A 100,950-nucleotide genomic window follows, 5' to 3' on the forward strand; every position below is an offset into this window, starting at 1 on the left:
AAGACGCTAGGATGGAAAACTCCAGCAGAGGCGCTTGACGAGCTGCTGTCACGAATGAAAACACTTGGTGTTGCGACGACCGCTTGAGCCCGCCTCCCGGCATTCCCCGCGCGATGGTTGGAACGGCTGCTTCGCGTTCTCCCCGGTGCTCCGGGCTTTTTGGCCACCGTCATCGGCACTGCGCGCTTCGCGCATCAGCACCAACTTGGCATCAGCATCGGGATGCCAGGACCACGCGACTTGACCGTGCGCATCGATGTCGTTCGTCGGCATGGCGAACCACGCTGCGCCATCGACACGCCCACCGCATCCCGCCTCAACGTCCGTGACGACCGCGAAGCGCCCCTCTGATCGAGACGGAACGGGAGGCATAGAAGCGTGATTTCTGATAAAAAGAAATAAGAAAATTTTTCAGCGGCGGGCTGGAGAGGGGGATGTGCTTGAAGCGGTTTGCCAAATGAGTTTCTTGGCGCGGGCGCTACGGACGACAAAATGCGAGCGGAGACCAGCGAGCGGCGCGCATGATCGCATTGCGCTATCCACTGAGTTGCCCGACAAGCCGGCCCCTTGATCTCGGGTTTCTTGAGTTCTTGCTGGCTCAGTCGAGCCTCCCGTCTTGGTGAGGATGACAAGCATGTTGCCATCTGAATTATGGCGCGGCAGCGGGCATCTAACGTGTGTCTCATAGCGTGCCAGCGAGCGCGCCAACACTTATTCGAATAGAGAAGTATAGATCTTCTCAAAAATCCAGTACCATCCGAATTGTATCGCAGCGCCCAGTCCGAACCCAGATACGAGTACGAGAAATCCTACCATGTTGCGACCCGCGGGATGCATGCTTTCGCCATGGTGTCCAGCAAGAAATGCTAGGCCATAGTAGGCGGGTGCCGCGAGCGCGACAGCCGGGATTCCATTCACAACTACAGCGACAATCATTGCGATGAGACCTTCGTTGCTGACTCCGTACATTCGGCCTATCGGTGTAACTAGCCCTAGAGCATAAAAATAAGCTGGGAACCAAAGCCATAGGAAATGAAATCTGCCTATGCCTCCGACACCTCGCGCGGCTCGATGGATGTCTGTTGCCGCGTCTGAAACGTAAGCGCCCACCATAGGGGTCAAAACAATCGACAGTGCGTCTATCGCATATTGATGCCAAGGTTCTGCTCTCGGTATCATCGTCGGCTCGGCATATAAAATAGCTAACTTGGCAGCAAAGCCGAGCGAAATCGTGCAGCCTCCCACTACCGCCGCTGTCTTCTCCCGTCCAGGCGCTAAAGCAGCCGCCACGAACGTGCCGAAGCCCATCGATATCGCTTCAGCGATGAGGCGAAAGCCCCAATGTGCGCCCCAGTGCGGCGTCTCGAATAGATCGGCCCGGCCCAGCACCGGTATTACAGAAGCAGCAAATGCTAGTTTGAGAGACAGATAATAGATGCCTGCAACTAAAGGAGCTAGCACGACGGGCCAGAACGGCACCCTCGGCTTCTGCCTTTGATCTATCGCGCCTTCCAGAGACATTCGTCGCCTCCGCCCTCTTTGGCTACCGCAAGTTGCAAGGTGCTTTCCAATATCCTAGCATGCTTGGGTTCTACGGTGCGGCAGGGGGGGTAACAGAATGCAAGCCATATTTTCGATTTTCCAACTCCCAATCCTAGTTCTGAACGTTTTCGGCTTCATCGGCTCGGCAGTTTGGCTGCTCATTCTTGGAGAGTGGCGCTTGGTACTGGTCGGCCTATTGATGTCTGTAACAGCGCCCTTTTTCCTAGGACTGGCGTCTCTTCCGACAGTGTTGCTTGGAGGGCCAGGGATATTCTTCGCGAAACGCGGGATCACGATAGGGGTCTACTTCTTCAGCTTCCTCGCCAGCATCTACATAGCGGCCTTGATTTCAGCATGGTGCGGTACTGTTGCATTTTACTTCTTGAAAGAAACGGCCAAGCCGGCCTTTTGGCCGCTGCTTATATGGTCCTACGGAGTAGCCACTTCCCCTTGGACATACATGGCTCAACAGGACGGCTCCCTTGCCTCAATGTTGGCTGCGTTTTTCGCCCAAGCAGCTTTCATAGTTATGATGATCGGTCTCGCCTTCGGAGCTGACCTCACGTCCGCCACTCAGATTTTCGCTGCGGTGATGGTTCTTGAGGTGCTTTTTCACATGCGCCTTGTCGCTGATGTGCAGCGAGAGGGGTTATACTAGGTGGTCCGTTGGCGAGGAAAAGCGGTGCGCACACGCAAGTCAATCAGCGTTGCAGGCATTTTGCTGGGTATTTGGTTTGCTCTAACGCCAGCCGCAGCGCGAGCGAAGGATGCTGCTTCATTCGATAGACATCTTCGTGCCCTTGCCGGTAAGGGAGATGCCGAGTCCCAGTACAAGCTTGGCACCGCGTATGATGAAGGGCTTGGCGTTTCAAAAGACTATTCCGAGGCGTTTAAATGGTTTCGTCTCGCCGCGGAACAAGGCCATGCCCATTCCCAGTTTCGGGTTGGGGACATGTACATGTCCGGCGAAGGCGTCGCCAAGAACGATGGCGAGGCGGTGATCTGGTTTCGCAAGGCCGCCGAACAGGGGCTAGCTAACGCTCAGGGCATGCTCGGGATAATGTACGCGAAAGGGCAAGCGGTTCCGCAGGACTACGTGCTTGCATACATGTGGCTCCACTTGGCCACCGAAGGCAACCAAGGTGCGGCGCAATTTCGGGATGCCGTTGCGCAACGGATGAGTGTCGCTCAGGTTGCCGAAGCGCAGAGGCAGGCACGCGAATGGAAAGCATCGAAGGGGCGATAGTGGAATCGATTGGTCTGGAATTGGCACGAACCGGAAATCGGGCGGAGCATGCATGCTCCACCCGGATGTTCTAGCGCGTAGGGCGGATTAGCGGAGCGTAATCCGCCGTCATGGCACGCTTGATATTGCGCGCCACGATGCGTGAGCTGGTCACGTTCGCATACTATTGTCGATGAGCTGGACAACGACGTGACATTTATTGAGTGCTCGCCTCGGGCGCGGCGGATTACGCTCCGCTAATCCGCCCTACGGGCTGCCGTATGCGGGAAGGGTTTCCAGCCGGAGCGCCGCAAAGTCCGACATGGTCTGCGCAGGCTGTCGCCCACAAGCGGGGCGAGGGGACGAGACCGGCTCGCCACATTTTGGCCGCAAGCGGAACAGCCCGCGTTCTCTGCTTCAAACCCGCCCCTCAATGCTCTAGAAGCCCACCATGCTCGGACGCATTTTCACGGTCGGCGGCTATACGCTGCTGTCTCGGCTCACCGGCTTTGCCCGCGACATCATGCTGGCGGCGATTCTTGGCGCTGGGCCGGTGGCGGATGCGTTCTTCATTGCGTTCCGGCTGCCAAATCATTTCCGGGCGATCTTCGCCGAGGGGGCGTTCAACGCCGCGTTCGTGCCGGCCTATGCGCATGTCCATGGCGAGAAGGGGCCGGCATCGGCCAGCCTGTTTGCCGACCGCATCTTCACGCTGCTGCTGGCCTCGCAAATCGTGCTGCTGATCCTCGCTTGGGTGTTCATGCCGCAGGCGATGACGATCCTGGCGCCGGGCTTCACCGACGATCCCGCGCAGCGGGAGCTTGCGATCACACTGACCCGCATCACCTTTCCGTATCTGCTGCTGATCACGCTGGTGACGCTCTATGGCGGCATGCTCAACGTGATGCAGCGGTTCGCCAGCGCGGCGGCGGCGTCCATCTTCCTTAATCTCGCAATGATGGCGACCTTGGCGCTGGCGGCGTTCTTTCCCGGCGTCGGTCATGCCGCCGCCTGGGGCGTGCTGATCTCCGGCTTCCTGCAATATGTCCTGCTCGCCGGCGATCTCGCCCGCCATGGCGGGCTGCCGCGCTTTGCGCCGCTCAAGCTCGACGATGACATCCGCGCCTTCTTCAAGGCGCTCGGTCCCGCAACGCTCGGCTCGATGGGCACGCAGGTCGCGATGTTCGCCGACACCATCATCGCGACGTTCCTGCCGGCAGGCGCGATCTCGGCGCTGTATTACGCCGATCGTCTCAACCAGCTGCCGATCGGCGTCATCGGCATCGCCATCGGCACGGTGCTGCTGCCGGAGATGTCGCGGCGGCTGACGGCGAATGACCAAGAGGGCGCCATGGAGCAGCAGCGCCGCGCCTTCGAGTTCACATTGCTGTTCTCGGTGCCGTTCGTCGCCGCGTTCCTCGCCGTGCCCGACGTGATTACGCGGGCGATGTTCGCGCGCGGCGCCTTCACCAAGGGCGATGCGGCGGCGGCGGGGGCGACGCTCGCCGCCTATGCCGTCGGGCTCATTCCGTTCGTGATGATTCGCAGCGCGGTCTCGACCTTCTACGCGCGCAAGGACACCGCCACACCGGTGAAGGCTTCGCTCACGGGGCTGACCGCCAACGTCGTGCTCAAGGTGCTGCTGATGGGCTCGCTCGCGCAGGTCGGTCTTGCGCTGGCGACGGCTGTCGGCGCGTGGATCAACCTGTTGCTGGTGCTCGGCTTCGCCGTGCACAAGGGTTATCTGCGTTTCGATCGGCGGCTCACCATGTCGCTGATGAAATTTGCCGGAACTGGCGTGGTGCTCGCGGCAACGTTGTGGGCGACGGCCTTCGTGGCATCGACCCATCTCGCATCGCTCGGCCGCATGCAGGATGAAGCCGTTCTCGGTCTGCTGATCATCGTCGGCGCCGTCATCTATGTGGGCGCCATTCTCGTTCTGTTCGGCCCGCGCTGGCTCAAGGCGCTGGTGCGGCGCTGAGGTTTGCGCTGCAGCATCGAGCTGCTGGCATGCCTGCTGAGAGTTGACCGCGCGTGGGTCCGGGGGCGGCCATATGGCGTTTGCGCGAGTCCTCGTTCCGCTGCAATATGCCGTCCAATATTTGCGACAATGCAAGCGGGAAGTGAAACCAGATGGCAGCTCCAATCAAGTTCGGTGTCGGACAAGGCGTTCTCCGCAAAGAGGATGACGCGCTGATTCGCGGCAAGGGCCGCTACACCGATGATCTGGCGCCGGCTGCCGCCTTGCATGCCCTGGTGCTGCGCTCGCCGCAGGCCCATGCCAAGTTCACCATCGACGTCACCCAGGCGCGGCTCTTGCCGGGCGTGGCGCTGATTCTGACCGCCGCCGACACCGCGGAGCTCGGTGGGCTACCCTGCCTGTTCAATCTCGAGACCGATCCGTTCACCGCGCCGCCTTATCCGATCCTCGCCAAGGACGAGGTGCGCCACGTCGGCGACGCGATCGCATTCGTCGTCGCCGATACGCTCGATCACGCGCGCGACGCGCTGGAGGCGATCAAGGTCGAGTGGACGACGCTGCCGGCCGTGACCGGCGTCGTGAACGCGATCAAGCCGGACGCGCCGCAGGTGTGGGCCGAGCATAAGGGCAACGTTCTGTTCGACGTTGCGATCGGCGACAAGGCCGCGACCGAGGCGGCGTTCGCCAAGGCTCATGCGGTTGCCGAGATCCGCATCGTCAATCCGCGCGTGGTGGCGAGCTTCATGGAGACGCGCGCCGCGGTCTGCGAATACGACACCAAGCGCGACCATCTGACGCTGACGGCGGGCAGCCAGGGCAGCCACCGCCTGCGCGACATTCTGTGCCAGAACGTGCTGAAGATCCCGACCGAGAAGATGCGGGTGATCTGCCCCGACGTCGGCGGCGGCTTCGGCACCAAGCTGTTTCCCTACCGGGAATACGCGCTGCTCGCGGTCGCCGCGCAGCGGCTGCGCAAGTCGGTGCGCTGGGCCGCCGATCGCTCGGAGCATTTCATGGGCGACGCGCAGGGCCGCGACAACGTCACCACCGCGAAGATGGCGCTGGCCGAGGACGGCAAGTTCCTCGCGATGGACGTCGACCTGATGGGCGACATGGGCGCCTATCTCTCGACCTTCGCGCCCTATATCCCGCATGGCGGCGCCGGCATGCTGCCGGGGCTCTACGACATCCAGGCCTTCCACTGCCGGGTGCGCACGATCTTCACCCATACCGTGCCGGTCGACGCCTATCGCGGCGCGGGCCGCCCCGAGGCGGCTTATGTCATCGAGCGCCTGGTCGATGCCTGCGCACGCAAGCTCGACATGAGCGTCGATGCGATCAGGCGCAAGAACTTCATTCCGCCGCGCGCGCTGCCCTACAAGACCGCGACCGGCAAGGTCTACGATTCCGGCGACTTCAACGCGCATCTCAAGCGCGCGATGGAGATCGCGCAGTGGAAGGAGTTTCCGAAGCGCGCCAAGGCCGCCAAGAAGCACGGGCTGATCCGCGGCATCGGGCTCGCGAGCTATGTCGAGGTCTGCGGCACCATGGGCGAGGAGACCGCCAATGTGCGGCTCGATCCCAATGGTGACGTCACCATCCTGATCGGCACGCAGTCGAGCGGGCAGGGCCACCAGACCGCCTATGCCCAGATCGTCGCCGAGCAGTTCGGCCTGCCGCCGGAGCGCGTCCACATCCACCAGGGCGACACGGCCGAAATCGCGACCGGCCTCGGCACCGGCGGCTCGGCCTCGATCCCCTCGGGCGGCGTTAGCGTGCAGCGCGCCACCCATGAGCTCGGCGACAAGCTCAAGCAGATCGCGGCGGAAGCGCTCGAGGCCGGCCTCGGCGATCTCGAGATCGCGGACGGCGTGATCCGCGTCGCCGGCACCGACCGGGCGATCTCGTTCGCCGATCTCGCCAAGCGTCCGGGCACAGATCCTGCCAAGCTGAACGGCAGTGCCACCTTCGCCAGCGCCGACGGCACCTATCCGAACGGCACACATGTGGCCGAGGTCGAGATCGATCCGGCGACCGGGATCATCAAAATCGTCAACTACGTCATCGTCGACGATTTCGGCGTGACGCTGAATCCGCTGCTGCTGGCCGGCCAGGTGCATGGCGGTGCGGTGCAGGGCATCGGTCAGGCGCTGATGGAGCAGGTGGTCTACAGCAACTCCGACGCTCAGCTCGTCACCGGCAGCTTCATGGACTACGCGCTGCCGCGTGCCGCCGACGCGCCGTCCTTTACCTTCGAGACCCACAACGTGCCCTGCAAGACCAATCCGATGGGTGTCAAGGGCGCGGGCGAGGCGGGCGCGATCGGCTCCTGCCCGGCTGTGGTCAATGCGATCGTCGAAGCGCTCTGGCGCGAGTACAAGATCGATCACATCGACATGCCGGCGACCCCGGAGCGCGTCTGGATTGCGATCCGGGAGCAGCATCGCCGTCATAGTCTCTGAGTACTCTCCCTCCGTAGCCTCTCCGATATCCGCCTCAATTCCGGAATAATCCGCGGGCTGAGGGGTTGATCTAACCGAGCGACCCGTTCAGGTGGGCTGGACGGGATTGTGACAACAAAGGAGCGAATTGATGAAGCGGACTGTCGTGGCTGTCGCAGCTTTGCTGCTAGGGGCGGGCGCCGTGATGGCACAGCAGGATCTGGTCAAGCATAGCCAGGACACGATGAAGGCCAACGCCAAGAACCTCGGCGGTGTTCTCATCGCCATGGTGAAGGGCGAGAAGCCGTACGACCAGGCCGCGGTCAATGCCGCTCTGGCGCAGCTCGACGAGACGGCCAAGAAGCTGCCGACGATGTATCCCGCCAGCGTCAAGGGCGCGAAGTTCGAGGGCGACTACAGCCCGTCGCCGAAGATCTGGGAAGACCATGCCGGCTTCAAGACCAAGATCGACAGCTTCGCCAAGGTGGTCACCGAGGCCAAGGCCAAGATCAAGGATCTCGACAGCCTCAAGGCGACCGCGCCGGCGATCGGCAAGGAGTGCGGCGGTTGCCACGAGACCTTCCGGCTCAAGGCCAGCTGACCTGATGTGATCTCATGCGAGGGGCGAACGCGTGCTGCGCGTTCGCCCCGTTTGTTTGTGCGCCTGTTTTGTTTGTGCGCCCGTGCGTCCTGTCGTATCGATCGCCGCCGACGCCTTGGGGCTTGCGGCGAAAACCACGACATCCTCCCCGCCGTGACGGAGCGACCATGTTGCGACGCCTTCTGCTTGCTGTCTGTGTGCTCGGTGCCGCGGGCCTTGCGGTATTCTGGTGGCTGACGAGCCCGTCGACCGTGGTGCTCGCGGCGGCGACACGGGCGCCTGATCTCGCCAATGGCCAGGAGATGTTCAACATTGGCGGCTGCGCGTCATGCCATGCCGTCCCGAACCAGCCGGATCGACTGAAGCTCGGCGGCGGGCTGCCGCTGACCTCGCCGTTCGGCACGTTCTACGCGCCCAACATCTCGCCCGATCCCACTGACGGCATTGGGCGCTGGAGCGAGGCCGAGTTCGTCAATGCGGTGGTGAGGGGCGTGTCGCCGGGCGGCAGCCACTACTACCCGGCGTTTCCCTATGCCTCCTACGCGGCCGCGAAGATCGACGACGTCCGCGATCTCTTCGCCTACATGAAGACGCTGCCGCCGGTCGCCGGGGCCTCGCGCGCGCACGACATGCCATTCCCGTTCAACATCCGCCGCACCGTCGGGGTCTGGAAGCTCTTGTTCTTCGGCGACAAGCCCTTTGCCGCCAACGCCTCGCGCCCGGCGGAGTGGAATCGCGGCGCCTATCTGGTCAATACGCTCGGCCATTGCGCCGAATGCCACAGCCCGCGCAATGCGCTCGGCGGCATCGTCTCGGCGCAGCGTCTGGCGGGTGGGCCCGATCCGGAAGGTCAGGGCTTCGTGCCGAACATCACCCAGAAGGGCCTGTCGGACTGGAGCGAGAGCGACATCAGCTATTTCCTCGAGACCGGACAACTGCCCGACGGCGACAGCGCCGGCGGCTCGATGGCGCGGGTGATCCGTAACACCTCGCAGCTCACGCCCGAGGATCGCAAGGCGATGGCGGTCTATCTGAAATCGCTGCCGCCGGTCGAAGGCCCGCCGAAGCCGAAGAAGCCCGCGGGCTGATCAGTTCGGCCGGCGCGCAACGCGGATCAGATCGGCTTGAAGCTGCCGTCGCTCTGGATCACCGTCAGCGACACCGGCGGTGGATTCTCCTTGCGCGCGTTGCCGAAGCTGACCACCAGCCCGCCGATGTCGAACTGGCCGACCTCGTTGATGATGCGCAGCAGCTCGGCGCGGGTCGGGTTAGGCCCGGTCATCGCCAGGGCGCGGGCCACCAGGCGGCCGGTGATGTAGCCCTCGAGCCCGATGAAGTCCGGCGTCTGGCTCGGATCGAGCGTCTTCATCGCGGCCTGATAGTCGGCGACGATGCGGAGGTCGGTGTCCCACGGAAACGGCACCACCTCGGAGACGATGACGCCGCGGCCTTCCGGGCCGAGCTCCTTGGCGAGCGCGTTGCCGCCGACGAAGGAGACCGCCGTGAAGGTCGGGTTGAAGCCGCTGCGATGCGCCATCTTGATGAACTCGGCGCACGGGCCGTAGGTGCCGACCAGGATCACCGCTTCCGGCTCCGCGCGCCGGATGACCTTGAGCGCCGCGCCGACCGCGCGCGTGTTGCGCTCGAACGTGCCTTCGGCCGCGAGCTCGAGGCCGCGGCGATCGAGATGTGTCTTCACGCCGGCCAGCACGTCGCGGCCGAACGCGTCATCCTGATAGAAGATCGCGATCCGGGTCAGGTGAAGCTCTTCGGTGAGGTACTTGATCGAGGCTTCTGCCTCGGCCGCGTAGCTCGCGCGGATGTTCACGATGTTCTGGAATTCGGGCGCCCGCAGGAATTCGGCGCCCGAGATCGGCCCGATGAAGGGGACGTCGTTCGACGCCGCGATCGGAGCGGTGGCCATCGCGGTCGGCGTGCCGACGGCGCCGATCAGCGCGAACACCTTATCCTCGTAGATCAGCTTGATGGTCTCGACCACCGAACGATCGGGATCGTAGCCGTCGTTGCGGCTCGCCAGCTTGAGCCTGCGTCCGTAGACGCCGCCCTTGGCGTTGAGCTCGTTGAAGGCCGCCAGCAGTCCCTGGCGCGCCGCCTGGCCCAGCGCGGCCGACGGGCCTTCCAGCGCCGCCACCTGGCCGAACATGATGGAGTCGTTGGTGACGCCGAGCTCGTCGGCGCGCGCAGGCCCGGGCGGGAGCACGCCGGCGATCAGGATGAGAACGATGGAGATCCGAAGGCTTGAAAACCAGTTCATTGCGATCTTCGATGCACGGGTACGCTGGATGACAACTCAGTCTAGGCGTGTTGAATGAAGACCTCGCTAAGGACGTAGCCCGCGCTTGATCGCGTTTTGGGCGGCCCTCAACAGTCAGCCGTTAACCAAGCCCCGGTTTCTGGTACTCCACAACGGATCATCTTTGACCGTCCTTAACTTACCGCGGCCAGCATCGGCCGCATCGTGGTGAGGGGCAGCCGTTTGGCGGGGGCCATATTGCAGGTTGAAGAGTACAGCGCACCGACGCTGCCGGAAAAGGATGATGCTCGCAGCGGTAGCGGGCGGGAGAGGCTGCGCGCGTCGTTATCGCGATACCGCCTTTATCGCCCCGCGATCATCGCGGCATGCGTCGGCGTCGTGCTGTCGGTCGTCGGGACGGTTGCCGTGGGACGCTGGGAAAACCGGCTGGCGCGCACCGATTTCGAAGGCGTGGCCGAAGCCCAGGCGATCCTGGTCCAGAACGGCGTCAACGAATATGTCAGCCGGCTGACCGCGCTGCGCACCCGCTTCGAATCCGCCAACGACGACATCACCCGCAGCGAGTACCAGACCTTCAGCGCGCGCCTGTTCGAGGCGCATCGCGGCATGCTCCGCCTGGCGTGGCTACCGCGGATCAAGCGCAAGGAGCGCGGCGAATACGAGGCGGCGGCGATCACCGATGGCGTTCCCGCCTTTCGCATCAAGTCCTATCCCGACGGCACGGTGGCGCCGGAGAGCGACGAATACTATCCGGTCTACTTCTCCACCGAGGCGAAGACCTCCCCGGTCTACGGTCTCGATTATTGGAGCATTCCCGACCATCGCGCCGTGCTGGAGCAGTCGCGCGACTACGACGTGATCGGCGCGTTGCGCACGCGTCAGAACCTGATCAATCAGAACGAGCGCAACAACGCCGTGATGATCGGCATCCCCGTCTACGCCAAGGGGACGTCGCGCACGACGGTCGCCGACCGCCGGCGCAATCTCAGCGGCTTCATCATCGGCGTGTTCGACCTGCCGACGCTGCTGCAGTCGGTGCGCGCGAACAATCCTAACAGTCCGGCGCTTGCGATCAACCTTCTGCCGCCCGAACGCGTGATCAACGCCTCCGGCGTGGACCCGCAGCGCTGGCCCGCGGACCCCAGCATCTGGTCGACGACCTTGCGCATCGGCGATGCCGACTGGGTGTTCCAGGCGGCGCCCGCCGGCGGCAGCCTGATGGCGAGCCACAACCGCGCGCTGGCGCTGTATGCGGCCGGCATGGCGACGACGATCTTCCTCGCCGTGTATCTCGCGCTGTCGAGCCGCAACGCCCTGCAGCTCGCGCTCGCCAATCGCCGCGTGCTCGAGCTGGCGCAGACCGACGCGCTGACGGGCCTCGCGAACCGCGCCTTCTTCCTCGAGGAGATGGAGCGCATCAACGACGAGAAGAACGGCCGCTTCACCGTTTTCCTGCTCGACCTCGACCGTTTCAAGAACGTCAACGATTCACTCGGTCATGGCGCCGGCGATGAGCTGCTGGTGCAGGTCGCGCAGCGGCTGAGATCGCAACTGCGCGACGAGGACGTGCTGGCCCGGCTCGGCGGCGACGAGTTCGCCCTGATCCAGGCCGGATCCGCCGACCAGCGCGCCGCCGCGATCGAGCTTGCGCAGCGCATCACCAAGCTGATCGCCGAGCCGTTCCAGCTCGCCGGGCAACGGGTCGAGATCGGCACCAGCATCGGCATCTCGCTCGCGCCCCAGCACGGCCGCGACCAGGAGCACCTGCTCAAGAAGGCCGATCTCGCGCTCTACCGCTCGAAATCCGCCGGCCGCAGCTGCTACACGCTCTATGACGATGCGATGTCGGCCGAGCTCGAGGCGCGCAACACGCTCGAGGGCGATCTGCGCGACGCCATCGCGCAGTGCCAGTTCGAGGTGCACTATCAGCCGTTCTACGACGCCGAGACGCGCGAGCGGCGCGGCGTCGAGGCGCTGGTGCGCTGGCGTCATCCGGTCAAGGGGCTGGTGCCGCCGGACAAGTTCATCCCGCTTGCGGAGTCGACCGGCCTGATCGTGCCGCTCGGCGAATGGATCATCGGTCGCGCCTGCGACGACGCCACCGCATGGCCCGACGACGTCAAGATCGCCGTCAATCTGTCGCCCGTCCAGTTCAAGCAGGCGGAGCTGTTCGACGTCATCCAGTCGGCGCTCGCGCGGTCCGGCCTCGATCCGAAGCGTCTCGAGATCGAGATCACGGAGTCGGTGCTGCTGGAGCGCGCGGCCGAGAACGAGAGCTTCATCGACAGGCTGAAGGGCCTCGGCATCTCGCTGGCACTCGACGATTTCGGCACCGGCTATTCGTCGCTGCGTTCGCTGACGGCGTTCCCGTTCAACAAGATCAAGATCGACAAGTCCTTCGTCGCCAATCTGAGCGTGCGCGACGAAAGTGCCGCCGTCATCTCGTCGGTCGTGACGCTGGCGCGGGGGCTTGGCATCCAGATCACCGCCGAAGGCGTCGAGACCGAAGAGCAGCTGGTGCAACTGCGCGCGCTCGGCGTCAACTTCGCGCAAGGTTATCTGCTGGGCCGGCCGATGCCGGTCGAGCAGCTCGAGCAGCATCTGGAGATCGCGCGCGCTGCGTCCGAGGCCGACGAGCCGCAGCCGGCCGAAGACGCATCTGAGGACGGCGCAACCGAGGACGACGATCCGCACTCGGCGGCCGTCGTCGCGCTCATTCCCCGGTCCGGGGCGCTGCTATCCCTCGCATCCAACGGCTGAGCGGCGAGGCGGTTTCGGCGTCCGCGTCGACCGACAGGCGTGGCGAGCCCAGCATGGCGGCCTCGCGCGCGGCGCTCGGCGTGATGCCATAGGCGGTCTTGAACAGCCGCGTGAAATGCGCATCGGTACCGAGCTGCCAGCGCCGCGCGACCTCGCTGATGCGCAACGCCCGCGATCCGGTTCCCGCGAGATCGAAGAACGCACGGTGCAGTCGGCGGCGGCGGATGTAGTCGGCGATGCCGCCGATCGGCGCGAACAGGCGATAGAGCGACGCGCGAGACATCCCGAAATGCAGCGCCACGGCGTCGGCGCTGAGTTCGGGGCTCGACAGCCGCGCTTCGATATATTGGCGGACGCGGAGCAGCGAGGCGTCCGGCGTCACGCTGCGGTCGGCATCGCGGCGTTCGAGCTCGCCGCGCAGGCACGCCGAGATCAGTGCGATCGTGCCCTCGACCGCAGCCTGGCACTCGTCGAAACTCATGCGCGGCGCATAGTCGAGCAGTGCGCCGAAATGCCGCGCCAACAGCGGCGCCAGCGCGCCGCTGCGCGGCAGCACCAGGCCGTGCAGGTCGTCGACCTGCAGCAGGCGCGCATCGAACATCGGACGCGGCACCACCAACGTGACGTTCTCGAACGGCGTCGCGCGCGTTTCGAGTGTCTGGGCGAGATCGAGCACGCAGAGGTCGCCGGCCTCGACCCGGATCGGCGAGGCGCCAGCGACGCCCTCATAGCTGCCGTTCACGTAGAGCTGCAGGATGATGTGATCCACGCCGCTGCGGGCGACGGTCTCGGCCGATCGCCGGAACCGCTGGCCGCTCGCACGGGCCGATCCGAGCAGGACGGAGCCAAGCGCGTAGGACAGGACGTCCGCCCGGAACGGAGCGGCCTCGCCGGCCGCGAGCTCGTCGACCTCGAAGAACGTCGACGTGGCCTCACGCCACGCGGCAATGTTGGTCTCGGTGTCCATCTGCTCGGCGGAAAAGCCATAGCTCGGCAGCAGGGACGAAACGGCTTTGATCTCACTCTTCACACGGCGCCGCAGTCATTCTTGAGTTTTCGTCTCAACTTCTTGATCGACCGTATCGGATCGGTCGCCCGCCTTGACCCGATGCTCCGCGCACCGGTTATAGACGCCTATCGCCAAGTTGCCCGAAAGGAAAGCCGGGCCGTTCGACGGTCCCCCCATGACCCCTCGCGATCGAAAGGTCCGGCTTTTCAGCCTGCTGACACGCACTGGCGGACACGGCCCTCCGGCCGCCCACCGTCTTTCATGACGAAACCATGCTTGACCCATTTTCAGGACCTCGGCGCCCGTCGGTCACGACGGGCGCCTTTGTCGTGAGGCAGGTGGCCGACGGGCAGGCCGTCCCCGGGCTTGGACGAGCTCGTCGCTAGGTGGCGCCGAAGGCCTTGAACGTGATGATGGTGTGGGTGTCCTGAATGCCCGGCAGCACCTGGACCTTCTCGTTCACGAAGTGGCCGATGTCGGTGGCATTGTCGACGTAGAACTTCACCAGCAGGTCATAATTTCCCGCCGTCGAGTAGATCTCGGAGGCGATCTCGGCTTCCGCCAGCGCATTGGCGACCGTGTAGGACTGGCCAAGCTTGCACTTGATCTGGACGAAGAAGGGAACCATTGCGGGCTGTCTCCGGAAGGCATCTTTCGCCTCAATATAGCGTTTTCCGGCGAAGTCGATACGCTTTCTCCGGTGGCCGGGCCTGCTTGCCGGGCGCGGCCGGCCCGCGCTAGGAAGGGGCATGAGCACCCCCGTCGCACTTTCCATCGCCGGTTCGGATTCCTCCGGGGGAGCCGGCATCCAGGCCGACCTCAAGACCTTTGCGGCGCTGGCCGTCTATGGCGCGTCGGTGCTGACGGCGCTGACCGCCCAGAACACCAAGGGCGTGACCGGGGTGCACCTGGTGCCCCCCGATTTCGTCACCGCGCAGATCGATGCGGTGTTCGACGACCTCGCCGTCGGCGCGGTCAAGATCGGCATGGTGGCGCAGGCGCCGATTGCCGACGCCATTGCCGCAAGCCTTGCGCGCTGGACGCCGTCACACGTGGTGCTCGATCCGGTGATGGTGGCGACGTCGGGTGCCCGGCTGTTGCCGGAGGATGCGATCGACGCGCTGCGCCGCGGGCTGATCCCGCGGGCGTCGCTGATCACGCCGAACCTGCCCGAGGCGGCCGCGCTGCTGGACGAGCCGGTTGCGACCTCCGACGAGGCGATCGCGGCGCAAGGCCGCCGGCTGCTCGCGCTCGGCTGTCCGGCCGTGCTGATCAAGGGCGGCCACGGGCAGGGCACCGACAGCACCGACTATCTGATCACCGCGGATGGCTGCACCGCATTGGCGTCGCCACGCATCGACACGAAGAATACCCACGGCACGGGCTGTTCGCTGTCGTCGGCCGTGACCGCCGGGCTGGCGAAGGGCGAGAGCCTCGAGACGGCCGTGCGCAATGCCAAGGCCTTCATCTCCGGTGCCATCGCGGCGGCCGATCGCTTCACCGTCGGGCATCGCCACGGCCCGGTGCATCACCTGTACCGGTTCTACTGATTGAGATCATCCGATGCTGGTTCGGGCCGTGCGCATCAGCCGCGCGGCGGCGATCTCCTACCGATGTCCCCCCATCACGCGGGCGCGATATTCGCCTGGTGATTCGCCGAACCAGCGATTGGATGCGCGGAAGAAGGTGCTCTGGTCGGCATAGCCGAGCAGATAGCCGATGTCGGTGAGCGTCATGCGGAAATCGGCGAGATGGCGCTGGGCGAGCTCGCGCCTGACATCATCGACGAGATCACTGAAGGAGAGGCCTTCATCGGCGAGCCGGCGCTGGAAGGTGCGATCGCTCAAGCCGAGCTCGGCGGCAATGGCCGAGCGCAACGGGCTGCCGTCGGGCAGCAGCTTGGCAATGGCGATGCGGGCGCGGTACGCGGTGTCGGCCGTGACCAGCCGCTCCAGCGCCTCGCCGGCGATGCGATCGTGGATCGCGGCGAGCTCGGGGGCCGAGGTGGTCAGCTTGCAGGCGAGATCCTGATCCGATACCAGAAAGCCGTTGAACGGTGCATCGAATTCAAGCGGGGACTGGAACGCCCTGTTGTAGCACGCGATCGACAGCGGCACCGGATGCGAGAAGCGGGTGGCGAGCGGCGTCAAGCGACGGTCCAGCATCCACCGGCATAGATTGAGCAGATTGACGACGCCGTAGTCGTAGCGCTGCCGCGGAATCGGGCATTCACCGCCGAACACGTCGGTCCGCACCCAGCGGCCGCCATTGCCCTGCTCGAGCGTGATGGTGACGGCGTCACTTACCAGGCACATGTAGCGGATCAGGCGCGTCAGCCCGGCGAGAAGCGTGGGGCTCGACATCATGGCGTAGCCGGCGACGCCATAGTTGTCAGGTCGCGGCGCATCGAGCTTGGCGAGCCCGATGTCCGGATTGCCCGAACGCTCCGCCGCCAGCACCCACAACCGGCTCAGTGCCTCGGTCGGCCAGCGGCGATCGCAATCGTCGAGATCGTCGATCGAGAGGCCGACCTCGGCGAACAGCGCGGCCGCATCCAGACCTTGCTCGTTCAGTGTCGTCGCGACGCCGCGCATCCAGGACGACGATGTGGTTCGAATCTGCTGAGCCATCCCTTGGCCTTCTGGAGCCAGTGCTTTGGCCTCCTCGGGTCATTGTGCAGATGCACATGAGATTGCATAGCACCGGGCATTGGCGATCGCGACACGAAATTCGTTGTGCGACCGCATGGCTGGCGCGCAGGAGAAGATCATGCCCGTTCTGAAAACCAGTGACGGCACAGAGATTTACTACAAGGATTGGGGCTCCGGCCAGCCGATCGTGTTCAGCCATGGTTGGCCGCTGTCAGCGGATGATTGGGATGCGCAGATGCTGTTTTTCCTCAATCACGGCTTTCGCGTCGTCGCCCATGACCGCCGCGGCCATGGCCGCTCGGCCCAGGTCGCCGACGGCCACGACATGGACCATTATGCCGACGATCTCGCGGCATTGACCGCGCATCTCGATCTCAAGAGCGCGATCCATGTCGGCCATTCGACCGGTGGTGGCGAGGTCGTGCATTATCTGGCGCGTCACGGCGAAAGCCGCGCGGCCAAGGCGGCGGTCATCGCTGCCGTGCCGCCTCTGATGGTCCAGACCGCGGCCAATCCGGCCGGACTGCCGAAGTCCGTGTTCGACGACTTCCAGACCCAGGTCGCCACGCGCCGCGCGGAGTTCTATCGCGACGTCGCCGCTGGGCCGTTCTACGGCTACAACAAGCCCGGCGCCAAGCCGTCCGAGGCCGTGATCCAGAACTGGTGGCGCCAGGGCATGATGGGCAGCGCCAAGGCGCACTACGACGGCGTCGTCGCATTCTCGCAGACCGACTTCACCGAGGATCTCAAGAAGATCACGCTGCCCGTGCTGGTCATGCACAGCGAGGACGACCAGATCGTGCCTTACGCGGATTCCGCGCCGCTGTCGGCCAAGCTCCTGAAGAACGGCACTCTGAAGACCTACAAGGGCTTTCCGCACGGCATGCCGACCACGGAGGCCGCGACCATCAACGCTGACCTCTTGGCCTTCATCAAGGGCTGACGCCCTCGCGCGTCCTCCCGCATCACAAATCTGTCACGGAGATTCTCATGTCGAAGCTCGAAATGCTGACCCCGCAGAACTGCGCGGTCGCGCTGATCGACTATCAGCCCGCGATGTATCAGGGCGTGCAGTCGCACGATCGCCTCGGCGTCTTCAACAACATCCAGATCGTCGCCAAGGCGGCCAAGCTGTTCAAGATCCCGACCGTGCTCACCACGGTCGCCAAGGACTCGTTCTCCGGTCCGTTCATGCCGGAGGTGACCGAGCTGTTTCCGGAGCACGACATCGTTGACCGCACGGCGATGAACTCCTGGCTCGACGCCGGCTTCCGCAAGCAGGTCGCCGCGACCGGCCGCAAGAAGTTCATCATCGCGGGACTCTGGACCGAGGCCTGTGTGCTGTTCCCGACGCTCGACATGCTGCGCGAAGGCTATGAGATCTACATCCCGGCCGATGCCTGCGGCGACCTGTCTCTCGAAGCGCACAACCGGGCGATGGATCGCGCGGTGCAGGCCGGCGCGGTGCCGATCACCTCGTGCCAGTTCGCCTTCGAGCTGCAGCAGGACTGGGCGCGTGCCGAGACCTATGACGGCATGATGGAGATCCTCAAGGCGCATTCGCCCTACGGCATCCAGATCCGCTTCTCGAAGTGGGCGCTCGGCGAGCACGCCTCGGAAGGCGGCGCAAAGTAACCCTGGGACGAGCGATGAAGATCTATCTGTTCTCGCTCGGGGCGGGTCTGTTGGTCGGCGTGATCTACAGCCTGCTTCAGGTCCGCTCGCCGGCGCCGCCGCTGGTGGCGCTGGTCGGCCTGCTCGGAATTCTCGTCGGAGAGCAGGTGATCCCCGTGGGCAAGCAGCTCCTGAACGGCACCACGCTTGCTGCCGCGTGGCAGAAGGCGGCCTGCGCCACGCACATCTTCGGCATGCTGCCCGGCCATCACGGCCGGGCAGACACAACCATCGCTTCGGCGCGAGACGAGAAGACCTCATGACCGATCATCCCGACCTCATCCTGCATCGCGGCTTGTTCACGACGCTGGATCGCTCCAACCCGCAGGCGAGTGCTGTCGCGATCAAGGACGGCGTGTTCACCGCGGTCGGCCGTGAGCAGGACGTCATGAAGCTCGCTGGCTCGGCGACGAAGATCATCGACCTGAAGGGCCGGCGCGCGCTGCCGGGCCTGATCGACAATCACCTGCACATCATCCGCGGCGGTCTCAACTTCAACATGGAGCTGCGCTGGGACGGCGTGCGGTCGCTCGCTGACGCAATGGCGATGCTGAAGGCGCAGGTCGCGATCACGCCGCCGCCGCAATGGGTGCGCGTGGTCGGTGGCTTCACCGAGCACCAGTTCGCCGAGAAGCGGATGCCGACCATCGATGAGCTCAACGCGGTCGCGCCGGACACGCCGGTGTTCCTGCTGCATCTGTATGATCGCGCCATTCTCAACGGCGCCGCGCTACGTGCCGTCGGCTACGACAAGGACACGCCAGAGCCGCCCGGCGGCGAGATCGCGCGCGATGCCCAGGGCAAGCCGACCGGATTGCTGCTCGCGAAGCCGAACGCCGCGATCCTCTATGCGACGCTCGCAAAGGGCCCCAAGCTGCCGTTCGACTATCAGCTCAACTCCACGCGCCATTTCATGCGCGAGCTGAATCGGCTCGGCGTCACCGGCGCCATCGATGCCGGCGGCGGCTTCCAGAACTATCCGGACGACTATGCCGTGATCCAGAAGCTCGCCGATGACGGCCAGCTCACGATCCGGCTCGCCTACAATCTGTTCACGCAGAAGCCGAAGGGCGAGAAGGACGACTTCCTGCGTTGGACGCAGAGCTCGTCCTACAAGCAGGGCAACGACTATTTCCGCCACAACGGCGCCGGCGAGATGCTGGTGTTCTCTGCCGCGGATTTCGAGGATTTTCGCGTACCGCGGCCGGACATGCCGGCCGAGATGGAAGGCGAGCTCGAGGAGGTCGTGCGCATCCTGGTCCAGAACAGGTGGCCGTGGCGGCTGCACGCGACCTATGACGAGACCATCTCGCGCGCGCTCGACGTGTTCGAGAAGGTGAATCAGGATACCCCGCTCGACGGGCTGCACTGGTTCTTCGATCATGCCGAGACCATCTCGGACCAGTCGATCGACCGTATCGCCGCGCTCGGCGGTGGCATCGCCGTGCAGCACCGCATGGCCTATCAGGGCGAGTATTTCGTCGAGCGCTACGGCTTTGGCGCGGCGGAGGCGACGCCACCGGTGAAGACGATGCTCGACAAGGGCGTCAAGGTCTCCGCCGGCACCGATGCGACGCGCGTCGCCTCCTACAATCCGTGGGTCTCGCTGTCCTGGCTGGTGACCGGCCGCACCGTCGGCGGCCTGCGACTGTATCCGCAGCGCAACTGCCTCGATCGCGAGACGGCGCTTCGGATGTGGACCGAGAACGTCACCTGGTTCTCCAACGAAGAAGGCAGGAAGGGCCGCATTGCGGTCGGGCAGTTCGCCGATTTGATCGTGCCGGATCGCGACTTCTTCTCCTGTGCGGAGGCCGAGATCGCCGACATCACCAGCGACCTCACCATGGTCGGTGGCCGCATCGTCTACGCAGCCGCCGCGTTCAAGCCGCTGGACGACGCGGCTCCGCCGCCGGCGATGCCGGATTGGTCGCCGGTGCGCCGCTTCGGCGGCTATGGCGCCTGGCTGGAAAAGGGCGACGATGGCACCGTCCGCGCCCAGGCGATGCAGATGTGCGGCTGCACCAGCGCGTGCGGCATGCATGGCCACGACCACGCGCGGGCATGGTCCTCCAGCCTGCCGGTCTCCGATCTCAAGAGCTTCTGGGGCGCGCTCGGCTGCGCCTGCTGGGCGGTCTGAGATGGCGGGGATGTCCGACACGCCGCGGCCGATCGCCGCGGTGCTCGACTGGCGCTGGCTGTGGCCCGCGGCGCGGGTCGCGCTGGTTTCAGCCTATCTGATCGGCGGCGTCCAGAAGTTCATGGACTTCCCAAGCGCCATCGCTGAGCAGGCGCATTTCGGCCTGCAGCCGGCGGCGCTGTGGGCGTCGGCCGCGATCGCCGTCGAGCTGATCGGCTCGGTGCTCGTCATCGCGAACAGGTTCGTCTGGCTCGGCTCCGGCGCGCTCGGTGTGCTCACGCTCGTTGCGATGCTCACCGTCAATGATTTCTGGCACATGGCCGGCCATGAGCGCTTCATGGCGCTGAACGCCTTCTTCGAGCATCTCGGCCTGATCGCCGGCCTCGTGCTCGTCTCGATCATCTCCTGGCGCGCGCGCCGCGCTTGATCCACATCTGCTCATTCGAGGTCGTCATGGTCCGTTCCCGTCATCTGCTCGGTGCCGTCATTGCCACCACGCTGCTCGCCGCGCCCGCTCTCGCCAAGGACGCGGCGCCGCTGATCGGCGTGGGCGCGCAATACGACACCACGCATGTCTATGTCGCGCCCGACGACGTCGAGAAGTTCGCTACCTCTTTCCTCGCCACCTTCGGCGGCCTGAGCACCAAGCAGGTGGTTGCGACGGTGACGCCTGCTCCGAGCAGCACGACCTCGCAGCTGCTGCAGACGCCGGTCGGGACCGTCTCGCTGTTCGGCTTCAAGACACCAATCCCGTACCCATTCGGCGCCGAGCGCACCGGTTATCTCGTCACCGATCTGGACGCGGCGATCAAGGCGGCCAGGACCGCCGGCGCCGACGTGGTGGTTGCGCCGTTTCCCGATCCGATCGGCCGTGATGCGGTGATCCAGTGGCCGGGCGGCGTCAACATGCAATTGTATTGGCACACGACGAAGCCGTCCTACGCGGCGTTCCAGACCGTTCCCGACAACCGCGTCTATGTTTCGCCCGATCGCGTCGAGGCCTTCACGCGCGCCTTCCTGCGCTTCTCCAAGGGCAAGGTCGTCTCTGAGGACCCCAAGGCGCCTGGGGTCGAGATCGGTCGTCCCAACGATCACTATCGGCGCCTCCGCATCGAGTCGGTGTTCGGGCGGATGACCGTGCTCGTGACCGACGGCCATCTGCCATATCCGTTCGGGCGCGAGATGACCGGCTACGAGGTCGCCGATCTCAAGGCGACCCTCGACAAGGCGAAAGCAACAGGCGCGACCGTGCTGGTCGAACCCTTCACCTCGGATAAGCGCGAACAGGCGGTGGTGCAGTTTCCCGGCGGCTATGTCGCGGAGATTCATGCGCCGTCGAAGTAGGGTATTGCTGCGATTCCCGAGAGGTGACGGATGGCGCGGGTCCTGAGAAAGACGGTGGTCGCGAGCGCGCTGCTCGGCGCGCTATGTGCGGCCACGTCAGCTCTCGCCGAGGACAACGCCTCACGTCCGGCGATCCGTACCAACCGCTGGCAGGAGGACTGGTCGGTGCTCGCCGATCCCGCGCTGCGCACGGCGCCATCAGATCCGATCAAGTACATCCCGCTGCAGCAGGATCATCCGCAGAGCTACGTCTCGTTCGGCATGAACCTGCGCGAGCGGTTCGAGAGCCTGGATGCCGCGAGCTTCGGCATCGGTGGAACGAAACCCGATCAGCATGTCCTGCAACGGCTGCAGATCCATGCCGACGCACATCTCAACGAGCACTGGCAGCTGTTCGTCCAGCTGGAGGACGACCGTGCCTTCGGCAAGGCCAAGATCACGTCCGTCGACCAGGACCCGCTCGACCTCCGGCTCGCCTTCCTCGCCTATGTCAATGCGACGGAGAAGGGCACCTTCAAGGCCCGGGTCGGGCGCCAGGATTTCGACTTCGACCTGCAGCGCTTCGTCTCGTCGCGCGACGGGCCGAACGTGCGCCAGTCCTTCGACGCGCTGTGGGCCGACTGGGAAAGCGGCCCATGGCGCTTCATCGGGTTCGTCAGCCAGCCGGTGCAATACAATCTGGTGCGCCCGTTCGACGATACGTCGAACGGATCGTTCCTGTTCCACACCTTCCGAATCGAGCGCCAGGTGCTCGGCACCAACGAGCTGTCGTCGTATTATTCCTACTATCAGCGTGACAATGCGCGCTTCCTCGACGCAGCGGGTGCCGAGCAGCGCCACGTGCTCGACATCCGCTTCGCCGGCAAGCTGGCGGGCTTCGACTGGGATCTCGAGGCGATGGGGCAGGCGGGCTCGGTCGGGACGAAGCAGATCCGCGCCTGGGGCGCCGGGGCGCGCGCCGGCTACACCTTCGCCGATTTGGCTTGGCAGCCGCGCATCGGCCTTCAGCTCGACGGCGCCTCCGGCGACCGCCATCCCGGCGACAGCAGGATCGAGACCTTCAATCCGCTGTTCCCGAACGGCTATTACTTCACGCTCGCGGGCTTCACCGGCTACACCAACCTGGTCCACCTCAAGCCGTCGCTGACGGTGAAACCCGCGACCGATCTGTCGTTCATGGCGGCCATCGGCCTGCAATGGCGCGCGACGACGGCGGACGCGATCTACGTCCAGCCCAATGTCGCAGTGGTCGGCACGGCCGGGCGGGGCAGCGCATGGTCCGGCGTCTACGCGCAGCTGCGCGCCGACTATCGCTTCAGCGCCAATCTCACCGGCGCGCTGGAAGCCGTGCACTACAAGATCGGTGATGCGCTGCGCCGCGCCGGCGGCCACGATAGCGATTACATCGGCATCGAGCTGAAATACGGGCTCTGAACAACGAAGGTAGGACCACACATGTCGCAATTCGTGTCCCGCAACGTTGTGCCGCTGCTGCTCAGCGTCAATGCCGGCTATGTCGACACGGCCGGCTTCCTGGCGCTGCAGGGCCTGTTCACGGCGCACGTCACCGGCAACTTCGTGACGCTCGGCGCGGCGCTGGCGCTCGGGACCTCGGGCGCGGTCGCCAAGCTGCTGGCGCTTCCGGTGTTCTGCGTGGTCGTGATCGCGACACGCCTGACCGGCACCTTGCTGTCGCGGCGGGGGGCGCGCGCCTTCGAGATCCTTATCGCGGTCAAGCTCGTGCTGCTGATCCTCGGCGCCGCGCTCGCGGTGCATTTCGGCGCGTTCCATGATGGCGACAGCCGCGAGGCGATCATCACCGGCATGGTGCTGGTCGCGGCGATGGCGATCCAGAACGCCGTGCACCGGATCCATCTGCCGACCGCGCCGCCCTCGACCCTGATGACCGGCACCACGACGCAGGTGATGATCGATCTCGCCGACAGGATCTATGTCGGTGACAAGGGCCAGGCGCCGCCGCCCGCGCGGCTCATGCAGATGGCCATCAACGTGCTCGCCTTTGCGCTCGGCTGCGGCGCCGCCGCGCTGCTGTTCGTGCGCCTGGGCAGCTGGTGCTTCGTCGTGCCACCGGTCGTTGCCGCGCTGGCTCTCGTCGTGCGTCTCGCCGGGCCGGAGCCGGCGCGCTGAGGACGCTGTCAGGTGCCGGTGCCGAGCGCCGGCTGCACGTTCGGCGCGGGGGTCGTTGGCGGCAACCGCGGCAGTGACGGCGCGACCTGGGTGTCGCCGTCGCAATGGACCGCGTAGAGCAGTCCGAGCGGGTTGCCGTGCTCGCGGAGAAATTCCCGGCGCAGGCTGAGGAACGTCTCACCCAGCGGTACGCCGTCGAGAAAGCTTTCGAAGAAGCGCTTCGCCCAGGCCGTGGCGAAGATCGCCGGCGTCTTGCATTCCGTTCCAACCACGCCGCGCGCGCCCTTGGCCATGAAATACGGCACGAAGCCGTCGTAGAATGCCGGCGACAATTCGGCCGACTCGCAGGCGTTGATGAAGACGAGGGGATTGCCGGGAAGCAGCTTGCTGGTCGGGGCGTCCAGGCTGAGCTCGCCCAGCGTGATGCCGGCATCGGTCAGCACCAGGCTGGAGCCGTCGGGACCGCCGGGATCGTCGAGGCCGGTCGCCCGGGCGTGACAATAGAGGTAGAGGATCTGGTCGTTGGTGGTCTCGTCGGCCAGCGCCTTGACCAGCTCCTTGCTGGTCGTGCGCGAGACCACGTGGACGTTGCGGCGTGCCGCCTTCTCCGCGACCCAGAAGCGCTGCTGCTGGGCGACGAGGTCGGCGCCCATCTGCCGGTCGATGTTGTCGTTGACGTTGACGCTGATGCTGAGTTCGGGCTTGTCGCTGGGGATCAGGCAGTCGGAGACCCGCGGCGTGTTCTGCATCGGGATCTGCTCGATCACGTGGCGCATGCCGATGAAATTGTCCCAGTCGAGCTTGGCGCCGGCCGAGGCATCGCCGACATAGAGCAGGCCCCACGGCACCGTGGTCGCCTCCGCCACGATCTGCAGCTTCAGCCGCCTGGAGCGGTCGCTGGTCAGCTTGCGCAGGAATTCGCCGATGTCCTTGGAATCCTGCGCGGCGGCGGGGCCGAAGAACAGCTTCGTGAACAGCGCCGCTCCCGCGCGCGCCATGATCTTGAGCGCGGCGTCGCGGTCGGCATCGGCGATGTCGATCCCGCTCTGGAAGACGAAGCTGCCGGCCGCGTTCTGATAGGTCACGACCTTCATGAGCTCCTGACGCGCGATCTCGATCGACTTGGCGAGGTAGTCCGGCAGCAACGGCAGCCGGGCGCGCACCGTGACGGGCTTCCAGACGAGACAGTCGTAACCGCCCGCGATCGGCATGATCGACAGGCCGACGTCGCGCGGATTGAGCACGCTGGCGGAGGAATAGGGCCGGCCATGCGCGCCCTCGACGCGGGGCGAGGGCGCTGCGCCGACATCGATGACGAGGTCCATCTGCTGGACGAAATTGCCGTCCTTGTGGACCGTCGCCCGCAGCGCCGACGGGCCGAATTTCTTCGGCGACAGGTCGAACCGCGCCTTGTTGCGCGACTTGCCTGTGCGCGGCAGCCGCAGCGGGCGGCTCTTGTCTGACAGCTCGAAATCGTCGCTGTCGAGCTGGATGGTCAAGGTGACATCGGACGTCCCTTCCGGGAACAGTTGCTCGTCGGCGAGCGGCACCGACGAGACGCCGCTCTGCTGGATGTCGACGTCGAAAGCGAAGGTGTACCACTGGCCCGGCTTCAACGGCTCATCGAGATCCTCGAAGCCGGCGTTGATCCAGCGCTGCTCGCCGGACGGATAGGCTTTGCGGTTCTCGAACGGGGGTGGCTGCGCGACCGGCGGCGCCGGCACCCATTGCGGATATTGCAGATGAATCTGCTGCTGCTGGTCTTCCTGCTGCTGCTGCTGATGCTGACCCTGCTCCCGCTGCTCCTGCTCGCGTTGCTGCCGCTGGGCCGGCTCGATCTGCTGCTGATCCTGCTTCTGCACCTGCTCCGGGAACGGAGCACTCTCGAACGTCCGCTGCCGCCAGAGCTGCTGATCGAAGTGGCGGATGTCGCTGCCGAGCAGCCCGCCGCCCGGGCCGGGTTGCGGCCGCACGGCCATCGGCGCGGCCAGGATCGCAGCCCAGAAAGCGTGCGCCACTTCGGGGTGGGCGATGTCGCTGTGGGCGCCGGCTGCGCCGCCGCCGTTCCTGATGATGCGGCTCGCCTCGATGTTGTAGACCCGGCCGCTGCCGAAATTGTAGCTGAAGCCGACATCCTGGATCGGCATGTCGACGATCGCCAGGGGCTGGGTGCCGCGGACGCCGAAGCTGCCGATGGCGCCGTACAGCGGATAGTCGGTATCGAGCAGATATTGCTGCTTGAGCCGCGCTCCGAGCGGGTAGAACCATCCGTTGGCCCGGTCGTAGCTCGAGCGGGTGGTCACGAAGGCGCCGCGCACGAGCCCCTTGAGCAGCGTGCGCCGGAAATAGCCCTGCGTCGGCGCGGCCTGCGGAATGCTCTCGGCATAGCACCACAGCGACAGCGCACCTTGAACCAGGAACATCGTCTCGACCGGGCGCGGCAGCGCGCGGCCGTCGGGCGTGCCGGCGACGGCCGCCGACACGACGATGCAGCCGAAGCTGTGGCCCATCAGGTGAACCCGGGCCGTGGGCGCCGCCTGCTGCAGTCTGACGAGGACATCATGAGCGCCGGCCTCGCCGAACTGGCGCGCGCGATCCTTCATCTTCCAGAACGACAGGATGCGGAGCGGCGCCAGCAGCGCGTCGCGCAGATCATCGCCGAGGCCCAGCGTCCCGGCGGTTGCGTCGGCCAGCGCGCTCCGCGCCTCGCTCACGATCACGGATGGATCGAACCGGTCCTGCTCGGCGCCGGGGCGTCCGCTCGCATCGCCCATCGCAAGGCCGGCCGCGGCGAACAGCCTGAGATAGGCATCGCGCATCGAGTCCGGCAACGTGGCCGCCGCCGGCGCAATGCGCGCCTGCTCGAGGATCGAGCGGATGTCGGAGCGTGCCGCCGGGGTGTCGGCAATGCGGGCCGCATAGCGTTCCACCTCCGCCTCGAGCGATGCCGCCGACGTGTCGGCGGACAGCAACCCGCCGCCGCCCGATGGCAGCGTCTCGTCTCCGAACGGCAGGCTCGGCCAGTGCAGTCCGATGATGACGGGGGCAAAGCCGGGACGCTGCCGCGCGGCGGCGAGCCGATCCGTTTCGATCGCCGCCATGGCGGCAAGCCAGCGATCATACTGCTCGATCGCCGCAGGGACGTCGCCCATCCAGCCATGGCTCAGCAGAAGAATATCGGTGACCGCCCCGCCCAGCGTCTGGAGGCGGTTCACCACCATCTCGCTCGCGAGCGAACCGTCGGCCTCTCGCCGCTCCTGCCCCGTCGCGTCGAAGGCGATGAGCACGTATTGCAGGTCTGAGCCTGGTACCTGACGGACGGGCATGCGTGCCTCGCAATATGACCATGTCGGCACCCGCTTTGGTGGTTGGTTGCCGACCCTAACAACTTCTTATTATGCGTGTGTTGTATTTAGCCGAGTTGATCGAGTCAACGCGATGACGTGAGGCTGCAACCCCGGCTGCGTCACGCAGTTGATCCTGCTGACGGCGGATCGCGGTGAACGCGCAGGGGGTCGCGCGCCGGCGGCCTCCAATGACGAAAAGTTTAGCTGTCCGCATCGCGGTCCGCCATTGCATCCCATCTGCATAACCCCCAATTCTAGAAACGAAACGGTTCCGTTCTATTCAAGGAGACGTGATGACACAGCAAGCTCTGTCATCGGCTGAGGTCCCATCGGCGGCCAACGACGGTCCGGCGGTCTCGGCCCGCGATCGTGCCGTGCGGCAATGGCGCGGGGATGCCTCCGGCGAGACTCCGCAGCAGATCGAGGCCAAGGCGCCGGCTGCGGAGCCCGGCCCGTCGCCGACGGAGCACGGGCAGCGCCAGGAGGGGTCCCGGAGGAGCCTGATCCGGCGGCATTCGCTTGGGGCAGCGCTGGGTCTCGTGCTGCTGCTCGCCGTCGGCGCCGGCGGCTACGTCTACTACGATGCGGCTGGTCACTATGAGACCACCGACGACGCCTTCATCGCGGCCCGCCAGTTCTCCATTGCGCCAAAAGTCTCCGGCTACATCACCGCCGTCCCGGTCACCGACAACCAGCACGTCAAAGCCGGCGACGTGATCGCGCGCATCGACGATCGCGACTACAAGACCGCGCTGGCGCAGGCCGATGCGCAGGTGAAGTCGGCGCAGGCGGCGATCCGCAACATCGATGCGCAGATCGAGGTGCAGCAGGCGCAGATCACCGCGGGCCAGGCCCAGGTCGAGCAGGCCCAGGCCGGGCTGACCTTCGCCGAGCAGCAGGCCAAGCGCTATCAGGACCTCGCCCGCACCGGCTCCGGCACGGTGCAGAGCGAGCAGCAATACACATCGCAGCTCCAGCAGCAGAAGGCGGCGCTGACCTCGGCGCAGGCCAACCTCTCGGTCGCGCAACGCCAGTTGGAGTCGCTGAAGGCGCAGCGCGAGAGCGCCGAGGCCAACCTCACGCAAGCCCAGGCACAGAGCGACCAGGCGCAGCTCAATCTGTCCTACACCACCGTGACCGCGGCGCAGTCCGGCCGCGTCGTCAATCTCAGCGCCGCCGACGGCCAGTTCGCGGCACAAGGCACGGCGCTTTCGATGTTCGTGCCAGACGACGTGTGGGTCACCGCCAATTTCAAGGAAACCCAGCTCGACCAGATGCGCCCCGGCGAGCCCGTGACCTTGGAAATCGATGCCTATCCGGAGCGCGAGATCCGTGGCCATGTCGCCAGCGTGCAGTCCGGCTCGGGCCCGGCCTTCTCGTTGCTGCCGCCGCAGAATGCGACCGGCAACTATGTCAAGATCGTGCAGCGCGTGCCCGTGAAGATCGAGATGGACGATCCGCCGACCGACGTCGCACTCGGGCCGGGCATGTCGGTGGTGCCGACCGTGCGCGTCGATCCCAAGCCGTCGCTCTTTGAGCGGCTTAAGGCTGCGCTGTGAGAAGGCTGATGCCATGAGCGAGGCCGCTGCTCTCTCCGCGCCGCGCGCCGGCAGTCCGTGGATCATCGCCGTGCTGGTTGCGCTCGCGACCTTCATGGAGGTGCTGGACACCACCATCGCCAACGTCGCGCTGCCCTATATCGCCGGCGGCATGGGCGTCAGCCAGGACGAATCCTCCTGGGTGGTGACGACCTATCTCGTCTCCAACGCGATCATCCTGACGGCGTCGAGCTATCTCGCCAAGCGTTTCGGCCGCAAGACCTTCTTCCTGCTCTGCCTCGGCCTGTTCACCGTGAGCTCGGTGCTGTGCGGCTTCGCCTGGAATCTGCAGGTGCTGCTGCTGTTCCGGATCATGCAGGGCCTCGGCGGCGGCGGCATGGTGCCGGTGGCGCAATCGATCCTGGCCGACTCCTTTCCCCCGGAAAAGCGCGGCCAGGCCTTCGCGTTGTTCGGCGTCGCCGTGGTCGTGGCGCCGGTGGTCGGCCCGACGCTCGGCGGCTATCTCTCCGACAACGCGTCGTGGCACTGGTGCTTCCTGATCAACGGCCCTGTCGGTGTTGCGGCAATGATCCTGATCGGACTGATCCTGAAGGAGCCGGCCTCAGTCACGGCGGAGCGTCGCAAGCAGGCGCACGGCTTCGATGTCGTCGGATTCCTTCTCGTCGCGACCTTCCTCGGCGCGCTCGAACTGATGCTCGATCGCGGCCTGGAGGACGACTGGTTCGACTCGCGCTTCATCATGGTCACCGCCGCGGTCTGCGTCGCGGCCTTCATCGCCATGATCCCGTGGGAGATGAACCGGAAGAATCCGACCGTGGACGTCCGCATGCTGGCGTCGCGCCAGTTCGGCGCCAGCTTCCTGGTGATGCTGGCGACCGGCGCGATCCTGCTCGGCACCACGCAGATGCTGCCGCAGATGGTGCAGCAGGATTTCGGCTACACCGCGACCTGGGCCGGCCTCGTGCTGTCGCCGGGCGGCCTCGTGACGATGGCGATGATGTTCGTGGTCGGGCGCCTCTCAGGCAAGGTGCAGCCCAAATACATGATCATGACGGGCGCGGCCGTCGTGGCGTTCGCGATGTACGACCTCACTCGGGTCTACGCCAATGTGGATTTCTGGTTCTTCGCCGAATCCCGCATGCTGATCGGAATTGGCCTGCCGCTGATCTTCCTGTCGATCACCACGGCGTCCTACAACGGCATCCCGCCTGAGAAGACCGATCAGGCCTCGGCGCTGATCAACGCCGCGCGCAACACGGGCGGCTCGATCGGCGTGTCGCTGGCGGCCAACATCCTGGCGCACCGTGCGCAGTTCCATCAGAGCCGGCTGGTCGAGAATGCGATTCCGTCCAATCCGGCCTATCAGGACACGCTGCACCAGGTGACCAACTACTTCACCGCGCATGGCAGCTCGCTGGTCCAGGCGCAGCAGCAGGCGCTCGCCTGGATCGGCCAGACCGTGCAGATGCAGTCGTCGCTGCTCGCCTATGTCGACGTCTATTGGGCCTTGATGCTGATTTCGCTGTCAGCCATTCCGCTGGCGCTGACGCTCCGCAAGGTCAAGCTCGGCGGCGGGCCGGCGATGGCGCATTGAGTAGGCACTGTGGTTCGGCTGTCATTCCGGGGCGATGCGCAAGCATCGAACCCGGAATCTCGAGATTCCGGGTTCAGCCCTGGCGGGCTGCCCCGGAATGACGGTCAAGAACATCAGGGGCGCTCACACCTCGTCGGCGATGCCGTTCCGCAACAGTCCGATCTTGTCGATCTCGACCTCGACGATGTCGCCGGGCTTCATCCACAATGGCGGCGTGCGGCGGGAGCCGACGCCGCCCGGCGTCCCCGTGGCGATGACGTCGCCCGGCTCGAGCCGGGTGAACGACGAGCAGTATTCGATCTGGCGCGGGATATCGAAGATCATCTGGCTGATCGTGGCGTCCTGAACGACCTCGCCGTTGAGCCGGGTCTGCAGCCTGAGCGGGCCGAGATCATCGATCTCGTCGGATGTGACCAGCCACGGACCGAACGCGCCGGTGGCCGGGAAATTCTTCCCCGGCGTGAACTGGTGGGTGTGGCGCTGGAAGTCGCGGACGCTGCCCTCATTGTAGCAGGCATAGCCGGCGATGTGCTGCCAAGCCTCGCTGCGCGGGATGTAGCGGCCGGGCTTGCCGATGACGACGGCGAGCTCGCCCTCGAAATCGAGATCGGTCGAGACGCGCGGGCGGATGATGTCGGTGAGATGCCCGGTCTGGCTGTTGGCGAAGCGGCCGAACACCGTGGGGTTCTCGACCTCGGATCGGCCGGTCTCCTTGCGGTGCGTCTCGTAGTTCAAGCCGATGCAGAGGATCTTGTCCGGGTTCGGGATGACCGGAAGGAAGGTGATGGCGGAGAGCGGATACCGCCTCGCGCCCGAGGCCGCTGCGGCCGCTTCCTTCAGCGCGTCCGCTGCGATCGCCGATTTCAGGTCGGGGAAGCGGTCGCGCAGGATAGCACCGAGATCGGCGATGTCAGTGCCCTCGACCAGTCCCCAGGTTGACGCATTGTCGATGGTGAAGCTTGCAAATCTCATCCGATGTCCTCAGGTCGAAACCGCCGCTACGGCGGAGGGAGAAGCCGGTTCTTGCGCCGATTTCGCGAAGCGCGCGATGGTGCGCTCCGGGAAGATCAGCGCGAAGGCCGAGATGGCGCCAACGATCAGCACGCCGGCGGTGAATGTCATGGCGTGGGCGTAACCGAGCGGCGCGTTGTTTCCGGCCTCGCCGACGATCCAGCCGGTGAGCGCATTCGACACCAGCGCGGATGCCGCGTTGCCGGAGTAGATCACGACGATGAGTCGGCCGCGCTGGATCGCCGGCGCCACGGCGCCGAGCGCGACGGGGCCGAAGATCGTGGTGAGGCTCGGTGCGGCGAAGGCGACCGCGATGCAGGCGAGCTGCAGCGGACCCGTCGTGACGATGCTCAACAGCAGCGCGCAGCCGGCGGCGAGCAGCGCGAGACCGGAGGCGTGGCCGAGGCAGGCGCGCAGGCTGAAGCCCTTGCGCTGCAGAACTTGCGTCAGCCAGGAGCCGCCGAGCAGCAGCGGCGACTGGAACAGGTAGATCCCTGAGATGATCCAGCCGACATCGACCTGCTTGTAGCCGAGCCCGAGCTGCAGAAAAGGCGGCAGCCAGGTCGCGGACATGCCGACGATCCAGTACGACGCGGTCGACATGATGATGACGCCGATCACGGTCGGATCGGCCCACAGCACGCGCGCCGGCAACGCCTTGTCCTTCGCCGCCGAAGCCTCCGGCGCAAGGGCGGAGTAGGGTCCTTCGCCGCCGACCAAGAACCAGCCGAGCATCCAGGCCAGCCCGAGCAGGCCGCAGAACAGGAAGCCGGTGCGCCAGCCATAGCTCACGATGACATAGGTCAGGATCGGACCGCCGGCCAAGAGACCGACGCTGATGCCCTGCAGCACCACGGCGCTCGGCACGCTGCGCCGGTCGGCGGGAAACCAGTTGTAGCAGGCGTGCAGCGCGGTCGGCAGGCCCGGCCCTTCGCCGGCGCCGAGGATGATGCGGCAGATCACCAGCACCGCGATCGAGCCGGAGAAGAAGATCGGGATCTGCGTCGCCGACCAGACACCGGCCATGATCAGGAGCAGCCACTTCACCGGGAAGCGGCCGACCACGAACATGCCGACCGCCATGCCCGACAGCGAGAACAGCAGGAAGAAGCTGCTGCCGATCAGGCCGAACTCCTTCGGGCTCAGACCCAGCTCCTTCATCATCGGCACGGCCGAGAGGCCGAACACCAGCTTGTCGAAGAAGTTCAGCGTCTGGAACAGGAACAGCATGATGAGGACGGCGATCGCGCGTCCTCCCACACTGGGTCTGGCGGTGTCGGATGATGTCGTCATGGCGTTTCCCCGTTTGATAGTCTCTTGTTTTGATTAGTGCAGTCGTTCGTTCAACTCGCTCAGCAGCGCGGCGAGCTCCGGCGCGTCCGTCGCGACGCCGTAGACATAATGGTCGGGGCGCACCAGCGCGGCGCGGCAGCCGTGGCGTTCGAACCAGCGTGCGACGACGGCGCTCTCCTCGTGCAAGCCGTGACCGCCGATGGCGATCACACTGATCCCGGCGTCACGGGTCGCAGCGTCGATCGAGCTCGAGTTCAGTGCGCCCCGCCGGTCGAGGACGAGCCGCCATCCGGTGCCGGCGACGGTATCGAGCAGGGCACGCCCGCCATCACCGACGATCCAGGGCTGCGGAAACAGCGTGCCATTGGCCGCGTTTGCCTTGGTCGCGAGCAATCCCTGCGTCAGCGGCGGCACGATCTCCTGCCGGGTGATGGTGCGCGGCACGCCGCCGCCTTCGGCAAGGATACGCGCATCGCGTGCCGCTGCGGCCTCCGGATCCTGCTCGCAGATGACGCGGCCGATCGCCTTGATGCGCGTGGTCAGCTCGCGCACATGCGTGCTGCGCTCGATCTCGTAGCTGTCGAGCAGGGCCGCGGTCGATTGTCCGCGCAACACGCGCGCGAGCTTCCAGCACAGATTGGCTGCATCGCGCAGGCCCTGGCACATGCCCTGGCCGATGAAGGGCGGCTGCTGATGCGCGGCGTCGCCGGCGAGCAGGACACGACCCTGGCGCCAGCGGCGCGCGACCAGCGCATGGAAGCGGTAGCTCGCCGCGCGCCACAGCTCGCCATCGTCCGGAGAGAGCCAGGGGGAAAGCAACTGCCAGACCTGCTCCGGCTGCTCCATCGCCTGGCGGTCTTCCCCCGCTCGCAGCATGATCTCGAAGCGACGATGGTCGCCGGGGCCGATGATGTAGGTGGTCGGACGCGCGGGATTGCAGAATTGGGCTGCGGTGGCCGGGAGCTTGCTGACGCCGCCGTCATTCACGAGAAGATCGACCACCAGCCACGGCTCGTCGAAGTCGAGATCGTCGAAGCTGATGCCGAGCTGCTGGCGCACGGTGCTCGAGGCACCGTCGCAGGCGATGACATAGTCCGCGGTGACCTTGCGCATCGTGCCGTCCGCCCGCTGCAGCGTGATGGTCGCCGCCGTTGCATCCTGCCGGATTGCGACGAAGGTCGTGCCAAGCTCGACCGTGACGGAAGGACAGCGGTGAACACGATCGCGCATCACCTGTTCGACCGGCGGCTGCGTGAACACCATGCTCGGCGTGTAGCCGAGAGGATAGGGCTCGCCGACCATGTCGATGCGGCGGATCAACTGCCCTTGTGCGCCGAAATGCTCGGACGCGGGGAACGGCGCGACGTAGTGGCTGACTTGTTCGGCGATGCCGAGATTGTCGAACAGCCGCATGATCTCGTGATCGAGCGCGATCGCGCGCGGCTTGTCATAGATGTCGATAGCGCGGTCGATCGCGAGCGTTTTGATGCCCTGCGTGCCGAGCAGGCTCGCGGCGATGGCGCCGGTCGGACCGAAGCCGATGATGACGGCCTCGAAATGCTTGTGATCTGACGTGGCGGACATGGAAACTCGGAGTTGGAGAATGAGTCAGGCGGCGTAGCCGACCGCGAGCTGCGCGGATTTGACGTGCTCGGCCTTGGGCGGCGCGATGCCCCATTGATCGGTGCGGCCGGGCGGCCAGACCCAATGCTCCGGCCCGCGCACGACGTAGTCGTCGTCGACCTGCAGCACCTCGGCGGTGTATTCGATCACGGTGCCGACAGGATCGATGAAGTAGGCGAAGACATTGTCGCCGGGGCCGTGGCGTCCGACACCCCAGGCGATCGGATGACCGGCATCGATCATGCGGCCCGCGCCGCGCATCACGCCCTCCCAGGTCGGCATCAGGAAGGCGACGTGGTTGAGCCCGTTGACCTTCGCCGCAGCGATCACGACGGCATGGTGGTCCGAATTGCAGCGAACGAAGGCCATCGCCGCGGAGCGGTCGGTCAGGCGGAAGCCGAGCGCCTTCTGGTAGAATGCCGCCGAACGATCGACATCGGTGCTGTTGAGGTTGACGTGGGCGAGCCGCTCCGGGAGCTCGGGCCGCGGCGGCTTGGCGTCGTGCCTGATGTCGCCATGCACGAAGCGCAGCACGCCGCCTTCGGGGCCGCGCAGGCTCATGATCACGCCGCCGTCGGGGCCGAGGTTCGGCGCTGGCGCTGCGATCAGCGTCGCGCCTTCATGGATGGCGTTGCGGCCGACGGCATCGAATTCACTGGAATCGGCGAGGCGGAATGTTACCGCCTGCAGCTCGGTGCGCTCGCTCCGGTGCAGCGCCACGACGTGATGGTCGCTGCCGGTTGCACGGAGGTAGACGATGCCGTGGGCCTCAGCGACGCGCTCCAGCCCCCAGGTCTGTCGATAGAACGCTTCCGAACGCGCGAGATCTGGCGTGCCCAGATCGACGCTGCGCAGAGCCGCGACCGGAAACCGGGTCATGAGCGTGTCCTCCTGCGCGATGCCCGGGTGAGGACGCGCGACGTTTCTGTCCCTGGCCGGCGAAACCGGCTCGTCCCTTTTATTACAGAAAAAATCAAAATCAATCAGAATTTATAAATTTTATGTTCTGTGGCCCGGCTCTATATATATCGTCTGATTCAGAGGAGATCGGACGTGGATGCGGTTTTGGAGGCCGAGGGGCAGGGCCCATCGACGCAGGCGAGTCATGTGTATGACCGGCTGCGCGAGGACCTGCTGTCCGGCCGGCTGGCGCCGTCGCGCAAGCTGCAGATGCGGTTTTTGACCGAGACCTATCAGACCGGGCAGACACCGCTGCGCGAGGCGCTCAACCGCCTGACTGCCGACGGACTGGTCGAGGTGCGCGAGCAGCGCGGCTTCTACGTCAAGGACATCAGCCGCGCCGAGCTCGCCGAGCTGACCAAGACGCGCTGCTGGGTCGAGGCACTGGCGCTGCGCGAGTCGATGGCGGCGGCGACGCCCGATTGGGAAGAGCAACTGGTGCTGGCGCAGCATCGGCTCAGCCGCGCGCCGCGCTCGCTCAGCGCGACGACGTTCGAGGACAATCCGGAGTGGGAGAGGCTGCACCGGATCTATCATCGGGTCCTGATCTCGAACTGCGGCTCGCAGTCGCTGATCGCGTTCTGCGGCCAGCTTGCCGACCAGCTCTATCGCTACCGCCGGCTGTCGATCCGCAAGGCGTTTCCGTCACGCCCCGTCGGCGACGAGCACGCCGACATCGTGAACGCCGTGCTCGACGCCGACACCGAACGCGCGGTTGCGCTGCTCACGGCGCACTATCAGCGCACCGCGGACGTAATCCTGCAGGACGAGACGATCTTTCCGGAGCTGCGCAAGGACAAAAAGATTTAGGATCACGTCGTCGCGGCGAGGAAGAAGTCGACGCGCTTCTCGACATGCGCCTGGGCTTCCTTCTTCAGGGCGCGCATGTCCTCGCCGAGCAGACTGCGGATCAGCACGGCGAACACGACGAGATCGAGGAAGATCCGTGCGCTGTCCTCGATGCGGTCGGCCGAGAAGGCGCCCTTGCCGGCGAGACCTTCGGCGCGCGCGAGCTCGCCGATCGCGTGGCTCACATTGCAGGTGGCGCGCTTGCGCGCCGTGTCCTGGATCTCGAGCGTCAGCTCGGGAAAGCGCGGACTCTCCGCAATCGCGGTGCGCATCAGGCCGATCGTGTCCTCGACGAAGGCGCGCTCGATCAAGGTGAGCCCGAGGCTGATCAGCCGGGCGCGGAAGGTGCGGCCCTGCGGCGCCAGGTTCTCATACTGCGTGTTGCGCGCGGCCTGGCGGCCGATGACGGCCGCGAACAGCGCGGCCTTGCTGGGAAATCGCGCGTAGATGGTCGGCTTGCCGGCGCGCGCGGTCTGCGCGATCTCGTCGACGCTCGCGCCTTCGAAGCCGTTTGCGAGGAACACCGTCTTTGCCGCGTCGAGAATGCGCTCCTCGACCTCGCCGGCACGTTCGAGCGGAGGCCGCCCCACCTTGCCGCGCGCCGTCTTGGAAGCAACCATTCGATCCGCCATGGCTTTCTTTCGAGGCCTTTGTGTTCCCATCCTGTTTGGCACAGGGGTCGGGATTGTTCAATCAACGCGGCCGGGGCCGCTGCTCTTGTCTGGGGTGTTAACGCGTTCCACGGAATATCAGCTTGCCCGTGGGGTCTCGAACACCGAGACTGCACAAAACGAGTTAGGAGGAAAACCATGGGACGGACATTCGTTCATTTGGCGTTGCTCGCCGTCGCCTGCGTCGCAGCCGCGCCACTCGCTCATGCTGAAACCGTCGTTCTGAAGTCTGAACTCAAGGCCGCCAACGAGGTGCCGCCGAACGCGTCCGCCGCGTCGGGCGCGGCCGAAGCGAGCTTCGATACCGCAACCAAGACGCTGAGCTGGAAGGTTACCTTCTCCGGCCTCAGCGGCCCGCCGATCGGCGCGCATTTCCACGGGCCCAGCGAGCCCGGCAAGAACGCCGGCATCGTGCTGCCGTTCAAGAGCCCGGAGCCGCCGATCACGGGCTCCGCCGTGATCACCGATGCGCAGGCGGCCGATCTGCTGGCCGGCAAATGGTACGCCAACGTCCACACTCAGGCGAACCCGGGCGGCGAGATCCGCGGACAGATGACCAGGCAGTGAGGCGTGTGCCCGACGCGCGCGGGCTCCCCGTCACGCGGCCAGTTCCGGCTCGCCGGCCTGGCCGGGAACGGCCGAGGCCCGGCGCACGTCGAGGAACTGCTTGAAACGGCCGAGCGACATCGGCTGTGCGACCAGATAGCCCTGGCCTTCCTCGACGCCGCAGGCGACCAGCGCATCGACCTGCTCCTGATGCTCGATGCCCTCGGCGACCACGGACATGTCGAGCTCGCGCGCCAGCGCCACCAGCATCTGCACCACCACCACGGCGGACTGGTCGCGGGTGATCGCGTCGACGAAGAACTTGTCGATCTTCAGGATGCGCGCGCCGAGCCGCTGGATGTAGGACAGGCCGCTATGGCCGATGCCGACGTCGTCGAGCGCGACGCGGAAGCCGAGCTCGCTGAGCTCCTTCACGACATCAGTCGCCTTGGTGAGATCGGCGAGCTCCTCGCGCTCGGTGACCTCTAGCACGACTTGGCGGGGGGAGACCGACGAGGATGCGACCGTCTTGCGTAGATCGTCGATGAAGCGGTCGCCGAGCAGATGGCGCGGGGTGATGTTGACGGACAGCTTGAACAGCTTGTCCTGCTTCATCTCCGGCTGCAGCTCGCGCAAGGCGGTCTTGAGAAGCTGCCAGGTCAGCTTCTCGATGCGGCCGGTGCTCTCGGCGAGCGGGATGAAGCTCATCGGCGGGATCAGCCGGCCGTCCGGCTTCTCCCAGCGCGCCAGGATCTCGCAGCCGACGATGTCGCCGGTTTTCAGTCGGAAGGTCGGCTGCACATAGGGCTTGAACTCGTTGGCCGCGAGCGCGCGGTCGAGCTCGGCGACTGGGTCCACCGGCCGGCTGAGATAGCTCGCCAGCAGCAGGCCGAACATGCCGCCCAGCGTGCCGGCGGCGAGCATCGTCAGGAGATAAGCGAGGTCGCGGCGCGCGCTCAGGCTCTGCGGTCGCACATGGATCGTGGCCTGCAGCGGATAGCGGTCGGACACGGTGGTGAAGGCGACGGTCTGCGCCGGCGTCTTGGCTAATGTCTCGGGTTGATAGCCGGCCACCTGCTCGCCATCGGGCAGGGTCAGGGTGACGTTGCTCTCGGCGCGCAGGCCGACCGGCATCACGTCCAGCAGGTTGCCGTCGATGCGCAGGATCGCCGCCAGCGACCGTTGCGCGTCGATGTCGCGCATCACGCCGAACGCGGCGCCGGTGAACTGCTCGACGCGGAACAGCCGCAGCTCGCCGTCGGCGGACTTGAACATCTCGTCGCGCCGCGCCCAGCCATTGTCGAATTCGAGCGTTTCGGAATAGGCCGCGCACTCGACCGCGCCGTCGCGATCGACGGTGCGGATGTCCTTGATGATGGTGCCTTGATAGACGTGAAGGCGCAGCGCCTGTAGCGCGACGGCGCTGCAATCCATCGGTCCTTTCGCGATCAGACGGTTCAGGATCGATCCGGCCGAGTCGATCGCGGCCTCGGAACGGCGCAGCGCCACCTTGCTGAGCTCGCTGAGCTGCCGCGCGGTCTGGTTGCCGATCAGCGCGGTCACGGCGAAATCGGCGCCGGCGAGGAAGATCCCGACGCAGGCGGCCACCGCCCCGACACGAAGCATGTGTTTGCGCTGCAATGCCATCGTGTGGTGAACACCCCCGTATGACCACGGGTATCCTTCAATCCAACCTTCAACTTTCCGTATATGCGCCCCAGGATGCCCGTCCGCAGCGGCAAGGTGGGCTGTGCGCGCAGAAAGCTGGTTAAGGAAGTGCTACCGGCTCAGGCCGCCTTGTCGGTCGTGCTGCGCGGCACCGCCGCCTCGGCGCGCCCGGCCGGGAGCAGCATCAAGGCGGCGAGCGCCGACAGGCTGAGGCTCGCCGACACGATCAGCACGCCGCGGCCGAGCCCGTCGATCAGCAGGCCGAACAGCAGCGGCGCGAAGGCCTGGCAGATCCGTGACGGCGCCCCGATCAGGCCGAGCCGGTAGGCGTAGTTGACGGGGCCGAAGATCGCGAGCGGCAGGGTGCCGCGAGCGATCGTCAGGATGCCGTTGCCGGAGCCGTGCAGCAGCGCGAAGGCCGCCGCGGCGCCGCCGCCGAACAGACCGATCGTCACGGCGGCGATCGGATGGGTGATGCAGGCGAGCCGCGCCGAGGCGAGCGGATGGAAGCGGCTGAGGAAGCCGGCCTCGAACACCCGCGCGGCGACCTGCGCCGGCCCGATCATCATGCCTGCGAACAGCGCCTGCGCCGGCGTCGCGCCGAACGCCTGCATCAGCCGCGGCAGATGCACCGCCATCGCCGCGGTCACGGTCCAGGCCGCGGCCATCGCGAACGCGATCAGCACCATCGGGCGGTCGAGCGGGATGTTGGGCTTGCCCGTCGGAATCTCGCCGGGCGCCATCGCGGTCGCCCGCGGCAGCGACAAATTGAGCGGCAGGCCGATCACGAGATGCGCGATCGCCCAGGCGAAACAGGTCTCGCGCCAGCCGATCGTCGCGAGCCCCAGCGTGCTCAGCGGCCAGCCAACGGTGGAGGCGAAGCCCGCGATCAGGGTGATGCCGGTGATCGCGCCGCGTGCATCCTTGCCATAGATGCGCCCGAGCGCGCCGAACGCGGCGTCATAGAGGCCGAGCCCCATGCCGACGCCGAGCCACAGCCACGCCAGCGCCATCACCCACAGCGAATGCGACAGGCCGAGCAGCGCCAGCCCGATCGCCAGCACGATGTTGGAGGCGCACAGCACCTGACGGCCGCCGACGCGGTCGATCTGGCGGCCGATGCGCGGACCCAACAGGCCGGAGATGATCAGCGAGGCCGAGAACGCGCCGAAGAACCAGTTGTTGGACAGGCCGAGATCCCTGGCGATCGGGTCGGCGAGGATGGCGGGAAGATAGTAGCTCGATCCCCAGGCCAGCGTCTGGGCGGTGCCGAGAGCGATGACCACGCCCAGCCGTCGTGCCTGCATTCCGTTAAACCTCTGCTTGGCTCTACGTCACGAACAGCCGCAGCCGCTGCGGCCAGCCTCCTTGGCCTTGGCATCATCGGCACAGCAACTGTCTACGCCGGACGGCGCCGGTCCGCCACAGCAGCCGGGCAGGGCTGCAATGCTCGTGAGCCCGCCGCGGGTGCAGACGCCGATCTCCGGCAACTTCAACGGCGCTGCCGCCGCCGAACGCCTTCGCCGGATCTCGTCGCTGCGCAACAGCCAGATCGCCTGCGTGCCCGGCGCGTCCTCGGCCAATGCGGCCAGGTCGATCAAGGTGCCGATCGCCGAGTGGCCGGCGCCGATGATCGCGACCGTCTTGGCGTCCGTCATTTACTCATCCTATACTTCTAGAAGTATCGAATTAAAGGGCGAGATCATCAAGCGGCCGGCCTCGCGGTGCCGCAGTCGCGCTCCTCGACGCAGCATTCGGAAACCAGAAAGCCGAGCAGGGACCGCATCACGTCGTATTCGGCATGGCAGACCAGCGTCGTGCCCTCGCGCATCTGCGAGATCAGCCCGACCGCGACCAGCGTCTTGACGTGGTGCGACAGCGTGGACGCCGGGACCTTCAGCCGCTCCTGCAGCCGGCCGACCGGCATCCCGGCATGCCCGGCGCGCACCAGCGCGCGGTAGATCTTCAGGCTCGTGGTGTTGCCAAGGGCTTCCAGGCGGGCAGCGGCGTCATCGAGCTTCATGGCGTGAAGGATGCGGCATGCGGCCCGCCGGAGTCAAACGATATTTCTAGAATATTGGAAATATCTATGAGCGCGCGCCGCGCGCGGTCGGTTGTCCGGCGCGCTATCTCAGCCGGTAGCCGGCATGGCAGCCGACGCAGGCGGCCATCGTCTCGCCGAGCGCCTTCAGCGCCGGCTTGAGGTCTCCGGTCACGCCCGCGTTCTGCGCTTCGATGGCGAACCGGCTCGCCGCCTTGTGCATCGTCGTTCCGGCCTCCTGCATGCCCTGCGGCATGAACCCGGCGACCTCAGCGGCACCGTGCAGCCGCAGCGAGCTCATCCCCAGGCGTTGCTCAGCGATCTGGCCGGCCTTGTCCGGCTCGCCCGCCGCCAGCGCGTCGTTGATCTGCTGCAGCGCCAGCAGATGGTCGCGCATGTTGGCGAGGGTGTGCTCGGCGAGATCGGGCGGAAACGCCACCCGCTCGCGCGGGTCTGGCGGAAGCGCCCCGTGGCTGCCGTGGTCGTGATGGCCGTGGTGCTGCGCCGTGGCGATGCCGGCGGACGCAACGAAGGCCAGCACAATGGCGGCAAGACGCAGGCGCATGAGGACCTCCATTTGAGCGAACGCGGTGACGTCTTCCCTAGACCGCGCAGCCGGCGGCGCATATGATCCTGATCATATGCCGAGGATCATCCATCTCCCGCCCGAGGGCACGCGCCCGCCGCTCGACTGGCGCGCCCTTGCACGGCTGTCGCCATTGCTTGCCGCTCTGCCGGCGGCCGCGCGGTTGCAGACCCGGCGCATCCAGGTGCCGCACCAGGGCACGGTGTTCTGTCGGGGTGATCGGCCGCGGGCGATGTTCTTCGTGCTGACCGGCGAGGTGCGATTGCTGCGCCGCTCGCGCGCCGGCGACGACATCATCCTGCAGCGTGCGCGGCGGGGCTTTCTCGCCGAGGCCAGCCTCGATCAGGCGTCGTATCATTGCGACGCCGTCGCGGCGCAGGATTCAGCGCTGCTCGCGATCGACCGCAAGGCCTTCGCCGAAGCGTTGCGTCGTCCCGAGATCGGGGACCGATGGTGCGATCATCTCGCCCGCGAGTTGCGCACGGTCCGGGCGCAGTCGGAGCGGCTCAGCCTGAAGACCGCGCGCGAGCGGATCGTGCATTTCATCGAGACCGAAGGGGAGGGCGGCGAGGTCGAGCTCGGCCGGTCGAAGAAGGACTGGGCCGCCGAGCTCGGCGTCACCCATGAGGCGCTCTATCGCGCGCTGGCGCGCATGGAACGGGACGGCGAGCTCATCGTCGACGGCACCCGCCTGCGCTTGCGGTGAGCCTTCGGGCGCCTCGTCTCCCGTTCGTCGACACTGACCATTCGAACTCGTCGGCCTTGACGCCGACTCTCTTTATATCGAGAATTCTGGATATATGGAAAACGAACAAGCCGTTCTGGCCTTGGCGGCGCTGGCGCAACCGACGCGCCTGCAGGCCTTTCGCACCCTGGTGCAGCACGAGCCCGACGGTCTGCCGGCCGGCGAGCTCGCACGTCTGCTGGATGTGCCGCAGAACACGCTGTCGGCGCATCTGTCCGTGCTGGCGCGCGCCGGCCTCGTCAGCTCGATCAGGCACAGCCGATCGATCGTCTACCGCATCGACCTCGCGCAATTTCAGAAGGTCGCGCTGTTTCTGCTGCAGGACTGTTGCGGCGGCCGACCGGAGGTCTGCGCTCCCGTCGTCGCAAGCCTCAGCCCCTGCTGTCCGCCCAAGCGCAAGGAGAAGAATCGTGTCTGACTTCGTCTACAATGTGCTGTTCCTCTGCACCGGAAATTCGGCGCGCTCGGTGCTGGCGGAATCGATCCTGCGCAAGGACGGCGCCGGCCGCTTCCGCGCCTTCTCGGCCGGCAGCACGCCGAAAGGCGCGGTGCATCCGTTGGCGCTCAAGACCCTCGCGCGCATGGACTATCCGACCGACGATCTGCGCTCGAAGAGCTGGAGCGAGTTCGCCGTCGCCGGCGCGCCGGCGATGGATTTCGTCTTCACCGTCTGCGACAACGCCGCCGGCGAGGCGTGTCCGATCTGGCCGGGGCAACCGATGACCGCGCATTGGGGCATCGAGGATCCGGCGGCGGCCGAAGGCACGGAGCTGGAGAAGCTCGCGGCGTTCACGACCGCCTTCCGCTATCTGAAGAACAGGATCGACGCCTTCATCAATCTGCCGCTCGGTCGCATCGATTCGATGTCGCTCGGCACGCGGCTGCGCGAGATCGGGACGGGCGAGGGGGCAACGTCGTTCCGCTCCGACGTGGCCTGATCTGATGACGATCTTCGAGCGCTATCTGACGGTCTGGGTCATGCTCTGCATCGTCACAGGCATCGGTCTCGGCCATCTCATGCCGGGGCTGTTCGCGGCTGTCGCGTCGGCGGAGGTGGCACGGGTCAATCTGCCGGTCGCGGCCCTGATCTGGCTGATGATCATTCCGATGCTGCTGAAGATCGATTTTGCCGCGCTCGGCAACGTGAAGGAGCATTGGCGCGGCATCGGCGTCACCCTGGTCGTGAACTGGGCCATCAAGCCGTTTTCGATGGCTCTGCTCGGCAGCGTTTTCATCGGCCACGTGTTCGCGCCGATGCTTCCCGCAAGCCAGTTGTCGTCCTACGCGGCGGGTCTGATCCTGCTGGCCGCGGCGCCGTGCACGGCGATGGTGTTCGTCTGGTCGAATCTGTGCGAGGGCGAGCCGCACTAAACGCTGAGCCAGGTCGCGCTCAACGACGTCATCATGGTGTTCCTGTTCGCGCCGCTGGTGGGCCTGCTGCTCGGCGTCGCCTCGATCTCGGTGCCATGGACCACCCTGCTGCTGTCGGTGCTGCTCTACATCGTTGTGCCCGTCATCATCTCGCAACTCTGGCGTCGCTCTTTGTTGCGGACGAAGGGCGGGGCATTGGAGCGCACCTTGCGCGTGCTGCAACCGGTCTCCCTCGCGGCGCTGCTCGGTACGCTCGTGCTGCTGTTCGGCTTCCAGGGCGAGCAGATCCTGAAGCAGCCGGTCGTCATCGCGATCCTTGCCGTGCCGATCCTGATCCAGGTCTATCTGAACGCGGGCATCGCCTATTGGCTCAGCCGCCGGCTCGGCGTGGCCTGGTGCGTCGCGGCTCCGGCCGCCTTGATCGGCGCCAGCAATTTCTTCGAGCTGGCGGTTGCCGCCGCGATCAGCCTGCTCGGGCTCGACTCGGGGGCCGCGCTCGCGACGGTCGTCGGGGTTCTCGTCGAAGTCCCCGTGATGCTCTCGGTCGTGCGCATCGTCGGGGCGACGCGTCGCTGGTACGAAGCGGGACTGCCGGCCTAGCTCCGCGCGGTGCTTCGCCAGGGGCCGGTTCGCCTCACCGCCGCGGCTCGTCCTGATCGTCGTCGTCGCCTTCGCGCTCGCGGCGGGCCGGCTCGTAGCTCAGCGGCGGGCTTTCGGCCCGCGCATGCAGCGCCGCAAGATGCGGGTAGGCCCCAAGACCAGCTCCAAGACCAGCTCCAAGATCAGCTTCAAGACCGCCGTCCACGGCACGGGCCACCGGCACCAGCGTGGGCGCCGTCTCCCGGCTGGCTTGTGACATGGCCAAGATGCCGCCCAGCCCCGCCAGCACGGCTGCCAATGTCATCGTCTTACGCATGCTCGTCTCCGAACTCACCGCCCCCGGCTCGCTCCGTCCTGAAGCGATCATGCTGCAACGAGACTGACGGCATCCCGTCGGGTCGTGTCAGCGGGGAGTCAGCTTGCCTCGGGCAGGATGCCGATCCTGTGCGAGTTTCCACCCCCGCATCTGTCTGATGCGCAATTCCGACATCGGAAGTTCAAACTATCATCCGCACCACCTCGGTAGCATTTGCGAATGCTCCGCAATTCGTGCCCCGCAATTCGAACCAGTGGCGAGAGCGCAACGAATGACGACGATCTCTGAAGATGACGGCGTCAGGCCCCGGAAGGATCATGCATTTGCCTCAAATTGGACGGTTCATGCGCATCACGGCATCTGCGATGCTGATCTCTACGGCTGCGTCCGCGGCGACGGTGGCGCGCGAGGATGATCGTGAGCGCCGTGATGCCATGCGTCATGCCGTGGAGGCGGGCGACGTCTTGCCGCTGTCGCAGATCCTGCCGAGATTGCGTGGCCGGGTCGCCGGCGACGTGATGGGGATCGATGTCGAGCGCCTGCGTGGCCGCTGGCGCTATGAGTTTCGGGTGATCGGCCGCGATGGCCGCGTGCGTGAGGTCTATGTCGATGCGCGCAGCGGCGAGATCGAACGGATCGAGGAAAAGTAGATGCGTGTGCTGCTGGTCGAGGATGATCCGCGGCTGGCGTCCGACCTGGTGCGGACGCTGCAGGCGGCGGGCTATCTGGTCGAAACGTCCGACAACGGCGAGCAGGCCTGGTTTCTCGGCGACACCGAGGATTATGGCGCCGTGATCCTCGATCTTGGCCTCCCCGGCATGGACGGCCTGTCGGTGCTGAAGCGCTGGCGCGGCGCGGGGCGACACATGCCGGTGCTGATCCTGACGGCGCGCGCGAGCTGGGCGGAGCGGGTCGACGGCATCGATGCCGGCGCCGACGACTATCTGCCGAAGCCGTTTCGCAACGAGGAGCTGCTGGCGCGATTGCGCGCGATCGTGCGGCGGTCCGCCGGCCGTGCGGCGCCGGTGCTCTCGTCCGGCGACCTGACGCTCGACGAGCGCCAGATGAAGGTCAGCCTGTCCGGCGTGCCGGTGACGCTGTCGCAGCTCGAATACCGGCTGATCGCCTATCTGCTGCGGCAGAGCGGCCGCGTCGTGCCGCAGCATGAGCTGGAGGAGAACGTCTACGGCCTCGGCCACGAGCACGACTCCAACGCGCTCGAGGTGCTGATCCGGCGCGTCCGCAAGAAGCTCGGCGCCGACATCATCGAGACCCGCCGCGGCTTTGGCTACATGATCCCGGAGACGGCGGAATGAGGCTCGGCTCGCTGCGGCTGCGGCTGGTGGCGGCGGGCACCATCGCGCTGCTGGTCGCGCTCGGCGTCGCCGGCTTCGGCATGGTCGTGCTGTTCAAGCGCCACGTCGCGCGGACGCTCGCCTCCGATCTCGACATTCACCTGCGCCAATTGCTGAACGGCCTCGAGGTCGATGCGGAAGGGCGCATCGTGGTCGCGCGGCCGCCGGCCGATCCGCGCTTCGTGGTGCCGCTGTCGGGGCTGTACTGGCAGATCTCGGACGATCATGGCCAGTTGCTGCGCTCGCGCTCGCTGTGGGACACCATCCTGCCGCTGCCGATCGACGAGCCCGGACCGAGCGACGTGCATCAGCATGAGCTCGCCGGGCCGGATGGCGAACACGTGCTGGTCGCCGAGCGCGGCATCCTGATGAATCCGGAAAGCCAGATCCGCGTGCGCGCGGCCGTGGCCTACGGCCTCGACGGTGCCACCAGCGCGGTGCTGACCTTCGCCAAGGATCTGTCGATCGCGCTCGCCGTGCTGGCCGTCATCCTCGCCGTCGGCACGTCGGTTCAGGTCACTCTCGGCCTGCGTCCGCTCGGCGTGCTGCGCCGTGGCGTCGCCGAGATCCGCAGCGGTCGGCGCCAGCATCTTCCCGTGGACGTGCCGACCGAGGTGGCGCCGCTGGTCGAGGAGGTCAACGCGCTGCTCGATGCGCAGCAGCGCGAGATCATGCGCTCGCGCAGCCGTGCGGCCGATCTCGCCCACGGCTTCAAGACGCCGCTCGCCGCCCTCACGGCCGACGCCGCGCGCTTGAGGGAGCTCGGCCAGCTCGAGCTGGCGCGCAACATCGAGGATGTCGCCGAGGCGATGAGCCGGCAGGTTGATCGCGAGCTGGCGCTGGCGCGGCTGCGCGGCAAGGCCCGCGGCGGGCCGGAGGCCGCGACCGAGCTCGCGCCTTTGGTGAATGCGCTGCTCGGGACGCTCGGCCGCACGCCGGCGGCCGCCCATGTCAGCTTCGATGGCGAAGTGCCCCCGGGCCTGAGCGTCGCCATGGATCGGACGGATCTCGCCGAGGTGCTCGGCAATCTGCTGGAGAACGCCGCGCGTCATGCGGCGAGCACGGTTCGCATCGTCGCGAGTGCCACCCCTCTGATCGTCATCGTCGAGGATGACGGTCCGGGCATTCCGGACGCGAAGATCGGCCGCGTGCTTGAGCGCGGCGGCCGCCTCGACGAGCAGGGGCCGGGCAGCGGGCTGGGGCTCGCGATCGTGCAGGACGTGCTCGAAGCCTATGGCTGGCGGCTGCAGATCGGCCGTTCCGAGCTGGGCGGCGCCAGGATCACGATCGCGCCGGCCATCGTCTCGGCGCTCCGCTGGCCGCAGCCCGCGATGTCCCAGGCGACCCCGGCGCCGTCCATTCTGACAGTAGGCTGACATCCCGCGTCAGCGGCGCGACGCCCCCGGTCAGCTATTACCTCAGGTCATGACGCCCCGCGCGGCTTGCCACCGCGGGGGGTGCCCAATGGTCGAAGGAAGCTGATCATGCGTATTCGAAATTCCGCCAAGGCGTATGGGTCCGTCGCGATCGGGCTGCACTGGATCGTCGCCGTGCTGGTGCCGGCGGCCTGGATCTCGGGTCATCTCGGCGACATCCTGCCACGCGGCTCTCATGACACGGGCCTGTTCATGCACGTCTCGCTCGGGCTGGCGATGCTGGGCTTTGCGCTCGCGCGCCTGGCCTGGCGCCTGGCCGATCCGCCGCCGGCGCCTGAAGCGACCAAATTCGGCGCGTGGACCGTTCACATCGGCGAGATCACGCATCTGCTGATCTACGGCATCATGTTCGCCATTCCGGTCCTCGGCATCGTCACCCAGTTTGCCCGCGGCTACGGCTTGCCGGTGTTCGGCCTGTTCGAGATCGCCTCACCCTGGGTCGGCGACCGCGGCTTCGCCCACGACTTGAAGGAGATGCACGAGGCGCTGGCCAATGGCCTGATGATCCTGATCGGCCTGCACGCCGGTGCGGCGCTGCTGCATCATTACTGGCTGCACGATCGCACCCTGCGGCGGATGGTGCCGGGACTGCGGTGATCGGTCCTGTCATCCGGGCCTGCTAAGAGGCCTCCGTCGATCACGCCATCGGAGGCCGTCATGCCGGCAACGCCGCACATCGAAAAGCACTTCACCGCGTCGGAAGTCGTCCGCGACGTCGTGATCGGCATGGCCGACGGGCTCACCGTGCCGTTCGCGCTCGCCGCCGGTCTCTCGGCTGCGGTCGCCAAGACCGACGTGATCGTCACCGCCGGCCTTGCCGAGGTCGTCGCCGGCGCGATCGCGATGGGGCTCGGCGGCTATCTCGCCGCCCGCTCCGACGCCGAGCATTATGCCGCCGAGGAGAAGCGGGAGCACGACGAGATCGAGCACCTTCGCGGCCGCGAGGTCGAGGAGGTTGCGGCGATCTTCCGCGGCTATGGTCTCGAAGGCCAGGCCTTGACCACCGTGGTCGACGCCATCGCGTCCGATCGCAAGCGCTGGGTCGACTTCATGATGCGCTTCGAGCTCGGTCTCGAACGCCCGGATCCGAAGCGCGCGCCGGTCAGCGCCGTGACCATCGGCGGCTCCTACGTGATCGGCGGCCTGATCCCGCTGATCCCCTACATGCTGGCGCCTGACATCTCGTCCGCACTCCGGATCTCCGTGGTCGCAACCGGCATCGCGCTCTTGATCTTCGGCGCCATCAAGGGCCACTTCACCGGCGTCAACAAGATCAAGTCGGCGCTGCAGACTGCGCTGGTCGGCGGCCTCGCCGCCGGCGCGGCATTCTGGCTGGCGCATCTGTTCGGGTAGGGCGGGACAGGATTGCGGTCGAGGCCATTCGGAAGAAGGTCACCGGGCCGGTCATGATTGACGAGGACCGTAGGGTGGGCAAAGGCGCGCCGGGGCGAGGCCTTGTCGGGCGAGCTTTCGCGCGCGCCGTGTCCACCGCCCGCACCCAGCGCCGCCGATGGTGGGCACGCGCCGCCTTTGGTGTCGCTTTGCCCAGCCTACGGCAGCGTCGTCTGCGGCAAAGGGCTTTGCCCGAGTTCGAGATCGCCGCGCCGGCAGACCCTTTCGGATTGGTCAGCCTCGTGCCATGATGCGTGATGATGCGCGCGCTTCTCCTCATGACTTCGATCACAGTGCTTGCAACCGCTCCGGCCGCAGCTCAACGGTTCGATGGCATTGATCCGGTGTGCCTCCAGACATGGGAGTGGGGCGGTTCCAGCACAATCTCGTGCCAGTACAGGTCGTGGGAGGCGTGTAGAGCGGGGGCTGCGGGCATGTCGGCCATGTGCTTGCGGAACCCCTATGCACAACGCCCGTCTGAGCCAAGCCGCCGTCGGCCTCCCCGGTAGGCGCCGATTGCGATCTGACAAGACCCCAATCGTCAACGGAGCAGGCACGCGCCGCCCGATGCTTGCTCGGGCTGATCGGAACCAGTCTGCATTTCTGAGAAAAATAAATCTGTTGCCATTTTTCGGAAATCGTGCTTGATTGTCTCCATCCCGTGCTCCTCGAGAGGGGCGCTTCGCGATCGTCACGGAACGTTGGGCGCGGGATGCGGTGGCTGCAGGGTGCCGCAGCGTGGGGCGACTCGCGCGGACGAACGGCAGCTTGCGGACGCGAAGTCGCGTGGTCCTGGCGCCCCGATGCTGGCGCCAAGTCTTCGGGCGATGATCCCGAGGGCGACGGTGACTAACAAGCCGGTACACCGAGGAGATCGCGAAGTAAGCGTGAAAACCATCGCGCGGGGAATGCCGGGATGTCTCGGCTGAACCTGTGGTGACTGCCGCCTGCTTTTTTTCTGCAGGCGGGCCATGGGGGCGGCCAGCTCCCGGCATTCCCTGCGCCCTCTGCCTGATCGGGGGGCAACACCGTTGACATCACTCGGGCGCCTAGCGCCGCGAGAGCAGTGACGCACGTCTTCACGGCGATGCCCAGGGGGAGGGAGCGCGGGAACCAAATTCCGCAGCCAAGGTTAGCTGGCATGCAGGAGGACTCCCGATGCGCCGTCCGAAGATTCAGCCGTCCCGCAACAAGCTCGACATGACCGATCAGGCCCAGGTCCGCGTGGTGACCAAGCGGCTGAAGATGTCGCCCGGGGAATTGTCCGAGATGGTCGAACGCATCGGCAACTCCATCGCTGCCATCACCAAGGAAGTCGCGCAGCAGCGAGCCGCGAAGGCAGCGCCGGAAGGAGCTGTGATCGCGTCGGTGACGGTGACCGAGACCAAGGCGGAAGTGATCGTGCCGGACGAGACGCCAGCGGCAACCTAGCAATCGACGCTGATCATCGAGACCCCCGGCAATCGATCTGGGGAATCGGACGAAGGGGGCAAAGGATGGACCGACGCACCGACCTCGGTGACGCTTTGACGCAGGCGGCGTTCAATCTGCGCAAGACCAGGATCAGCGAAGGCCGTCCGTTTCCTCTCGGCGCGACCTGGGACGGGCTCGGCGTCAACTTTGCGATCTTTTCCGCCCATGCGACCAAGATCGAGCTGTGCCTGTTCGACGACACCGGCGAGACCGAGCTCGAGCGCATCGAGCTGCCCGAATACACCGACGAGGTCTGGCACGGCTACCTGCCGGCCGCGCGGCCCGGCACGGTGTATGGCTATCGCGTGCATGGACCCTACGAGCCGGACGCCGGTCACAGGTTCAATCCGAACAAGCTCGTGATCGACCCCTATGCCAAGCAGCTCGTCGGCAACCTGCGCTGGGGGCCGGAGCTGTTCGGCTATCGGCTCGATCATGCCGACAAGGACCTGTCGTTCGACGACCGCGACAGTGCGCCCTTGATGCTGAAGTGCCGGGTCATCGATCCCGCCTTCACGTGGGGCACCTCACGCAAGCCGGAAATTCCGTGGGAGCGGACGATCTTCTACGAGATGCACGTCAAGGGCTTCACCAAGCTGCATCCGCTGGTGCCCGAGGCCGACCGCGGCACCTTCGCCGGCCTCGCGCATCAGGACATTCCGGCCTATCTGCGCTCCCTGGGCATCACCTCCGCCGAGCTGTTGCCGATCCACGCCTTCATCGACGACAGCTATCTGGTCGAGAAGGGGCTGCGCAACTACTGGGGCTACAATTCGATCGGCTTCTTCGCGCCGGAGCCGCGCTATCTGAAGACGCCGTTCGCGACCGAATTCAAGACCATGGTCAACCAGTTCCACGCCAACGGCATCGAGGTCATCCTCGACGTGGTCTACAACCACACCGCCGAAGGCAACGAGCTCGGGCCGACCTTGTCGTTCAAAGGCATCGACAATGCCAGCTACTACCGGCTGATGCCGGACCAGAAACGCTACTACATCAACGACACCGGCACCGGCAATACGGTGAACCTGTCGCACCAGCGCGTGCTGCAGCTCGTCGCGGACTCTTTGCGCTATTGGGCGACCGAGATGCGGGTCGACGGCTTCCGCTTCGATCTCGCCACCATCCTGGCGCGCGAGCCCTATGGCTTCGACGAGGGCGGCAGCTTCCTGGATGCCTGTCGTCAGGACCCTGTGCTGTCGAGCGTCAAGCTGATCGCCGAGCCCTGGGACATCGGTCCGGGCGGCTATCAGGTCGGCCAGTTTCCACCGGGCTGGGCGGAATGGAACGACAAGTTCCGCGACACCGCGCGTGCGTTCTGGAAGGGCGACGGCGGCACGCTCGCCGATTTCGCCAAGCGCATCTCCGGCTCGGGCGATCTGTTCAACAAGCGCGGCCGCCGCCCCTGGGCGAGCGTGAACTTCATCACCGCGCATGACGGCTTCAACCTCAACGACCTCGTCTCCTACAACGACAAGCACAACGAGGCCAATGGCGAGGACAATCGCGACGGCCACAGCAACAACCACTCCTGGAATTGCGGCGTCGAAGGACCGACCGACGACCCCGAGATCACCGCGTTGCGCGAGCGCCAGAAGCGCAATCTGCTGGCCACGATGCTGCTGTCGCATGGCACGCCGATGCTGCTGGCCGGCGACGAGTTCGGCCATACCCAGAACGGCACCAACAACGCCTATGCGCAGGACAATGAGACGACCTGGCTCGACTGGATGGGCATCACGCCGCAGGGGCGGGCGTTGCGCGAATTCACGCGCAAGCTGATCGCCATGCGCAAGGCGTTTCCGATCCTCTATCGCAGCCGCTTCCTGATCGGCTCGCACAATGAGGACCTCGGCGTCAACGACGTGACCTGGCTCGACCCGTCGGGCGAGGAGATGACGACGGAGCAGTGGACTGACGATCACGCGCGTTGTTTCGGCATGCTGCTCGACGGCCGCGCCCAGGAGACCGGCGTCAAGCGGCGTGGCTCGGATGCGACGCTCCTGCTGGTCTACAACGCGCATTTCGACGTCGTGAACTTCACGCTTCCGTCCGTGCCCGAAGGCCATAATTGGCTGGCGCTGCTCGACACCAACCAGCCGGACGCCCAGCCGCAGTCGCTGCCCTTCGGCCACGTCTACGAGGTGACCGGCCGCTCGCTGCTGGCACTCGGCCTGTCCTCGGAGCAGCAGCCGATGCGCGGCCTGCGCCATGGCCTCGGTGCCCTGCTCGATATCGCGGAGGCGCCGCTGGGGTAGGATGTTCGGCGGATTTTGCGGTCAGGCACCGCGGGCGTATTTCGCAAGCCGCGCGTCGAGCACGCCGAGCATGGCCTCGCGCGCCGGATCGCGCGAGCCGTGCAGCCAGACGGCCGCGAGCGGAAGCCGTCCGGCGGTGCTGCCGCGTGTCATCCGCAGCGGCACGAAGCGGACGCCGGAGACCGCGAGCCGCGAGGTCCAGCGCGGCACGATGGCAATGCCGAGTCGCGCGGCGACGAGATGCACGATGGTCTGCTTCTCATCGGCGAACTGCGCGATATCCGGCGACAGCTCGGCCTGTGCGAACAGCTTCATGGTGAGGTCGTGGCTGTGCGGGCGCGACCGGCGGTCCGGGACGATCAGCGGCTGGTCGGCGATGTCGGCGAGCGAGACCGCGGCACGCGAGGCCAGCCGGTGCCGCTGCGGCAGCGCCACCACGGCGCTCTCGCTGAGCAGCGCGCGGAATTCGAGCCTGATATCGGTGCGCTCGGGCGGCCTGACAAAGGCGAGGTCGAGCGCGCCGGAGAGAATCTTGGGCAGCAGCCGGATCGTCTTCTCCTCCATGAGCTGCACCGCGATGTCGGGATGCCGCGCGCGAAAATCGTGCAGCAATTGCGGCAGCAGCCCGGCGGCCGCGCTGTCGATGGCGCCGACGCGCAGCCGCTGCGCCTTCGTGCTTCGGGTACGGCGGCGGAAGCCGGTTTCGACCGCCTCGACGCGGGCCAGGATCGCCCGGGCGTCGCGCAGCAAGGTCGTGCCGTGCTCGGTCAGCGACACCGCGCGCGTGGTGCGGGCGAACAGCGGCGTCGCGAGATCCTCCTCCAGCAGCTTGATCTGGCGTCCGAGCGCCGAGGGCAGCATCTGCAGCCGCTGCGCCGCCTTGCCGAAATGCAGTTCCTCGGCGGCGGCCACGAAGCAGCGGAGCTGGTGCAATTCCATGGTGGGATCCTGAAGAGGCGATGGGCCGGATTATATCATTTTTTTGTATAATGATGCGAGCATTGAAGCCGGCCTGGTTCGCCGCCTACGCTTGTCAGATCAACGACAAGACGGGATAGGGAGGTGACGATGGCCGGAGAGCTGGAAATGCGCGTGCTGCGCAGGATCACGTTGCGCATCGTGCCCTTCATCATGCTGCTCTACTTCGTAGCCTTCATCGACCGCGTCAACGTCGGCTTCGCTGCGCTGACCATGAACAAGGATATCGGGCTTTCAGCCTCGGCCTATGGCTTCGGTGCCGGCATCTTCTTCTGGGGCTATTTCCTGTTCGAGGTCCCCTCCAACCTCGCGCTGGACAAGTTCGGCGCCCGCATCTGGATCGCGCGGGTCATGATCACCTGGGGCATCGTCTCCGGCGCGATGGCGTTCGTGCAGGGACCGACGAGCTTCTATGTGTTGCGCTTCCTGCTTGGTGCTGCGGAAGCAGGCTTCTTCCCCGGAATCATCCTCTATCTCTCCTACTGGTTCCCGGCCCGCCAGCGCGCAGCCGTCACCGCGCTGTTCATGGCCGCCGCGCCGCTCTCCACGGTTCTCGGCTCTCCGGTTTCAGGCGCGCTGCTGGAGATGGACGGCATTCTCGGCTTCAAGGGCTGGCAGTGGCTGTTCCTGATCGAGGCGCTGCCGGCGGTGCTACTCGGCTTCGTCGTGCTCGCCTACATGACCGATCGTCCGGAGCAGGCGCGCTGGCTCGCCGACGACGAGCGCGACTGGCTGGTGCGCACGATGAATGCCGAGCTGGCGAGCAAGGCCGCCACCGCCAGCCACAGCATCTGGCGCGGGTTGGCCGACATCCGCGTGCTCGCGCTCGCGCTGGTCTATTTCGGCACCTCGGCCGGCCTCTACACGCTCGGCGTCTGGGCGCCGCAGATCATCAAGCAGTTCGGCCTGTCGTCGTTCGCCGTCGGCTTCCTCAACGCGGTGCCACCGACCGTGGCCGTGGTCGTCATGATCCTGTGGGCGCGCCATTCCGACCGCACCGCCGAGCGCACCTGGCACGTCGTGCTGGCCTGCGTCGTCGCCGCCGTCGGGCTCTGGCTGGCCGGGCTGTCGACCAGTGTCGCCGCCGTGCTCGCCGCGCTCACGCTCGTCAATGTCGGCATCTCCTCCTCGAAGCCGCCGCTGTGGAGCATGCCCACCATGTTCCTGTCCGGCTCGGCCGCCGCGGCGGGCATCGCGACCATCAACTCGATCGGCAATCTCGGCGGCTTCGTCGGTCCAGCGATGATCGGCTGGATCAAGGACCAGACCGGCAGCTTCAACGGCGGGCTCTATTTCGTCGCCGGGCTGCTGGTGGTATCGGCGGTGCTGACCCTGTTGCTGTCACGTTCTCAACGTGCAAAGGCCGCTGCGGCCACGCAATCCTGACCCATCACACGGAGCCCTTTCATGCGCACCCATTCCATCGCCGCGATTCCCGCCGACGGCATCGGCCCCGAGGTCATCTCCGAAGGTGTCCGTGTGCTCGAGGCGCTCGCCAAGCGCTCGGGCGACATCAGCTTCAACGTCAAGACCTTCGACTGGGGCTCGGACTACTACAAGAAGCACGGCGTGATGATGCCGGCCGACGGCCTCGCCGAGCTGAAGAAGTTCGACGCGATCTATTTCGGCGCGGTCGGCGCTCCCGACGTGCCCGACCACATCACGCTGTGGGGGTTACGACTGCCGATCTGCCAGGGCTTCGATCAGTACGCCAATGTGCGGCCGACCAAGATCCTGCCCGGTGTGGCCTCGCCCTTGCGCAATGTCGGCGTCGGCGATCTCGACTGGGTGATCGTGCGCGAGAATTCCGAGGGCGAATATGCCGGCATGGGCGGCCGCGCGCACCGCGGCCTGCCGGAGGAGGTGGGCACCGAGGTCGCCGTCTTCACCCGCGTCGGCGTCACCCGCATCATGCGCTACGCGTTCAAGCTGGCGCAGTCGCGGCCGCGCAAGTTCCTCACCGTCGTCACCAAGTCGAATGCGCAGCGGCACGGCATGGTGATGTGGGACGAGATCGCCGCCGAAGTGGCGCGCGAATTCCCCGACGTAACCTGGGACAAGATGCTGGTCGATGCGATGACCGTGCGCATGACCTTGCAGCCGAAGAGCCTCGACACCATCGTGGCGACCAATCTGCATGCCGACATTCTGTCCGATCTCGCCGGCGCGCTGGCCGGCAGCCTCGGCGTGGCGCCGACCGGCAACATCGATCCGGAGCGGCGCTTCCCGTCGATGTTCGAGCCGATCCATGGTTCGGCGTTCGATATCACCGGAAAGGGCATCGCCAACCCGGTCGCGACGTTCTGGACCGGCGCGCAAATGCTCGAGCATCTCGGCGAGACGGACGCGGCCGCGCGGCTGATGGCTGCGGTCGAGAAAGTCTGTGCAGCCGGCATCCTGACCCCCGATGTTGGCGGCACGGCGACGACCAAGCAGGTGACCGACGCCGTCATCGACGCGATCCACGGCTCCAACGCCTGAGGCGTGCCGTTCTCTTGCACAATTCTGGCGTGTTCCGTGTCGCGCTTGCAATGGACGCTGCGGGGCGTATATCAGCGCTTCCGCTGCGTCCGCGCATGCCAATCACATGCGTGTCATAGAGACGCGAGACACGGCTTAAGGAGAAAGGACACATCATGCGTCGTCACCGTCGAGCCAAGATCGTTGCGACTGTCGGTCCCGCGAGCAATTCTCCGGAGATGCTGAAAGCGCTGTTCCTCGCCGGTGTGGACACCTTTCGTCTCAACTTCAGCCACGGCACCCAGGCCGATCACGCCAAGGTCCATGCCGCGATCCGCGCGCTCGAGAAGGAAGTGCAGCGGCCGATCGGCATCTTGATGGATCTGCAGGGTCCTAAGATTCGCGTCGGCACTCTGCGCGACAAGAAGATCCAGGTCGAAGTCGGCGAGACGATTCGATTTGTCCTCAACGGCACCGAGGGCGACAAGACATCGATTCCGTTGCCGCATCCGGAAATCTTTGCGGCGGTCTCGCCCGGTCACGATCTTCTGATCGATGACGGCCGCGTCCGCGTCCGCGTCACCGGCCTCGGCGACGACTGGATCGAGGCCAAGGTGATCGTCAGCGGCGCGATTTCCAATCACAAGGGCGTTAATCTGCCGGGCACCATTCTGGAGCTGTCGCCGCTGACGGCCAAGGACCGCTCCGATCTCGCCTTCGGGCTCGAGCTCGGCGTCGACTGGGTGGCGCTGTCGTTCGTGCAGAAGCCGTCGGACGTGCTTGAGGCGAGGGGCCTCATCAACGGCCGCGCCGGCATCATGTCCAAGATCGAGAAGCCGGCGGCGCTGGAGCGGATCGACGACATCATCCAGTTGTCGGACGCGATCATGGTCGCGCGCGGCGATCTCGGCGTCGAGATTCCCAACGAGGACGTGCCGGGCAAGCAGAAGGAGCTGGTGCGTGCCTGCCGGCTCGCCGTGAAGCCGGTGATCGTCGCGACGCAGATGCTGGATTCGATGGTGGCGACGCCGACACCGACGCGCGCCGAGGTCTCGGACGTCGCCACTGCGATCTATGACGGCGCCGACGCGGTGATGCTGTCGGCGGAGTCTGCCAGCGGCCAATACCCGCGCGAGGCGGTGGCGATGATGGACAGCATCATCAAGGCCACCGAAGGCCACAAGATGTATCGCTCGATCGTCGAGGCGACGCAGCCGGGCGAGGAGCAGACGCCGCCGCATGCGGTGGCAACCGCGGCGGCCGATCTCGCCTCGGCGATCCACGCCAGGGCGATCGTGGCCTATACGTCGAGCGGAACCTCGGCCTCGCGCGTTGCGCGCAAGCGGCCGAGCCTGCCGATTCTGGCGATCACGCCGAACGAGGACACCTCGCGGCGCATGTGCCTGCTGTGGGGCGCGCACAGCGTGCTGTCGCAGGACGTGCAGAGCTACGAGGAGATGGTCGAGCGCGCGACCTTCTTCGCCGTGCAGGAGGAGTTCGCTGAAGCCGGCGACCTGCTCGTCGTCGTCGCCGGCATCCCGTTCGCGCGGGCCGGCACCACCAACAATCTGCGCGTCGTCACCGTGCCGAGATAGGAGGCTGATTTTCCCTGTTCGCGCCGCCCGCCTGTCGCCTGATTGTCGCACCCCGCTGGTATCGCGGGGCAGTGACGAAGGACGTCGCGAGTCGTCGAACGAGCGGTGCCGGTCGCGGTCCGGCAGGATGGGTTCTGCCGGTGCGGCGTTTCGTCATCGCGGTGTCATCAGGGACTGTTAGGTGGGCGCGCATGGGACTTGAGACTGCTGGTGAAGAAAGCCCGGCTCGGCGCTTTCGGACGTTGTTCATCTCGGACGTTCATCTCGGAGCCCGCGGCTCGCAGGCCAATCTCCTCGTCGATTTCCTGCGCCACCATGATGCAGATACGATCTATCTGGTCGGCGACATCATCGACGGCTGGGCGCTCAAATCGAGCTGGCATTGGCCGCAGTCGCATAACGACCTGGTGCAGAAGATGCTGCGCAAGGCGCGCAAGGGCGCCAAGATCGTCTATGTCCCCGGCAATCACGACGAGTTCCTGCGCGGTTATTACGGCACGCATTTCGGCGGCATCGACGTCGTCGAGAACATCGTCCACACCGGCGCTGACGGCAAACGCTATCTGGTGATCCACGGCGACATCTTTGATCTGGTCGTGCAGAACGCGCGCTGGCTCGCCCATCTCGGCGACAAGGCCTATGACTTCGCGATCCAGATGAACCGTCTGGTCAACTTCTTCCGTCGCATGTTCGGCGTTCCCTATTGGTCGCTGTCGCAATGGGCCAAGCAGAAGGTCAAGAACGCGGTGAACTACATCGGCGCGTTCGAGACGGCGCTGGCCTCCGAGGCGCGAAGGCATGGCGCTGACGGCGTGATCTGCGGCCACATCCATTGCGCTGTCATCCGCGATCAGGACGACATTCGCTACATGAATTGCGGCGACTGGGTCGAGAGCTGCACGGCGCTGGTCGAGCACGAGGACGGCCGCTTCGAGATCCTCACCTGGACCGATCCGCTACGGCAACGCGCGCCGGTTCCCCAACTGGCCGCTCGCGCCGCCTGACACCGGCTCCCTTGCCTCTCGGCAATCGGGCGCGGTAAAATAGGGGCATGACAGCTCATTCCCCGATCCTGCCCGTGACCGCCGCCGACATCGATGCGGCGGCACGCGTCCTCGCGCCCGTGGCCGTGCGGACTCCGCTGCTGCCGGCTCCCGTGCTGAGCGAGCAGTTCAAGGCGAACGTCTTCGTGAAGCCGGAGGTGCTGCAGCGGACCGGCTCGTTCAAGTTCCGCGGCGCCTACAACAAACTGGCGTCGATCCCGCAAGCAGCGCGCGGCAACGGCGTCGTCGCATTCTCCTCCGGCAATCATGCGCAGGGCGTCGCCCATGCCGCCACATTGCTGGGCATGGACGCCACGATCGTGATGCCCTCGGATGCGCCGGCGGCCAAGCGCGAGCGCACCAAGGCGTTCGGTGCCGAGGTCGTGCTCTATGATCGCGATCGCGAGGACCGCGAAGCGATCGCGCGCGGCATCGCTGCAAAGCGCGGCTCTACGGTAGTGCCGCCCTATGACGATCCCCACGTCATCGCAGGGCAGGGCACCGTCGGCCGCGAGATCGGCGAAGACCTCGCGGCGCTGGGCCTGTCGCCGGATCTGGTGATCGTCCCGGCTTCGGGCGGTGGTCTGCTTGCCGGCGTCTCGACCGCGGTGAAGGCGCATTTTCCGAGCACCCAGATGGTCGTGGCTGAGCCCAAGGGCTTTGATGACCATGCGCGCTCGCTGCGGGCCGGCCACCGCGAGGCCCATGATGCGAAGGGGCGCACCATCTGCGACGCGCTGATGGCGGCGATTCCGGGCGAGATCACCTTCGCGATCAACAGCCAACTTCTGTCGGCTGCGGTCGAGGCCTCGGATGAGGAGGTGGGGCGCGCGGTCGGCTTTGCCTTCCGGGAGCTGAAGCTCGTCGTCGAGCCCGGTGGTTCAGTCGGGCTTGCGGCATTGCTGGCCGGCCGGCTGGATGTGGCGGGCAAGACGGTGGTGATCGTTTTGTCCGGCGGCAATGTCGATGCTGAGCTCTACGCCAGGCTGATCGCCTGACGATCAAGCCTCAGTGAAAGCTGAGGCCGCCTTTTGCAGATCCCCCACCGCCGATCCGCAGTCCGGACTGCGCGACGTGCGGCGTGCCCCGCGTCGGGCCGCCCTGCATCCCTCCTTGGCCACGCGCCATCGACGGACGCGACGTGTTGATGTTCGGCTTGAACGGTCCGGAATTGCCGGGGAAGGGATGCCGGACCTCGCGGGTGTCGAATGGCCGCCCAGGACTGCGCTTCAGTGGATCGCGCTGGATCTTCGCGGCGACAGGCGGATTTGCCGGCGGCATGATCCTGTCGCGCAACCTGGTCTGAGCGATAGGCCTGGGATCGACGACCTTGTTGGGACCCGCGTTGTTGATGGCATTGCCTTTCGTGACCACTGTTGGCGGCATCGGTCCGTGCGGCGGCACGATGGTGGCCGGCAGCTTCGGTTGCGGGCCTGGATGGCTCTGGATCTGGGCGGCGGGATTGAACGGCCGCGCGATCGGTGCCAGTTGCGGTGGCATGATGAGACGGCTCGGTTGCAGCACGGGGATGGGCCGAGGCTGTCCCTGCAGCCGCAGCGCGACCGGCGCATATGGGCTGTCGGCATAGGATTCACGGAAGCTCTGATAGGCGGCCGGCGAATTCGCCAGCACGGCCTGGTGCCACGCCGCGGCCTGCACGAGGCCGGCGAGCAGTGCGCGGATGCGGTCGGCGAGCGGATCGCGTGGGTACATCGCGATGAACTCGCGATAATATTGCGGACGGTTCTCCGACAGCACGTAGTCATAGGCCTGCCGCACGGAACGGCTCGGCAGGTCGGCGGCCATCTGCACCACGGGCGCGTTCACCGGCGCGCGCGCTGCGGCAACCAGGGATTCGCCGAAGAAGGTGAAATCACTGGTCAACGACGAGCTTTCCCACGGCGTCTGTCGACCATCGGTGCTCTGGTTCACCTGCAGGCGAATGCGCTTGAACAATTGCTCGATCGGCAGGTTCGGCTGCCGCGCCAGGTTCAGGAACGCCTGCGCGTACGGGCTGTGCTCGCCACGCCCGTCGAGCGCCTCCTCGCCAGGCGAGGTCGAATATCCGAGGATGGAGCCGTTCGGTGCGTCGACGATGGCAAGTCCGCGTCCGGCATCGTTGATGGCAGGGAAGGGATTGTTGCGGCAGGCGTCCAGCACGACGATCCGCATGCGGCTCGGGATGGCGTCGAGCGTTGCCATCAGGTCCACCAGACGGATCGTCCCCGTCGTCAGGTCGGAGGGCGCTGAGATACGGGCATCGATCGGGATCAGATAGTTCTCGCCCGCGAGCTGAACCCCGTGGCCGGCGTAGTAGACCATTGCCACGGTGTTCGGGCCGTTTGCTGCCACCCGGCTCGAAAAATCCTGGACGACCTTGAGCATCTCGTTCTGCGTCAGGTCGGTCGCCGTGATCACCTCGAAGCCGGCCGAGTTCAACAGCTTGGCAACAGCATGGGCGTCGTTGTCCGGGTTCTCCAGCGGCGGCGCGTTCTGATAGCTCGCATTGCCGATCACGAGTGCGACGCGTGGCTCGGCTCCTTGAGGGATTGCTGCGGGGGTGTTGCTCTCCTTTGCAGGTGAGGGAGCTGCCAGCGCGCGCGGTGGCGTGTGAAGGTTGTCGATCTCACTGCCGGCGGCGAACGCCGAGTCCGGGCCGACCCAGGCCATCAGGCCCAGCAGCGCGGACATGAGCAGGGATTTCCAGGCGGATGTTACAGCGCGAAATTTCGGAACGGACACGGCGTTCTCCTCGAGCATGCGCCAAGCGGATGGCTTGAGGATCAGGCTACGCAGATCACGCAGCAGCGTACGTGATCCGCGTCACCTATCAACGCGTCACCTTTCGGTGCTCAGTGATCGAGGTTCGATAGGAGGTGGCCGAGACGCTCTCGCCCTACGAGAAGAATGCGATCTTCTCAGGCTGGGTCATGCGACGGATCGGCGCCAGCAAGTCATTGGCGGGCGCCTGTGGCCGCTGCAGAAGGCCGTTCGACAGGAGCGTCGATCCCAGCGACGGCTCGTAGGCAGGCCTGGGCATCGCGGATGCGCTGGTGCTGTGAGCCGCGGCGGCGGTCGGGCGGACCTGCTGGCTCGGCGCAACGTCGGCCTGCGGGGCCGCCGCGGGAGATTGAGCTGCGACTGCAGCCGCCACGGCGGCCAGGGTCTCGATGGTGATCGCCTCCGGAAGCGGTGCCGATACGGGCACGCTGGGGACTGGCGCCGGGGCTGGAGGCGAGGCCATGCGCGGGGCAGCCGCGGGCGGGGCCGGCATCGGCGGGGCATACATTGGCGGGGCAGACATCGTAGGCGCAGCGGGAGCCGACGCCGCCGTGGCAACCGGGACTTCTGCCGTGGTCAGCGCGAGATCCGGCTCCGACGGCGCCGGCTCGCTGAAGCTCGCGACGATGTCGTCGTCGACCGAGGTTGGCTCCTCAATGTCGAAGCCAAGCGTCCTGGCCCGGCTGAACTCCTCGTCGTCGATCGGATCGGGAGCACCCATCTCCGCCGCGACCAATTCCAGGATGGCTTCGTCGTGGGCTTCTGCGGCGACGGCGTCATCCAGGGCCGCCGCGGCGTGCTGCTCGATTTCGAGAAGGGTTTCGTCCACCGACGGCTCGGTCGCAATTTCGGGGGGCTGCACCACCGCCGCAGCGTCGGTGTCAACCATCCTGGCTTCAACCGCTGCGGCCGCCATGATCGCGGTGTCAGCGCCGGAGGATGTCTCGACCGATTCGATCGCGGCCACCGCTGCAACGAGCGGAATGGTCATCTCGAGCCCGGCTTGGGCCGCCTCCGTCTGTTCCGGCACGGGCAACGGCCCCGAAGCCACCTGCGGCTCAGCCGAGACCGTCGCCTCCGCAGCCGGACCCGATGCGACATCAGGTACTGGCGGGGCGGCGGACTCGGTCGCCGGCTTGATCTCGTCAGCCGCGGGCGGAACGCTTGCTTCCGCCGCGTCGAGCTCCTTCAGCCGCGTCTTGATGATCTCGAAGGCCGCAAGCAGTGCGACCTTGGGGTCGGCACTCGCAAGCTGGTCGCACGCGGCCTCGATCGATGTGACCTGTGAATCGATCAGGTCGCAGATCCGGGAATCGGCGCCGATCTCGCGCCAGCGCCAGGAAATTTCCTTGATGATTCGGATGCCCTTGCGCACCGGCGCCAGGTTCTGCTCAAGGGCCATGCTGTCGACCGCAGAGGCTGCGGCGAGTGCAGCGTCTTCGACCGAGGCGCGGATCGCGGCCAGCGCCTCGGGCAGCGCCTTACTGCCGGCCTGCTCGAACTCCTGCTGCTGCTGACGCTGCGAGGCCAGCGCATGCTCGATGCGGGCCACGGCGTCGAGCACCATGCTGGTGTCGGCATTGCGGTTGCGTTTGGCGTATTCGCCGAGGAACCAGCGGCCTCGGGACGTCTCCATGAAGGCGTCGCGGATCGCCTCGTAATCGGCCTCGTTCGGCTGAGCCGCGCGGGCGGATATCGGCGAGAGGGCGAAGACTTCATCGACCATGGCAAACCTATCGCGCACATTGCTGCGCGTTGGCATAACGATCACCATGATATTGATCGAATCGCAATTGAATTGATGCCACTGTCCCGACAAATCTCCACCACATCGCCGGTATTGTCGCGCCGATTCGCGGACAGGTTGGGGCTGTTCTATGGCGCGGTGTTCATGCTGTCGGGGACGCATCTGCCGTTTTTCCCCGTGTGGCTACGGGCGATCGGGCTGGACGCCTCGTGGATCGGTGTGATCATCGCGGTTCCCGCCGTGACCCGCTTCACCGTCCTGCCGTTGATCACCGCGGTTGCCGAGCGCCGGCAGGCCCTGCGCGCCGCGATGCGGCTGACCACCTTCGCAACGGCATCGGGCTTTGTGGTTCTCGCCTTCCAGCGCGAACCTTGGCTGGTATTCCTGGTCTACGTGGCAACCTGCTGTCTATGGACACCCGTTGTCCCGCTGACGGACGCTTATGCGCTCCGTGGCGTGATGAGCTATGGCCTGAACTACGGTCGCCTGCGGCTGTGGGGATCGGCCGCATTCATCGCCGGAACGCTGCTGTGCGGCGGGGTGGCCGACCTCGCGCCGTCGTCCGAGCTGATCTGGATCATCCTCTTGGTCGCGCTGTGCGGTGCGGCAAGCAGCCTGCTGCTGCAGGCGCTGCCGCCCCTGCCGCATGGCGCCGGCCTGGCCCGGGACGGGCGCAGTCTGCTGGGCCATCCGAGCTTCCTCTGCATCATCGCGGCTTCGGCGCTGATCCAGGCCAGCCACGCGGCCTACTACACGTTCTCCGCCATCGCGTGGAAGGCGCAGGGCTTCAGCGGGCTGACCATCGCTTGGCTCTGGACCATGGGCGTGCTGGCCGAGATCGTCGTGTTCGCCCTGTCACCACGCTTCACGTTGGCGCCCGCCAACCTGGTCATGATCGGTGCAGCGGCGGCCGTGCTGCGCTGGAGCCTCACGGCTCAGGAGCCGCATGCAGCCGGGCTCGCCGCGGTCCAGATCAGTCACGGCTTCACCTTCGGACTGACCCTGGTCGGAACCATGGGGCTGCTGGTCCGCCATGTGCCGGCGCAACTGACGGCGCGCGGGCAGGGCTATTATGCAGCTGCGAGCGGTGTGGTCGGCTCGGCGGCATCGGCCCTCTCGGGGCCGGTCTATGCGGCCTATGGACCCGGTGTCTACTACGTGATGGCCGCGATGGCCGGAGCGGGTGGCGTCCTGATGTGGATCGCGCACCGAAGCCTGTCGCTTCAGCCCCACAACGCCTGATCGGGCGGATAGACCAGGCTGTCCTCGTAGTGCAGGCCGTGCTCGCAATCCTCGGCGAGCAGCAGCGGTCCGTCCAGATCGACGAAACGGGCGAGCGGCGTCAGCAGCATGGCCGGTGCCATCGAGAGCGATGTCGCCACCATGCAGCCGACCATGATGTCGAGGCCGAGCGCGCGCGCGGCATCGGCCATGGCAAGCGCCTCGGTGAGCCCTCCGGTCTTGTCGAGCTTGATGTTGACGGCGTCGTAGCGTCCGCGCAGCGCTTCGAGCGAGTTGCGGTCGTGCACGCTCTCGTCGGCGCACACCGCGAGCGGGCGCGCGATGTTGGCGAGCGCTTCGTCGTTTCCTGCGGGAAGCGGCTGCTCGACCAGCGTGACGCCGGCGGCGGCGCAGGCCGCGAGATTGGACTCCAAATTCGCCTCGGTCCAGGCCTCGTTGGCATCGACGATCAGTTGTGATTGCGGAGCTGCCTCGCGCACGGCTGCAATCCGCGCCGGATCGCCGTCGCCGCCGAGCTTGATCTTGAGCAGCGGGCGGTGCGCGGCCTTGGCCGCAGCTTTGGTCATCACGTCGGGGGTCCCGAGCGAAATCGTGTAGGCGGTCACGCATGGCCCCGGCGCGCGGCGTCCGAGCAGGTCCCAGATGCGCCGGCCGCTCCGCTTGGCTTCAAGGTCGAGCAGCGCGCAGTCGAGCGCATTGCGCGCCGCCCCCGGTGGCATCGCCGTCTGCAGGGCGTTGCGGTCGAGACCAGAGGCGATCGCATCGCGCATCGCGAGCAGCGCGCTCAACGATGCCTCGGGGGTCTCGCCATAGCGCGCATAGGGCACGCATTCGCCGCGGCCGACGATCGTGCCGTGTCGCACTTCCGCGATCACCGTGACCGCTTCGGTCTTGGCGCCGCGGCTGATCGTGAAGCTGCCGGCGATCGGCCAGTGGCCGATCCGGGCGTCCAGTATTGGAAAACCGTTGGAAGTCATTTGAAAGTCTGGCGATTTGTGAACCGGAATGAGGCGCTTGGGGCTTGCGCGATCTGACCGACTATGGCTGTTGATAGTGGTCTCCGGCAAGGTGGTAGCGACGCGGTGGGATTTTTCTCGTCAAGGAGCGGACGTCCGAGGCTCCGAGGATGGCCGTCGTGAAGGGCGGCCCTGATTTGCAGCGCAGTGGCGATGGCAACGCGCTGACGCTGCGCGCGACCGGCGCCTGGACTGCGCCCTTTGCGCCGTCGCTCGAACGGCTCGTCGCCGATGCCGAAAAGCTCGCCGGCAAGAAGGTCGATGTCTCGATCGACGTCTCCCAGGTGTCCAAGCTCGATACGTTCGGCGCCTGGCTGATCGAGCGGCTGCGCCGCAGCTTCACGACCGGAACCGTCGAGGTCCGGATCGATGGGCTCTCTGCGAACTACGCCAGCCTGGTCGATGAGGTTCGCCGCGTCAGCACCGCGCCCAATGGCGACGCGACGATGGTGACCATCACCGGCATGCTCGGCCAGATCGGCCTCAGTGTCGCCGGCATCTTCGGCACGGTCGCCGCGCTGATCGACATGCTCGGCGCCGTGATCGTCGCCAGCGGCCGGGTCCTCGTTCATCCCCGCAGCTTCCGGCTGACCTCGACCATCCATCATCTCGAGCAGGTGTGCTGGCGCGCGGTGCCGATCATCGTGCTGATCACCTTCCTGATCGGCTGCATCATCGCCCAGCAGGGCATCTTCCATTTCCGCAGGTTCGGCGCCGACATCTTCGTGGTCGACATGCTCGGCGTGCTGGTGCTGCGCGAGATCGGCGTGCTGCTTGTGGCGATCATGATCGCCGGACGCTCGGGCAGCGCCTACACGGCCGAGCTCGGCTCGATGAAGATGCGCGAGGAGATCGATGCGCTGCGCACCATGGGCTTCGATCCGATCGAGGTCCTGATCCTGCCGCGCATGCTCGCGCTGGTGATCGCGCTGCCGATCCTGGCCTTCCTCGGCGACATCGCCGCGCTCTATGGCGGCGGGCTGGTGGCGTGGTTCTATGGCGGCGTCGATCCCGAGGCCTTCCTGCTGCGCCTGCGCGATGCGATCTCGATCGATCATTTCACGGTCGGGCTGCTCAAGGCGCCGGTGATGGCGGCGGTGATCGGGATCGTCGCCTGCGTCGAAGGACTGGCCGTGCAGGGCAGCGCCGAGTCGCTGGGGCGCCACACCACCTCATCGGTGGTGAAGGGAATCTTCTTCGTCATCGTGATGGACGGCGTGTTCGCGATCTTCTTCGCCGCGGTCGGGATGTGACATGACGCAGGAGATGTCCGATCCGATCATCCGCGTGCGTGACGTCACCGTGCAGTTCGGCAAGACGCGCGTGCTCGACGGGCTCGACCTCGACGTCAAGCGCGGCGAGATCCTGGGCTTCGTCGGTCCCTCCGGTGCGGGCAAGTCGGTGCTGACGCGCACCATCATCGGCCTGGTGCCCAAGCTGTCGGGCAACATCGAGGTGTTCGGCGTCGATCTCGACGCCGCCGATCGTGCCGGCCGCCGCGCCGTCGAGCGGCGCTGGGGCGTGCTGTTCCAGCAGGGCGCCTTGTTCTCCTCGCTCACGGTGCGGCAGAACATCCAGTTTCCGGTCCGGGAATATCTCAAGGTCTCGCAGCGTCTGCTCGACGAGATCATGATCGCAAAGCTGGTGATGGTCGGATTGCGGCCCGATGTTGCTGATCGTTTCCCGAGCGAGCTGTCGGGGGGCATGATCAAGCGCGTCGCGCTGGCCCGCGCGCTCGCGCTCGATCCGGAGCTGGTGTTCCTCGATGAGCCGACCTCGGGGCTCGACCCGATCGGCGCCGGCGATTTCGACGAGCTTGTCCGTACCCTGCAGCGCACTTTGGGACTGACCGTTTTCATGGTAACCCATGATCTCGACAGCCTGTATACGGCGTGCGACCGCATCGCCGTGCTGGGCAACGGCAAGATTATCGCTGCGGGATCGATGGCCGACATGCAGGCCTCGGAACATCCGTGGCTCCGGCAGTATTTCCACGGCAAGCGTGCACGGGCCGTGATGGGTTAGTGCGTAGCGCCCCTCGGGGCGATTATTTTTGTGAGCGGGAGTGGGGACTCCTGCGACATAGCTGATGGGGTGGGTGCCGCAGTCCGGCGCCAACCGAGAGCGCATGGGAGCGGCGGCTGGGATCTCCGCTGCGACGTGCCGGTACCGGAGTTGGTAATGGAAACGCGGGCGAATTACGTCCTGATCGGATCGTTCACGCTGGCAGTGATTGCCGCGGCGGTCGGGTTTGTCCTCTGGTTTCAGAGCCTGCACACGACCAAGCAGCGCAGCCCGCTGCGGGTCGTGTTCGAGGGGCCGGCCGCGGGTCTGCGCAACGGCGGCAGCGTCAACTTCAATGGTATCCGGGTCGGTGAGGTCATCTCGGTCAAGCTCGACAATCCGCGCCGCGTCGTGGCGCTGGCGATGGTCGAGAACAACGCGCCGATCCGCAAGGACACCCTGGTCGGGCTCGAGTTCCAGGGACTGACCGGCGTCGCCGCGATCTCGCTCAAGGGCGGCGAGGAGGCTGCGCCGCCGCCGCCGCTCGACGAGGATGGCGTGCCGGTGCTGCGTGCCGATCCGACCCGGCTGCAGGACGTGACCGAAGCGATCCGCGCCACCCTGCAGAACATCAACAAGGTGGTCGCCGACAACCAGGACGCCGTGAAGAACTCGATCAAGAACCTCGAGGTCTTCACCCAGTCGCTGGCCCGCAATTCCGAGCGCATCGATGGCGTCATGAGCCGTGTCGACGGCATCATGGGCAAGGCCGATACCCTGATGCTCGGTCTCAACACGCTGGCCGGCGGCAAGGATGGCGGCGAGCTGTTCCTGACGGTGAAATCGATCCGCGAGCTCGCCGAGGATCTGGACAAGCGCTCCGGCGCGCTGATGGCCGATGGACGGCGCACGCTGTCCGACATCAGCCGCGCCGTGAACAATTTCGATCGCAATCCGACCCGGGTCCTGTTCGGGGCCAGCAACGCCAGCCCGAGCAACGCCCAGGCCTCGCAGCCCGCGCCCGCACCGCCGGCGGCGACGGGACGGCGGTGACGCGAGCGAGTTGCGAATAGGGAAGTAGCGAATAGGGGCGCGCGGCAGCGGACTGCGCTCCATCGCTGTCGCTATCCACCGCTGCTGGCTGGCTACGGAGCACGTCGCACACCGTTGTGCCGGCGATGCGGGGCCCGAACGGCCAAAGCCGAAAGCGCCTTCATTGCATCTCCAAACGCGAAGCGGAGGCCTCGTGGCCTCCGCTTGTTCTTCTTGTCGCAGCGCTGGTTCTACTGAACCCTTCGCTACTCGCTACTCGCTACTCGCCCATTCGCTCCCATCACGCCAGCCGGCCGGCGGCGTGGGCGAGCAGGGTGTAGACCAGCCCGGTCTCCGAGGTGAGCTGGGCGCGCAGCGCCTGCGGGTTGCGGTCGTCGCGGGCGACCTCGTCGAGCAGCCGTTCGAACTCGGTGATGTAGCGGTCCACCGTCTGCTTGAAGGTGCGGTCGGCGCGGTACTTGCGGGCGACCTCGTCGAACGCCTTCTGGCCGGCCGGGGTGTAGAGACGCTTGGAGAACGCCTTGGTCTCGCCGCGCTGGTAACGGTCCCACATCTCGGCCGCGAGATTGCGGTCCATCAGCCGTGCAATGTCGAGCGACAGCGACTCCAGCGGATTGCCCGGCTGCTGCTGGGCCGGTCCGCGGCCGCGCGGCGCAGTCTGGCCGGCGGTGCTGTTGTCGGCCCGGTTGAGCAGGTCGGACAGCCAGTTGTCGCTGCGCTGATCGGCGACCGGACCCATCGGCGGCGCCTCGACCCGGCGTGGCTGCGGCGGCGGGGCCGGCGGCTGCATGCCGAGATCCGGCGGCGGCAGGTTGGCGACGCTGGTCGCAGCCGGCTCGCGCAGGCGCATGTCCGGCCGGCCGCCGACGGCTGCGGCGACGATCGGCTCTTCCTGACGGATCACGGCTGCGGGCGCGGCGACCGCGGCGGGACGCGACGCGCTGACCACGTCGAGACCGCGGCCGTGATGCGCGACGATCCGGTTGAGCTCGGCCAGCGCCTCGATCTGGTCGACGATGACCTTGCGCATCTGCGCCGTGCTCTCGGCGGCCTCCTGCGGCATCTCCAGCACGCCGCGGCGCAGCTCGTTGCGCGTCGCTTCGAGCTCGCGATGCATCTCGGCGGTCATCTGCTTCATGCTCGACACCAGCGTGGCGAACTTCTCCGCCGACTGCTTGAACATCGCATCGGCTTCCTGCGTGCTCTGCTGGTAGATCTCCTGCATCTGCGACGTGGTGAGGCGGCGTTCCTCCTCGGCGTTGGCGCGGATGGCCTCGAACTGCCGGCTGAGCGCGGTGGAGCCGGCACCCGCCGTTTCCGCCACGACCCGGGCGATGTCGCGGGCGCGCTCCTCGGCGGCCGCCAAGGACTCGTCGAGCAGGGTGGTGAAGCGCGTCAGACGCTGGTCGAGATCGGCGGTGCGCAGATCGATGGTGGTGACCAGCGATTCCAGCGTCGTCTTGCGATCCGAGATCGAGACGGTCGCATCGCGGTTGCTCTGCTCGACAATGGCCGCCGCCTCGATCAGCGCCTTGCCATGCGCGTCGAACTGGCCGGACAGCGAGTTGAGATCCTCCAGCGCCCGCGACGTCTTGGAGTTGAACACGTTGAGCTGGTCCTCGAGCGTCTGCGTCGCGGTGCCGTTGCGTGCGGTGACGTCGTTCATCGCGGTGACGAAGTCGGCCACCCGGGTGACCAGCGCCCGCTCCAGCGAGTTGAGGTTGTCGTGGGCGCCGGTCAGGACCTCCTGCAGCAGGATGTTGCCCTCGCGCAGACGTTCGAACAGCGCGACCGTGTCGGTGCGCAGGATCTTGCTCGTCTCCTGCATCTCGGTGACCGCAGCCACCGAGACCTGGCGCGACTGCTCGATCGCCGCGCGCGAGGCCTGCTCCAGCTCCTTGAGCGACTTGGTGATCGCGGTGGTCGCGAGCTCGCCCGCGGAGGTGATGGTGCGGGCGACCTCGGAGCCGTTGCCATTGACGCTCTGGGCGAAGTTCTGGCCGCGGACCTCGATCGCCTTCAGCGCGTCGGTGGTGACGCGATCGATCTCGATCGTGAGCTGGTTGGTCTTCGAGTTCAGCGTCTCGACCAGCGTGCCGCGCTTGCCGTCGAGCATCTGCGACAGTCGTTCGCTCTGCTGCTGCACATAGGTGACGATCTCGTCGGTCTTGCCGGTCATGGCCGAGCCGAACGAGTTGCCGGCGGCAAGCACCGAGCGCTCGATCTCGGTCGAGGTCGATTTGACCCGCGTGGAGACCTCGTTGGAGGCGGCGACGAGTGCGCTCTGCGCATTGAGCGCGCTGCTCTGGATCGCATCGGTGGTGTTCGCCGCGACGGAATTGATGACGCGCTCGATCTCCGACGACATCGCCTTGAGCTGGCCCGCGGTGTCGGTGGAGGTGGCCGTCAGCAGGTTCTGGGCCTCGCGCGCGCCGCCGACGATCACCGCGACCGTCTCGGTCGTGGTCGTGGTCAGCACCGCCTGGGCTTCGCGTGCGCTGCCGACCAGGGTAGCCGCGGTGTCGGCCGACGTGGCGGTCAGTGACATCTGCGCCTGGCGCGCGCTGTTGAGGATCGAGGCCGCGGTATCGGCGCCGACAGACGACAGCGTCCGCTCGACATCGACGGCCAGCGACTTGACGTGCTCGGTTGCTTCCGTCGAGGCGGTGACGAGCTTCGTCTGGACGTCGCGGGCGCTGTCGACGATCGCTGCGGCCGTGCTGGTTCCGACCGCGGCGAGCGTACGCTCGACGTCGGCTGCCAGCGACTTGACGTGATTGGCCGCTTCGGACGACGCGCTGATCAGCGTGGTCTGCGCTTCCCGGGCGCCGCCGGTGATCGCTTCCGCGGTCGTGGTTCCTGCGATCGACAGCGAGCGCTGGACGTCGACGGTCAGCGCCTTGACCTGTTCGGCCGCTTCGCTCGATGCCGCGAGCAGGGCATGCTGGGCATCGCGAGCGCTCGCCGTGATGGCTTCGGCGGTTCCCGTCCCGGCACTGGTCAGCGAGCGCTGCACATCGGCTGCGAGCGACTTCACGTGCTCGGCCGCGTTGGAGGAGGCGGACACCAGCGTGTTCTGGACCTCGCGCGCACCGGCGAGGATCGAGGCTGCCGTGGCCGAGCCTGCGGCCGTCAGCGCCTGCTCGACGTCGACGGCGAGCGACTTGACGTGGGTGGCGGCATCGGAGGAGGCGGACACCAGCGTATTCTGGGCCTCGCGCGCACCGGCGAGGATCGAGGCTGCGGTGGTCGAGCCTGCCGCCGTGAGCGTGCGCTCGACGTCGGCCGACAGCGACTTGATCTGGTCGGCGGTCTCGCCGGAGGCCGCGACCAGCGTGGCCTGGGCCTCGCGCGCACTGGTCAGGACGGCCTCGGCCGCGCCGCTGCCCGCGTTCGACAGGGCGCGCTCGACCTCGGCGGACGTGTTCTTCAACTGCGAGCCGACGTCGGTCGAGACGTTGAGCAGCGCCTGCTGTGCCGAGCGGGCCCCGGTCTGGATGGTCTCGCTGGTGTTGACCACGAGATTGGTCAGCGCCCGCTCCGCGTCTTCCACGTGCGACTTGATGCTGGCGGACAGCAGCTCGGCGCGGGTCATCAGCTCGTCGCTCGCCTGACGGCCGCTGCTCTCGATGCGGCCGGCCACGGCCTCGACGCGCGAGCCGAGCAGGTCTTCGAACTGCGAGACGCGCTGGTCGATGTCCTTGGCGATCGAGCCGACGCGGGTCTCGATGCCCTGATGGATGTCCTGGAAGCGCGCGGTGACGGCTTCGGTCAGCTCGTAGCTGCGGCCGTCGATGATGTTCGACAGGCTGTGGATGCGCTGATCGATTGCTTCGAGCGCCTTGTCGGTGCCGTCGGTCAGCGAGGAGGTCAGAATGTTGAGGCGGGAATCGATCGACTGAATCGCCTGGGCCGAGCCATCGGTCAGCGAGGAGGTCAGCACGGTCAGCCGCGAGTCGATCGCGTGCAGCACCTGGGCAGCGCCGTCGGTCAGCGAGTTGGACAGAGTGCCGAGGCGGCCTTCGATCGTCGAAGTGACCGAGGTCGCGCGGTTGTCGAAGTTCTCTTCGAGCGACTTGAGGCGGCCCTCGACGCTGTCGTCGAAGGTCTTGATCTTCGCATCGAGCGAGGTGTCGAGGGTGGTGATGCGGGCCTGCAGATTGGTCTCGAACTGGTTCAGCCGCTGATCCAGCGTCGCCGTGATCTCACCGCTGTTGGACGACAGCCGCGTATCGAACGTATCGACATAGGACTTGAGATTGTCGGAGATTTCCTGGGTCCGCTGGCCCATGCGCTCGACGATCTCGCCGCCATAGGTCTTCACCGTGCGGTCGAACTCGGTGATGTGCCGGGTGATCAGCGCGCCCAGCGTCGAGCTGTCGCGTGCGAAGCGCTCGGCGAGCTCGGTGCCCTGGTTCTTCACCAGCTCGTCGAAGGCACTGATCTGGATCGACAGCGTGTCGTGGGTGCTCTCGGTCTGGCTGACGACCTTGGCGACCAGCGAATTGACGGTCGCATCGAGCGACTCGCTCGCCTTCTCGCCTGACGTGACGATGTGGCCGGACATGCGCTGGCTCGCCTCGTCGATCTTGGTCACGAGATCGCCGCTGCGCAGCTCGAGCTCCAGCAGGAGGGACTCGCCGGACGCCTTGAGCTGGTCGTGAACCTGCTCGGTTCGCACCGAGATGCCGTCGACGATGGCCGCCGTGCGCTGCTCGAACTCGCTGGTGATGCGGTCGATGCGCTCGTTCAGCATCTCGTGGACTCGGTCCGACAGGTCGGCGAACTCGTCGTGGACGTGGCCGGTCTTGAAATTGAGGCTGGTGGTGAGCCGCTCCGAGGCGTCGAGCACGGCGCGGGTGGTCTCGGCGCTGGCCTCTTCGAGCCGGTCGAGCAGATCGCCGCCGCGCTCGCCGAGCGCGAGGATCATGTTGTCGCCGGCGTTGCCGAGCGCGGCCGTGATGTGGGCGCCGCGCTCTTCCAGCGCGCCGGTGATGCTCTTGGCGACCTCGTCGACGCGCGAGGCGATCGCGTCCGAGATCAGCGCGATGTCGTGGCGCAAGTCGATCTGCACGCCGGAGATGGCGCTGCGGACCTGCTCGGCCTGGCCGACGAGGTTGTCGCGCTGATGGGCGATGTCCTGGAGCAGGGCGCGGATGCGCACCTCGTTGTCGCTGTAGGCGCGCTCGAGCGCCGCGACCTCGTTGGCGACCAGCATCTCGAGCTCGCCTGCGCGCGCGATCGCGCGCTCGACGCCGTCGCCCATCGCCGCGACCTCGCGGCGGATGGCCTGGCCGACGGTCACGATGGAATCGCTGACGGCGCCTTCCGGCTCGGAGAAGCGGATCGCGACCTGCGCCATCGACTGCGCGATCATGCGCAGTTCCTGGCCGCGCCAGGCGAGACTGGCCAGGAAGTAGAACAGGAGAACCGGTGCGAAGAACACGGCGGCGAGACCGGCGAGCACCAGCACGCCGCCGCTCTGGCCGATCAAGGCCTGCAAAGCGGGCAGGAAACCGATGGTCAGCAGGACGCAGCCGACGATCCAGATGCCTGCAAAGGCGGTTGCCAGCGTGTAGACGCCGCGTGACGGGCGGCCCTTCTGGATCGCCTGCAGCAACTGGCCGATGGTCTCGCGGTCGTCATTGGCCGGGCGGCGCGCGGCGAGCGGCGGCGGCTCGATCTCGTCAAGGCTGCTGCGGTCGATGCCCGGACGCGAGTCGAACGAATCCAGACTGGACACGCCGTTCGGCATGACGGGCGGGGCGCCCTCGGCGTGGACCGAGCTCTGCGAGTCCGTGGGCGCGGACGAATCGCTGATGTTCAAAGCCTCCTGAATGGCGGACAGCGCAACTTCAGTCGGGTCTTTGACCTTTTTCGGAGTGTTCGCCATGTTGAGTCCGAGCCCTCGTCTTAATTTCGATCCGGCGAGCCGCGTACGAGTGCCCTCTCGCAACGCTCGAACCGGACGTCATCCCTCGCAGGCACCAGGGGTGGCAAATTCCGCCAGGTGACCCACTCCATCCGGGCATCATCCTATTGGCAGTGCCTGTTGAAAGAAATGGCCGTGGTTAAGAGATTCTTAATCATCGTTAACAGCACCCGCCGTTAACACTTTAGAAGTTCTGCGAATTCCCGTTTCTGCCGCGATTGGGGCAGAGCCGGGCCCAAATCGCGGCAAACCCGCGGCAATTGGGCCGGTAACAATGCATTAACCATTGTCGTGCTTGACTTACCACAGGCGCGCGCGGCGCGCCCGCCGGACCGGATTGCCGCCATGATTCCCGACCTTTCACGGATCGAATGGATGCCCTCGCCTCCGCTGGTTCCCGACGACGGGCCGATCAGCCTGGACCTGCTGCGGCGGATGACCCTCGGCGACAGCGCGCTCGAGCGCGAGGTGCTCGCCATGTTTGCGGACCAGGCTGTCCGCCTGCTGGAGCGGTTGCAGGTGATGCCCGAGGATGCGGCCACCGTCGCCCACACGCTGAAGGGCTCGGCCCGCGCCGTCGGCGCGCTCGATGTCGCCGACGCGGCGGAAGGGCTCGAAGCGGCGCTGCGGGCGGGCGACCCGGCCGATGCGCTGGCCTGGCTGGGCACGGCGATCGCGCAGGCCCGCGCGGCGATTTCGGAGATGCTCGGCGCGGCCTGAGCGGCCGGCGGCAGCACTAGCGCGGAGCGGAGCGGTCCGTTATAGGACAGCCCGACCTCATTCCCTGCGCAGCACGAGCACACATGGCCAAGATCACCTTTGTCGACCATACCGGCGAATCCAGAACCGTTGAGATCGAGAACGGCGCGACCGTGATGGAAGCGGCGATCCGCAACGCCATTCCCGGCATCGAGGCCGAATGTGGCGGCGCCTGTGCCTGCGCGACCTGCCATGTCTATGTCGACGAAGCCTGGCGCGAGAAGGTCGGCCCGCCGACCCCGATGGAAGAGGACATGCTCGATTTCGGCTACGATGTCCGGCCGAATTCCCGTCTCTCCTGCCAGATCAAGGTCTCCGACGAGCTCGACGGCCTCGTCGTCTCCACCCCCGAGCGTCAGGCCTGACCGTTCGCCTCGCGTCCTCATCGCCGCGCCCCCGGTGATCGCCGCCAGGCCTATGCCGGCAGCGCGATCGTCACGCCGCGGCGGACCCACGGCTGGAGCGCAGCAATGAGCTTCGGCGTCAGCGGCGCCGGCTTGCGCGTCGCCTCGTCGATCAGAACCATGACCGCGGTGGCAGATGCCACGCAGCGCCCGTCCGAGAACACGACCTGCTCGCAGGTCACCGACGTGCGCCCCAGCCTCACGACCCCCAGTCCAAGCTCGATCATGCCCGGCCAGCGCAGCTCGGCCCGGAAATGCATGTCGAGCCGCACCATGATCCAGGCCAGCCCCTCCTGTCCGAGGCCATGGCGCGGGTCCTTCATCAAGGTCACCCGGCCGGTCTCGAAATAGGTCGCATAGACCGCATTGTTGACGTGCTGGTTGGGATCGAGGTCGCCGAAGCGGACATTGTCCGTCAGCCGATAGGGAAAGTCCTCCAGGCGTGGCGCGTGGTCGCGGCGGGCCGTCTCTGTCACCGATTGATCTCCATCATTCATGTCCCCTTCAAACCCGGCTAAGCCCGCCGCTGCAAGCCGCGCGCGAGCGAGGGGCGGCTTTTGTGCCTTCCCTGCGACCACCCCGTTGGCTACAAATTCGGAACCGCCATCTGCCGCCATCCGTCGAGCGGCGCCTCCAACGAGAAGAGCGACATGAGCGAAGCGATCAAGACCGATGTGCTGATCATTGGCGCGGGCCCTTGCGGACTGTTTGCCGTTTTTGAACTGGGGCTGCTCGACATCAAGGCGCATCTGATCGACATCCTCGATAAGGTCGGCGGCCAATGCGCCGAGCTGTATCCGGAGAAGCCGATCTACGACATTCCCGGCGTGCCGATGGTGACGGGGCAGGGCCTCACTGAGCAGCTGATGGAGCAGATCAAGCCGTTCAGCCCGACCTTCCATCTCGGCGAGATGGTCGAGAAGGTCGAGAAGATCGGCGATCCCGGTTTTCGCATCACCACCGACGCCGGCAAGGTGTTCGAGTGCAAGGTCGTGGTGATCGCGGCCGGCGGCGGCTCGTTCCAGCCGAAGCGTCCGCCGGTGCCGGGCATCGAGGCATACGAAGGCACCTCGGTGTTTTATGCCGTGCGCAAGATGGAGCAGTTCCGCGACAAGAATGTCGTCATCGTCGGCGGCGGCGATTCCGCGCTCGACTGGACTCTCAATCTGCATCCCCTCGCCAAGCGCATCACGCTGGTGCATCGGCGCGACGATTTCCGCGCGGCGCCGCACAGCGTCGAGCAGATGCGCGCGCTCGTGGCGAGCGGCAAGATGGATCTGCGCATCGGTCAGGTGACGGCGCTCGAAGGTGCGAACGGTCAGCTTTCCGCGGCCACCATCAAGGGCAACGACAATGCGGTCGAGACCGTGCCGTGCGAGATGATGCTGCCGTTCTTCGGCCTGACGATGAAGCTCGGCCCCGTTGCCGAGTGGGGCATCGCGCTCGAGCACAATCTCATTCCGGTCGAGACCTCGGCGTTCGAGACCTCGGTGCCCGGCATCTTCGCGATCGGCGACATCAATACCTATCCCGGCAAGATCAAGCTGATCCTGTGCGGCTTCCACGAGGGCGCGCTGATGGCGCAGAAGGCGCACCGCTACGTGTATCCGGAGAAGCGGCTGGTGTTCCAGTACACGACGTCGTCGTCGAGCCTGCAGAAGAAGCTCGGCGTCAACTAATTGCTCGGAAGCGTGGAACCCGGCGCCGCCGGACCAACTCAAATGTGAAGAAATGTTTCCTGCGCGTGCCGGTTTCACCGGCGCGCCAGACCTGTTATGGGCTGGAACGATGCACGAAACGGCCGTACTGTGCGGCCATTCATTTTGTGACTTGGTCAAGGTGAGATGATGATGCGCAATGCGTTTCCCCGATTTCGGCTGGCGCCTGGTGTGACGAAGCTCGCGATCGGCGCGCTCGTCGTTGCCGGTGCTCTGCTGACGCGGCCTGCGCTCGCGGCTGAGCCGACCGCGGCCGGTCTGTGGCAGAAGGTCGAGGATGGCAGGCCCGTCGGCTGGTTCCTCTTCATCGACCACGACGGCGTGTTCGAGGGCGTGATCGCCAAGACGTTTCCGCGCCCCGGCGACAATCCGAACGAGGTCTGTTCGAAGTGCAGCGATGACCGCAAGAATGCGCCGGTGCTCGGCATCTCCTTCGTGCGCGACATGAAGCGCGAGGGCCTGAAATACGAAGGCGGCAACGTGCTCAATCCTCGCGACGGCAACATCTGGAAGGCCAATATGCGGGTCAGTCCGGACGGGCAGACGCTGATCCTGCACGGCTATCTCGGCATCTCGCTGTTTGGCAAGGACGAGACCTGGACCCGTCTTCCAGATACCAACATGGCCCAGATCGACCCCGCGATCCTCGCCAAATATCTGCCGGCCCAGGCGACCACGGCAACCGGCCCCGCGACCAAGCAGGCGCCGCCGCCGATGATGAAGAAGCCGGCGCCGACTAAGTAGTTCGCCGCCGAACTGCAGCTTGGTGGTCGTTGTTAAGCGACACACCATCGTGATCTCGCGGCGCATGGCGTCCGAGTTTTCAAGCTGAACGCGACCCTCTCGAGCGAGAGGGCGCAGGGAATGCCGGGTGAGGGCCTCACCCATGGCCCGCCTGCTAAAAAAATGCAGGCGGCAGGAACCACAGGTAAAGCCGATCAACCGGCATTCCCTGCGCGATGTTTGACGGCTTATACGTCCTCTCCCCGGGGACCGGCTGTCTTGCCCCCGTCACGAGCGGATCATCACCAACGCTCGCTTGGCATCAGCATCGGGATGCCAGGACCCTACGACTTCACCGTGCGCCGCCGCTCGTTCGTCGGCATGATCGGATCACGCTGCGACCGGTGGCGCCCACCGCGTCCCGCACTCCACGTTCGTGACGACCGCGAACCGCCCCTCTCATGAGCACGGGATGCGCTCATCAGAGCATGATTTCTGGAAAAAAGAAACAGGAAATTTTGTCACGAGGCGGCCGGACGCAGTCATCGACCTGGAATGGCGGGCGAATTTCGTCCTTTTGCGGCAGGCCGTTTCGGCGCAATCGACGGACTCCGCTCGCGACCGGGACGCAACGTCGGGCCGACGGGCGACTCGGTGCATCGGCGGTGAGCCGATTGTTGGCCGCGCGCTACTGCCGCACGACTCCCGCTGGCGGCAGCGGCTGGCTCGTGACGTTGGGCTCGGCCGCATCGAGGTTGAGCACCTCTGCTGCGGCCGGAAACGCGGCATCGGCCATGGCGGCGTGGCCCTCGGCGGTCGGATGCACGGCGCCGCCATAGACGGCCGAGAGCACGCCCCAGCTCGCATCGTGGATGTCGGAAGGCTGCATCGCCGCGGGCAGCCCTTGCGGATAGGTCATCGCCGAGAAGTAGCTGTCATTGGCGTCGCGGATCCAGCGCGCGCGCGGCAAATAGGGGCGATATTCGCTGGCGCCGCGGCCGCACAGCAGCGGCTCGTTGGCGGCGCTGACGATGTTCGGATCGAAGCTGGCGCCGTCGGCCGAAAAGCATTCGCGGTCGAACGGCGGATCCTGCGTCGAGCGGGCGCAGAAGCCGTGATCGGCAAACGCGGCCTGATGAGCATCGACGAAGGTCATGCGGTCGGCCTGCGGATCGCGGCACAGAACTCCCGCGGTGCATTGCGCCAGCCCGCGCAGCGACGGCAGGAACTCGTTCTCGACGAAGCCCGCGACCTTGGCGAGCCGCTGCGGATTGGCATTGAACGACGGATGGACCTCGAAGCCGGCCGGGCCGCCCGGGCAGGGCGTGCCGGCACGGCTCAGCGCCGGATTGCCGTAGGAGGTGTAGATGACGTGCGAGAGGTCGCCGACCAGCGGCTTCAGCGCCTCGCGCAGCTTGGCAAAGCCCTGCGGCAGGTCGCTCGCCAGCTCGCTGCGCGATTCATCCACCGAGCCGATCACGCCGGAGCGCTTGAACAGGGTGCGCTCGGTCGGCGTGTCGACGATGACGTCGGCGACGAGGCCGGAGAAGTTGATGTCGTTGGCGCCGATCGACAGCAGAATCAGGTCGAGCTTGCGGTCCGGCTGGCGGCGCTTGGCCGCGGTCAGCGCCTCGCGCAGCTCGCCGAGCTGGCCGTTGACGCCGCCGGCGCAGGTCGCGACCGAGCGGCCGGGCGTGCATTCGCGCGCGCGCTGGCTGCCAAACAGGCCGTCGGCGATGGTGGCGCCGGTGCAGGCGAGCGGCAGGTAGGTGACCGCGACGTGCGGATAGCGCACCGCGAGCGCCAGCGCCGTGCGGGTCTGGTAGCTGTAGAGCGAGCGGTGGCAGGCAGCGTTGAGCCAGACCGCGCTGTATTTCTGCCAGTTCTGCAGCGTGTCCGGCGCCTCGCAGGCGCGGCCGCCTTTGAAGCCGGCGCGGCTCGGCCGATAATATTGCGCGGTCGGGCCGCCGAGATAGGAGCGGAAGCAGAAGCCGTCGTCGGCGAGCGCGATCGGGCGGTCCGGATTGCCCTCGCCGGAGGCGATGCTGTCGCCGAGGCCGGCGATCAGGACGTCACGGACCTGGATTCCGGTCGAGACCTGCCGCGTGCCTTCGGGACTGGCGACATCGACGGATGCCACGGTCTGGCGGCCGTAGCGGACGCGCAAATTGACCGGCTCGGCGCAGTCGAAGGTCGAGGTTTGCGGCCCGTCGCCGTCGTCGAACGACCAGGCGCAGGTGGCGCCGACCGGCACCGGGCCGGTCAGGCGCACGGTGACCGGATGGTCGATGGGTGTGAGATAGCTTTCCTTGACGTTGTCGCGCGTGCACGGCTCGTTGACGCGGCCGGCGAGGTCGATGCAGAGCCGGTTGACGACGTTGCGCGCCCAGCCGCGGCCGTCGCTCTGCACTCCCAGCGCCTGCTCGGCGGCGAGGATGGAGCGGTCGCGCGTGCTCTCGGTATGCAGCAGGAAGTCGCGCTCCTCGCGGAAGAGACGGAAGCGGTTGCGCACCTCCCAGCTGATCTGCAGCGGCGCTGCGCCGAACTGCGCGGCCGCCTCGGTGGCGGCGAGAGGGGCGAGCAGGCTGGCCAGGACGCAGGCGGCGAGCAGCGGACGAGGGGGCATTCGGGTCATGCGCAAAGATTCACGTCAGCGATGGGGCGGAAATAAGAGGACCGCACGCGAGTTCAACCGGTCGAGGATCGAACCGTCGCATCGTCCGCGAGAGAATTGCTGCTCAGCGCTGGGAGTGGCGCTTGATGCGCTGGGGAACCGCGGCAGGGGCCGTGGCGGCGGCGCGCTTGGCCGCGACCTCGTCCTCGCAGGCGGCGTTCAGCCGGCGCCGCTCCTGCCACGGCTTGACGACGTTCATCCAGAGCTCCCTGATGCCCATGATCGAGATCGCGATGGCGAAGGGGATCACGAAATAGAGCACGCGGAAGACGAGCAGGGTGGCCAAGAGCTGCTCGCGGCCGAACTGCGGCAGCGCCACCAGCATCGCGGCATCGAACACGCCGATGCTGCCAGGCGCATGGCTGGCAAAGCCGAGCAGGGTGGCGAGGATGAACACCACCGACAGCGACAGGAAGTCGATCGGAGGATCGGCGGGGACGAGCAGGTACATCGCCAGCGCGCAGAAGCCGAGGTCGACGACGCCGATCAGGATCTGCACCAGCGTGAGCTGCGCGGAAGGCAGCACCACCTTCCAGCCGTTCTGGCCGAGCTGCCGGCGGTTCTTGCCGGCGGTCAGCCAGCCGAGATAGGCGAAGATCGCCCCGAGGATGCCGATCGCGATCAGCTGGTTCATCGCCGGGGGCAACTGGTCCATCGCGGTGGCGGCGGCCGGATGCAGGGTCATGCCGATGCCGAGCACGAACAGGTTGCCGAGCCAGAAGGTCAGGCCCGACAGGAAGCAGATCTTGGCGACGTCGATCGCGGACAGGCCGTAGTCCGAATAGATCCGGAACCGGATCGCGCCCCCGGTGAAGACGGTGGCGCCGATGTTGTGGCCGATCGAATAGCTGGTGAAGGCGCTCATCGCTGCGATGCGATAGGGGACGTGTTTCTTGCCAATCGTTCGCAGTGCAAAATAGTCATAGAAGGTCAGCGTGCAGAACGCGCCGATCACACACAAGGCCGCGAGCGCGATGTGACCGAGCGGGATTTCGGTGAGCGCCGTCAGGATGACGCCGGCATCGACGCCCTTGAGCGTGCGCACGAGCGTCGTGATCGCGAAGGCGATGATCGCAAGGCTCGCTGCAATCCCCAGCCGCTTCCAGCCGATCCATTTCTTGAAGCCACGCGAGAGCGTGGTCAGCAGGCGCTGCATTCATCCTCCCGGCGGGGCGGTACTAGTTCTTGGAAAAGAGGCGAAACCATTGGTCGATGGAGGCGGGCAATTCGTGACAGCCTGTTCCTTATGCTAAAATGCGCGCCTTGTGCAGTCCTTGACACAGCTCAGCTCCGACCCATGCGGCGCGGGTCTGTCACACTTCAGTCACATGGCTGGCGGCCGCCTCAGTTCGGTCCAATTGGTCACGCGCGCGGTTCACCAGCAAACTTGGCCCTCTGCGACCGGTTCCGGCCGGCAGGGCCGGTTGCGCCGGAACAACCGCGGTGGCCGCCGGTTAGCGCCCCGAGGGCACAGCGAACATGGCGACGATCGGTCGGGGAGGGACCTGCCATGTTCCCGAACCAAGAGGACATGAGGCAAATGGGACTGTTCACCAAGGACATCAAGACGATGAACGATCTGTTCGTTCATCAGCTGCAGGACATCTATTACGCCGAGAACCAGCTCGTCAAAGCGCTGCCAAAGATGGCGGACAAGGCGACGGATCGGAAGCTCAAGCAGGGTTTTCTGACCCATCTCGATGAGACGAAGACGCATGTGACGCGTCTCGAGCAGGTGTTCAAGATGCACGGCATCGCGGCCAAGGCGGTCGACTGTCCGGCGATCGACGGCATCATCGAGGAGGCCGAGGAGGTCGCGGGCGAGGTCACCGACAAGGCCGTGCTGGACGCAGCGCTGATCAACGCCGCCCAGGCGGCCGAGCACTACGAGATCACGCGCTACGGCAGCCTGATCGCCTGGGCCAAGCAGCTTGGCCGCAGCGACTGCGCCGCCGTGCTGCAGAAGACGCTCGACGAGGAGAAGGCGACCGACATGAAGCTGACCAAGCTCGCCGAGAGCGGCGTCAACCTGCGCGCCGCAAGCTGATCGCGTCATCAGTCGATGAGACAAAACGCCGCGCGGACATCCCGCGCGGCGTCGTCGCATCCGGATGCCGCGCGTCAGCTCTTACGCAACGCGAAATTGGCGCCGCAGAACGCCATCAGGGCACCGAGGCAGAGCGCGGCGAGGCCGGCCAGCACACCTGAGGCCGACGGCACCGGGCTCGGGCCGGAGATCGCCTGGCCGATGCCGGCCAGCATCAGTACGCCGACTACGACCAGGAAGTTGCGCATCCGCTGCGGGATCTCGCCCGACACCGCGCTGTGCATGATGTTGGCGATGAAATAGCCCGAGGAGAAGCCGACCGTGGCGATCAGCCACCAGGCGATCGCCGATCCCGCCGGCATGAAGGCGCCGCTCTCGGTCTGCCACAGGCCGCCGAGATCGAGCCCGTAGCGGGCGCCGAGCATGTGCACGGCCAGCGCCAGCAGCACGCCGGCGGCCATCGCTCCGGCCAGGATCAGGTGGCGCGGAAAATAGATCGTTTCGCTCATGCTCCGTTTGTAGGATAAGGCGCGCGCCACACGCAACAGGACCGATCCATTTCCCAGGACATCACCACAGAAGGCCATGACGCGATCCGCTACGCCTACAAGGCGTCGTTGATCGGCGCCGCGCAGCAGTTCGAGCTCACGGGGCAGGGCCTGTCGTGGCGGTTCGCCGGCCGCACCGGCCTGTGGCCGTACGCCGACATCGCCGCGATCCGGCTGTCCTACCGGCCGGTGTCGATGCAGGCGAAGCGTTTTCGTGCCGACATCACCCATCGCGATGGCCGCAGGCTGAGCATCATCTCGACTTCCTGGCAGACGGCGGCGCTGATGGCGCCGCAGAGCGAGGCCTATCGTGCTTTCATCCTCGGCCTGCATGCGCGGCTCGCCTCCAGCGGCAGCAACGCGCGGCTCACGGCCGGCCTCGGCCGCTTCACCTACGGCGCGGCGCTCGCCGCGATCGCGCTGTTCGCGGTGGCGATGACCGGGCTTCTGGTGCGTGCGCTCGTCATCGCCGAATGGTCGGGAGCGTTGTTCCTGATCGGCTTCGCCGCGCTGTTCGCCTGGTATGTCGGCGGCTTCATCACCCGCAACAGGCCGCGCAGCTACACGCTCACGGATATTCCCGGCTCGCTGCTGCCGTGATCACGCGGCGTCATCGCCGGTCATCGAATGTGAGCGCGCGACAGCGCCGCGTCATGCCAGGATGAGCCGACGTTGGGAGAAGAACGATGCAGGATCGCGCGCTGCGCAGACCGGATGACGCCGAGATCGCCGCGGTCAACGCGCGGCATTTCGCCGATACGCCGCTGCGGCCGGCCGATCTCCTGTTCGTGTTCGGGACCCGCGTCGACGAGGAGCTGCGTGCCGAGACGGCGGTGAAGCTGTGGCAGCAGGGCTACTTCCGCCACGCCATCGTCAGCGGCGGGATCACGCCGGGCGCTGATCTTTCGGAGTGTACGCTGATCAAGGCCGCCATGGTGAGGCGCGGCATTCCGGCCGAGCGCATCCTCGAAGAGCACCACGCCACGAATACCGGCGAGAACGTCGCGCTCGCGCTGCCGGTGATCGACGCCGCGCTCGGCCTCGCCAATGTCGGCAGCGTGATCTGCCTCGGCAACAGCTGGACCGCGCGGCGCTACGCGATGACCCTGCAGCGGCACTGGCCCGAAGTCGAGAAGATGCTGCTGACGGTCGATAGCTTCGGCGTACCGCGGCAGTCGTGGCACACCCATCCGGAGTTTCGCCGCCGCGTGCTGAGCGAATGGGACAAGATCGAACCTTATAAGGCGAAGGGCTTCATCGCGGAGTGGCCGTGATCGACTCGGCGCCTGCTCGCACTTCGATGACAACAGCGTCCATCGGGTCTCATGGCAGACTTTGGTGGTCATTCCAGACGGGGCATCTGGCCCCTGCGACGGAGTTTCCATGAACCAAGGTGCAGGCCGTATTGTCGCCCACTACGAGCACCATGCGCTGTCGTGGGACGCCGACCGCCGCGCGGCTGCCTGGACTGACAAGCCTCCCATCGAACGCTTCCTTGCGTGTCTCCGACCGGGCGCAACCGTGCTCGATCTGGGCTGCGGGGGCGGTGTGCCGATCGCAGCGCACATTTCCGGACAGGGGTTGTCCGTCACCGGCGTGGACAGCTCGCCGACGATGATCGCACTTTGCCGAACGAGGATGCCGGATCAGGAATGGATCGTCGCCGACATGCGGTCGTGGACCTCAGGGCGGCGATTTGACGGGGTGCTGGCGTGGGACAGCTTCTTCCATCTCGGACACGACGACCAGCGGCGAATGTTTCCAGTCCTCGCGGCCTGCACGGCTTCGGGCGGCATTCTGATGTTCAACGCAGGCCCCGCACATGGTGAAGCCATCGGGTGCTATCGCGGCGATCCGCTTTATCATGCGTCTCTCGATCCATCCGAGTACGCGGCGCTGCTTCGCGACAATGGTTTCGAATTGATCGCACATTCGGTTGGCGAGCCAGCGAACGGCGAGCGTAGCTTCTGGCTTGCTCGCGCGGCTGAGGCTGGTCCGACCGTCTGACTCACGGCTCGGTCAAAGCGGTCCGACATGCGAAGATGCGGTGATCTGCCGCCTCACGGCCTCACCACCAGCACCGAGCACTTGGCATAGCGCACCACGTGCCCCGCGTTGCTGCCGAGGAAGTAGGTGCGCATCGCCGGGCGGTGCGAGGTCATCACGATCAGGTCAGCGTTGACCTTGGCCGCCTCCTCGAGGATCTCGTGATAGATGCCGCCCTGGCGTACCGTGTAGCTGATGCGCTCGGCCGGGATGCCGGATTCGCGCGCCACGATCGACAGCGCTTCCTCGGCGGTCTCGCGCTGCTGCGCATCGAAATCGGCCGGGACGTATTCGGCGAGCATCACCGGCGTCATCGGCATCACGTTGAGCAGATGCACCGTGCCGCTCCAGGTCTGCGCCAGCGTGGCCGCGGTGGCGATGGCCGGCTTGGCGAGGTCGGTGTCGGCCAGATCGATCGGCACCAGAATCGAGTTGAACATCGAAGGTCCTCCTCTCTCTCCGCCGGCATTACGCGCCGGCCCCGACCTGCCTGTCAATCGACCGAGCCGTGCTTGAGCAGTTTCGGCGTGATGAACCTCAGCAGGTTGCCGCGGGCGAAGCTCACATCGCCCCAATCGTCGGTGTCGAAATCGAGCACCGCGAGTCCCGCGGTCGGCATGTTGCGCATCAGCTCGTGGCGGGCCTCGGAATCGCCCTCGCCGGTCAGCGCCAGCGCCAGCTCGTGCATGCCGGGATTGTGCCCGACGAGCAGGAGCTGCTTCGGATCATGCGCTGCCGCAAGGCGGATGTGATACAGGATCTGCATCGGCTCGGCGCCGTAGAGCTCGGGAACGGACTCGACCTGCGGGGCCGGGACACGGTCCTTCATCGCCGCAAGCGCGAGGTCCCAGGTCTGCTGCGCCCGAACCGCGGTCGAGACCAGCACCAGCTCCGGCACCGGCGGGTGGCTGGCGATGAAATCGCCGATCATGGCGGCATCCTGGTGCCCGCGCTCGTCGAGACGGCGGTCCTGGTCGCGGCCGGTCGGCGCGTCAGTCTCGGTCTTGGCGTGGCGCAGCAGCATCAATCGGCGCATGGAATTCCGTCTCGAATCGTTCAGGCTGGGTCAGCCTCTACCACGTCTCTTTATCGCCATTAAAAGCGTCATGACGTCCGGCGCAGGGTTCGCTAAGAAAACGCCATGAGCGAGACTTCCACAAGCATGAACGATGACGCCGATGCCGCAGGTGCACACGGCCGCACCAGGTTGAATTTCGACCTCGACGTCGACGTCTGCGTGGTCGGGGCGGGATTGGCCGGCTTGACGGTGGCGTTGTGCGCGGCCCGGCAGGGGGCGAGCGTCGCGGTGCTGGAAGGTCGCCAAGTCGGATGGAACGCATCCGGTCACATGATCGGCACGGTCATGCCCGGGTTCGACCTGCCGCTGCCGGATCTGATCGAGCGCGTCGGGCTCGCGCATGCGCGGGCGCTGTGGGCGTTGTCCTGGTCCGGCGCCGAGTTCATCCGCGCCCAGGCCACCGAGGCTGCGATGCCGGGCATCGGGCTCAGCGAAGGCGCGCTCGAAGTCTCCAATGTCGATGCCGGCGACGCCTTGATCCGCCGCCTGCAGATGCTGCACGAGGATTTCGACACCGAGGTTGAGGGCTGGCAGATCGAGCGCGTCAGGACCAAGCTCAAGACCGACCGCTACTTCCATGGCGTCCATTACCCCCGGGCGTTCCAGCTCGATGGCCGGAAGTATGTTCATGCCCTGGCGCGGCTTGCGCACAGGGCCGGGGCGCGGATCTTCGAGGATACGCCGGTGGTCAGCATCGATGCGTCAGGCGTGCGCAAGCGCATCGTGACGCCGTCGGCGCGGATGCGGGCCTCGCATATCGTGCTGGCCGGCAACATTCATCTCGGCGCGCCGCTGCAGAAGCTGTCCGATACGCTGCTGCCGGTGTGGCGTTATGGCGGCGTCACCGCGCCGCTCGGCGAGCGGCTGGCTGATGCGATCGCCTTCCGGGGCTCGGTCAGCGACACCGACGGCATCGATCATTTCCGTGTCGTCGATGGCGACCGGCTGATGTGGGCGAGCCCGGAGACGACCTGGGACGCCCGGCCCAGCGGATTTGCCGCGGCGTTGCAGCGCCGGATCCGGACGGTGTTCCCGCAGCTCGGCCGCGTCGAGATCGCCGAGACCTTCGGCGGCGTGACCGGCCAGACCGTGCATGGCATGCCGCAGATCGGCCAGCTTCGCAAAGGGCTGTGGGTCGCGAGCGGCTTCGGCCGGCAGGGGCTCAACACCTCGGCGATGGCCGGGCAGCTGATCGCGCAGGCGATTCTCGCCGGCGACGACCGCTGGAAGCTGTTCTCGCCGTTCGAGCTGGTCTGGGCCGGCGGCGTCAGCGGCCGGGTCGCCGGCCACGTGGTCAATCTCTGGATCCGCGGCCGCGCCGCCGCGGCCGGGACGCTGGCGCGGCACCGCGAGCGCGTACGCGCGCAGGAGCGTGTGCGCGAGATCAGGGCGGCCGAAGCGCGGCGCCGGGCAGCCGAGCGTCCCGGCTCGCGGCTGCCGTTGCGGCCGCAGCCATCCGATCTGAACCGCCGTCCCGACGCCGGGGAGGGCTGACCCCTCGCAAGAAAGTGAGCCGTCGCGCCGGCGCCTGACGTAACTTCGCGGGATCCCATCCGTAGATCCGGTAACCCATCGCCGCACGGAGACATCCATGATCGACCGCCGTCTGATGTTCACCACCGCCGCCGGCCTGTTCGGCTTCACTGCCCTGCGCTGGCTCGGCGACTCCGCGCCGGCCCGCGCCGCCGAGAAGTTCGAGATCGAGAAGACCGAGGCCGAGTGGCGCGCGCAATTGACGCCGCAGCAATACGAGATCCTGCGCGAGGAGGGCACCGAGCGGCCCTGGACCAGCCCGCTGCTGAAGGAGCACCGCAAGGGCACCTTCGCCTGCGCCGGCTGCGACCTGCCGCTGTTCTCCTCCGACACCAAGTTCGACAGCGGCAGCGGCTGGCCGAGCTTCTTCAAGCCGCTCGACAATGCCGTGGCGACGCGCCAGGACAAGACCTACGGCATGGTCCGCACCGAGGTGCATTGCCGCCGCTGCGGCGGCCATCTCGGCCACGTGTTCGACGACGGCCCCAAGCCGACCGGCCTGCGCTACTGCATGGACGGGCTGTCGCTCACGTTCCATCCGGCAAATCCGTCATCGACCTAACAGGAATTTGCGCCCGGATTGTCCGGCCCGTCCGTTCAAGGCTCAGATGGGGGTCTTCAGGACGCGCCGGCAGCCGCGACGAGCGGTCGAGCCGGAGCGCGATTTGGCGCGTCCGGCCCGGCAAGAACTGCCGGCTCGGCAATTGTTCACCAGTTTTGACGCCGCTTTTTTTACGTTGCTGTTTTCCAACCCGCTGATTTCACAGCATTTTCACATCTGGCACAGCGATTGCGACAGCTCTCCACGAAACGCGGTGCGGGCCGACCCGCCACCGGCATCACAGTGGAGAGATTGGTATGGGTATCTTCGACGCGATGAACACTTCGGTGAGCGGTCTGTCCGCTCAATCATTCGCGCTGCAGAACATTTCCGGTAACATCGCGAACGCGTCGACCGTCGGCTACAAGGGCATCGGCACCAGCTTCGAAGACCTCATCCCGAACGCCACCAACCCCACGCGCCAGAATGCCGGCGGCGTCACCGCCTTCGCCAAGGCCACCATCACCACCCAGGGCACCGTCTCGACGTCCTCGGTCGCCACCAACATGGCGATCAACGGCGATGGCTTCTTCAACGTGCAGAAGGCCTCCTCGGTCGTCGACAACGTGCCGGTCTTCACCGGCGTCACCAACTACACCCGCCGCGGCGACTTCCAGCTCAACGCCAACGGCAACCTGATCAACGGCGCCGGCTATTACCTGATGGGCGTCGCGGTCGATCCGAAGACCGGCAACGCCACCGGCAACGTGCCGACCGTGCTGCAGTTCGCCAACAACTTCGTGCCGGCGCAGGCGACCACCGCGATCCAGTATGCCGCCAACCTGCCGACGCAGCCGAAGACCGCCGCGAGCGGCAACGCTGCGACCGGCACGCTGGTCGCGGCCGGCGGCCTCAACTCGGCCGATCTCTCCAACGTGCCGCTGCCGGTCGGCACCAACTTCTATGCCGACTCCACCGTGACCGGCGCCACCGCCATGAACAAGGTCCCGGCGCAGATCACGACCTCGACATTGTTGAGCGGAGCCAGCGGCGACTCGATCTCGAGCAACTTCACCGCCGGCGACACCATCACCCTGACCGGCAGCGCCGGCGACGTCGTCACCTTCACCTTCGTCGCCTCCGGCGCCTCGGGTACCCAGATCAATGTCGGCGACTCCGTCGGCACGCTGTTGGCGAAGATCGCGACCGTCACCGGCGTGCAGCCGACCATCACCGCCGGCAAGATCACGCTGCATTCCGGCAGCGGCGAGGACTGGAACTTGAGCAGTGCCTCCCCAGGTTTCACCGCGCTCGGCCTCACGTCACCCGTGGCGCTGACGCGCACGTCGAGTCCCGGCACCGGCATCGTGATCGGCAACGATCTCACCAACTTCAACAACGAGACGATCTCGGGCGGCGCGGTCACGGCCTACAACTCGTCGGGCACGCCGGTGAACGTGCAGCTGCGCTGGGGCAAGGTCGACAGCTCAACGCTCGGCACGGGCCACAAGGACACCTGGAACCTGTTCTACCAGACCGACTCGAACGCGACCGGCTCGACGGTGGCGTGGCAGAACGTCGGCACCAACTTCCAGTTCGCCTCCGACGGCTCGCTGGTGTCGCCGACGACCTCCAACATCTCCATTCCCAACGTCGTGGTCGACGGCACCACGCTCGGCACCGTCAGCCTCAACATCTCCTCGGGCGCGCTGACGCAATATGCGAGCACGATCGGCTCGGCGACCATCAACCAGATCAATCAGAACGGCTTCGCCGCCGGCCAGCTGCAGTCGGTCGCCGTCAACAACAGCGGCGTCGTCACCGGCACCTTCTCCAACGGCCAGACCATCAACCTGGCGCAGGTCACGCTGTCGCACTTCAACGGCACCAACTACCTGAAGGCGCTCGACGGCGGCGCCTATGAGGCGACCGACCAGTCCGGCCAGGCCATCATCGGCGCGACCGGCAAGATCTCGGGCGGCTCGCTGGAAGGCTCCAACACCGACATCGCCGACGAGTTCACCAAGCTGATCGTGACCCAGCAGGCCTATTCGGCCAACACCAAGGTGATCACGACGGCCAATTCGATGGTGCAGGATCTTCTGAACGTGCTGCGCTGACCGCGCTGAGACGTGGCAGTTGAATTGACACAAGGCTACCGAACATGGGTTTGAGTTCTGCCCTCGCCACCGCGATGTCCGGCCTGCGTTCGACGCAGGCCGCGCTCTCGATCATCTCCTCGAACGTCGCCAACGCGAACACGCCCGGCTATGTCGCGCAGAACCCGAACCAGATCGAGGTCGCCAGCGGCGGCTTCGGCTCGACGGTGACGACGACGGGCGTCAACCGTCAGCTCGATTTGTTCGTCCAGAACCAGCTCCGCACCGAGACCTCGGGCGGGACCTATGCCAATCAGATGGCCAACATCCTGGGTCAGCTGCAAACCGTGTACGGTACGCCCGGCGGCAGCGGCACGCTCGAGACGGCGCTGAACAATTTCACGACGGCGCTGCAGTCGCTGTCGAACAATCCGAGCAACCAGTCGGCGCAGTCGGTGGCGCTGTCGGCGGCGCAGGGCGTGGCGCTGCAGCTCAACGCGACCACCAAGGGCATCCAGACCCTGCGCACCAATGTGGAGCAGGACATCGGCAATTCGGTCACGCAGGCGAATGCCGCGATCAAGCAGATCGCGACGCTGAACATGCAGCTGCAGGGGCTCAGCCCCTCCGACCCGCTGTCGGCGACGTTGCAGGACCAGCGTGACAACGCCATCGACACGCTGTCCAAATACGTCGACATCCGTGTCGTCTCGGATGCGACCAACGGCACCAGCGTGTTCACCAATTCCGGCATCCAGCTGGTCGGCGCGGGCCTCAGCTCGGAGTTCACCTTCTCGTCGCCGGGGACGCTCGACGCCACCTCGCTCTACAGCAGCGATCCGACCAAGACCGGCGTCGGGCAGCTCAACATCAAGCTGTCGAATGGCGTATCGCTCGACGTCGTGTCGAACAATCTCCTGAACTCGGGGCAGATCGCGGCCGATCTCAAGCTGCGCGACCAGACCCTGGTGCAGGCGCAGACCCAGGTCGACCAGCTCGCGGCGACGATGGCCTCGGCGCTGTCCGACAAGACCACGGCGGGCACCGCGGTGACCGGTCCGCCGGCCGGCTTCGACGTCTCGACCACCGGGCTGCTGGCGGGCAATACCATCAATCTGACCTACACGGATTCGAGCAACGTCCAGCGCCAGGTCAAGATCGTCAACGTCAACGATCCAGCGGCGCTGCCGCTGCGGAATGCCACCGGTGCCAACCCGTCCTATGTCGGCGTCGACTTCTCGCTCGGCATGGCCTCGGTGGTGTCGCAGCTCAACAGCGCGCTCGGTGGCGCGCATCTGCAGTTTGCCAATCCATCCGGCACGACGCTGCGCATCACCGATGACGGCACCAGCCAGGCGACGGTCAAGGCGGCCTCGGCCACCACCACGGTGCAGACGCTCGCCAGCGGCAACGCGCAACTGCCGGTCTTCACCGACGGCGGCGCGCTCTACACCGGTGCGATCACCTCGACCGGCTCGCAGATGACGGGTCTCGCCGGGCGGCTCAACGTCAATCCGGCGCTGCTGAACGATCCGACCAAGCTGTCGACCTATTCGACCTCGCCGCAGACCGCGGCCGGCGACCCGACGCGGCCGGACTTCCTGTTCGCGCAGCTGACCTCGGCGACCTTCAGCTACTCGCCAACCACCGGCCTTGGCTCGGCGGCGCAGCCGTTCCAGGGCACGGTGTCCGGCTATCTGCAGCAGTTCGTCAGCCAGCAGGGCAGTGCCTCGACGCTGGCGACCCAGCTCAGCCAGGGCCAGAGCGTCGTGGTCAGCACGCTGAAGGAGAAGTTCCAGAGCACGGCGGGGGTCAACATGGACAGCGAGATGTCCAACCTGATCCAGGTCCAGAACACCTATGCGGCCAACGCCCATATCATGTCGGTCGTGCAAAGCATGATGCAGAGCCTGCTCCAGGCATTTTAGTGAGGCGCGTGTAAGATGTCGATCAGCAGTGTCAATTACGGAAATTCCCTGCTCGGCCTGTCCGTGCGGAACATCTCGAACCAGCTCGCGGACCTTTCCACGCAGCTCTCGAGCGGCGTCAAGGCGAACAACTACGCCGGCATGGGGCCCGACGAGGGGTTCGCGATCGCGGCGCGGGCGCAGCTCTCGAATATCTCGGCCTTCACGCTGACGATGACCCACGTCAATACCGTGATCGGCGCGGTCAATACCTCGCTGCAGTCGCTGTCCAAGATTCATGACCAGGTCCAGAGTGGCGCCTCGGCGACGCCGCAGAACCTGACCAGCACCGGCCAGACCACCGGACAGTTGACGGCGCTGTCCAACCTGTCGGCCATCACCGGCATCCTCAACACCCAGGTCGGCGATCGCTACATCTTCTCCGGCAGCGCCACCGACCGGCCGGCGATCGCGTCGGCCGACGACATCCTGAACGGCACCACGACGCAGGCCGGGCTGAAGCAGGTCATCGCCGAGCGGCAGCAGGCGGATCTCGGGCTCAACGGTCTCGGGCGTCTCAACCTTTCGGCGTCGGCCACGATGCCGATCACGCTGGCGGAGGACGTCGCCGGCTCGCCGTTCGGTTTCAAGCTGAGCGGCGTGACTTCGTCGCTCACCAACGCCACGGTGACCGGACCGTCCGGCTCGCCTGCGGGCATTTCGGTCGACCTCACGGCGGGCAATCCGAATGCGGGCGACCAGATCAGCTTCACCTTCAAGCTGCCCGACGGCACCTCGGAATCGATCAAGCTGACGGCGTCGACCACGACGCCGGCGCCGACCAACACGTTCGCCATCGGTGCGACGCCGGCGGCCACCTCCGCCAATCTCAACGCGGCGCTCAACACGGCGCTGTCGACCCTGGCCAACACCTCGCTGACCGCCGCCTCGGCAATCGTCGCCGGTGACAATTTCTTCAACACGGCGAGCTCCGTTTCGGGAACGGCCGTCAACAACAAGGCCGCGACGCCCGCGCCGATCACCGGCGCGACGCTGCTGTCGGGACCGCTCAGCAGCGATTCGATCGCGACCAATTTCACCGCCGGCGATACCATCACCGTCAATGGGCAGACGCTGACCTTCGTCGCCTCCGGCGCCAACGGCAACAACCAGATCAACGTCGGCGACAGCGTGCAGACGCTGCTGTCGAAGATCGACACGCTCAGTGGCACGTCGAAGCCGTCGACGATCAGCGGCGGCGTGATCACCTTGCGCACCGACGACGCCGCCAGCTTCTCGGTGTCGAGCTCGAACGCGGGTGCCTTCGCGGCGCTGGGCTTCTCCGGCACAGTGACGGCGGCGACGCCGCCCTTGCGTGTCTCCGGCTCGCCGCTGGGGTCGGCGACCAGCCTCGTCAACGGGTCGACCAACACCGTCGCCTGGTACACCGGCAACAGCGGTCCCGGCTCGGCGCGGTCGAGCGCGACCATCCGGATCGACACCGCGCAGAGCATTCAGTTCGGCGCCCAGGGCAACGAGTTCGCGATCCGCAACCTCGTGCAACAGACCGCGGTCTACGCCGCCGTCAACACGCCGCCGGCGGGAGCGAATGCGCCGCAGCAGATCGGCGCGCTCAGCCAGCGCATCGCCGCCAACCTGACGCCGCAGCTCGGTCAGCAGTCGATCTCGGACATCCAGACCGATTTCGCCAACGCCCAGACCACGATGAAAGACGCCACGGCGCGTCAGACCCAGGCCAAGGCCGCGATGCAGAGCATGGTCGACCAGACCGAGGGCATCTCGCAGCAGGAGGTGGCGAGCCAGATCCTGCAGCTGCAAACCAACCTCCAGGCGTCCTACCAGACGACGGCGATGCTGGCCCAGCTCACGCTCGTGAAATATCTGTAGCGCCCCGGGGGCGGCGGTTAGGTTTTCGTTAACCACGTCTCTTTAGCTTTTGTTCAGATCTGGGGCGAGAGCCTCTTTGTCTGGAGGCGGACGTGAGTGACGGAACCGACGAGCGCATTCACCTGGTGATCGCGACACCATGCTTCGGCGGCCAGGTGTCGAGCATCTATGCGAGCTCGATCTTCGCCCTGCAGCGCGAGTTGCGCGCCACCTCGAACGTCGACCTGACCGTCCACATGCGCGACGGTGATGCGCTGATCACCCGGGCGAGGGCCAATCTGGTCACCCTGTTCCTCAATGATCCCTCGGCCACGCATCTGTTTTTCGTCGATGCGGATATCGGCTTCACGCCAAGGCAGGTGTTCCGGCTGATCGAGTCCGGCGGCGACATGGTCGCCGGTGTCTATCCGGTCAAGAAGGTCAATTGGAACAAGGCACGCCGCGCCATCAACGACAACCGGATGGACGTGCCGGCGGCGTCGCTCGATTACGTGCTGGAGATCGACAATCCGGACCACGTCGCGGTGGTCAACGGCTTCACCCGCGTGCGCTATGCCGGCACCGGCTTCCTGATGATCCGCCGCCGCGTCGTCGAGGCAATGATCGCGCACCCGGCCTACGCGCCGCTGCAGTTCTTCCGCGAGCATTCGCAGGACGCGCTGGCCGGCTGCCCGAACCGCTTCGCGCTGTTCGAATGCATGATCGATCCTGAAACGGGCACCTATCTCAGCGAGGATTTTGCGTTTTGCAGGCGATGGACCGATCTCGGCGGTGAGATCTGGGCCGATCTCGACAGCCGGCTCGATCATGTTGGTCCGTCCGTGTTCCACGGCAATGTCGCCTCGCAATTCGCGTCGGCGGTGGCGGTTCCCACCGCTGCCGCGGCCGACGCAGCCTGATGATCCGCGCGATGACCCCGGCGGCAACCCGGTCGCACATCTCTCAGCCATCCCCGATCGACCGGCGCGAGCAGGGCGCCGCGACCGGACTGCGTGATCTGTTTGCCTTGCTCGGCGATCTCCTGATCGACGGCGGCGACATCCGCCTGGCGCTCGATCGCCCCTGGGGCCGCAACGTCTATGGCTGCGGGCCGTCGCCCGAACCCGATGTGCTGTGCTTCGCATCGAGCACGGCCTCGCCGATTTCGGAACGCGCCTATGCGCGTGTCGAGCTGGCGCGCGAGCAACTGATGCATGGGGCGATCTCGCTCGGCCTCGACGCGGCGCTCGACCGGCGCACCGAGGAGATGCGCTGCGAATTGCGTGGATATCTCGGCCTTGCCGACGAGGTCGACATCGTGTTCTCGCCGTCCGGCACCGACTCGCAACTGCATGCGCTGGCACTGGTGCGGGCGGTGCTGGGTGAGGCTGTCACGAGCATCGTCGTCGGCGGCGACCAGACCGGCAGCGGCACCGCCACGAGCGCCCGGGGACACCATTTCAGCACGCGGACGGCCAACGGCCTGACGGTGCGAATGAACACTCCGATCGACGGGCTTTCGGGCGACGCCGTGTCGCTGCCGCTGCTCGACGGCGCATCGATGCAGCCGCGCGCTGATATCGACGCCGAGGTGCTCGACAGCGTCGAGGCGCTGGTGCGGAACGGCCGTAGCGTCTTGCTGCAGGTCATGGATTCCTCCAAGCTCGGCTGGCGCGCGCCGGACATGGCCTGCCTGGACGAGGTGGCGCGGCGCTGGCCGGGGCGCGTCCAGGTCGTCGTCGATGCCTGCCAGATGCGGCTCGGCGCGGCGCGGCTGCGCGATCATCTCGAGCGCGGCCATCTGGTGCTCGTCACGGGCTCGAAGTTCTTCGGCGGCCCCGCCTTCAGCGGCGCGCTGCTGGTGCCCGCGGCCGCAGCGGCTGCGCTGCGCGGCGGGCATCCGATCGCGCCCGGCCTGTTCGACTACGTCAATCGCAGCGATTGGCCGCTCGCCTGGACGGATCTGCGCGCGCGCACGGCGCCGCGCGCCAATATCGGCCAATGGCTGCGCTGGGAAGCCGCGCTGGCGGAGATCGCGGCGTATCACGCCGTGCCCGAGACGTTTCGCCGGATGGCGATCCGGCAGCTCGGCGAGTCGATCGAAAGCCTGCTGATGCTGTCGCCGGTGCTGTGTCCGATCACCACCCGCGCCCCCGCGCAGGATGGGAGCGATGGCGAATTCGGCTTTCCCACCATCTTCCCGTTCGCGCTCCAGCGCGATGGCGGACCGCTCGGCCTCGGTGAGACGCAGGCGGTGTATCGCGCGCTGCAGCGCGACCTCGGCAGCCGCTTCACTGGACGCGCGGCCGAGGTTGCCGCGCGCCAGTGCCTGATCGGCCAGCCGGTGCGGATCGAACGCGCGCGCGAGGCGCCGACGGCCGCGCTGCGGCTGTGCATCGGCGCGCGCCAGGTGACGGACGCGTGGTGCGCTGACGTCACCGCCGCCCGGGTCAATCTCGATTCCGACATCGACCGCGTCGCCGACATCGTCGCCAAAACAGAGCTGCTCGTATCGGATCTGAGCAGCCAGGATCTCAGGGACATCTGCAATGCCGACTGATTTGCTCGCGCTGGCCGAGGCCAGCGGCGCAGGATATGCCGACCGGATCGGCATGGCCAAGCTCGCCAAGGCCGCCTTCGACGGCCAGGACCTGAAACCGATGTGGGCCGCCTTGCTCGCCAAGCTGCTCGACGGCCGCGCGCAGCCGGGCGAGGGGCTCGATCTCGCGCTGATCGCGCAGCTCATCGGCGAGAAATCGTCCGGGCTCGCGATCCAGTACGACGTTCTGCAGTCGCAGCAGCTCTACCGCGTTGCCAGCAACAGTGCGACGCCGCGGCTGCGCGTGCTCGCGCTCGCTGCGGCCACCGACATGGGCAGCAACACGCCGATCGAGTTCCTGCTCGAGGACAGCGACATCGAGCTGCTGCTGCTCTATGTCGTTCCGGGCGCGGACCTGCTGGCGCCTTTGCCCGCTCATGACGTCGCCATCGTCATCGCCTCCGATTCCGAGGATTGTCAGCACGCGCTGCGCGAGATCGATGCCGTCGCGGCGCGCTGGCCGCGTCCGCTGCTGAATCCGCCGGAGCGGATCTGGCATCTCGATCGCGACAAGCTGCATGCGCTGCTGGCCGGCATCGACGGGCTCACCATTCCGGCGACCATCCCCGTCGACCGCGAGCGTCTGATCGAGATCGCCGACGAGCGCGAATGGATCACGGACGTCGACCACTCGCTCGCCTTCCCGGTCATTGTCCGGCCGCGCGGCTCGCATGCCGGCGTCGGCCTCGAGAAGATCGATGAGCCGCTCGAGCTGTCGCTCTATCTCGACGAGCGCGACGAGCAGGAATTCTTCGTCTCGCGCTTCGTCGACTATGCCAGCGAGGACGGCCAGTTCCGCAAGTACCGCATCGTGTTCGTCGACGGCACGGCCTACGCCTGCCACATGGCGATCGCGCGGCGCTGGGACATCTGGTACCTCAACGCCAACATGGCCGGCAGCGAGAGCAAGCGCCTCGAAGAGGCGACCTTCATGCAGACCTTCGATATCGGCTTCGGCCGCCGTCACCGCAGCGTGCTCGATGCGATCGCCGCGCGCGTCGGCCTCGATTATTTCATCATCGACTGCGCCGAGACCAGGGACGGCGCGCTGCTGGTGTTCGAGGCCGACAACACGGCCGTCGTCCACAACATGGATTCGCCGGAGGTCTTCCCCTACAAGCCGCCGCAGATGCAGAAGATCTTCGCGGCCTTCGCGGCCATGATCGACAAGCGCGCCGCGTCGCGGGCGGAGCAGGCGGCGTGACCGCCGGGCTGCGCATCGATCCTGCATCGCGGACGGCGGAGACGCTCGATCCGCAACATTGGGACGAGATGCGCGCGCTCGGTCATCGCATGCTCGATGACATGATCGACTATGTCGCTGATATCCGCGACCGGCCGGTATGGCAGCCGATGTCGCCTGCGACGCGGCAGAGCTTTCGCAGCGCGCTGCCGCATGCGCCGACGGATCTCGCCGAGGTCTATCGGGATTTCGGCGAGCTCGTCGTTCCCTACGCGACCGGCAACGTGCATCCCGGCTTCATGGGCTGGGTCCATGGCGGCGGCACCGTGGTCGGCATGCTCGCCGAGATGCTGGCTGCCGGACTGAACGCCAATCTCGGCGGCCGCGACCACGCGCCGATCGAGATCGAGCGGCAGGTCGTCGACTGGATGCGCCAGTTGTTCGGCTTTCCGGCAAGCGCGAGCGGCATCTTCGTCACCGGCACGTCGATGGCGAACCTGATGGCGGTGCTGGTGGCGCGCCGCTCCGCGCTCGGCGCGTCGGTTCGCACGCTGGGCCTCGGTGACGACGGCCGGCGCTTGCGCGCCTACACCTCGAGGGCCGCGCATGGCTGCATCGCCAAGGCGATGGACATTTGCGGACTGGGCAGCGACGCGCTCGGCTGCATCGCGGTGGATGCCGCACATCGCGTCGACGTCGGCGAGCTGCGGACCGCGATCGCGCGCGATCGCGCCGCGGGACTGCATCCGTTTCTCGTCGTCGCCTCGGCGGGCACCGTCGATATCGGCGCCATCGACGGCCTCGCCGATATTGCCGAGCTCTGCCGTGCCGAGGGGCTCTGGTTTCACGTCGACGGCGCCTTCGGTGCGCTCGCGATGCTGTCAGCGGAGCTCGCACCGAAGCTCGCCGGCATCGAGCAGGCGGATTCGATTGCGCTGGATTTTCACAAATGGGGGCAGGTGCCCTATGATGCGGGCTTCCTGCTGGTGCGCGATGGCACCAAGCATCGCGACGCCTTCGCCTCGCCGGCCGCCTATCTGCGCCGGGAAACCCGTGGTCTCGCGGCGGGCACCGAGTGGCCCTGCGATCTCGGTCCTGATCTGTCGCGCGGCTTCCGGGCGCTGAAGACCTGGTTCACGCTGAGGACGTTCGGCACGGACGCGCTCGGCGCCGTGATCGCGCGAAGCTGCGAGCTCGCGCGCCATCTGGAGGCGCGGGTGCGCGCCGAGCCCGAGCTCGAGCTGCTGGCGCCGGTCAATCTCAACATCGTCTGCTTCCGCTATCGTGCCGACGATGCCGATGCGCTCAACGGCGAGATCGTCGCCGATATCCACGAATCCGGCCTCGCCGCGCCGTCGACCACGATGCTCGACGGACGGCTGGCGATCCGTGCCGCGATCGTCAATCATCGCACCGGGACGAGCGACATCGACCGGCTGATTGCGGCGGTCCTCATGTTCGGCCGCCAGCGCGCGGCCGGTCTCACGCCGTTGATCGAGGTCGATGCGCCGCCGCTGGCGCTCTGAGCGCAAACCGCATCTCGGCGTCGTCCGCTGGTCGATGACGACCGCCGGCAGAATGTCGCCGCGCGTGTCGAAACCTTTCCAAAGGTGGTTGACGCGTTGTGAACGACGGGCGCGTTTGTTGAATCAACGAGCCTTTTCAAAGGGCGTTCTTGCGCGATGACGCGGCAATGAGCCGCGCCGATGCGCCTGTTCCGCTGATTGAGGCGGCTGCGCACCACAACCCTTCAGCGTTTGTTAGCCACTGCCATTCACCGTGACGCCCGTCGTCCGGGGTCGTTCAAATCGACCTGGGCTGCACCCTGATCTCGAAGGGATCGGGGTTTATTTCACACCAGAAGGGTATGAAAATGTCAGGTATCGTTCTCTCGGCGTCGGTGCGTCAGAATCTGCTCTCGCTTCAGTCGACGGCTCAGCTCCTCGCGACCACCCAGAACAATCTCTCCACGGGCAAGAAGGTCAACTCGGCGCTCGACAATCCGACCAACTTCTTCACCGCCCAGGGTCTCGACAACCGCGCTTCCGACATCTCCAATCTGCTCGACGGCATCGGCAACGGCGTGCAGGTGCTGCAGGCCGCCAACACCGGCATCACCTCGCTGCAGAAGCTCGTCGACAGCGCCAAGTCGATCGCCAACCAGGTTCTGCAGAGCGCGGTGGGCTACTCCACCAAGTCCAACGTGACCTCGGCGGCGCTGACCGGTGCGACCGCCACCGACCTGCTCGGCTCCAGCTCGACGGCTGTGACCGGTTCGGTCGTGCAGAACGACAACACCACCCCGGCGGCGATCACCGGCTCGACCAAGCTGTCGGGCACGGCGGGCACCGCGTCGAACAACCTCGCCACCGGCATCACCTCCGGTGAGACGCTGGTCGTCAACGGCACCACCTTCACCTTCGTCACCGGCACGTCCTCGTCCGGCACCAACATCGGCATCGGCGACAGCGTCAGCAACCTGCTGTCGGCGATCCAGACCCAGACCGGCGTCACCGCGTCGATCACCGCGGGTGCGATCACCTTGACGCCGCCGGCGGCGGGATTGACGCTCTCGGGCAGCACCGGCACCTTGGGCAAGCTCGGGCTGACTGCTGTCGGCGACGGCTTGTCAGGTCAGACCTTGACGGTCGGCGCCACAGGAGGTGGCACGGCGACCAGCATCACGTTCGGTCTAGGGACAGGACAGGTCAAGTCGCTGAACGATCTCAACGCCAAGCTCGCAGCCAACAACCTGCAGGCCACGGTCGACTCGTCTACCGGCAAGATCTCGATCACCACGACCAACGACGCGGCTTCGGCCACGATCGGCGCGATCGGTGGTACGTCGGCTGCGGCCAGCCAGGCCTTCAA

86 protein-coding genes and 2 pseudogenes are annotated in these 100,950 nt (G+C 66.3%); 59 read left to right on the forward strand and 29 right to left on the reverse strand.

The features are described from left to right. Positions 1 to 48: 48 nt before the first annotated feature. Together QX124_RS27750 and QX124_RS27755 are read right to left on the reverse strand one after the other, a co-directional pair. On the reverse strand, positions 49 to 273 hold the full coding sequence (locus tag QX124_RS27750; protein ID WP_315798839.1) for a hypothetical protein: 225 nt from the start codon (positions 271 to 273) through the stop codon (positions 49 to 51). 438 nt (positions 274 to 711) lie between these two features. Beyond that, positions 712 to 1,521, reverse strand: a complete 810-nt coding sequence (locus tag QX124_RS27755) for a hypothetical protein (protein WP_315798840.1) — start codon at positions 1,519 to 1,521, stop codon at positions 712 to 714. 97 nt (positions 1,522 to 1,618) lie between these two features. Between QX124_RS27755 and QX124_RS27760 the strand changes: the two genes are divergently transcribed. From QX124_RS27760 to QX124_RS27785, 6 genes are all read left to right on the forward strand, one after another. Beyond that, positions 1,619 to 2,200: a hypothetical protein gene (locus QX124_RS27760; RefSeq protein ID WP_315798841.1), complete on the forward strand. Its 582-nt coding sequence runs from the start codon at positions 1,619 to 1,621 to the stop codon at positions 2,198 to 2,200. A 24-nt stretch (positions 2,201 to 2,224) separates the two neighbouring features. Then, positions 2,225 to 2,788, forward strand: coding sequence for a tetratricopeptide repeat protein (locus QX124_RS27765; protein ID WP_315798842.1), 564 nt, complete (start codon positions 2,225 to 2,227; stop codon positions 2,786 to 2,788). Between the two features lie 430 nt (positions 2,789 to 3,218). Next, entirely contained in the window at positions 3,219 to 4,748 is a 1,530-nt protein-coding gene (gene murJ / locus QX124_RS27770; protein WP_315798843.1) for a murein biosynthesis integral membrane protein MurJ, read from the forward strand. Positions 4,749 to 4,900: 152 nt separating this feature from the next. Then, a complete protein-coding gene (locus tag QX124_RS27775) occupies positions 4,901 to 7,210 on the forward strand; it encodes a xanthine dehydrogenase family protein molybdopterin-binding subunit (protein ID WP_315798844.1) in 2,310 nt (769 codons plus the stop codon). A 130-nt stretch (positions 7,211 to 7,340) separates the two neighbouring features. Then, on the forward strand, positions 7,341 to 7,790 hold the full coding sequence (locus QX124_RS27780) for a cytochrome c (protein ID WP_315738876.1): 450 nt from the start codon (positions 7,341 to 7,343) through the stop codon (positions 7,788 to 7,790). A gap of 167 nt (positions 7,791 to 7,957) precedes the next feature. After that, positions 7,958 to 8,878, forward strand: a complete 921-nt coding sequence (locus tag QX124_RS27785; RefSeq protein WP_315798845.1) for a cytochrome c — start codon at positions 7,958 to 7,960, stop codon at positions 8,876 to 8,878. Positions 8,879 to 8,904: 26 nt separating this feature from the next. On the opposite strand, the gene QX124_RS27790 is transcribed toward QX124_RS27785, so the two are convergent. Next, entirely contained in the window at positions 8,905 to 10,065 is a 1,161-nt protein-coding gene (locus tag QX124_RS27790; protein ID WP_315738874.1) for an ABC transporter substrate-binding protein, read from the reverse strand. Between the two features lie 237 nt (positions 10,066 to 10,302). Here QX124_RS27790 and QX124_RS27795 point away from each other — a divergent pair, with 237 nt between their 5' ends. Next, on the forward strand, positions 10,303 to 12,825 hold the full coding sequence (locus tag QX124_RS27795; RefSeq protein WP_315782676.1) for an EAL domain-containing protein: 2,523 nt from the start codon (positions 10,303 to 10,305) through the stop codon (positions 12,823 to 12,825). Here the strand turns inward: QX124_RS27795 and QX124_RS27800 are convergent. Together QX124_RS27800 and QX124_RS27805 are read right to left on the reverse strand one after the other, a co-directional pair. Further along, on the reverse strand, positions 12,779 to 13,843 hold the full coding sequence (locus QX124_RS27800) for a helix-turn-helix domain-containing protein (protein ID WP_315739129.1): 1,065 nt from the start codon (positions 13,841 to 13,843) through the stop codon (positions 12,779 to 12,781). The two genes, QX124_RS27795 and QX124_RS27800, sit on opposite strands and share 47 nt — an antisense overlap. Positions 13,844 to 14,216: 373 nt before the next feature. Continuing rightward, the gene (locus tag QX124_RS27805; protein ID WP_172112765.1) at positions 14,217 to 14,462 is read right to left on the reverse strand and encodes an Lrp/AsnC ligand binding domain-containing protein; all 246 of its coding nucleotides are present in this window, start codon (positions 14,460 to 14,462) and stop codon (positions 14,217 to 14,219) included. A gap of 121 nt (positions 14,463 to 14,583) precedes the next feature. Between QX124_RS27805 and thiD the strand changes: the two genes are divergently transcribed. After that, on the forward strand, positions 14,584 to 15,384 hold the full coding sequence (gene thiD, locus QX124_RS27810) for a bifunctional hydroxymethylpyrimidine kinase/phosphomethylpyrimidine kinase (protein WP_315798846.1): 801 nt from the start codon (positions 14,584 to 14,586) through the stop codon (positions 15,382 to 15,384). 57 nt (positions 15,385 to 15,441) lie between these two features. Here thiD and QX124_RS27815 read toward each other — a convergent pair whose 3' ends face one another. Continuing rightward, positions 15,442 to 16,464 (reverse strand): AraC family transcriptional regulator, encoded by a 1,023-nt coding sequence (locus tag QX124_RS27815; RefSeq protein WP_315798847.1) that lies wholly within the window; start codon positions 16,462 to 16,464, stop codon positions 15,442 to 15,444. A 139-nt stretch (positions 16,465 to 16,603) separates the two neighbouring features. Between QX124_RS27815 and QX124_RS27820 the strand changes: the two genes are divergently transcribed. The 8 genes from QX124_RS27820 to QX124_RS27855 are packed head-to-tail and all read left to right on the forward strand — an operon-like array spanning position 16,604 to position 23,788. Continuing rightward, the gene (locus QX124_RS27820) at positions 16,604 to 17,428 is read left to right on the forward strand and encodes an alpha/beta hydrolase (protein WP_315798848.1); all 825 of its coding nucleotides are present in this window, start codon (positions 16,604 to 16,606) and stop codon (positions 17,426 to 17,428) included. 47 nt (positions 17,429 to 17,475) lie between these two features. Next, positions 17,476 to 18,120: a hydrolase gene (locus QX124_RS27825; RefSeq protein WP_315712755.1), complete on the forward strand. Its 645-nt coding sequence runs from the start codon at positions 17,476 to 17,478 to the stop codon at positions 18,118 to 18,120. A gap of 14 nt (positions 18,121 to 18,134) precedes the next feature. Continuing rightward, complete coding sequence (locus QX124_RS27830) at positions 18,135 to 18,422, forward strand: XapX domain-containing protein (protein WP_315758377.1); 288 nt, start codon at positions 18,135 to 18,137, stop codon at positions 18,420 to 18,422. Further along, positions 18,419 to 20,296: an amidohydrolase gene (locus QX124_RS27835; RefSeq protein ID WP_315798849.1), complete on the forward strand. Its 1,878-nt coding sequence runs from the start codon at positions 18,419 to 18,421 to the stop codon at positions 20,294 to 20,296. The genes QX124_RS27830 and QX124_RS27835 overlap by 4 nt, the downstream gene beginning before the upstream one ends. Before the next feature lies 1 nt (position 20,297). After that, positions 20,298 to 20,723, forward strand: a complete 426-nt coding sequence (locus QX124_RS27840) for a DoxX family protein (protein ID WP_315798850.1) — start codon at positions 20,298 to 20,300, stop codon at positions 20,721 to 20,723. 26 nt (positions 20,724 to 20,749) lie between these two features. Beyond that, positions 20,750 to 21,640 carry a glyoxalase gene (locus tag QX124_RS27845; RefSeq protein ID WP_315738865.1) on the forward strand — a complete coding sequence of 297 codons (891 nt, stop codon included), beginning with the start codon at positions 20,750 to 20,752 and terminating at the stop codon, positions 21,638 to 21,640. A gap of 30 nt (positions 21,641 to 21,670) precedes the next feature. Further along, a complete protein-coding gene (locus tag QX124_RS27850) occupies positions 21,671 to 23,074 on the forward strand; it encodes an alginate export family protein (RefSeq protein WP_315798851.1) in 1,404 nt (467 codons plus the stop codon). A 21-nt stretch (positions 23,075 to 23,095) separates the two neighbouring features. Beyond that, a complete protein-coding gene (locus tag QX124_RS27855; RefSeq protein ID WP_315758372.1) occupies positions 23,096 to 23,788 on the forward strand; it encodes a YoaK family protein in 693 nt (230 codons plus the stop codon). Positions 23,789 to 23,796: 8 nt separating this feature from the next. Here QX124_RS27855 and QX124_RS27860 read toward each other — a convergent pair whose 3' ends face one another. Next, a complete protein-coding gene (locus tag QX124_RS27860; protein WP_315798852.1) occupies positions 23,797 to 27,114 on the reverse strand; it encodes a CHAT domain-containing protein in 3,318 nt (1,105 codons plus the stop codon). A gap of 314 nt (positions 27,115 to 27,428) precedes the next feature. On the opposite strand from QX124_RS27860, the gene QX124_RS27865 reads away from it, so the two are divergent. Continuing rightward, positions 27,429 to 28,694, forward strand: a complete 1,266-nt coding sequence (locus QX124_RS27865; protein ID WP_315798853.1) for an HlyD family secretion protein — start codon at positions 27,429 to 27,431, stop codon at positions 28,692 to 28,694. 13 nt (positions 28,695 to 28,707) lie between these two features. Then, a complete protein-coding gene (locus QX124_RS27870) occupies positions 28,708 to 30,288 on the forward strand; it encodes a DHA2 family efflux MFS transporter permease subunit (RefSeq protein WP_315798854.1) in 1,581 nt (526 codons plus the stop codon). 123 nt (positions 30,289 to 30,411) lie between these two features. Here QX124_RS27870 and QX124_RS27875 read toward each other — a convergent pair whose 3' ends face one another. From QX124_RS27875 to QX124_RS27890, 4 genes are read right to left on the reverse strand one after another with little or no spacing between them, the layout of a single operon-like run. Beyond that, positions 30,412 to 31,260 (reverse strand): fumarylacetoacetate hydrolase family protein, encoded by an 849-nt coding sequence (locus QX124_RS27875; RefSeq protein ID WP_315798855.1) that lies wholly within the window; start codon positions 31,258 to 31,260, stop codon positions 30,412 to 30,414. Between the two features lie 9 nt (positions 31,261 to 31,269). Further along, positions 31,270 to 32,592 (reverse strand): MFS transporter, encoded by a 1,323-nt coding sequence (locus QX124_RS27880; protein ID WP_315798856.1) that lies wholly within the window; start codon positions 32,590 to 32,592, stop codon positions 31,270 to 31,272. Between the two features lie 33 nt (positions 32,593 to 32,625). Continuing rightward, on the reverse strand, positions 32,626 to 34,176 hold the full coding sequence (locus tag QX124_RS27885; RefSeq protein ID WP_315798857.1) for a bifunctional 3-(3-hydroxy-phenyl)propionate/3-hydroxycinnamic acid hydroxylase: 1,551 nt from the start codon (positions 34,174 to 34,176) through the stop codon (positions 32,626 to 32,628). A gap of 24 nt (positions 34,177 to 34,200) precedes the next feature. Further along, positions 34,201 to 35,094 carry a VOC family protein gene (locus QX124_RS27890; RefSeq protein ID WP_315777156.1) on the reverse strand — a complete coding sequence of 298 codons (894 nt, stop codon included), beginning with the start codon at positions 35,092 to 35,094 and terminating at the stop codon, positions 34,201 to 34,203. Positions 35,095 to 35,268: 174 nt separating this feature from the next. Between QX124_RS27890 and QX124_RS27895 the strand changes: the two genes are divergently transcribed. Further along, complete coding sequence (locus tag QX124_RS27895) at positions 35,269 to 35,985, forward strand: GntR family transcriptional regulator (protein WP_315712735.1); 717 nt, start codon at positions 35,269 to 35,271, stop codon at positions 35,983 to 35,985. Between the two features lie 2 nt (positions 35,986 to 35,987). On the opposite strand, the gene QX124_RS27900 is transcribed toward QX124_RS27895, so the two are convergent. Beyond that, positions 35,988 to 36,644: a TetR/AcrR family transcriptional regulator gene (locus QX124_RS27900; RefSeq protein WP_315777158.1), complete on the reverse strand. Its 657-nt coding sequence runs from the start codon at positions 36,642 to 36,644 to the stop codon at positions 35,988 to 35,990. Positions 36,645 to 36,833: 189 nt separating this feature from the next. On the opposite strand from QX124_RS27900, the gene QX124_RS27905 reads away from it, so the two are divergent. Beyond that, entirely contained in the window at positions 36,834 to 37,262 is a 429-nt protein-coding gene (locus QX124_RS27905) for a CHRD domain-containing protein (RefSeq protein WP_315738854.1), read from the forward strand. Between the two features lie 30 nt (positions 37,263 to 37,292). On the opposite strand, the gene QX124_RS27910 is transcribed toward QX124_RS27905, so the two are convergent. The 5 genes from QX124_RS27910 to QX124_RS27930 form a co-directional block, all read right to left on the reverse strand. Then, the gene (locus QX124_RS27910) at positions 37,293 to 38,867 is read right to left on the reverse strand and encodes an EAL domain-containing protein (protein WP_315798858.1); all 1,575 of its coding nucleotides are present in this window, start codon (positions 38,865 to 38,867) and stop codon (positions 37,293 to 37,295) included. A gap of 161 nt (positions 38,868 to 39,028) precedes the next feature. After that, positions 39,029 to 40,216 carry an MFS transporter gene (locus QX124_RS27915; RefSeq protein ID WP_315798859.1) on the reverse strand — a complete coding sequence of 396 codons (1,188 nt, stop codon included), beginning with the start codon at positions 40,214 to 40,216 and terminating at the stop codon, positions 39,029 to 39,031. 27 nt (positions 40,217 to 40,243) lie between these two features. Further along, positions 40,244 to 40,567: a hypothetical protein gene (locus QX124_RS31945; RefSeq protein WP_409997761.1), complete on the reverse strand. Its 324-nt coding sequence runs from the start codon at positions 40,565 to 40,567 to the stop codon at positions 40,244 to 40,246. A gap of 47 nt (positions 40,568 to 40,614) precedes the next feature. Beyond that, positions 40,615 to 40,932, reverse strand: a complete 318-nt coding sequence (locus tag QX124_RS27925; protein WP_315798860.1) for a metalloregulator ArsR/SmtB family transcription factor — start codon at positions 40,930 to 40,932, stop codon at positions 40,615 to 40,617. A 103-nt stretch (positions 40,933 to 41,035) separates the two neighbouring features. After that, positions 41,036 to 41,515 carry a hypothetical protein gene (locus QX124_RS27930; protein ID WP_315777161.1) on the reverse strand — a complete coding sequence of 160 codons (480 nt, stop codon included), beginning with the start codon at positions 41,513 to 41,515 and terminating at the stop codon, positions 41,036 to 41,038. A gap of 76 nt (positions 41,516 to 41,591) precedes the next feature. On the opposite strand from QX124_RS27930, the gene QX124_RS27935 reads away from it, so the two are divergent. The 4 genes and pseudogenes from QX124_RS27935 to arsB all read left to right on the forward strand — a co-directional run bounded on the left by QX124_RS27935 (position 41,592) and on the right by arsB (position 44,252). Continuing rightward, the gene (locus QX124_RS27935; protein WP_315798861.1) at positions 41,592 to 42,242 is read left to right on the forward strand and encodes a Crp/Fnr family transcriptional regulator; all 651 of its coding nucleotides are present in this window, start codon (positions 41,592 to 41,594) and stop codon (positions 42,240 to 42,242) included. Between the two features lie 94 nt (positions 42,243 to 42,336). Then, a complete protein-coding gene (locus QX124_RS27940; RefSeq protein WP_315798862.1) occupies positions 42,337 to 42,699 on the forward strand; it encodes a helix-turn-helix transcriptional regulator in 363 nt (120 codons plus the stop codon). Next, on the forward strand, positions 42,692 to 43,219 hold the full coding sequence (locus QX124_RS27945; RefSeq protein ID WP_315798863.1) for an arsenate reductase ArsC: 528 nt from the start codon (positions 42,692 to 42,694) through the stop codon (positions 43,217 to 43,219). The genes QX124_RS27940 and QX124_RS27945 overlap by 8 nt, the downstream gene beginning before the upstream one ends. A 4-nt stretch (positions 43,220 to 43,223) precedes the next feature. Then, positions 43,224 to 44,252: pseudogene (arsB, locus tag QX124_RS27950) on the forward strand (ACR3 family arsenite efflux transporter). A 34-nt stretch (positions 44,253 to 44,286) separates the two neighbouring features. Here the strand turns inward: arsB and QX124_RS27955 are convergent. Continuing rightward, positions 44,287 to 44,568, reverse strand: coding sequence for a hypothetical protein (locus QX124_RS27955; protein ID WP_315777164.1), 282 nt, complete (start codon positions 44,566 to 44,568; stop codon positions 44,287 to 44,289). 344 nt (positions 44,569 to 44,912) lie between these two features. Here QX124_RS27955 and QX124_RS27960 point away from each other — a divergent pair, with 344 nt between their 5' ends. The 8 genes from QX124_RS27960 (at position 44,913) to glgX (ending at position 52,482) form a co-directional block, all read left to right on the forward strand. Then, positions 44,913 to 45,218, forward strand: coding sequence for a PepSY domain-containing protein (locus QX124_RS27960; RefSeq protein WP_315738841.1), 306 nt, complete (start codon positions 44,913 to 44,915; stop codon positions 45,216 to 45,218). Beyond that, the gene (locus tag QX124_RS27965; protein ID WP_315773329.1) at positions 45,219 to 45,884 is read left to right on the forward strand and encodes a response regulator transcription factor; all 666 of its coding nucleotides are present in this window, start codon (positions 45,219 to 45,221) and stop codon (positions 45,882 to 45,884) included. It begins immediately after the preceding gene. After that, entirely contained in the window at positions 45,881 to 47,299 is a 1,419-nt protein-coding gene (locus QX124_RS27970) for an ATP-binding protein (protein WP_315798864.1), read from the forward strand. Before QX124_RS27965 ends, QX124_RS27970 begins: the two co-directional genes overlap by 4 nt. A 108-nt stretch (positions 47,300 to 47,407) precedes the next feature. Then, entirely contained in the window at positions 47,408 to 47,956 is a 549-nt protein-coding gene (locus QX124_RS27975; protein WP_315798865.1) for a cytochrome b, read from the forward strand. 60 nt (positions 47,957 to 48,016) lie between these two features. Further along, complete coding sequence (locus tag QX124_RS27980; RefSeq protein WP_315758349.1) at positions 48,017 to 48,712, forward strand: VIT1/CCC1 transporter family protein; 696 nt, start codon at positions 48,017 to 48,019, stop codon at positions 48,710 to 48,712. 299 nt (positions 48,713 to 49,011) lie between these two features. After that, positions 49,012 to 49,260 carry a DUF3551 domain-containing protein gene (locus QX124_RS27985; RefSeq protein WP_409997762.1) on the forward strand — a complete coding sequence of 83 codons (249 nt, stop codon included), beginning with the start codon at positions 49,012 to 49,014 and terminating at the stop codon, positions 49,258 to 49,260. Positions 49,261 to 49,909: 649 nt separating this feature from the next. Further along, positions 49,910 to 50,182, forward strand: a complete 273-nt coding sequence (locus QX124_RS27990) for a DUF3606 domain-containing protein (protein ID WP_315738834.1) — start codon at positions 49,910 to 49,912, stop codon at positions 50,180 to 50,182. Between the two features lie 65 nt (positions 50,183 to 50,247). Then, complete coding sequence (gene glgX / locus QX124_RS27995) at positions 50,248 to 52,482, forward strand: glycogen debranching protein GlgX (RefSeq protein WP_315798866.1); 2,235 nt, start codon at positions 50,248 to 50,250, stop codon at positions 52,480 to 52,482. A 21-nt stretch (positions 52,483 to 52,503) separates the two neighbouring features. Here glgX and QX124_RS28000 read toward each other — a convergent pair whose 3' ends face one another. Beyond that, positions 52,504 to 53,421, reverse strand: coding sequence for a LysR family transcriptional regulator (locus QX124_RS28000; RefSeq protein WP_315798867.1), 918 nt, complete (start codon positions 53,419 to 53,421; stop codon positions 52,504 to 52,506). A gap of 129 nt (positions 53,422 to 53,550) precedes the next feature. On the opposite strand from QX124_RS28000, the gene QX124_RS28005 reads away from it, so the two are divergent. The 5 genes from QX124_RS28005 (at position 53,551) to QX124_RS28025 (ending at position 59,556) form a co-directional block, all read left to right on the forward strand. Continuing rightward, positions 53,551 to 54,846 (forward strand): D-galactonate transporter, encoded by a 1,296-nt coding sequence (locus QX124_RS28005; protein WP_315738831.1) that lies wholly within the window; start codon positions 53,551 to 53,553, stop codon positions 54,844 to 54,846. Positions 54,847 to 54,867: 21 nt separating this feature from the next. Beyond that, the gene (locus QX124_RS28010) at positions 54,868 to 55,941 is read left to right on the forward strand and encodes a tartrate dehydrogenase (RefSeq protein WP_315777168.1); all 1,074 of its coding nucleotides are present in this window, start codon (positions 54,868 to 54,870) and stop codon (positions 55,939 to 55,941) included. Positions 55,942 to 56,096: 155 nt separating this feature from the next. Further along, on the forward strand, positions 56,097 to 57,515 hold the full coding sequence (gene pyk / locus QX124_RS28015; protein WP_315738829.1) for a pyruvate kinase: 1,419 nt from the start codon (positions 56,097 to 56,099) through the stop codon (positions 57,513 to 57,515). Positions 57,516 to 57,706: 191 nt separating this feature from the next. Further along, positions 57,707 to 58,519 carry a UDP-2,3-diacylglucosamine diphosphatase gene (locus QX124_RS28020; RefSeq protein ID WP_315738828.1) on the forward strand — a complete coding sequence of 271 codons (813 nt, stop codon included), beginning with the start codon at positions 57,707 to 57,709 and terminating at the stop codon, positions 58,517 to 58,519. Between the two features lie 47 nt (positions 58,520 to 58,566). Continuing rightward, a complete protein-coding gene (locus tag QX124_RS28025) occupies positions 58,567 to 59,556 on the forward strand; it encodes a threonine/serine dehydratase (RefSeq protein ID WP_315798868.1) in 990 nt (329 codons plus the stop codon). 10 nt (positions 59,557 to 59,566) lie between these two features. On the opposite strand, the gene QX124_RS28030 is transcribed toward QX124_RS28025, so the two are convergent. Both QX124_RS28030 and QX124_RS28035 read right to left on the reverse strand, forming a co-directional pair. Beyond that, positions 59,567 to 61,300, reverse strand: coding sequence for a caspase family protein (locus tag QX124_RS28030; protein WP_409997763.1), 1,734 nt, complete (start codon positions 61,298 to 61,300; stop codon positions 59,567 to 59,569). A gap of 154 nt (positions 61,301 to 61,454) precedes the next feature. Beyond that, positions 61,455 to 63,065 (reverse strand): hypothetical protein, encoded by a 1,611-nt coding sequence (locus tag QX124_RS28035; RefSeq protein ID WP_315798870.1) that lies wholly within the window; start codon positions 63,063 to 63,065, stop codon positions 61,455 to 61,457. 75 nt (positions 63,066 to 63,140) lie between these two features. Between QX124_RS28035 and QX124_RS28040 the strand changes: the two genes are divergently transcribed. After that, positions 63,141 to 64,328, forward strand: coding sequence for an MFS transporter (locus tag QX124_RS28040; RefSeq protein WP_315777173.1), 1,188 nt, complete (start codon positions 63,141 to 63,143; stop codon positions 64,326 to 64,328). On the opposite strand, the gene dgcA is transcribed toward QX124_RS28040, so the two are convergent. Next, positions 64,310 to 65,305 (reverse strand): N-acetyl-D-Glu racemase DgcA, encoded by a 996-nt coding sequence (dgcA, locus tag QX124_RS28045; protein WP_315798871.1) that lies wholly within the window; start codon positions 65,303 to 65,305, stop codon positions 64,310 to 64,312. The genes QX124_RS28040 and dgcA overlap by 19 nt on opposite strands. Before the next feature lie 158 nt (positions 65,306 to 65,463). Between dgcA and QX124_RS28050 the strand changes: the two genes are divergently transcribed. The 3 genes from QX124_RS28050 (at position 65,464) to QX124_RS28060 (ending at position 68,401) form a co-directional block, all read left to right on the forward strand. After that, positions 65,464 to 66,597, forward strand: a complete 1,134-nt coding sequence (locus QX124_RS28050; protein ID WP_315798883.1) for an ABC transporter permease — start codon at positions 65,464 to 65,466, stop codon at positions 66,595 to 66,597. A gap of 1 nt (position 66,598) precedes the next feature. Beyond that, positions 66,599 to 67,369 carry an ABC transporter ATP-binding protein gene (locus tag QX124_RS28055; RefSeq protein ID WP_315798872.1) on the forward strand — a complete coding sequence of 257 codons (771 nt, stop codon included), beginning with the start codon at positions 66,599 to 66,601 and terminating at the stop codon, positions 67,367 to 67,369. A gap of 156 nt (positions 67,370 to 67,525) precedes the next feature. After that, the gene (locus QX124_RS28060) at positions 67,526 to 68,401 is read left to right on the forward strand and encodes an MlaD family protein (protein WP_315738821.1); all 876 of its coding nucleotides are present in this window, start codon (positions 67,526 to 67,528) and stop codon (positions 68,399 to 68,401) included. Positions 68,402 to 68,681: 280 nt separating this feature from the next. Here QX124_RS28060 and QX124_RS28065 read toward each other — a convergent pair whose 3' ends face one another. Then, positions 68,682 to 74,294 carry a methyl-accepting chemotaxis protein gene (locus QX124_RS28065; protein WP_315758333.1) on the reverse strand — a complete coding sequence of 1,871 codons (5,613 nt, stop codon included), beginning with the start codon at positions 74,292 to 74,294 and terminating at the stop codon, positions 68,682 to 68,684. Between the two features lie 384 nt (positions 74,295 to 74,678). Between QX124_RS28065 and QX124_RS28070 the strand changes: the two genes are divergently transcribed. Together QX124_RS28070 and QX124_RS28075 are read left to right on the forward strand one after the other, a co-directional pair. Then, positions 74,679 to 75,053, forward strand: coding sequence for an Hpt domain-containing protein (locus QX124_RS28070; protein ID WP_315774086.1), 375 nt, complete (start codon positions 74,679 to 74,681; stop codon positions 75,051 to 75,053). 83 nt (positions 75,054 to 75,136) lie between these two features. Further along, the gene (locus QX124_RS28075; RefSeq protein WP_315707114.1) at positions 75,137 to 75,457 is read left to right on the forward strand and encodes a 2Fe-2S iron-sulfur cluster-binding protein; all 321 of its coding nucleotides are present in this window, start codon (positions 75,137 to 75,139) and stop codon (positions 75,455 to 75,457) included. A 50-nt stretch (positions 75,458 to 75,507) separates the two neighbouring features. On the opposite strand, the gene QX124_RS28080 is transcribed toward QX124_RS28075, so the two are convergent. Beyond that, complete coding sequence (locus QX124_RS28080) at positions 75,508 to 75,972, reverse strand: thioesterase family protein (RefSeq protein ID WP_315738818.1); 465 nt, start codon at positions 75,970 to 75,972, stop codon at positions 75,508 to 75,510. A gap of 174 nt (positions 75,973 to 76,146) precedes the next feature. Between QX124_RS28080 and QX124_RS28085 the strand changes: the two genes are divergently transcribed. Together QX124_RS28085 and QX124_RS28090 are read left to right on the forward strand one after the other, a co-directional pair. Continuing rightward, positions 76,147 to 77,175 carry an NAD(P)/FAD-dependent oxidoreductase gene (locus QX124_RS28085; RefSeq protein ID WP_315777176.1) on the forward strand — a complete coding sequence of 343 codons (1,029 nt, stop codon included), beginning with the start codon at positions 76,147 to 76,149 and terminating at the stop codon, positions 77,173 to 77,175. 171 nt (positions 77,176 to 77,346) lie between these two features. Beyond that, positions 77,347 to 77,958, forward strand: a complete 612-nt coding sequence (locus tag QX124_RS28090) for a DUF2147 domain-containing protein (RefSeq protein ID WP_315798873.1) — start codon at positions 77,347 to 77,349, stop codon at positions 77,956 to 77,958. A 667-nt stretch (positions 77,959 to 78,625) separates the two neighbouring features. Here the strand turns inward: QX124_RS28090 and QX124_RS28095 are convergent. Both QX124_RS28095 and QX124_RS28100 read right to left on the reverse strand, forming a co-directional pair. Beyond that, on the reverse strand, positions 78,626 to 80,572 hold the full coding sequence (locus QX124_RS28095) for a hypothetical protein (protein WP_315798874.1): 1,947 nt from the start codon (positions 80,570 to 80,572) through the stop codon (positions 78,626 to 78,628). 103 nt (positions 80,573 to 80,675) lie between these two features. Next, complete coding sequence (locus tag QX124_RS28100) at positions 80,676 to 81,767, reverse strand: YbhN family protein (protein WP_315758329.1); 1,092 nt, start codon at positions 81,765 to 81,767, stop codon at positions 80,676 to 80,678. Between the two features lie 384 nt (positions 81,768 to 82,151). Between QX124_RS28100 and QX124_RS28105 the strand changes: the two genes are divergently transcribed. Next, complete coding sequence (locus QX124_RS28105; RefSeq protein ID WP_315738813.1) at positions 82,152 to 82,658, forward strand: ferritin-like domain-containing protein; 507 nt, start codon at positions 82,152 to 82,154, stop codon at positions 82,656 to 82,658. Between the two features lie 74 nt (positions 82,659 to 82,732). Here QX124_RS28105 and QX124_RS28110 read toward each other — a convergent pair whose 3' ends face one another. Further along, positions 82,733 to 83,167: a hypothetical protein gene (locus QX124_RS28110; protein ID WP_315738812.1), complete on the reverse strand. Its 435-nt coding sequence runs from the start codon at positions 83,165 to 83,167 to the stop codon at positions 82,733 to 82,735. Between the two features lie 108 nt (positions 83,168 to 83,275). Between QX124_RS28110 and QX124_RS28115 the strand changes: the two genes are divergently transcribed. From QX124_RS28115 to QX124_RS28125, 3 genes are all read left to right on the forward strand, one after another. Further along, positions 83,276 to 83,806, forward strand: coding sequence for a hypothetical protein (locus tag QX124_RS28115; RefSeq protein ID WP_315798875.1), 531 nt, complete (start codon positions 83,276 to 83,278; stop codon positions 83,804 to 83,806). A gap of 86 nt (positions 83,807 to 83,892) precedes the next feature. Continuing rightward, positions 83,893 to 84,480: a YdcF family protein gene (locus QX124_RS28120; protein ID WP_315777180.1), complete on the forward strand. Its 588-nt coding sequence runs from the start codon at positions 83,893 to 83,895 to the stop codon at positions 84,478 to 84,480. A 109-nt stretch (positions 84,481 to 84,589) separates the two neighbouring features. Continuing rightward, positions 84,590 to 85,213 carry a class I SAM-dependent methyltransferase gene (locus QX124_RS28125; RefSeq protein WP_315798876.1) on the forward strand — a complete coding sequence of 208 codons (624 nt, stop codon included), beginning with the start codon at positions 84,590 to 84,592 and terminating at the stop codon, positions 85,211 to 85,213. A 53-nt stretch (positions 85,214 to 85,266) separates the two neighbouring features. On the opposite strand, the gene QX124_RS28130 is transcribed toward QX124_RS28125, so the two are convergent. Both QX124_RS28130 and QX124_RS28135 read right to left on the reverse strand, forming a co-directional pair. Further along, positions 85,267 to 85,692: a universal stress protein gene (locus QX124_RS28130; RefSeq protein ID WP_315712676.1), complete on the reverse strand. Its 426-nt coding sequence runs from the start codon at positions 85,690 to 85,692 to the stop codon at positions 85,267 to 85,269. Between the two features lie 53 nt (positions 85,693 to 85,745). Beyond that, a complete protein-coding gene (locus tag QX124_RS28135; RefSeq protein WP_315738806.1) occupies positions 85,746 to 86,288 on the reverse strand; it encodes a histidine phosphatase family protein in 543 nt (180 codons plus the stop codon). A 105-nt stretch (positions 86,289 to 86,393) separates the two neighbouring features. On the opposite strand from QX124_RS28135, the gene QX124_RS28140 reads away from it, so the two are divergent. The 10 genes and pseudogenes from QX124_RS28140 to QX124_RS28185 form a co-directional block, all read left to right on the forward strand. Next, positions 86,394 to 87,824 carry an FAD-binding oxidoreductase gene (locus QX124_RS28140; RefSeq protein WP_315798877.1) on the forward strand — a complete coding sequence of 477 codons (1,431 nt, stop codon included), beginning with the start codon at positions 86,394 to 86,396 and terminating at the stop codon, positions 87,822 to 87,824. 97 nt (positions 87,825 to 87,921) lie between these two features. Continuing rightward, positions 87,922 to 88,425, forward strand: coding sequence for a peptide-methionine (R)-S-oxide reductase MsrB (gene msrB, locus QX124_RS28145; protein ID WP_315798878.1), 504 nt, complete (start codon positions 87,922 to 87,924; stop codon positions 88,423 to 88,425). 296 nt (positions 88,426 to 88,721) lie between these two features. After that, positions 88,722 to 90,524, forward strand: coding sequence for a flagellar hook-basal body complex protein (locus tag QX124_RS28150; RefSeq protein ID WP_315798879.1), 1,803 nt, complete (start codon positions 88,722 to 88,724; stop codon positions 90,522 to 90,524). A 44-nt stretch (positions 90,525 to 90,568) separates the two neighbouring features. Further along, positions 90,569 to 92,431: a flagellar hook-associated protein FlgK gene (flgK, locus tag QX124_RS28155; protein ID WP_315738802.1), complete on the forward strand. Its 1,863-nt coding sequence runs from the start codon at positions 90,569 to 90,571 to the stop codon at positions 92,429 to 92,431. A 15-nt stretch (positions 92,432 to 92,446) separates the two neighbouring features. Continuing rightward, positions 92,447 to 94,318 (forward strand): flagellar protein, encoded by a 1,872-nt coding sequence (locus QX124_RS28160; RefSeq protein ID WP_315798880.1) that lies wholly within the window; start codon positions 92,447 to 92,449, stop codon positions 94,316 to 94,318. A 92-nt stretch (positions 94,319 to 94,410) separates the two neighbouring features. Next, the gene (locus QX124_RS28165; RefSeq protein ID WP_315798881.1) at positions 94,411 to 95,217 is read left to right on the forward strand and encodes a hypothetical protein; all 807 of its coding nucleotides are present in this window, start codon (positions 94,411 to 94,413) and stop codon (positions 95,215 to 95,217) included. Positions 95,218 to 95,228: 11 nt separating this feature from the next. Further along, positions 95,229 to 96,857: a hypothetical protein gene (locus QX124_RS28170; protein ID WP_315738798.1), complete on the forward strand. Its 1,629-nt coding sequence runs from the start codon at positions 95,229 to 95,231 to the stop codon at positions 96,855 to 96,857. Between the two features lie 52 nt (positions 96,858 to 96,909). Beyond that, on the forward strand, positions 96,910 to 98,100 hold the full coding sequence (locus tag QX124_RS28175) for a hypothetical protein (protein ID WP_315739127.1): 1,191 nt from the start codon (positions 96,910 to 96,912) through the stop codon (positions 98,098 to 98,100). A 68-nt stretch (positions 98,101 to 98,168) separates the two neighbouring features. Continuing rightward, positions 98,169 to 99,605: an aspartate aminotransferase family protein gene (locus QX124_RS28180; RefSeq protein WP_315739126.1), complete on the forward strand. Its 1,437-nt coding sequence runs from the start codon at positions 98,169 to 98,171 to the stop codon at positions 99,603 to 99,605. 347 nt (positions 99,606 to 99,952) lie between these two features. Beyond that, positions 99,953 to 100,950, forward strand: a pseudogene (locus QX124_RS28185) (flagellar protein); the annotation flags it as partial.

The sequence above is a fragment of the Bradyrhizobium sp. SZCCHNRI3043 genome (assembly GCF_032377735.1).
Taxonomy (GTDB): Bacteria; Pseudomonadota; Alphaproteobacteria; order Rhizobiales; family Xanthobacteraceae; genus Bradyrhizobium.

Bases quoted from the DNA above. Each gene is read 5' to 3' on its own strand.
- QX124_RS27750 (WP_315798839.1), bottom strand. From the start codon at position 273: ATGCCGACGAACGACATCGATGCGCACGGTCAAGTCGCGTGGTCCTGG.
- QX124_RS27755 (WP_315798840.1), bottom strand. From the start codon at position 1,521: ATGTCTCTGGAAGGCGCGATAGATCAAAGGCAGAAGCCGAGGGTGCCG.
- QX124_RS27760 (WP_315798841.1), top strand. From the start codon at position 1,619: ATGCAAGCCATATTTTCGATTTTCCAACTCCCAATCCTAGTTCTGAAC.
- murJ (WP_315798843.1), top strand. From the start codon at position 3,219: ATGCTCGGACGCATTTTCACGGTCGGCGGCTATACGCTGCTGTCTCGG.
- QX124_RS27775 (WP_315798844.1), top strand. From the start codon at position 4,901: ATGGCAGCTCCAATCAAGTTCGGTGTCGGACAAGGCGTTCTCCGCAAA.
- QX124_RS27780 (WP_315738876.1), top strand. From the start codon at position 7,341: ATGAAGCGGACTGTCGTGGCTGTCGCAGCTTTGCTGCTAGGGGCGGGC.
- QX124_RS27785 (WP_315798845.1), top strand. From the start codon at position 7,958: ATGTTGCGACGCCTTCTGCTTGCTGTCTGTGTGCTCGGTGCCGCGGGC.
- QX124_RS27790 (WP_315738874.1), bottom strand. From the start codon at position 10,065: ATGAACTGGTTTTCAAGCCTTCGGATCTCCATCGTTCTCATCCTGATC.
- QX124_RS27805 (WP_172112765.1), bottom strand. From the start codon at position 14,462: ATGGTTCCCTTCTTCGTCCAGATCAAGTGCAAGCTTGGCCAGTCCTAC.
- thiD (WP_315798846.1), top strand. From the start codon at position 14,584: ATGAGCACCCCCGTCGCACTTTCCATCGCCGGTTCGGATTCCTCCGGG.
- QX124_RS27815 (WP_315798847.1), bottom strand. From the start codon at position 16,464: ATGGCTCAGCAGATTCGAACCACATCGTCGTCCTGGATGCGCGGCGTC.
- QX124_RS27820 (WP_315798848.1), top strand. From the start codon at position 16,604: ATGCCCGTTCTGAAAACCAGTGACGGCACAGAGATTTACTACAAGGAT.
- QX124_RS27825 (WP_315712755.1), top strand. From the start codon at position 17,476: ATGTCGAAGCTCGAAATGCTGACCCCGCAGAACTGCGCGGTCGCGCTG.
- QX124_RS27830 (WP_315758377.1), top strand. From the start codon at position 18,135: ATGAAGATCTATCTGTTCTCGCTCGGGGCGGGTCTGTTGGTCGGCGTG.
- QX124_RS27835 (WP_315798849.1), top strand. From the start codon at position 18,419: ATGACCGATCATCCCGACCTCATCCTGCATCGCGGCTTGTTCACGACG.
- QX124_RS27840 (WP_315798850.1), top strand. From the start codon at position 20,298: ATGGCGGGGATGTCCGACACGCCGCGGCCGATCGCCGCGGTGCTCGAC.
- QX124_RS27845 (WP_315738865.1), top strand. From the start codon at position 20,750: ATGGTCCGTTCCCGTCATCTGCTCGGTGCCGTCATTGCCACCACGCTG.
- QX124_RS27850 (WP_315798851.1), top strand. From the start codon at position 21,671: ATGGCGCGGGTCCTGAGAAAGACGGTGGTCGCGAGCGCGCTGCTCGGC.
- QX124_RS27855 (WP_315758372.1), top strand. From the start codon at position 23,096: ATGTCGCAATTCGTGTCCCGCAACGTTGTGCCGCTGCTGCTCAGCGTC.
- QX124_RS27860 (WP_315798852.1), bottom strand. From the start codon at position 27,114: ATGCCCGTCCGTCAGGTACCAGGCTCAGACCTGCAATACGTGCTCATC.
- QX124_RS27865 (WP_315798853.1), top strand. From the start codon at position 27,429: ATGACACAGCAAGCTCTGTCATCGGCTGAGGTCCCATCGGCGGCCAAC.
- QX124_RS27870 (WP_315798854.1), top strand. From the start codon at position 28,708: ATGAGCGAGGCCGCTGCTCTCTCCGCGCCGCGCGCCGGCAGTCCGTGG.
- QX124_RS27875 (WP_315798855.1), bottom strand. From the start codon at position 31,260: ATGAGATTTGCAAGCTTCACCATCGACAATGCGTCAACCTGGGGACTG.
- QX124_RS27880 (WP_315798856.1), bottom strand. From the start codon at position 32,592: ATGACGACATCATCCGACACCGCCAGACCCAGTGTGGGAGGACGCGCG.
- QX124_RS27885 (WP_315798857.1), bottom strand. From the start codon at position 34,176: ATGTCCGCCACGTCAGATCACAAGCATTTCGAGGCCGTCATCATCGGC.
- QX124_RS27890 (WP_315777156.1), bottom strand. From the start codon at position 35,094: ATGACCCGGTTTCCGGTCGCGGCTCTGCGCAGCGTCGATCTGGGCACG.
- QX124_RS27900 (WP_315777158.1), bottom strand. From the start codon at position 36,644: ATGGTTGCTTCCAAGACGGCGCGCGGCAAGGTGGGGCGGCCTCCGCTC.
- QX124_RS27905 (WP_315738854.1), top strand. From the start codon at position 36,834: ATGGGACGGACATTCGTTCATTTGGCGTTGCTCGCCGTCGCCTGCGTC.
- QX124_RS27910 (WP_315798858.1), bottom strand. From the start codon at position 38,867: ATGCTTCGTGTCGGGGCGGTGGCCGCCTGCGTCGGGATCTTCCTCGCC.
- QX124_RS27915 (WP_315798859.1), bottom strand. From the start codon at position 40,216: ATGCAGGCACGACGGCTGGGCGTGGTCATCGCTCTCGGCACCGCCCAG.
- QX124_RS31945 (WP_409997761.1), bottom strand. From the start codon at position 40,567: ATGACGGACGCCAAGACGGTCGCGATCATCGGCGCCGGCCACTCGGCG.
- QX124_RS27925 (WP_315798860.1), bottom strand. From the start codon at position 40,932: ATGAAGCTCGATGACGCCGCTGCCCGCCTGGAAGCCCTTGGCAACACC.
- QX124_RS27930 (WP_315777161.1), bottom strand. From the start codon at position 41,515: ATGCGCCTGCGTCTTGCCGCCATTGTGCTGGCCTTCGTTGCGTCCGCC.
- QX124_RS27935 (WP_315798861.1), top strand. From the start codon at position 41,592: ATGCCGAGGATCATCCATCTCCCGCCCGAGGGCACGCGCCCGCCGCTC.
- QX124_RS27940 (WP_315798862.1), top strand. From the start codon at position 42,337: ATGGAAAACGAACAAGCCGTTCTGGCCTTGGCGGCGCTGGCGCAACCG.
- QX124_RS27955 (WP_315777164.1), bottom strand. From the start codon at position 44,568: ATGCGTAAGACGATGACATTGGCAGCCGTGCTGGCGGGGCTGGGCGGC.
- QX124_RS27960 (WP_315738841.1), top strand. From the start codon at position 44,913: ATGCGCATCACGGCATCTGCGATGCTGATCTCTACGGCTGCGTCCGCG.
- QX124_RS27965 (WP_315773329.1), top strand. From the start codon at position 45,219: ATGCGTGTGCTGCTGGTCGAGGATGATCCGCGGCTGGCGTCCGACCTG.
- QX124_RS27970 (WP_315798864.1), top strand. From the start codon at position 45,881: ATGAGGCTCGGCTCGCTGCGGCTGCGGCTGGTGGCGGCGGGCACCATC.
- QX124_RS27975 (WP_315798865.1), top strand. From the start codon at position 47,408: ATGCGTATTCGAAATTCCGCCAAGGCGTATGGGTCCGTCGCGATCGGG.
- QX124_RS27980 (WP_315758349.1), top strand. From the start codon at position 48,017: ATGCCGGCAACGCCGCACATCGAAAAGCACTTCACCGCGTCGGAAGTC.
- QX124_RS27985 (WP_409997762.1), top strand. From the start codon at position 49,012: ATGCGCGCGCTTCTCCTCATGACTTCGATCACAGTGCTTGCAACCGCT.
- QX124_RS27990 (WP_315738834.1), top strand. From the start codon at position 49,910: ATGCGCCGTCCGAAGATTCAGCCGTCCCGCAACAAGCTCGACATGACC.
- glgX (WP_315798866.1), top strand. From the start codon at position 50,248: ATGGACCGACGCACCGACCTCGGTGACGCTTTGACGCAGGCGGCGTTC.
- QX124_RS28000 (WP_315798867.1), bottom strand. From the start codon at position 53,421: ATGGAATTGCACCAGCTCCGCTGCTTCGTGGCCGCCGCCGAGGAACTG.
- QX124_RS28005 (WP_315738831.1), top strand. From the start codon at position 53,551: ATGGCCGGAGAGCTGGAAATGCGCGTGCTGCGCAGGATCACGTTGCGC.
- QX124_RS28010 (WP_315777168.1), top strand. From the start codon at position 54,868: ATGCGCACCCATTCCATCGCCGCGATTCCCGCCGACGGCATCGGCCCC.
- pyk (WP_315738829.1), top strand. From the start codon at position 56,097: ATGCGTCGTCACCGTCGAGCCAAGATCGTTGCGACTGTCGGTCCCGCG.
- QX124_RS28020 (WP_315738828.1), top strand. From the start codon at position 57,707: ATGGGACTTGAGACTGCTGGTGAAGAAAGCCCGGCTCGGCGCTTTCGG.
- QX124_RS28025 (WP_315798868.1), top strand. From the start codon at position 58,567: ATGACAGCTCATTCCCCGATCCTGCCCGTGACCGCCGCCGACATCGAT.
- QX124_RS28035 (WP_315798870.1), bottom strand. From the start codon at position 63,065: ATGGTCGATGAAGTCTTCGCCCTCTCGCCGATATCCGCCCGCGCGGCT.
- QX124_RS28040 (WP_315777173.1), top strand. From the start codon at position 63,141: ATGCCACTGTCCCGACAAATCTCCACCACATCGCCGGTATTGTCGCGC.
- dgcA (WP_315798871.1), bottom strand. From the start codon at position 65,305: ATGACTTCCAACGGTTTTCCAATACTGGACGCCCGGATCGGCCACTGG.
- QX124_RS28055 (WP_315798872.1), top strand. From the start codon at position 66,599: ATGACGCAGGAGATGTCCGATCCGATCATCCGCGTGCGTGACGTCACC.
- QX124_RS28060 (WP_315738821.1), top strand. From the start codon at position 67,526: ATGGAAACGCGGGCGAATTACGTCCTGATCGGATCGTTCACGCTGGCA.
- QX124_RS28065 (WP_315758333.1), bottom strand. From the start codon at position 74,294: ATGGCGAACACTCCGAAAAAGGTCAAAGACCCGACTGAAGTTGCGCTG.
- QX124_RS28070 (WP_315774086.1), top strand. From the start codon at position 74,679: ATGATTCCCGACCTTTCACGGATCGAATGGATGCCCTCGCCTCCGCTG.
- QX124_RS28075 (WP_315707114.1), top strand. From the start codon at position 75,137: ATGGCCAAGATCACCTTTGTCGACCATACCGGCGAATCCAGAACCGTT.
- QX124_RS28085 (WP_315777176.1), top strand. From the start codon at position 76,147: ATGAGCGAAGCGATCAAGACCGATGTGCTGATCATTGGCGCGGGCCCT.
- QX124_RS28090 (WP_315798873.1), top strand. From the start codon at position 77,347: ATGCGCAATGCGTTTCCCCGATTTCGGCTGGCGCCTGGTGTGACGAAG.
- QX124_RS28095 (WP_315798874.1), bottom strand. From the start codon at position 80,572: ATGACCCGAATGCCCCCTCGTCCGCTGCTCGCCGCCTGCGTCCTGGCC.
- QX124_RS28100 (WP_315758329.1), bottom strand. From the start codon at position 81,767: ATGCAGCGCCTGCTGACCACGCTCTCGCGTGGCTTCAAGAAATGGATC.
- QX124_RS28105 (WP_315738813.1), top strand. From the start codon at position 82,152: ATGGGACTGTTCACCAAGGACATCAAGACGATGAACGATCTGTTCGTT.
- QX124_RS28110 (WP_315738812.1), bottom strand. From the start codon at position 83,167: ATGAGCGAAACGATCTATTTTCCGCGCCACCTGATCCTGGCCGGAGCG.
- QX124_RS28120 (WP_315777180.1), top strand. From the start codon at position 83,893: ATGCAGGATCGCGCGCTGCGCAGACCGGATGACGCCGAGATCGCCGCG.
- QX124_RS28125 (WP_315798876.1), top strand. From the start codon at position 84,590: ATGAACCAAGGTGCAGGCCGTATTGTCGCCCACTACGAGCACCATGCG.
- QX124_RS28130 (WP_315712676.1), bottom strand. From the start codon at position 85,692: ATGTTCAACTCGATTCTGGTGCCGATCGATCTGGCCGACACCGACCTC.
- QX124_RS28135 (WP_315738806.1), bottom strand. From the start codon at position 86,288: ATGCGCCGATTGATGCTGCTGCGCCACGCCAAGACCGAGACTGACGCG.
- QX124_RS28140 (WP_315798877.1), top strand. From the start codon at position 86,394: ATGAGCGAGACTTCCACAAGCATGAACGATGACGCCGATGCCGCAGGT.
- msrB (WP_315798878.1), top strand. From the start codon at position 87,922: ATGATCGACCGCCGTCTGATGTTCACCACCGCCGCCGGCCTGTTCGGC.
- QX124_RS28150 (WP_315798879.1), top strand. From the start codon at position 88,722: ATGGGTATCTTCGACGCGATGAACACTTCGGTGAGCGGTCTGTCCGCT.
- flgK (WP_315738802.1), top strand. From the start codon at position 90,569: ATGGGTTTGAGTTCTGCCCTCGCCACCGCGATGTCCGGCCTGCGTTCG.
- QX124_RS28160 (WP_315798880.1), top strand. From the start codon at position 92,447: ATGTCGATCAGCAGTGTCAATTACGGAAATTCCCTGCTCGGCCTGTCC.
- QX124_RS28170 (WP_315738798.1), top strand. From the start codon at position 95,229: ATGACCCCGGCGGCAACCCGGTCGCACATCTCTCAGCCATCCCCGATC.
- QX124_RS28175 (WP_315739127.1), top strand. From the start codon at position 96,910: ATGGCCAAGCTCGCCAAGGCCGCCTTCGACGGCCAGGACCTGAAACCG.
- QX124_RS28180 (WP_315739126.1), top strand. From the start codon at position 98,169: ATGCGCGCGCTCGGTCATCGCATGCTCGATGACATGATCGACTATGTC.